The organism is Idiomarina sp. PL1-037 (assembly GCF_034422975.1).
Taxonomy (GTDB): domain Bacteria; phylum Pseudomonadota; class Gammaproteobacteria; order Enterobacterales; family Alteromonadaceae; genus Idiomarina.
In genome coordinates this window covers 688,939-804,281 of the sequence record NZ_CP139873.1, presented here as the reverse complement: position 1 = coordinate 804,281, position 115,343 = coordinate 688,939, and the positions used below count along the sequence as shown (strand labels likewise).

75 protein-coding genes (2 of these 75 only partly in view) are annotated in these 115,343 nt (G+C 48.5%); 26 read left to right on the top strand and 49 right to left on the bottom strand.

Annotation, left to right across the window (positions count from 1 at the left end; all coding sequences use genetic code 11):
* A protein-coding gene (locus U0358_RS03575) for a DUF411 domain-containing protein (protein WP_322407105.1) crosses the window boundary here: on the bottom strand, positions 1–425 show its 5' portion. 64 nt of this gene lie to the left of the window's left edge; 425 of the gene's 489 nt are visible here — the first part of the coding sequence; it begins with the start codon at positions 423–425; its stop codon lies off the left edge, out of view.
* A gap of 66 nt (positions 426–491) precedes the next feature.
* On the bottom strand, positions 492–836 hold the full coding sequence (locus tag U0358_RS03570) for a hypothetical protein (protein WP_322407104.1): 345 nt from the start codon (positions 834–836) through the stop codon (positions 492–494).
* Between the two features lie 76 nt (positions 837–912).
* Between U0358_RS03570 and U0358_RS03565 the strand changes: the two genes are divergently transcribed.
* A complete protein-coding gene (locus U0358_RS03565; RefSeq protein ID WP_322407103.1) occupies positions 913–1,113 on the top strand; it encodes a hypothetical protein in 201 nt (66 codons plus the stop codon).
* Between the two features lie 122 nt (positions 1,114–1,235).
* Here the strand turns inward: U0358_RS03565 and U0358_RS03560 are convergent, their stop codons facing one another.
* From U0358_RS03560 to U0358_RS03550, 3 genes are read right to left on the bottom strand one after another with little or no spacing between them, the layout of a single operon-like run.
* Positions 1,236–2,525 (bottom strand): ISL3-like element ISPpu12 family transposase, encoded by a 1,290-nt coding sequence (locus tag U0358_RS03560; RefSeq protein WP_322407102.1) that lies wholly within the window; start codon positions 2,523–2,525, stop codon positions 1,236–1,238.
* A gap of 21 nt (positions 2,526–2,546) precedes the next feature.
* Positions 2,547–3,059: a signal peptidase II gene (gene lspA / locus U0358_RS03555; RefSeq protein WP_006956201.1), complete on the bottom strand. Its 513-nt coding sequence runs from the start codon at positions 3,057–3,059 to the stop codon at positions 2,547–2,549.
* Between the two features lie 3 nt (positions 3,060–3,062).
* Positions 3,063–3,959, bottom strand: a complete 897-nt coding sequence (locus tag U0358_RS03550) for a cation efflux transmembrane domain-containing protein (RefSeq protein ID WP_218354958.1) — start codon at positions 3,957–3,959, stop codon at positions 3,063–3,065.
* A 95-nt stretch (positions 3,960–4,054) separates the two neighbouring features.
* Here U0358_RS03550 and cadR point away from each other — a divergent pair, with 95 nt between their 5' ends.
* Positions 4,055–4,462, top strand: coding sequence for a Cd(II)/Pb(II)-responsive transcriptional regulator (cadR, locus tag U0358_RS03545; RefSeq protein ID WP_322407101.1), 408 nt, complete (start codon positions 4,055–4,057; stop codon positions 4,460–4,462).
* A 726-nt stretch (positions 4,463–5,188) separates the two neighbouring features.
* Here cadR and U0358_RS03540 read toward each other — a convergent pair.
* The 3 genes from U0358_RS03540 to U0358_RS03530 all read right to left on the bottom strand — a co-directional run bounded on the left by U0358_RS03540 (position 5,189) and on the right by U0358_RS03530 (position 9,666).
* Positions 5,189–6,760 carry a methyl-accepting chemotaxis protein gene (locus tag U0358_RS03540; RefSeq protein WP_322407100.1) on the bottom strand — a complete coding sequence of 524 codons (1,572 nt, stop codon included), beginning with the start codon at positions 6,758–6,760 and terminating at the stop codon, positions 5,189–5,191.
* A gap of 106 nt (positions 6,761–6,866) precedes the next feature.
* The gene (locus U0358_RS03535; RefSeq protein WP_322407099.1) at positions 6,867–7,592 is read right to left on the bottom strand and encodes a DUF5020 family protein; all 726 of its coding nucleotides are present in this window, start codon (positions 7,590–7,592) and stop codon (positions 6,867–6,869) included.
* Between the two features lie 100 nt (positions 7,593–7,692).
* Entirely contained in the window at positions 7,693–9,666 is a 1,974-nt protein-coding gene (locus U0358_RS03530) for an ATP-binding protein (RefSeq protein WP_322407098.1), read from the bottom strand.
* A 176-nt stretch (positions 9,667–9,842) separates the two neighbouring features.
* On the opposite strand from U0358_RS03530, the gene U0358_RS03525 reads away from it, so the two are divergent.
* The 5 genes from U0358_RS03525 to U0358_RS03505 all read left to right on the top strand — a co-directional run bounded on the left by U0358_RS03525 (position 9,843) and on the right by U0358_RS03505 (position 20,360).
* On the top strand, positions 9,843–12,050 hold the full coding sequence (locus U0358_RS03525; protein WP_322407097.1) for a bifunctional diguanylate cyclase/phosphodiesterase: 2,208 nt from the start codon (positions 9,843–9,845) through the stop codon (positions 12,048–12,050).
* 107 nt (positions 12,051–12,157) lie between these two features.
* The gene (locus tag U0358_RS03520; protein WP_322407096.1) at positions 12,158–15,418 is read left to right on the top strand and encodes a PAS domain S-box protein; all 3,261 of its coding nucleotides are present in this window, start codon (positions 12,158–12,160) and stop codon (positions 15,416–15,418) included.
* A complete protein-coding gene (locus U0358_RS03515) occupies positions 15,415–18,312 on the top strand; it encodes an ATP-binding protein (protein ID WP_322407095.1) in 2,898 nt (965 codons plus the stop codon). The genes U0358_RS03520 and U0358_RS03515 overlap by 4 nt, the downstream gene beginning before the upstream one ends.
* The gene (locus U0358_RS03510; protein WP_322407094.1) at positions 18,305–18,691 is read left to right on the top strand and encodes a response regulator; all 387 of its coding nucleotides are present in this window, start codon (positions 18,305–18,307) and stop codon (positions 18,689–18,691) included. The genes U0358_RS03515 and U0358_RS03510 overlap by 8 nt, the downstream gene beginning before the upstream one ends.
* Positions 18,684–20,360, top strand: a complete 1,677-nt coding sequence (locus U0358_RS03505) for a diguanylate cyclase (RefSeq protein ID WP_322407093.1) — start codon at positions 18,684–18,686, stop codon at positions 20,358–20,360. The genes U0358_RS03510 and U0358_RS03505 overlap by 8 nt, the downstream gene beginning before the upstream one ends.
* A gap of 51 nt (positions 20,361–20,411) precedes the next feature.
* Here U0358_RS03505 and U0358_RS03500 read toward each other — a convergent pair whose 3' ends face one another.
* Together U0358_RS03500 and U0358_RS03495 are read right to left on the bottom strand one after the other, a co-directional pair.
* Positions 20,412–21,623, bottom strand: a complete 1,212-nt coding sequence (locus U0358_RS03500) for a M24 family metallopeptidase (protein WP_322407092.1) — start codon at positions 21,621–21,623, stop codon at positions 20,412–20,414.
* Between the two features lie 50 nt (positions 21,624–21,673).
* A complete protein-coding gene (locus tag U0358_RS03495; RefSeq protein ID WP_322407091.1) occupies positions 21,674–23,266 on the bottom strand; it encodes an amidohydrolase family protein in 1,593 nt (530 codons plus the stop codon).
* Positions 23,267–23,497: 231 nt separating this feature from the next.
* Between U0358_RS03495 and U0358_RS03490 the strand changes: the two genes are divergently transcribed.
* Both U0358_RS03490 and U0358_RS03485 read left to right on the top strand, forming a co-directional pair.
* Positions 23,498–24,148, top strand: a complete 651-nt coding sequence (locus U0358_RS03490) for a DUF1707 SHOCT-like domain-containing protein (protein WP_322407090.1) — start codon at positions 23,498–23,500, stop codon at positions 24,146–24,148.
* Between the two features lie 108 nt (positions 24,149–24,256).
* Complete coding sequence (locus U0358_RS03485) at positions 24,257–24,922, top strand: glutathione S-transferase family protein (RefSeq protein WP_114981946.1); 666 nt, start codon at positions 24,257–24,259, stop codon at positions 24,920–24,922.
* Here the strand turns inward: U0358_RS03485 and U0358_RS03480 are convergent.
* Complete coding sequence (locus tag U0358_RS03480) at positions 24,919–26,511, bottom strand: ABC-F family ATPase (protein ID WP_317498281.1); 1,593 nt, start codon at positions 26,509–26,511, stop codon at positions 24,919–24,921. The genes U0358_RS03485 and U0358_RS03480 overlap by 4 nt on opposite strands.
* A gap of 101 nt (positions 26,512–26,612) precedes the next feature.
* Here U0358_RS03480 and U0358_RS03475 point away from each other — a divergent pair, with 101 nt between their 5' ends.
* Positions 26,613–27,500 carry a mechanosensitive ion channel family protein gene (locus U0358_RS03475; protein WP_322407089.1) on the top strand — a complete coding sequence of 296 codons (888 nt, stop codon included), beginning with the start codon at positions 26,613–26,615 and terminating at the stop codon, positions 27,498–27,500.
* Positions 27,501–27,626: 126 nt separating this feature from the next.
* Here the strand turns inward: U0358_RS03475 and U0358_RS03470 are convergent, their stop codons facing one another.
* Together U0358_RS03470 and U0358_RS03465 are read right to left on the bottom strand one after the other, a co-directional pair.
* Positions 27,627–30,332 (bottom strand): TonB-dependent receptor plug domain-containing protein, encoded by a 2,706-nt coding sequence (locus tag U0358_RS03470; RefSeq protein WP_322407088.1) that lies wholly within the window; start codon positions 30,330–30,332, stop codon positions 27,627–27,629.
* A gap of 73 nt (positions 30,333–30,405) precedes the next feature.
* Complete coding sequence (locus U0358_RS03465; protein ID WP_322407087.1) at positions 30,406–31,995, bottom strand: beta-helix domain-containing protein; 1,590 nt, start codon at positions 31,993–31,995, stop codon at positions 30,406–30,408.
* A 199-nt stretch (positions 31,996–32,194) separates the two neighbouring features.
* Here U0358_RS03465 and U0358_RS03460 point away from each other — a divergent pair, with 199 nt between their 5' ends.
* Positions 32,195–33,037: an MBL fold metallo-hydrolase gene (locus tag U0358_RS03460; RefSeq protein ID WP_322407086.1), complete on the top strand. Its 843-nt coding sequence runs from the start codon at positions 32,195–32,197 to the stop codon at positions 33,035–33,037.
* Here the strand turns inward: U0358_RS03460 and argH are convergent.
* Genes argH through argC form a run of 5 tightly spaced genes read right to left on the bottom strand, consistent with a single transcriptional unit; the run spans position 33,021 to position 38,801 of the window.
* Entirely contained in the window at positions 33,021–34,883 is a 1,863-nt protein-coding gene (argH, locus tag U0358_RS03455) for an argininosuccinate lyase (protein ID WP_322407085.1), read from the bottom strand. The two genes, U0358_RS03460 and argH, sit on opposite strands and share 17 nt — an antisense overlap.
* Before the next feature lie 3 nt (positions 34,884–34,886).
* Positions 34,887–36,098, bottom strand: coding sequence for an argininosuccinate synthase (locus U0358_RS03450; protein ID WP_322407084.1), 1,212 nt, complete (start codon positions 36,096–36,098; stop codon positions 34,887–34,889).
* Positions 36,095–37,045, bottom strand: coding sequence for an ornithine carbamoyltransferase (locus U0358_RS03445; RefSeq protein ID WP_322407083.1), 951 nt, complete (start codon positions 37,043–37,045; stop codon positions 36,095–36,097). The genes U0358_RS03450 and U0358_RS03445 overlap by 4 nt, the downstream gene beginning before the upstream one ends.
* A gap of 2 nt (positions 37,046–37,047) precedes the next feature.
* A complete protein-coding gene (gene argB / locus U0358_RS03440; RefSeq protein ID WP_322407082.1) occupies positions 37,048–37,779 on the bottom strand; it encodes an acetylglutamate kinase in 732 nt (243 codons plus the stop codon).
* Positions 37,776–38,801, bottom strand: a complete 1,026-nt coding sequence (argC, locus tag U0358_RS03435; protein ID WP_322407081.1) for an N-acetyl-gamma-glutamyl-phosphate reductase — start codon at positions 38,799–38,801, stop codon at positions 37,776–37,778. The genes argB and argC overlap by 4 nt, the downstream gene beginning before the upstream one ends.
* A 100-nt stretch (positions 38,802–38,901) precedes the next feature.
* Between argC and argE the strand changes: the two genes are divergently transcribed.
* The 4 genes from argE (at position 38,902) to aceA (ending at position 44,915) form a co-directional block, all read left to right on the top strand.
* A complete protein-coding gene (gene argE, locus U0358_RS03430; RefSeq protein WP_322407080.1) occupies positions 38,902–40,062 on the top strand; it encodes an acetylornithine deacetylase in 1,161 nt (386 codons plus the stop codon).
* Between the two features lie 93 nt (positions 40,063–40,155).
* Positions 40,156–41,781 (top strand): methyl-accepting chemotaxis protein, encoded by a 1,626-nt coding sequence (locus U0358_RS03425; RefSeq protein ID WP_322407079.1) that lies wholly within the window; start codon positions 40,156–40,158, stop codon positions 41,779–41,781.
* Positions 41,782–41,962: 181 nt separating this feature from the next.
* Positions 41,963–43,546, top strand: a complete 1,584-nt coding sequence (aceB, locus tag U0358_RS03420; RefSeq protein ID WP_322407078.1) for a malate synthase A — start codon at positions 41,963–41,965, stop codon at positions 43,544–43,546.
* A gap of 31 nt (positions 43,547–43,577) precedes the next feature.
* On the top strand, positions 43,578–44,915 hold the full coding sequence (aceA, locus tag U0358_RS03415; RefSeq protein WP_011233864.1) for an isocitrate lyase: 1,338 nt from the start codon (positions 43,578–43,580) through the stop codon (positions 44,913–44,915).
* Here the strand turns inward: aceA and aceK are convergent.
* From aceK to U0358_RS03400, 3 genes are read right to left on the bottom strand one after another with little or no spacing between them, the layout of a single operon-like run.
* Positions 44,899–46,593 (bottom strand): bifunctional isocitrate dehydrogenase kinase/phosphatase, encoded by a 1,695-nt coding sequence (gene aceK / locus U0358_RS03410; protein WP_322407076.1) that lies wholly within the window; start codon positions 46,591–46,593, stop codon positions 44,899–44,901. The two genes, aceA and aceK, sit on opposite strands and share 17 nt — an antisense overlap.
* 17 nt (positions 46,594–46,610) lie before the next feature.
* Positions 46,611–47,822 carry a type II toxin-antitoxin system HipA family toxin gene (locus tag U0358_RS03405; protein ID WP_322407075.1) on the bottom strand — a complete coding sequence of 404 codons (1,212 nt, stop codon included), beginning with the start codon at positions 47,820–47,822 and terminating at the stop codon, positions 46,611–46,613.
* Complete coding sequence (locus U0358_RS03400) at positions 47,812–48,102, bottom strand: helix-turn-helix domain-containing protein (RefSeq protein WP_322407074.1); 291 nt, start codon at positions 48,100–48,102, stop codon at positions 47,812–47,814. The genes U0358_RS03405 and U0358_RS03400 overlap by 11 nt, the downstream gene beginning before the upstream one ends.
* Before the next feature lie 170 nt (positions 48,103–48,272).
* On the opposite strand from U0358_RS03400, the gene U0358_RS03395 reads away from it, so the two are divergent.
* Complete coding sequence (locus U0358_RS03395) at positions 48,273–49,208, top strand: LysR family transcriptional regulator (RefSeq protein WP_322407073.1); 936 nt, start codon at positions 48,273–48,275, stop codon at positions 49,206–49,208.
* A gap of 16 nt (positions 49,209–49,224) precedes the next feature.
* Here the strand turns inward: U0358_RS03395 and U0358_RS03390 are convergent, their stop codons facing one another.
* A complete protein-coding gene (locus U0358_RS03390) occupies positions 49,225–52,401 on the bottom strand; it encodes an amidohydrolase family protein (RefSeq protein ID WP_322407072.1) in 3,177 nt (1,058 codons plus the stop codon).
* Positions 52,402–52,551: 150 nt separating this feature from the next.
* Here U0358_RS03390 and U0358_RS03385 point away from each other — a divergent pair, with 150 nt between their 5' ends.
* Positions 52,552–53,919, top strand: coding sequence for a GAF domain-containing sensor histidine kinase (locus tag U0358_RS03385; protein WP_322407071.1), 1,368 nt, complete (start codon positions 52,552–52,554; stop codon positions 53,917–53,919).
* An 8-nt stretch (positions 53,920–53,927) separates the two neighbouring features.
* Positions 53,928–54,383, top strand: a complete 456-nt coding sequence (locus U0358_RS03380) for a tellurite resistance TerB family protein (RefSeq protein WP_322407069.1) — start codon at positions 53,928–53,930, stop codon at positions 54,381–54,383.
* A gap of 32 nt (positions 54,384–54,415) precedes the next feature.
* On the opposite strand, the gene U0358_RS03375 is transcribed toward U0358_RS03380, so the two are convergent.
* From U0358_RS03375 to azu, 3 genes are all read right to left on the bottom strand, one after another.
* Positions 54,416–57,523 carry an efflux RND transporter permease subunit gene (locus U0358_RS03375; protein ID WP_322407068.1) on the bottom strand — a complete coding sequence of 1,036 codons (3,108 nt, stop codon included), beginning with the start codon at positions 57,521–57,523 and terminating at the stop codon, positions 54,416–54,418.
* Positions 57,523–58,566, bottom strand: a complete 1,044-nt coding sequence (locus tag U0358_RS03370; protein WP_322407067.1) for an efflux RND transporter periplasmic adaptor subunit — start codon at positions 58,564–58,566, stop codon at positions 57,523–57,525. The genes U0358_RS03375 and U0358_RS03370 overlap by 1 nt, the downstream gene beginning before the upstream one ends.
* A gap of 87 nt (positions 58,567–58,653) precedes the next feature.
* A complete protein-coding gene (azu, locus tag U0358_RS03365) occupies positions 58,654–59,103 on the bottom strand; it encodes an azurin (protein WP_322407066.1) in 450 nt (149 codons plus the stop codon).
* Between the two features lie 85 nt (positions 59,104–59,188).
* Here azu and U0358_RS03360 point away from each other — a divergent pair, with 85 nt between their 5' ends.
* Positions 59,189–60,340: a trans-sulfuration enzyme family protein gene (locus U0358_RS03360; RefSeq protein WP_322407064.1), complete on the top strand. Its 1,152-nt coding sequence runs from the start codon at positions 59,189–59,191 to the stop codon at positions 60,338–60,340.
* Here the strand turns inward: U0358_RS03360 and U0358_RS03355 are convergent.
* The 4 genes from U0358_RS03355 to U0358_RS03340 all read right to left on the bottom strand — a co-directional run bounded on the left by U0358_RS03355 (position 60,337) and on the right by U0358_RS03340 (position 66,004).
* Positions 60,337–62,025: an NAD-dependent malic enzyme gene (locus U0358_RS03355; protein ID WP_322407063.1), complete on the bottom strand. Its 1,689-nt coding sequence runs from the start codon at positions 62,023–62,025 to the stop codon at positions 60,337–60,339. The genes U0358_RS03360 and U0358_RS03355 overlap by 4 nt on opposite strands.
* 337 nt (positions 62,026–62,362) lie before the next feature.
* Positions 62,363–63,109, bottom strand: a complete 747-nt coding sequence (gene murI, locus U0358_RS03350; RefSeq protein WP_322407062.1) for a glutamate racemase — start codon at positions 63,107–63,109, stop codon at positions 62,363–62,365.
* Positions 63,110–63,129: 20 nt separating this feature from the next.
* Positions 63,130–65,379 carry a heavy metal translocating P-type ATPase gene (locus tag U0358_RS03345; protein ID WP_322407060.1) on the bottom strand — a complete coding sequence of 750 codons (2,250 nt, stop codon included), beginning with the start codon at positions 65,377–65,379 and terminating at the stop codon, positions 63,130–63,132.
* A complete protein-coding gene (locus tag U0358_RS03340) occupies positions 65,372–66,004 on the bottom strand; it encodes a DUF998 domain-containing protein (protein ID WP_322407059.1) in 633 nt (210 codons plus the stop codon). The genes U0358_RS03345 and U0358_RS03340 overlap by 8 nt, the downstream gene beginning before the upstream one ends.
* 67 nt (positions 66,005–66,071) lie before the next feature.
* Here U0358_RS03340 and U0358_RS03335 point away from each other — a divergent pair, with 67 nt between their 5' ends.
* Positions 66,072–66,821: a 3',5'-cyclic-nucleotide phosphodiesterase gene (locus U0358_RS03335; protein ID WP_322407058.1), complete on the top strand. Its 750-nt coding sequence runs from the start codon at positions 66,072–66,074 to the stop codon at positions 66,819–66,821.
* Positions 66,822–66,848: 27 nt separating this feature from the next.
* Here U0358_RS03335 and U0358_RS03330 read toward each other — a convergent pair whose 3' ends face one another.
* The 4 genes from U0358_RS03330 to U0358_RS03315 form a co-directional block, all read right to left on the bottom strand.
* The gene (locus U0358_RS03330; RefSeq protein ID WP_322407057.1) at positions 66,849–68,096 is read right to left on the bottom strand and encodes a type II toxin-antitoxin system HipA family toxin; all 1,248 of its coding nucleotides are present in this window, start codon (positions 68,094–68,096) and stop codon (positions 66,849–66,851) included.
* Positions 68,089–68,364: a helix-turn-helix domain-containing protein gene (locus U0358_RS03325; RefSeq protein WP_322407056.1), complete on the bottom strand. Its 276-nt coding sequence runs from the start codon at positions 68,362–68,364 to the stop codon at positions 68,089–68,091. The genes U0358_RS03330 and U0358_RS03325 overlap by 8 nt, the downstream gene beginning before the upstream one ends.
* 441 nt (positions 68,365–68,805) lie before the next feature.
* Positions 68,806–72,693 (bottom strand): phosphoribosylformylglycinamidine synthase, encoded by a 3,888-nt coding sequence (gene purL, locus U0358_RS03320; RefSeq protein ID WP_322407055.1) that lies wholly within the window; start codon positions 72,691–72,693, stop codon positions 68,806–68,808.
* 98 nt (positions 72,694–72,791) lie between these two features.
* Complete coding sequence (locus U0358_RS03315) at positions 72,792–72,929, bottom strand: hypothetical protein (RefSeq protein WP_158511967.1); 138 nt, start codon at positions 72,927–72,929, stop codon at positions 72,792–72,794.
* Positions 72,930–73,079: 150 nt separating this feature from the next.
* Here U0358_RS03315 and U0358_RS03310 point away from each other — a divergent pair, with 150 nt between their 5' ends.
* The gene (locus U0358_RS03310) at positions 73,080–73,577 is read left to right on the top strand and encodes a transcriptional activator RfaH (RefSeq protein ID WP_286830479.1); all 498 of its coding nucleotides are present in this window, start codon (positions 73,080–73,082) and stop codon (positions 73,575–73,577) included.
* Here U0358_RS03310 and U0358_RS03305 read toward each other — a convergent pair.
* Genes U0358_RS03305 through U0358_RS03295 form a run of 3 tightly spaced genes read right to left on the bottom strand, consistent with a single transcriptional unit; the run spans position 73,571 to position 78,839 of the window.
* Entirely contained in the window at positions 73,571–76,150 is a 2,580-nt protein-coding gene (locus U0358_RS03305; protein ID WP_322407054.1) for a zinc-dependent metalloprotease family protein, read from the bottom strand. The two genes, U0358_RS03310 and U0358_RS03305, sit on opposite strands and share 7 nt — an antisense overlap.
* 24 nt (positions 76,151–76,174) lie before the next feature.
* A complete protein-coding gene (mltF, locus tag U0358_RS03300) occupies positions 76,175–77,542 on the bottom strand; it encodes a membrane-bound lytic murein transglycosylase MltF (protein ID WP_322407053.1) in 1,368 nt (455 codons plus the stop codon).
* A gap of 1 nt (position 77,543) precedes the next feature.
* Entirely contained in the window at positions 77,544–78,839 is a 1,296-nt protein-coding gene (locus U0358_RS03295) for an amidohydrolase (protein ID WP_322407052.1), read from the bottom strand.
* A 69-nt stretch (positions 78,840–78,908) separates the two neighbouring features.
* On the opposite strand from U0358_RS03295, the gene tadA reads away from it, so the two are divergent.
* Complete coding sequence (gene tadA / locus U0358_RS03290) at positions 78,909–79,376, top strand: tRNA adenosine(34) deaminase TadA (protein ID WP_322407051.1); 468 nt, start codon at positions 78,909–78,911, stop codon at positions 79,374–79,376.
* Here tadA and U0358_RS03285 read toward each other — a convergent pair.
* The 3 genes from U0358_RS03285 to U0358_RS03275 all read right to left on the bottom strand — a co-directional run bounded on the left by U0358_RS03285 (position 79,369) and on the right by U0358_RS03275 (position 87,418).
* A complete protein-coding gene (locus U0358_RS03285; RefSeq protein ID WP_322407050.1) occupies positions 79,369–80,757 on the bottom strand; it encodes a Na+/H+ antiporter NhaC family protein in 1,389 nt (462 codons plus the stop codon). The two genes, tadA and U0358_RS03285, sit on opposite strands and share 8 nt — an antisense overlap.
* 117 nt (positions 80,758–80,874) lie before the next feature.
* The gene (locus U0358_RS03280; RefSeq protein WP_322407049.1) at positions 80,875–84,063 is read right to left on the bottom strand and encodes a TonB-dependent receptor; all 3,189 of its coding nucleotides are present in this window, start codon (positions 84,061–84,063) and stop codon (positions 80,875–80,877) included.
* A 121-nt stretch (positions 84,064–84,184) separates the two neighbouring features.
* Positions 84,185–87,418 (bottom strand): TonB-dependent receptor, encoded by a 3,234-nt coding sequence (locus tag U0358_RS03275; protein WP_322407048.1) that lies wholly within the window; start codon positions 87,416–87,418, stop codon positions 84,185–84,187.
* 296 nt (positions 87,419–87,714) lie between these two features.
* Here U0358_RS03275 and U0358_RS03270 point away from each other — a divergent pair, with 296 nt between their 5' ends.
* Together U0358_RS03270 and U0358_RS03265 are read left to right on the top strand one after the other, a co-directional pair.
* Positions 87,715–88,923, top strand: coding sequence for an endonuclease/exonuclease/phosphatase family protein (locus tag U0358_RS03270; protein WP_416182993.1), 1,209 nt, complete (start codon positions 87,715–87,717; stop codon positions 88,921–88,923).
* Between the two features lie 121 nt (positions 88,924–89,044).
* Positions 89,045–89,569 carry a putative outer membrane beta-barrel protein gene (locus tag U0358_RS03265; protein ID WP_322407046.1) on the top strand — a complete coding sequence of 175 codons (525 nt, stop codon included), beginning with the start codon at positions 89,045–89,047 and terminating at the stop codon, positions 89,567–89,569.
* A 5-nt stretch (positions 89,570–89,574) separates the two neighbouring features.
* On the opposite strand, the gene U0358_RS03260 is transcribed toward U0358_RS03265, so the two are convergent.
* The 4 genes from U0358_RS03260 to guaB all read right to left on the bottom strand — a co-directional run bounded on the left by U0358_RS03260 (position 89,575) and on the right by guaB (position 94,251).
* On the bottom strand, positions 89,575–90,786 hold the full coding sequence (locus tag U0358_RS03260) for a type II toxin-antitoxin system HipA family toxin (RefSeq protein ID WP_322407045.1): 1,212 nt from the start codon (positions 90,784–90,786) through the stop codon (positions 89,575–89,577).
* Between the two features lies 1 nt (position 90,787).
* Positions 90,788–91,039, bottom strand: coding sequence for a helix-turn-helix transcriptional regulator (locus U0358_RS03255; RefSeq protein WP_317498322.1), 252 nt, complete (start codon positions 91,037–91,039; stop codon positions 90,788–90,790).
* Between the two features lie 153 nt (positions 91,040–91,192).
* The gene (gene guaA, locus U0358_RS03250) at positions 91,193–92,770 is read right to left on the bottom strand and encodes a glutamine-hydrolyzing GMP synthase (protein WP_322407043.1); all 1,578 of its coding nucleotides are present in this window, start codon (positions 92,768–92,770) and stop codon (positions 91,193–91,195) included.
* 11 nt (positions 92,771–92,781) lie between these two features.
* Entirely contained in the window at positions 92,782–94,251 is a 1,470-nt protein-coding gene (gene guaB, locus U0358_RS03245) for an IMP dehydrogenase (protein WP_322407042.1), read from the bottom strand.
* Between the two features lie 124 nt (positions 94,252–94,375).
* Here guaB and U0358_RS03240 point away from each other — a divergent pair, with 124 nt between their 5' ends.
* Both U0358_RS03240 and U0358_RS03235 read left to right on the top strand, forming a co-directional pair.
* Positions 94,376–95,083: a transglutaminase-like cysteine peptidase gene (locus U0358_RS03240; protein WP_322407041.1), complete on the top strand. Its 708-nt coding sequence runs from the start codon at positions 94,376–94,378 to the stop codon at positions 95,081–95,083.
* Positions 95,083–97,032, top strand: a complete 1,950-nt coding sequence (locus tag U0358_RS03235; protein WP_322407040.1) for a bifunctional diguanylate cyclase/phosphodiesterase — start codon at positions 95,083–95,085, stop codon at positions 97,030–97,032. The genes U0358_RS03240 and U0358_RS03235 overlap by 1 nt, the downstream gene beginning before the upstream one ends.
* A gap of 4 nt (positions 97,033–97,036) precedes the next feature.
* On the opposite strand, the gene U0358_RS03230 is transcribed toward U0358_RS03235, so the two are convergent.
* The 6 genes from U0358_RS03230 to U0358_RS03205 form a co-directional block, all read right to left on the bottom strand.
* Complete coding sequence (locus U0358_RS03230; RefSeq protein WP_322407039.1) at positions 97,037–97,393, bottom strand: hypothetical protein; 357 nt, start codon at positions 97,391–97,393, stop codon at positions 97,037–97,039.
* Position 97,394: 1 nt separating this feature from the next.
* Complete coding sequence (locus U0358_RS03225) at positions 97,395–98,027, bottom strand: helix-turn-helix transcriptional regulator (RefSeq protein WP_322407038.1); 633 nt, start codon at positions 98,025–98,027, stop codon at positions 97,395–97,397.
* Between the two features lie 4 nt (positions 98,028–98,031).
* Positions 98,032–99,453 (bottom strand): HlyD family type I secretion periplasmic adaptor subunit, encoded by a 1,422-nt coding sequence (locus U0358_RS03220; protein ID WP_322407037.1) that lies wholly within the window; start codon positions 99,451–99,453, stop codon positions 98,032–98,034.
* Positions 99,446–101,578, bottom strand: a complete 2,133-nt coding sequence (locus U0358_RS03215) for a type I secretion system permease/ATPase (RefSeq protein ID WP_322407036.1) — start codon at positions 101,576–101,578, stop codon at positions 99,446–99,448. The genes U0358_RS03220 and U0358_RS03215 overlap by 8 nt, the downstream gene beginning before the upstream one ends.
* Positions 101,571–102,974 (bottom strand): TolC family outer membrane protein, encoded by a 1,404-nt coding sequence (locus U0358_RS03210; protein WP_322407035.1) that lies wholly within the window; start codon positions 102,972–102,974, stop codon positions 101,571–101,573. Before U0358_RS03210 ends, U0358_RS03215 begins: the two co-directional genes overlap by 8 nt.
* Positions 102,975–103,119: 145 nt before the next feature.
* On the bottom strand, positions 103,120–115,343 hold the 3' portion of the coding sequence (locus U0358_RS03205; protein WP_322407034.1) for an Ig-like domain-containing protein. 6,568 nt of this gene lie beyond the right edge of the window; the window shows 12,224 of its 18,792 coding nt (coding positions 6,569–18,792); its start codon lies beyond the right edge, outside the window; it ends in the stop codon at positions 103,120–103,122.

Below are 115,343 nucleotides of genomic sequence, written 5' to 3'. Positions count from 1 at the left end.
ATAGAGCCATCCTTTTTCACTTCATAAACGGTATAGGGCTGGAATCGACTTCCCATTTCCATACCGACAGAGCCGACAGGCATTCCCGGAACAGTTAAACCGATTCCGTTAGTTGACTTGTCTCCCTCCAAATAGCGGGAAACGAGTACAGGGGGAACATGCCCCTCGAAGACAAAGCCACTATCGGAGATAGCAGTATGACAGGACTGGATATCAGCACTGATACCTGCTTGACGCTTTTGCTGCGTCAAGTCTATTGGGTGCTGAACAGAAACATTTAAGCTTTCGGGTAAAGCTTTTAACCACTTTTCACAGCAGCCACAGTTGGGATCTTTTAGAACTCTCAGTTGCTCTTCTGCGCCAGCAACTGACATAGACACAGAAAAAAGCATCGCTAAAATAGCGCTATTGCGTTTGATAGACATAATTATCCACCGACTAATAAGTATTAAAGGGACACGTCGGGCGTGTACTAAATTTCTAGAAACTTATTAAACGATAATTATTGGAGGACGAAATAGATTAGACGCGTGTTTAGCGCGAATTGAAGTGTCAATCGGGGAATCGACTTTAGAAGAAAAGTTGATCACAGCGGCATTAACTGAAGAAGACTGCCCGACAAATAAAACTGGACTGCCGGAACAATGCCGAATTGTCATGTCAGCGCAGCACGAATTGTGCTTTTGCTTCTCATGCTCGCAGTCGCTTGCGCTCGCTTCCTGCATCATGCTGTGCTGCATCTGCCCGTCATCATGGCAAGCGTGAGCGTCTACCGTTTGCGAAAACGACATCGACACTAATATCACTGCCATTACTAACAGAATTCGAACCTGCACGAGCACCCTGCTTTTTTGCAATTTAATAAATTTCAGTTTAACGTCATTTAAACGCATGTCAAATAAGGAGCAGATAATGATGAATCACGAAATGTTCGCAGGTATGGGCTTTCTATGGATGCTGATTGTGGGAGCTATTTTTATTGCTCCCGCATGGCGTATCTGCCAACGAGTTGGCTACCCTGGTCCATTGGGTCTTCTGATTGTTATCCCTATCGCAAATATCATTCTTCTTTACTTTATAGCGTTCGGCCCATGGAAAAATGTTGATAAATAGCTAATTCACTTTAACCAAAGCAACAAGTATAGCTTTTCATCTCTGATCAGAAGCACGAATTTATGGGTATACGGATTTAATGGTTGATGGGGCACCTTCACCCCATCAATCTGATACCACCCTCAGATGGTTGATAGATCGACTCCGTAGTTGAGTTCCTCTGCGAAGTCCGGCAGTCCGTAACCGATGGTTTTCTTGTAGAAAGGAGAGACCTTCGCAGTCGGTGCCTTCTTCTTGTGCTTCGTGGTGTAGAGCATTCGTGCCCGCATCACCTCGAAGGAGTAACCGCGCCCTTCACGGTTCTTGTCCTTGGCCAGTCGGTTGATGGACTCCGTGTAAGCGTTGGTGACGGGCATGTCCGTCTCGAAGTAGGTCATGGTCTCTTCGCGCCAGTTTCCCACTGCCCTGACCAGATCGCTCCAGACTTCCTTTTGGCCCTTCGGGATGGTGGCTATCCACTCGTCCAGGGCGGCTTCTGCCTGGAGCCGTGTGGTGGCGTCCCAGATGCCGTAGAAGCGTTCCTTGTGCTCGTAGGCGGCCAGCAGTTGCGGGAATGCGCCTGTCCAGGTCTCCATGATCAGCCGTTCCCGATCTGAAACTTCGTGAGCGCGTTTCAGCAGGATCTTCCGGTCGCCCTTGAGGGTTCGGCTCTGGGAGGGTTTCAGCTCCTTTCTGAGGCCCTTGCGCACCTTCTCCAGGGCATCGTTGGCCATGCGTACCACATGGAACTTATCGACCACGATGCGGGCCTGTGGCAGCACGGTCTTGACCGCTGCCCGGTAGGGGTTCCACATGTCCATGCTGACGATCTCGACCTTCTGGCGGTCTTTCAGCTTCATCAGGTAGTTGGTCACCACGTCCTGACGGCGGGTAGCCAGCAGGTCGAGCAGGGTTCGCTCCTCGATGTTGGTCAGGATGCAGCGGTAGCGCTTGTTCAGGTACAGCTCGTCGATGCCCAGAATGCGGGGCGTCTCGAAGCGGTGCCAGCGCCCCAGGAACTCGGCGCGGGCGTTGAAGATGTCGCGTACCGTCTTCTCGTCCAGACCTGTCTGTGCCGCCACGAAGGTGTAGGGGTGGTTGAAGGATTCCTTCTCCACGTATTCATGCAGCCGCAGCGTCATACGGAAGCCGTCCACCATCTCCGGTAGCTGGGGCCTGAAGGTTGTCTTGCAGGCCCGGCAGGTGTACCGGCGGCGGACCACCCAGAGGGTGACCCGCTTGCCGTGGATGGGCAGATCACGATAGGGAACATCACGCTTGCCGAACCGCACGAACTCACCCTGCACTCCGCATTCTTCGCAGGCAATGGGATCGGGCGCGTCCGCTTGGAAGTGCATGTCGTCGTCGGTGGTTTTGCAGCCCAGTACTTGGTATTGCGGCAGGTGAAGGATGTTGTCGGGAAGTTCGGTCATGGTGTTGTATAGGCGAAGGTTTCAGTCAGATCCATCCGACTCGGCATTGGTGTTTGTTTTTTTACCCAAAAAGCTGCCGGAAACGAAAAGTAAGGCACCGAGGACAATTGCAATATCAGCCAGGTTGAAGGCCGGCCAATGCCAGTCTCGCCAATAGAAATCAAAGGAATCCACAACATAGCCACGAAAGACCCGGTCAATCAGGTTGCCCATGGCGCCACCGAGGATAAGACTGTAAGCGATGGCTTCTCCTTTATGACGATTTTCAAGGATCAGCTTGATCAGAAAAATCGAGACCGCCACCGCGATCCCGATAAAAAAGTAGCGCTGCCAGCCTCCACCATTCGCAAAAAGACTGAATGCGGCACCGGTGTTCCTTAGGTGCACCCAGTTAAAGAACGGGGTCACCGAAACAGACTCGCCATAGGCCATTGATTGCTGCACCAGCCACTTTACAGCTTGATCAGACGTTGCCAGCAGGCCCGATATGGACAACAGGGCGTACGGCGAGAGCTTTTTGCCAATAATGAGCATTATTTAACCCTTGAGCGCCAGAATGCGCCTGGCACCGTTAAGCACGACGAGCCCCGCGATGGTGCCGATAATTAGATCCGGATAATTGGAACCGGTCCACACGACCAGGGCGCCGGCGGTGATGACCCCCAGGTTGATCACCACGTCGTTGGCCGAGAATATCCAGCTTGCCTTCATGTGCGCCCCGCCCTCCCGATGTTTGGATATGAGCAGCAGACAACTGGTATTGGCAATCAATGCGACGAATGCGATAGCCATCATCACCAGCGATTCAGGCTCACTACCGAATACAAAGCGTCTCACCACCTCTATGAGTACGCCCACAGCCAAGATCAGTTGCAGTACACCAGCAACATGCGCGGCACGTAGCTGCATTCTCACGCTATGTCCAACCGCATAAAGTGCGAGCCCGTACACGGCCGCATCGGCGAAATTGTCCAGGGACTCTCCAATCAGGCCGGTGGACTGGGCGATCAGGCCGGCTGTCATTTCCACTACGAAAAGGAGCGCATTGATGCCGAGCAACCAGCGCAGAGTCCCGGATTCTTGCGTGGCAGAGGCTGCCGAGAACTCGGCCGCCTTGATGGTCTCCGGATCGGCAGCGACGCTTTCCTGAAGCGAGGCGCCTAGCTCCAAGGTCTTCAGCTTCGCGGTGACGGGCTCGACCTCACCGTCATGCACGACCTTCAACCGGCGGTTCGACAAGTCGAAGGACAGTGCCCGAATCCCCTCAACGCCGTTCAGGGCCAGGCGAATCATGCGCTCTTCTGATGGACAGTCCATCTTCGGCACGGCATAAACACTGACCCATTCCCCCGACGCATCGGAGGAGGCCTGCATATCGGTATCCGCCGCAGGCCTTGCATGGTCGCCACAGGGGCCTCCGCAGTTTTTACTCATGATATGACTCCACTTGAATGTGATCGGGTTTTCATTTAAAACTATATAGTCGCTATAAGGTCAATAGCGTAGAGAATCCGTTGCGGAGGAACCCGATGCGTATTGGTCAGTTGGCACAGTCAGTAGGGGTAGATACACAGACGATCCGCTTCTACGAACGGCAGGGCTTGTTGCCGCCGCCTGGTCGGCAGGAGAACGGTTACCGTGTCTATACCGAGAAACACGTTGAGCGGCTGGTCTTTATTCGTCGCTGCCGCATCCTGGATCTGTCACTGGCAGAAATTCACGAACTAAAGCGCTATCAGGACGACCCTCATCAGTCCTGTACCGCTGTCAATGCCTTGCTCGATGATCACATCTCTCATGTGCGCTCGCAGATAACCGCTCTACAGGCGCTTGAGAAACAACTCGTTTCACTAAGAGCGCGTTGCAACGATGACCGGGAAGTTAAGGCGTGTGGGGTTCTTGCTGGAATTAGCGAGGGAAGCATGCATCAGCAGTAGGTTGGAGTGCCAACCAGATAATCCGATGAGATGCCGGTTTGCCTCACTCTCATGCAAAGGTAAGATCAACCATTTAATCCGTATACCCGAATTTATTTGCCACTACACGTTCACAAGTTGCAGACCACTATAGCTATGTTCAACGTGTTAAGCGAGTATTGGGCATAGCCAAAAAGTTAAAAGATTCATTTGTGAAAAAGCTTTCAATCAAAAAACTAAAGCTGAAGTTTTAGTAACAAGGTAAGTAACACGCTTGAATCTTAATATTTTTTATCCACTATAAAACAATAAGTTATTAGATCTTATCGATTCCGCCTCCGGCACCAACTTCTTCCTAAAGCCCTGCACATTGTGCGGGGCTTTTTCGTTTATGAGTATCGGAAGTAACACGCTTAGTAACACAGTTCAGTAGCCTCGCGTTAACACGTCAAGTGTTGTCTACACGTTTCAATAGTCGTTTTGCCAAAGCCACGTCATTGGAGCCGCTATACAGTTTTCAGTCTGCAATGGCAGTGCATTGTTAGCGCAATAAAGTTTGAATAATAGTTTGCAGGTATTACCGGTACCATTGCCGTGCACGTGAAGCAGAGCGAGTTAACGGCTCTGGGTAGCCCTGACATACACGCTCTGCTATCCCCAGGAGATGCCAGATTTGTACCACATGTCCCACCTGCATACTCAGCTTAAAAGCCGCCAAATTGACGGCTCAAGTTACCTCCGGCGAAGCTATCGCGTCTTATACTGTCCCACCAAACTCTCGATATCGCCGGACAACTTACTGAGATTATCGGCTATCTTACGAGCGTTATTGGTACCTTCTACCGACTCCTGAGTAATGCTGACTATGGTATGCAAGTTCTCATTGATGGATTCGGACACCGTAGTCTGTTCTTCCGCGGCAGTAGCAATTTGACTATTCATATTATTAATAGTGGATACGGCTTCATAAATCTCCTTGAGGGATTTATCCACTTCCTGAGTCTGCGCCACCGTGCGGTCGCTGCCTTCGCGGATCTGGTCGATGGCGCTCACCACTTCTTTAGCACCATTTTGCAAACGACTGATCATCTGGTTGATTTCTTCGGTGCTTTCGGCCGTTCTTGACGCCAAAGTCCTTACCTCATCAGCAACCACTGCAAATCCCCGGCCCTGTTCACCGGCTCGGGCGGCCTCAATTGCAGCGTTTAATGCTAGTAGGTTAGTTTGCTCCGCAATGCCGCTTATTACCTCTAACACGCCACCTATGCTCTTGGACTCACTGCCAACTTTGGAAATCACATCCACACCAGTATTTACATTCTGCTCCAACCCGCGTACCACGCTAATAGCATTATCGATGCGTTGGCTGGCTTCATGCACTTGTCGTTCCACTTCACTGGTGGCGCCTGCTGCATTGCTGGCACTGGACGCCACATCCTGGGCTGTAGTCGACATTTCGTTCATAGCAACCGCTACCTGTTCGCTCTCATCATGCTGGCGTTTTACGCCCGCATCTGCCTGTTCCATGATCTGGCTGAGCTCCTGACTGGATGTAGCCAGTGTTTGCACAGAACCTCGAAGCTGTTCCACCATATTGGCCACTTTCGATGCGAAGGTATTAAAGGCCTGCGCCAAAGCTCCCAGCTCCGCTACCTGATCCTCATCCAGACGTCGGGTCAAATCCCCTTCGCCGCTGGCGATATTCCTCATAGCTTCCACAGCCCGGTTCAATGGCGTAATAATACTTCGAGCTAAAATGAGTCCCAGCCCAATGACCACAACCAGTGATACAGTAGCCACTATGACGGTAAAACCGGCACTTTTATTCGTGCTGGATTGCAGTTCCGATTCCAGCTCTGATAGCTTCGTCTGCAAGTCATCAATGTAGAACCCAGTTGCGATAACCCAGTTGGTACCTGGGTATTTGATAGCCTTGGCTAGTTTAGGGCTGGCCACCGAGGAGCCAGCCTTAGGCCAGTTGTATTCCACATAGCCGCCTCCCTGCTTTGCCGCATCAATATACTCGCGTACCAGGTAACGTCCTTCCGGAGAGCGGCTATCGTAGTAATTTTGACCTTCTCGGCTCGGGTCGTCCGCACTGACGACCTGTACACCATCCGTGTTATAGACAAAGAAATAATTCTGGCCATTGTCATAACGCAGGTTTCGTAAAATATCCTTTAGCTGGTCTTGGTTACTGGCCTTTTTACCCGCCGTTATCGCCATCTCCAGCAGTCTGTCCAATTCCTGGCGCTTTTGTTGATACAAAGCCTCCCGTTGCTGCTCCACACTGGTTTGACTGATATCGTTTGCTGACATTACGGAGATAACGATCAGTACAACGCCCAGAAGCACAGTCGGTACGGCCGCTAACAGAAGAATACGAAGTTTTATCTAGAGTCTGGCCATGTTTGTGCCTCTTTAGTTAAAAGTGGAATTTGACTAACAGGTTGACGTTGGACTCATGGGTAGGAAAACCCAGCGTATCAGCAATACCGAACTTATTGCGCCAGTACACGTATTCAATCCCCAGATACAAACGGTTATCCAGCCCCATGGCTTGGCCGGCGTTCCATTTAAGCTGAGACGTCCAGTTGAGGCTCGCTCGCTGATCCTCCGTACTGGAAAACCAGTCCAGGAAACCATCATAGAGAAATGACTGCTCAGCAATGGCAAAAGGGTAAGCCCAAGTCGCCGTCAGCTGCCAATTGTCCTCTACCCCGTCATTATTCCTACGATAGGTATTCAATTTCAGGTAGGTAAAGCCTTGTAGATTCAGGTCCACACCTAAACCATGCAAAAAGTGAGTTGCCTGTTGGGACATCTCCACGGTATTTGCAAATAACACATCTTTAATCAGACCATCGTCTTCAGGGCAATAAATGCCTAATTTACAGCCACTCAGACGTGGTGACCACTCAGCGTAATTTTCGCGGCTGCCGTCGCGAGAACGCAAATGATCCAAAAAGAAAAAGCTGTCTCCCCAACTGGCCCCTGCGGCGTGCTCAAAGGTTAATACTTCGCGGCGATTGTCTCCAACACGGTAGTTTTCTCCGTACAAATAAGTGACGCTGACATCCTGCCACAATATTTTTGCCTGCACCGGTATGGTTAAAAAAAGTGCCCCAAGGGCAAGAAGTTTAATTTTCATAGTGTCTCGATATAAGTTTGCAGAACGTTACGAATCTATCCCCGTCTATCGGCAGGTTTCTGCTTTTATTAACAGAAAAGTCTGTGAACAGTTCCGTTACTTAGGAGAGTCTTGTTGAGTCATCCAAATGTGGAGCAATGACCGGCAGGGTCAGGGTAAAACAACTGCCCTTGCCTTCTCTGCTCTCTACGTCAATGCGTCCGCCCAAAACACCTGTAACTAAATTAAATGTTATGTGTAAGCCAAGACCCGACCCTCCTTTACCCAGTCTCGTTGTATAAAATGGGTCGAAGATTCGCTTGATTCTCTCATCCGGAATACCGCAGCCATTGTCAGCTACCGTCAAGCGTACTTTGTCTGCTTGCTCCTGGCTGGCAACTATCTGAATAGTACCTTCTTCTTGTTCGTCAAACGCATGAATGACGGCATTATTAATGAGGTTCATTAACACCTGAGAAAGCTTGCCCGGATAGCTGTCCATAGAAATACATTGCGGCACATCAATTTCCAGCTTGCATGGACTTTTTTGCACACTGGGTCTCATCGACAAACTGACTTCTTCTACCAGCCCCTTTAACTCAAATTCGCGCCTTTGCGAACTGGTCTGGTCCACAGCCAGCTGCTTAAACGCTCCAATTAACTCGGCGGCACGTGTTAAGTTTCGCTCAATAATAGTCGCTCCTTGAGTGACATCTTCAAGGTAATTGGCCAGATCACGCCTTGTCATCTGAGCGTTCATTTTTTTACTAAATTGCTTATTGGCATCCAGTACGGAGGTAGACGACATAAGTGCATTTCCTATTGGCGTATTCAGTTCGTGCGCCACTCCTGCAACCAGAGCCCCTAGCGAGGCCAACTTCTCACTTTGCACCAGTTCGTCCTGAACGTCTTCTAAGTGCCGCAACAAAGATTTTAGTTTCTCCCCGTAAGCATTAACCGCCTGGCGCAGTTCTCCCATTTCATTCATTCTGCCGGTGCGCAGAGTCTGACTTGTTTCTTCATCGGTTAACTGTCTTACTTGCACTGTCGTTTGCTGAATTTTATTAATTAAATTGCGGAACAGCACTGCTGCAATAATTCCGACAGCAACCAACAGTGCGCCAATAGCAAGCATTAAGAAAAAACCCATACTATCGGCCATAGCGGTCATTTTACTTCTGGGTAACACCAACCCTATTATCCAACCGGTTTCATCGTTTCTAACCAAATCAACGTACGCTGCTTCTCCAAGAAGCTTGTCGTTGTGAAGTTCGATAAGACCCGTCTCATTGGTTGTATTTATCTGGAGCAGGCTGCTTTTCAGCCAGGGAATATGCATTGCCAGCTCATTAACGTTGACTAACGAATTTGCATTGCTTTCAATATTAGCTGCAGTAAACGGGAAACTGATCATATGGTTGCTTGAATCTATCGCGAAAGCGTAGCCGTCGTTTTTCTCACCGTAGCGTTGCAGTATTCGGGTGATATCACCAAGTTTGACGTCTATGGTTGCCACACCAGCAAACTCATTGTTTTCATGAATGGGAACAGAGCACGTCACCATCGGTGTACGAGTAAAAGGGTCAACATAGGCCTGTGACCAAATGCAATTATCGCTGCTAGCCTCCATTGCATCTTTGTACCAGTTTGCTTCATGATAACCAGCTCCATCAGAAGCATTGTAATCGTCGACATATTTTAGCTGTCCGTTTTCCCGCCCCCAGAAAAAGCTGCGCCGTTCAATACCTTTACTAAAAGCGCCAGGCTCCGGCCAAATACCACCGCCGGCTATAGAGGAGTCTCCTCGATTATCAATGACAGAAGGCAAGAGCTCTTTGAATATTGATTCATTTTTTGGAAGCGAGGTGGCAGCAGCAGCTAACGTACGAGTCAGAACTTCAACTTGGCCCAGTCGAGCATTAATGAGGTCTACAAGTTCACTTTGGTTTTCGGCAATTTTTTGCTGCTGTTGCTGAAGCAAGTCAGGTTTAACTTTAAACTCCACCACCGCAAAAATAACGAATAGAGCCATTATCAATACCAAAACAAACCCGAGGTTAATTTGGTGCCTTATCATCAAAAGCGGTTTGCTCATAGCCAATGGCCTTTAAACGTAATCCAAAACCGAGCCTTTATCGTAAACTAAATTAATATTTTTGTTAAAATAAAAAGTCAAATAAAAGATTATGACGACCAAAATATAACATTTAACCTTGTTTTTGTTAAGTTAGTTATGGTGGTATCCGAGGTTATAGTCTTGAGGTAAAGGTTATGGTGGGCAACGACGACTTGATCGAATTCGCTGAAGAGGAAGCAGAAAAGCCTGTTTCTAATTCGGTTCCCTGGAAGATATTGATTGTTGATGACGATCCAGACGTTCATGTCACTACCAAAATGGCGCTGAAAGGCTTGGTGATAGAAGAAGCTGAACTCAGCTTCGCCGATGCCTATTCAGCTTCTGAAGGCCTCAGTTTACTAAGAGAAGACGATGATTTTTCTGTTGCTTTAGTCGATGTTGTTATGGAAAGCGATAGCTCTGGCTTGCAATTAGTTCAGGCTATTCGCGATAAGCTTCACAACCACAGTATTCGGCTCATTTTGCGTACAGGGCAACCGGGGTTCGCCCCGGAAAGCGATACCATCCGCCTTTACGACATTAATGATTACAAGACTAAGTCAGAGCTGACCCGAACGCGCCTCATTACCAGTATTGCCATGGCAATACGATCTTACTCGCAAATAAAACAACTGGAAGCCAATAGTAAGGGGCTTACAGAAACCTTAGTCGCTACCGCCGAGCTTGGTCTGCTCTCTGACATCAACCACTTTGCTGCGGGTGTCGTCGAACACCTTTGCACATTGTTGGGCATTGAGAAAGACTGCCTTGTTTGTGCCGCTCTGGATACATCAGACAGCCCCCCTTTTATTCTCTCAGCGGCCGGAGATTTTGCATCCTGGCAGGGTGTACCTTTGGAAAAGCTGCCGGAGGAAAATATACGCCAGCTGTTAATGCAAGTGCTCGAATCAAAACAGCATATATTTGAAAGTGGCATTTGCCTGTATCTTCCAGGCATTAATAATCAAGCACTAGCCGCATTCGTAGAACTTGCTCGTCCCATTGAGCAGTGCGAACAACGCCTTTTAGAGGTTTTTTGCAGCAGTGTTGCAATGACCTTCGAAAAGCTGCAACTTTACAGCTCTATCGAAAAGTTAGCGTTTCAGGACTCTTTAATAAAACTCCCCAACCGTAATGGTTTCATGAGTGAAATTGGGCAGCAACTCACTAATCGACCAAAAGAAAAGTACGCCGTTGCGTTAATTGATTTAGACAGTTTCTCATACATGAACAGCGTACTTGATGACGCCTTTGGTGACGAAATTCTATGCGCAGTAGCGCAGCGTTTGTGTAATCGGCTGACCAAAAGCCACTGTATTGCCCGAGTGGGAGGCGATATTTTTGGTGTTTTGGCGGACGCCAGAGATTTAACGCCTGAAACAATTGAGTCAGTGTTTTCACAGCCTTTCATGCTCCATAAAAATGAGCCTTTGCGTATTTCTGCTACCAGCGGCTTAATCACGGTAGGTGACTCCTCGCTTTCAGCGGCGGAAATCATTAAAAATGCCGGTGTTGCTCTCAAGCAGGCCAAGCATTTTAATCGCGGGAAAACCGTTTTATTTGCTCCTCAGCAAGCCGAGGCAGCCAGAGACAGAATGAGCCTTTTAAGTCGTTTGCGCACGGCATTTTCCAGCGAACGTCTGACGCTTCATTTTCAGCCTTTTATTAGACTGAGTGATGGTGCTGTTGTTGGTGCTGAATCTTTACTTCGGTGGAAAACGGATAACGGGGAATTTATTCCACCCGACCGTTTTATCCCGCTGGCGGAACAGTCGGGAATGATGGTCGCTATAGGAGACTGGGTGCTGCGTTCCGCTTTGCGTTGGCGTTCGGCTATTAGTGACAAAGTCGAAGACGCTTTTCGCGTAGCAATTAATGTCTCTGTTGTCCAACTGAAAGAAGCGAGCTTTGTCGATTCAGTTATTCAGCATATTCAACAACAAGGGCTTAAAGGCTACCAAGTTGAAATTGAACTGACCGAGTCCATAGCGGCTGAAGACATTGTCAGCATCACTGAGCAATTGAAAAACCTCCGTGCACATGACATTGGCATTTCCATGGACGACTTCGGCACAGGGTATTCGTCACTGAGTGTACTGCGTAACTTACCTTTTACTCGTCTAAAAATTGATCGAAGTTTTGTCAGTGGCAACGCTGCGGGTCACCCCTCCTACAGTGTTGCTCGTACCATTAAAGAGTTAGCAGGTAATTTTAAATTGCGCACCGTCGCCGAGGGTATCGAAACTCAAACTCAGTGCGATGCTCTAACAGTAGCAGGCTGTGAAGAAGGCCAAGGCTACTTCTTTGCTCGCCCCATGGACGCGTACCAATTTGAAAACTGGCTGATGTTAACGTGTGACTAATGGGTTAGCCCGGACGTGACAAAAAAGTATTACCTAAGAAGTTAATTGCAGGTTTTTCTTAAAGTTTCTACTATGAAGCGATATTGACCGACAAGCGGAGCCCACAGATGAAGTCAGCCGGTACCCCCAGCAACGAATACGAACGTTTAAAGGCACTTCGCGAAACGGACTTACTGGACTCCCCTCCAGAGGAACGTTTTGACCGGCTTACCCGCATTGTTAAAAACGCACTGAACTTACCCATTGCATTAATTTCTTTGGTTGACGAGCATCGCCAGTGGTTTAAATCAAAGCAAGGCCTCTCGGCGCCAGAGACGCATCGAGACTTCGCTTTCTGTGCCTACACTATCCTCAAAGATCAAATATTTGAAGTCAGTAACGCTTTGGAGGATGAGCGTTTTGCCGATAATCCTCTGGTTGTTAATGACCCTAAAATTCGATTTTATGCCGGCTGCCCAATTCAAAGCTCAGATGGTCATCGCATCGGCACCTTGTGTGTTATTGATACCCAGCCCCGACAACTTTCTGAGATAGAGAAGACGATCTTAAAAGACATGGCTGCCGCCGTGCAGGACGAAGTAAGGCTAACTAAAAAATTTCGGCAAACATCAAAAAATGAACAACGACTCCAGTCCATTTTAAGAGGCACCAATATTGGCACCTGGGAGTGGAATATACAAACCGGAGAAACCGTTTTTAATGAACGCTGGGCGAATATTGTCGGTTATACACTTGCAGAGCTTGAGCCGATATCAATCGACACCTGGATGTCACTGGCACATCCTGAAGATTTAGAAAAATCCGGTGAGTTATTAGAACAACACTTTCGCGGCGATACTGAATTTTACGACTTTGAAGCGCGAATGCGTCACAAAGAGGGTCACTGGGTTTGGGTGCATGACAGGGGCCGTTTAGTGTCTAAAACCCAAAGCGGTGAACCGCTTCTCATTTCAGGCACGCACGAAGATATCACCAAACAGAAACACGCTGAAATGGAGATAAAGTCGCAACGTGAGTTCCTTGAAAAGGTGATAAACAGTAATGTCGTTGCATTTTTTGTACTCGATGCAGAAGGCAATTTTACCTATGCAAACGCCGAGGCAATAAATGTCTTAGGGTTAAAAGCTCAGGATGCTCCAGATAAAACCAGTGCGACCTTTGATGACCCCCGTTGGCAAATCAGTCAGCTCGATGGTTCATTTTTTCCTCCGGAAGAGCTTCCGTTTGCTGTTGTGCGCCGAACAGGTCAGCCTGTCACCGACGTGCAACACGCTATCCACTGGCCTAACGGCGAATGGAAAGCCGTTTCAGTGAATGGGGCGCCTCTGGTTAGTGGTGACGACATTCAGTATGTTTTTGCTGTTCGCGACATAACACCAGAAGTAAAAAGTGAACTGGCATTAAAAGCCAGTGAAGCCCAGTTCCGTTCGTTAGTTAACAACATTCCGGGTGTAACCTACCGTTGTCTTTACGACGAACACTGGACCATGTTGTACATGAGCGACAAAATTGATCCGTTGTCGGGCTACCCGGCAAGCGACTTTATTCAAAACAAAGCTCGCAGCTATGACAGTGTCATTCACCCGGCTGACAAAGAGCGGTTAGAGTCAGAAGTTGAAAGCGCCATTGAAAAAAGCAACGAGTGGTTACTGGAGTATAGAATTTTACATCGTGATGGCAGTATCCGATGGGCTCAGGAGAAAGGCAGAGCGATAAAAACTGAGGCCGGTCAAGTTGAATACTTCGATGGATTTATCCTGGACATAACACAGGAAAAAAGAAATCAGCAAGAAATGGAGAACCAGCTCGCGGCGTTCAAGGCACTGAACCAAATAGCCTCGCTTTCTCCAGAATATCCGCTAAAACGTATTAATCGAGGTCTGGAACTTGCCTGTTCTTATTTAAATTTAGAACTGGGTATAGTAAGCAGAATAGATGGAAAAGACTATGAGATTATCGCTTTTAGTGCGCCAAAAGAAACAGAATTAACTGCAGGCCTGACTTTCCCTCTTAAAGAAACTTACTGCGAAATTGTTATGTCCGAAGGGAAAACAGTCGCTATTCACAACATGGCGTCATCCAAATACCGCCAACATCCCTGCTACGAAGCTTTCGGCCTTGAATCCTATATAGGTTTGCCTATTCAGGTAAATGGTTGTCACTTTGGAACACTCAACTTTTCTTCCGCTACAGCCCGGGAAAGGCCCTTTAAAGAAACTGAAAAACAATTTTTGAGTCTTCTCGCACGCTGGGTTTCCTCCACGCTGGAATTTAAGCAAAAAAATGAAGCTATCGAGAATAGTGAGAGTCGCTTACGCGGCCTATTTAAGTTGTCTCCAATTGGTATTGCCTTAAACGATTACGAAACAGGAAAGTTTATTGACTTGAATGACGCCCTGCTTGCTCCCACGGGATATACTCGCGAAGAGTTCATCTCTTTAAGCTATTGGGATATCACGCCTCGTGACTATGAAAAAGCAGAACTTGAACATTTAGAAGCTTTAGCAAACACAGGCCGTTATGGACCTTTTGAGAAAGAGTATATCCGTAAGGATGGCAGCCGTTATCCGGTGTTGCTAAACGGCATGGTCGTATACGATGACAATGGTCGAAAGTTGATCTGGTCGATTATTGAAGATATTTCTGAGAGAAAGCGTAACGAAGAAATTAAAAACGCTTTTGTCTCGACAGTGAGCCATGAACTCCGTACTCCCATAACGTCTATCACTGGTGCGTTAGATTTATTGCTTGGCAACACTTGTGGCGACTTACCCTCAGCGGCAGTCGAAATGATAGAAGTGGCTAAAAAGAACAGTGTACGCATGAACTTGCTCATTAATGACATTTTGGACCTGGAAAAGCTGCTTGCGGGTAGAATGGAAATGCATTTTGAAAAGGTCGCTATTAACTCTCTTCTGGCAGATATAACCAAGCGGAACAAAACCTATGCCGAGCGGTTTCAAGTTGTTTTAGAGCAGACTCCTATCGACCCTTCACTGTCTATTTATGTCGACACTCAACGGTTCGAGCAAGTCATGACCAACCTAATTTCAAATGCGGTTAAGTTCTCGCCAAAAGGTGAGGCCGTGCAAATAAACGCTGAGGCTCAGGGTGAGTTTGTTCGTATTGCAGTAAAAGACAAAGGCGATGGCATTCCTGAGGAATTTCAACCACGGGTGTTTGAAAAGTTCGCCCAGGCCAACTCAACCAACACAAGAGCCACAGGGGGAACCGGCCTTGGCTTATCTATCTCGAAAGAGATCATGGATCGTTTAGGGGGCAGCATAAGCTTTAATACAAATGCGAACGGGACAGAGTTCTTTATATTACTGCCTAGGTCTGATGGCCACTCTGAGGTGGGCGAATGAAACACTATAAGCTCTCCGCCGAAGGCGCAAACTGGCTGAAGTTAATTGCCGGCATTTTATTTGTCAGCATTATTGCTCTCACTGAGTATTTTATTCATGAGTACCGCAACAAACAGCAAGCAGAACGTGACCGTAATGCAGCAGAACTCGCTATAAGGCTTAAATCACAACTTGAGACTGAACTTCATGGTGCCACGTTTTTAACACACGGTATCGAGGCTTACGTCGTTGCCCGGAAAGGGAATGTCGTTCCTGCAGAAATTAATTCCATGCTGGAGCAGGTCTACTCATTCAGTCCTTTCTTTAGAAATATTGGTATTGCACCCGATAATGAAATTCGCTGGGTGATGCCTATTGAGGGAAATGAGGCGGCATTAGGGGTAAAGTATGAAAATTTAGCATCCCAATGGCCGGAGATTAAAAAAACTATTGCGTCAAAAAACGCAAGGCTGCATGGTCCCCTGGAATTAGTGCAAGGAGACTTAGGGCTCATTTATCGCGCCCCCCTTTATATCGAAGGCGCTTACTGGGGGCTGATAAGTGCTGTCATCGACGCTGAAAGCTTATTTGAATCTCTCATGGATGAAGTGGCTGAAGTCGGCACCTCTGTCAAACTCGCTATCAAGCACGGAGACAAAAACAATTTCCCTGTCGAAGGCGTTTTTTGGGGAAACCCATCTACTTTTAATACTGCATCAGCAACCACACTCATCGATATTCCCGGAGGGCGCTGGTTGCTTGCTATTGAAGCAGAAAAGACTTTACCTAACTTTTGGCTCTTGCGAGCCGTTGTTTGGGGGCTTTCCTTTATTGGCGTGCTCGGTTTTTTCTATTTAACCCGACATCTTTACCAACAAAAACTGCTCAACTCTCTGTCCACGGAAGTTGAATCCCGGACAAAAGAGCTGAGCGACGTCAACAGTAAACTCTACCATGTGCTCAACGCGGCAAGTGAAACGGCCATAATAGCAACGGATAAAAATGGCCTTATTAATGTGTTTAACCGCGGTGCAGAACGAATGCTTGGATACTCTTCAGCTGAGGTTGTTCATAAAGAAACCCCGGCTATTTTTCATGACTCAGAAGAGGTTGAAGCTAAAGGCCTAAAACTCAGTAAACAATTAGGCCGGAATATTTCAGGGTTTGCTGTGTTTACTGCTATCCCTGATATCGAAGGCTCAGAGAAAGACAGTTGGACTTATATCACAAAATCGGGGGGACGAATCCCCGTCGAAGTTATTGTCACCAAAGAGTTTGACAAAGATGGTAACGCGGTTGGTTACCTGGGCTTAGCCAGCGATATGAGCCAACAAGTCAACGACCAACGTGCATTAAAAGAGCTTAAAGAACGACTTGAGTCAGCCACTCAAGTTGCGAATATCGGTGTTTGGGAACTCAACTTAAAGACCCGGGAAATGCTCTGGAACGGGCAAATGCATTCACTAACGGGTGTAAAGAGCGAGGATTTTAAACACAGCTACAACAGTATCGAGTCGGTATTTTACCATGAAGAGAAGCACGAGTTTAACGAGCTATTGAAGAAGCTAGAACGTAAAGCGACCAATGCCGAGCCGTTTATTGAAATTCCCCTTCCTCTTGAAACAACGTTTCGTATTATCAGGGCGGACAATGAAGAGCTTCGCTGGATGAAAGGCCATGCGGTCATTCAATGTGATAATGCAGGGGTTCCGGAATCCATGTTAGGAGCCATGCACGACATTTCCTCACTGGTGTTCGCAAAAGAGGCCGCTGAGCAAGCCGAAAAATTAAAGTCTCAATTTTTGTCGACGGTGAGTCATGAATTGCGAACCCCTTTATCCGTTATATCGGGATCACTCTCACTCATGTCACTGGAGGCCGAGACTTTGTCCGAAGAAGCTAAACATGTGCTGGAACTGGCTAACCGAAATAGTAAACGATTAACATTGTTGATTAATGACTTACTGGATATCGAAAAGCTATCTTCAGGCAATCTTTCGTTCCAGATTAAAGAATATTCCCTTAAGTTTCTGCTTCAAAAAGCTATTGCAGAAAACCAAGGCTACGCAGCACAGCATCAAGCAAAAATCCTGTTAGATCGAGACATTTCAACGAATGTCCATATCGCAGTTGATGAGCTGAGGTTTATGCAAGTCATGGCCAACCTGCTATCTAACGCCGCAAAATTCTCGCCGAATGACGGAGAAATTAAAGTCGACACCTCAATAGTCGAAGGTAACGCCTTGGTCGAGGTTATCGACCGTGGGCCCGGAATACCAGAAGTCTTTAAAAACAGAGTTTTTGAACCTTTCGCACAAGCCGAGTCTTCTGATTCCCGAAGTAAAGGTGGTACCGGGCTTGGACTCGCTATTACAAAAACCATTATAGAGAAAATGGGCGGAACCATTGGCTTTGAGTCAGTTCCTGGTGAAAAAACACGGTTTTGGGTTTTATTGCCGCTAGTGACTCATGACAGCATAACGCATGAAGATAACAAACTTGGAAAGCGAGCAAACAATGTAAACCATAGGACCCACTCTTCCGCAAAAGCAAACGTATTACATGTGGAAGATTATGACGACTTCTCTACGGTAATTACCGCTATACTCAAAGATACGTATGAAGTCGACACCGCACGCACTATTCGGCAAGCTAAACAAAAGCTGTCATCGCAAAACTACGACTTCCTGGTGTTAGATATTGCATTACCAGATGGTTCTGGTTGGGAGCTGGTTGATATCGCTAAAAAGGTTAACAATGACATTCAGGTTATCGTAACATCTGATTACGATACAGCTCCTGAGAATATGGCAAATGTTGATGCGATTATGAGTAAGGCAACTTTCACCCGCTCCAAGTTTGTCGGCCTAATTGACAAACTCTCTAAAGATAAAGACAGGAGTCCCGATGTCTGATTTGAAACGTGTTTTATTGGTCGATGATGAACCTGACATCCAGGCAATCGCAAAACTTTCACTGGAGAAAGTTGGTGGGTTTACATCACTTATCTGCTCCTCTGGGCACGAAGCCATAGACCAAATTTCGGGCTTTAAACCCGACATCGTTTTGCTTGATGTCATGATGCCAGATTTAGATGGCCCTAACACATTAAAACAGCTGCAGGAAAAAAATCTGCTAAATGATACCCCTGTTGTGTTCTTTACGGCCAAAGTGCTGAACTCTGAAATTGAAGAACTGAAAGAGCTTGGGGCGGAAGATGTGATTTCAAAACCCTTTGACCCCATGACTTTGCCAACTCAGCTTAAAGACATCTGGAGCCGCATTAATGAATGATAAGACGCTCTCCGAAAAGCTGGATCCTGAAATTCAGGCTATCCAAAATCAATACAAAGAACGCTTAGTATCAGACGGGAGCAAGCTACAATCACTTGTAGACCAGTTAAGCATTGGCAACGCAAAACAAACAGCTGATAGCCTGCACCGCATTTTGCATTCAATTAGTGGATCAGCTGGCACCTTTGGCTTTAACGAAGCCAGTACGGAAGCGCGCCGTATCGACGAAGTATTGAAGACTCTTATAAGTGAGCAAAGTGAAACGTCTCTCGTGCAAGCTATTCGCCGGGAAATTCCAGAGTTCTGTCAACTATTAAAGCAAGTCAGCATTTTTGACTCAGGCTCAGCTACTGAACTGGCGGTAAGCAACTCCGATACCTCTGCCGAAAAAAACAAAACCATTAAGCACAAACACGATGGGACAGTTTGGCTCATCGAACAAGACAAGCAATTAGAAGCCCAGTTTTCGAAGCAGCTCATAAGCTTTAACTTTAAAATTCAGACCTTTGAATTAGAGCAGGCGCTTAAAGCAGCAAAGGCTGAAGGCTGTCCAGACGCTCTTATTATTGACTTAGATGGTGATGATTTTAATGCAATAACAGACATTGATACCGTTTTAAACGCAGTGAGCGAGCCACCAAGAAAGCTCATCATGCTGTCCGAAGATGACGGCTTTGATCAGAGAATGAAGGCAGCTAAAGCCAGGGCAATCAGCTTTCTGAAAAAGCCGGTCAGTCTGTCTGAGTTAATAAGTCATTTGGAAGCGGTTTTAGCCAGACAAGAGTTTGAGCCTCCTCGTGTCATGCTAATTGATGACGACAAAGAGCTATGCTCATTCATAAAGATTGAGCTAGAGGCTGAGGGAATGCAGGTCAAGGTTCTTGATAACATTAAAAATATCATCCCGGAGCTGGCCGAATTTAGACCCGAGTTGATTTTACTTGATATGGAAATGCCTGATTATTCAGGTATCGATATTGCGTTGTTAATACGACAGCATGTGCAGTTCGAAAGCCTCCCCATCGTCTATCTGTCAGCCGAAAGGGATATCGACAAGCAGACCGAGGCACTATTGTTTGATGCTGACGATTTCTTATCAAAACCGATATCGCACAAGCGCCTCATTTCTTCTATTCGTTCGCGGGTGCACCGGGCAAGAGTGCTCGAACAGTTAATCAGTAAAGACGGATTAACCGGTCTTTTAAAGCATGCGGCCATCAAAGAGCATGCGACACGTGAACTCGAAAGAGCTCGCCGGGACGGGGGCATGCTATCCATTGTGATGCTGGACATTGACCATTTTAAACGGGTCAATGATACCTACGGCCACGCTACCGGTGATACTGTCATTGCATCATTGGCCACTTTGTTGCGGCACAGGTTTCGAAAAATCGATATCGTTGGTCGCTATGGTGGTGAAGAGTTCATGATTATTTTGCCAAACACTAACGAGAGCGACACTTTCGACGTTGTCGATGGTATCAGAAAGGTATTTAGCGAAATGGAGTTCACTGCGCAGGGTGAAACTTTCTACTGTACGCTTTCAGCCGGTTGTATCTGTTCTGAAGACTTCTCCTCAAAAGCCAGCGTTTCAGAATTGATTGAAGCCGCAGACAAGGCACTTTACGTTAGTAAAAATAATGGGCGTAACCAGGTAAGCAAGCGATAATCAACTTTGAGCATGCATCTGACCTTAGGGTCAGGTGCCATGCTCATTAAGTCAAAGAAGATTAAACGGGTCATCCACTGAACGCGATGGTTCGGTAAACCAAAAAGCCCCTTCTTCGCTCATATAAAAATGGTCTTCCAGGCGCACGCCGAACTTTTCCGGATTAATCACCATAGGCTCATTGCTGAAACACATTCCCGGTGCTAATCGGGTCTTGTCTCCGCCAACTAAATACGGCCATTCATGCAAATCCATGCCTATACCATGGCCTGTTCTGTGCGGTACGCCGGGTAATTGATAGTCGGCTTTTAAGCCTAGATCACTCAATTTTACACGAACTGCGTCATCAACGGATTCGCAGGTTTTATCTATATGAGCCGCATCAAAAGCAGCCTGCTGTAAGTCTCGTTCGTACTGCCAGAACGTCCGTTGCTCTTCAGTCGCATTACCAAAGGGATAAGTACGGGTGATATCGGAGTGATACCCGTGCAGCTTGCAACCGGTATCTATAAGCACCCAGTCGTCTTTTTCTAATTTCTGCTCGTAATTAACACCGTGCGGGTAGCTGGTGCCCTTACCAAATAACACAATGCAGAAAAACGATCCGGGCGCTCCCACCTTGCGGTGTGCTTCGTCAATAAACGCTCTGACTTCCGATGCTGTGATACCTTCATGCAGCATGGCACCGGTGGCTCTGTGCACGGCCATAGTCATATCCATTGCCGCCTGAATTAACGCCAGTTCTGCGGGCGACTTATGCATACGGCAGCCCGCGGTAATGACTTTTGCATCACACATTGTTTCCGCCGGCTTGCGCTCTTCCAGCTTTGCCACAACGCTGTATGGAGTGGACTCATCCAACGCCAGTTTATAGCCTTCAGAAAACTGCTCAGTTAAAAAGTCCAGCAACCTTTCATAAGGTGATTCATGCTCGTCCCACAAAAGCGTATCCATGGGCAGTACCATTGCCTGAGTTAACGAGCCGACTTCAAACGCCGGTGCTATCAAGGTTACATTGCCCTCAACCGGGAGAATAGCTCCAACCAGGCGCTCACTGGGGTACCACTTTAAGCCCGTGAAATACTCCAGGTTAGTACCTGCGTTTAAATACATAGCGCTGATGCCTTGTTCCCGCATCAGTTTCTGCGCCTTAGTCACACGCTGTTGGTATTCTTCCAGTGCAATAGGCTGAACACCTTCGGTCATATCCTCCAACGCGCTGAGAGCTTCCTCAGCCCGCGCAATTCCCACGCCATGGGTCATAAACACTCCTCTTGTTAATTAAACATCTCACCTTATGCAATAGCATCAGGCTACAGCAAATACTCCTGAATTTCTTTCAGCCGTGCAATGTAATCCTGACTAAAGACGTTTTCTGCACGTTTAATATAAGCGTCTAAGTCAACGTACTTCAGCGCATTTTGAAAGTAGAATCTATCGGCAAAGGGCTGAATTTTTTCCGTTTCAAAAATAGCCTTTATCTGCCCGAAGTACCTTTCAATGTCATTAACCATAGACACCATATGCCAGTCGCTGCCGTACATTAATTTGTTGGCCAGCTTAAAAGGCTTGTCGCCAGTGGCTTCTCGCGTTAGCTCTATCTCAAGTCGTTTGCCCAGGCTTGCCTGCGCTTTTTTGCTGCCGACAATTTCGTGCAGGTAGGACAAATCACAATAGACATGCTCGTAACGCCGACACAGCTCCACAACTTTACGAGCGTAGTTATTCGGATCATTCCATTCATCTTCCGTATCCGACAGCCACCCTTTAACCCAGCGTCCGTTCATTTTCCGCTTTCCACCACCGGCATGGCCAAAGCATAATCTCATAGTTTCTCTCTGTTTATTCTTTGTCAGTGCCTGTTCCCAATAATCCGGGTCTGAATTCAGGCCCGAGCCTTTATAGGCTTGAAAGCCTTCCGGAGTGCAGTGAGTGAAAACCGGAATGGAATACTCCACACAAAAATCCAGAAAGTAATCGACAACTCGTTCCACGTTAGGTTCGTTGCCTGCGGGCTTGTAACCCATGGGAGGATAAAACTTAAACCCCGCTTTTCCGTGCTCCAATGAGGTTTCTATGGCATCACGAAGCACGCGATCAGACGCTGATTGAGAAACAAAACGTAAAGGGTCAAAAGCGGAGAAGCCAAGAACGATTCCGTCCGAATAATTTTCCAACGCCGTCATACGCTCTAGTTGCTGATCATAAAACTCGTATTTGGGATTGTCGTCAAACGGGTAAGCCATATCCATCATGTAATGAAAAAGCACATAACGTTCCGCAAAGTTGTCGTAATAGCCTTTTAACCGCTTAAGTATCCCGACCTCACTGCGCAGCATATTCAATACAAAATCTATTTTGTCCGCAGCGTCTTCCAGAAACTCCAGTGACTTGCGCAGCATTCGCTCTATCATTTTGTGAATACCCGAGAACCAGCCCGATATTTTATCCTGAACGCGAGTTTCTGCTTTGAACGTCAGTTTCGTTTTTATGTAATCTAACTCCAGTTCCCGGGCCGATTCGCTGTCACCGTAATACTGATGTATCTCTCTCAAAACCGAGTACAGCTCACTGTTAATGAATTTTTCCTGGTAGGCTTCGGCTAACTCCAGCTTACTGGCCCCATCTTCCGCTAACTCTTCCACCAAGTAATGCTCTATTTCAATACAAACCAGGTGGGCAAACTCGTTGCAGATTTTTTTTGTGGCGACTTTTTTCGATGCCACTGAAAACGATTCCAGCCGCTCTTTTAGCGTAGAACTAGCGGTTAGGGAATAGGCCAGTTTGCTAATCAGCTTTGCCGGTATTTTCCAAATTCCCCAACTCTCAAGAATCCCCTGCAAAGGCACATAACGAGCGTTAAAAAGGTGGGTATGGGCATCAACAACGAAAGTTAGTTTACTCATAGCCGTATCCGTTTGAAGTAACCTGATTTTTCTAGGTTTTAGTTAAGTTAATAACTGAGAGAAGATCAACCAGACTCCTGACAATTGGTAACTTTTCCTAATTTTTGGTCAGACACACAAAATCGAATAAAAACAAAAATATTAACCCCCTTGATTTTATTGTTATTTATTTCTGGCCTAAGAATTGCTTTGTTGTCCATAATAAGAAGATAAGAACAACAAGGAAACATTATGAGTGTTAAATTTGAAGACCGTCCGCTGGAAAAGGTCCGCGAAGAGACTATCGATCAGCTGGTAATGAACTATGGCCACGGTGAGCTATCGGAAGAAGCTTTTGAACGTCGGCTTGACCAAGCCATGGACGCGACTGAGCATAGCCAGCTTGCCGAATTGGTAGAAGACCTGGAGCTGAAGCCAGATACCTCTTACGACAGCATGAAAGAGCAGAAATTCTCGCCACATTATGGCGAAGGACGCGTTCAACCAACGGAAAAGGTGATATCCATACTATCTTCTAATGAGCGCTGTGGCGTGTGGACAGTGCCGCGTGAAATCACCATCTATTCTCTGCTAGGCTCTGTAGAGCTGGACTTTACTGATGCCGTTTTTCAACACCCGGACGTCACTATCAAAATTATTGGCGGGCTCTCAAGTCTTGAAGTTTTTGTCCCCGAAGAAATTACCATTAGCACCAATGTCTTTAGTGTTCTTGGCTCCACCGAAAATAAAGCGCCCTCAATGGGCAACCTGAAGCAAGCTCCGCATATACGAATTGAAGGCTTCCAGTTGCTTGGCTCGGTTGAAGTAAAAGTAAAACGCACCATAAAAGAGAAGTTCGTAGCCTTTGCTAATAGCTTGAAGGGCACCTTTCAATCTCGCTAAAGTCCGGATAGGTTAATTCAGTCGCGAGTCGATAATCGCTGGCCTAATCTAAAAGCCTGGTACGAGCGTATGAAACAGCGCGACTCATCAAAGGTTTAAGGGAGACACATGATTGAACTCTACACATCAGCAACCCCCAACGGTTATAAAGCCACGGTCACATTAGAAGAAATGGGGCTGGACTATAAACTGCACCATGTGCAGTTGCAGGAAAATGAGCAAAAACGCCCAGAGTTTCTGAAAATGAACCCTAACGGTCGTATTCCGGTCATTGTCGATAAAAACAACGATGATTTCGCGGTGTTTGAGTCCGGCGCCATTATGCTGTATCTGGCGGAAACCTACGACAAGCTTAACCCTAAAGACCCGAAAGAACGTTCACGTATGATCCAGTGGCTGATGTTTCAGATGGGTGGCATTGGTCCTATGATGGGACAAGCTAATGTCTTCTATCGGTATTTCCCGGAGAAGCTGCCCTCAGCCATTGAGCGCTATCAGAATGAAAGCCGCCGGTTATTTGAAGTGCTGAATACACGGTTAGGCGAGTCTGAATACTTAGCAGGTGACAACTTCTCGTTAGCGGATATTGCCAACTGGTGCTGGGTGCGAACCCACGACTGGTCCGGTGTGAGTCTGGATGGCTTAGAAAACTTAAAGCGCTGGATGAATACCATTAGCGAACGCCCGGCCTGCCAACGCGGTGTGACAAAGCCTGAGCGGATGGGCGACCCCGACGAACTGGTCAAGAGCGCCCAAAAAATGGTGCAGCGTTAAGCGGCAGCCAACTGCGCAAGATACTCATCGTAACTGCCGGCAAAATCGCGTAAGCCTTTGTCGGTAATTTCGATAATACGCGTAGCTAGAGTCGACACGAACTCGCGATCATGGCTGACAAACAGCAAGGTGCCTTCAAATTGCTCTAGCGCCAGGTTCAGCGACTCTATTGACTCCATATCCAGGTGGTTGGTCGGTTCGTCCATCACCAGAATATTCGGGCGCTGCAAAATCAGTTTACCGAAAATCATCCGGCCTTTTTCACCACCAGACAAAATCGATACCGGCTTTTGAATATCGTCTGAAGAGAACAACATACGACCCAGAACGCCACGAATGGCCTGTTCGTCATCGCCCGGTTGTTTCCACTGGTACATCCATTCGTAAACCGTCATATCCTGCTTAAACCAGTGGGCGTGATCCTGAGCATAGTAGCCAATATTGGCATTTTCAGACCACTTAATGCTACCTGAGTCTGGCGTGTATTCGCCCATTAAACATTTCAATAAGGTCGTTTTACCAATACCGTTGGCACCGATAATAGCGACTTTCTCGCCCACTTCTATCGAAGTGCTCAAGCCTTTCAATACCGCTTCGTCTTCAAAGCTCTTACGCACATTTTCGGTTTCAAGCGCCAACCGGTAAAGCTTCTTTTCCTGGGTAAAGCGAATGTACGGATTAACGCGGCTGGAGGCTTTCACCTCATCCAGCTGAATTTTCTCCATTTGTTTCTGACGCGAGGTCGCCTGCTTGGCTTTTGACGCATTCGCCGAGAAACGGCTGACGAAGCTCTGCAGCTCGGCAATTTCCTTTTTCTTCTTAGCGTTATCACTCATCAGCTGCTCACGCGCCTGCGTCGCGGCAAACATGTATTCGTCGTAGTTACCCGGGTACACGCGCAGCTCGCCGTAGTCAATATCGGCCATGTGCGTACACACCGAGTTTAAAAAGTGACGGTCGTGCGAGATAATGATCATGGTGCTTTGCTTTTCCGCCAACACGCCTTCCAGCCAGCGAATGGTATTAATGTCGAGGTTGTTGGTCGGTTCGTCCAGCAACATAATGTCCGGCTCAGAAAACAGCACCTGCGCCAATAACACTCGAATTTTGACACCTGGTGCCAACGCAGACATCAGTCCAAAATGCTGCTCTACCGGTATGCCCAGACCCAGCAACAATTCGCCCGCACGAGACTCCGCCGTATACCCGTCCATTTCAGCAAATTCCGTTTCCAAATCGGCTACACGCATGCCGTCTTCTTCACTCATTTCACTACTACTGTAAATGCGGTCACGTTCTTCTTTTACCGCCCACAGCTCTTCGTGCCCCATAATAACGGCATCAACGACACTGTAGTCTTCGTATGCAAATTGATCCTGACGCAACTTACCGATGCGGGTATTCGGTTCCAGCGACACATTGCCGGACGAAGGCTCCTGCTCACCACTTAATATGCGCATAAAGGTCGACTTGCCGCAGCCATTAGCGCCTATCAGGCCATAACGGTTGCCATTGCCGAATTTAACAGAAATATTTTCAAAAAGAGGCTTCGCACCAAATTGCATGGTGATATTTGCAGCAGAAATCACGTATTCAACATCCAGGACTGTAGGGTAAAAATTGAGCGCGCAATGTACGTGTTTTTCGCGTAAATTACAAAGAAAGATTCACTATAATAGGTAAATAGATTATGCAAATGTCCTGGACAGACATCTCTTCGGGTTTAGACAGAATATGGAATATTGAGTTGTGGAAAACTGGCGACGCTCAGATATACCTCAGCCAGGTAATTATTGCTATTACGCTGATTATTGTTGGCGTTATTGTTATACGCTGGATAGGCTCCAGCTTAGTTAAGCGTGCCTTAAAGTCGGGGCATGCCTCTCAGAATACCATTTATGCCTTTCGTAAATTGTTTTCGTTTTTGGCTTACGTGCTTATTGTTCTTATTGCCTTACCGGTTGCCGGTATTCCTATTACTGTATTCGCGGTCTTAGGCGGTGCATTAGCCATCGGTGTCGGTTTTGGCGCCCAAAACCTGTTAAACAACCTGATTTCCGGCATGATATTAATTGCCGAGCGGCCTATTCGTATCGGTGACATTGTCGAGCTGGAAAACGAACGAGGTCGTATTGAAGAAATTGGCAACCGTTGTGTGCGCATCAAACGCTTCGACGGCGTGCATGTGCTGGTACCGAACAGCTACTTCCTGGAGCAACGGGTAGTAAACTGGACACTGGTCTCCACTGAAATACGCAGCACAGTGACCGTTGGCGTTGCTTATGGATCACCGATAGGCAGAGTCCGTGAACTGATGATGGAAGCTGCCAGCACACACGAAAAAATTGTTCAGCGCTTACCCTTTGAGGTTTTCTTTGATGACTTTGGTGACAACAGCCTGACGTTTAATTTGCTGTTCTGGACTGAAGTAGAAGCCCCTATGGATATTCGCCGGGTACAGTCTGATATTCGTTTTAAACTGGATAAGCTTTTCGCCGAGAACGATATTGTTATCGCCTTCCCTCAACGCGACGTGCATTTAGATACGTTGAAGCCGTTAGAGATAAAGATGACGTAGCCTGATGTTCACATCAGGTGAGATATTGGATCAAGAATAAAAAACGCCAGGCTACGTCTATGTAGCCTGACGTTCACATCAGGTGAGATATTGGATCTGACATAAATGTCAGGCTCCCCCCCGCAATCAGAACTCGTAGCTGTAACTTAAGCTAATTTCGGTTCCCACTTCTTTGCTACGAACCAGAATATCCGACTGAGTCACTTCCTGATCTTCTCCAAGAATGTTTTTCACCTTGAAGCCGATTTTAGAATTAAAGCTCGGATAATAGTTGTAAACCAAGTCCAGAGAGTGGAACGGTTGCTCAAATGCATCCTCACGTCCACCGATACCAGCCGCTATGATACGCTCACCAAACACGTTATACACCAGCGAAGTAGCATGTTCACCGTTAGCTGAGTCGTAGTTCAACTGGAAGTTGGCAACGTATTCAGAGTGACCTGTCATACGTTTAGTCCGGTTGGTTAAGTTACCCGCCAGTGCCGGATCAATCGACGCTTCGGAATCACTCCAGGTTAAGTTACCAGAGGTGAAAAAACCATTCGCCAGGTAGCCTAAATCGTGCAACCACTCAAACTCAACACCATAAACCTCAGCTGACTCACCATTAACGTAACTTAAGGTGTAATCTTCATCGCCTACCTGAAGTATTGACTCAATTGGGTTCTCTATGTCCTTGTAGAACGCTGCAACAGTGTAGTTGTCACCATTGTCTGCATAATACTCGAAACGCGCGTCGTAGTTACGCAAATCACTGCTTTCTAAGCCTGCGGTTCCGAAGGTGCGAATATCCGTTACCGGATCGTAGTAAGCCACCGGTACCGTTTCACGCAAATCCGGACGAACTACGGTTTCGCCGAAACCAAAACGCAGCTGGTAATTATCGCTGGCTATGTAGGTCAGAGATAAGGCTGTGTAGAGGTCGTCTTCGGCAATTGTGCTATTAACTACGCGTTCAGGATTAAAGTAGTTATTTAAGTCTTGCTCACTAAATATTAAGCTCGATGTTGCCAGAGAAACTTGTTTAAAGTCTTCATAACGGACACCACCACTTACACGCCAGGTATTATCGAATATCGCGTCGAATTCACCATAATAGGCATCAATTTTCTGAGCGGCCAGATAGTCATCCGCATTGGGTGCGCTAGGTTCGCGGAAGGTAAGGCGAAAGTTATTTTCGTCGATAACATCGTCCGTCAAGTAACCCGTTAACCCCAGTTCGCCGTCTAAATCATCAAGAACAGAAAAACCCGAACCGGATCCGTTATCAAGACTGAAGCTACTGGTATTGTAGTAGCGTGCTTTATCAACAAAGTCATAGCCGGCTTTTAACTCAAGCTCTATGCCTGACAACATAACTGGCAATGAGAAGTTACCGCCGTAGGACTTGACGTTATCTTCCATATCGACAAACTGGAAAACAGCACGGTTATCGTCACCGGTTACGCGAGTTTCTGCAAAGTTACCATCGGCGTCATATCGATCATCAAAGCGGTAAGAAACTTCCGTAGGGATATCCGTTTCAGCTTTTGACTCCGTATATTGCCAGTCAAAACCAATTCCCCAGTAATCCATGAAGGTATGTTGTCCGCGGAACTGATCCACATCCAGTACACGCTCTTCATACTTAAACTCATGTTCACGGTTCGCAAGACCCGTTCCGACAATCGTTTTCAGGTTACTGCCGTTCGGACTTTGCTTGATACCAAATTCCGATTCGTCTTCTGAATCTTCAAGATAAATTTTGGTATAACTGACACTGTGCGTATCCAGTTCATAGCCTGCAGTGAAAAAGCCATTCAGCCGCTCTGTTTCTGTCGTTACTGAGGTTTCTGAAAAGGTGTTGTAACAAGACTTAGAGATGTCCTCTACCGTTTCCAGAGACGTTGAACAATCGGCTGTGGCGTTGTTACTGATAACCGCATTCTGGCGTTCAGAATAGTCCCAGTTGTTGTCATAAGAGGCAGCAGCTAATACGCCTATGGTTCCACCAAAAAATGACTCGTCAAAGCTGTTACCTAAAGTCGCTTTTAAATCCATGTTCGGATCTAACGATTCTTTCTTCAGCACCATATCACGTGGTAATTGCTTAGCCAGCGAGGCATTAATTGCACGAGCCTGATTCCCCGCACTGTTTCCAGAGCCTGTCAGACCATCGGTATTAATAATGTTACGCAAGCTAAAGTCGCCTTGATAACGACCAATGGCTTCCTGAATGCCTGCGGGGATACCGCTGTCGTCGCGGTTATAGGTATAACCCTCATCCGCATTGCTATTCATGCCAATGCCCGCTTCAACACTAAAGACAAAATCATCAGGTAAAGAGCGCGTACGGATATCAATATTACCACCACCAAAAGCCGCAGGCATTGAAGGCGAAAACACCTTTTGTACCGCCATACTCTCAATAATGGTTGAAGGAATAATGTCCAGCGGAACCACATTACGGGTTAAATCCGGGCTGGGTATGCTGGCACCATTGATGCGGGCGCTTGAATAACGCTCACCAAGGCCACGAACATAAATAAATTTACCATCAACCAGTGTTAAACCGGTTACACGACGCAAGGCCGAGGCCGCATCGCTGTCGCCAGAACGGGATAACTGCTCGGCCCCCAAAATATCAGCCACAAAAGCCTGATTCTTACGCTCTTCAACAACAGCAGCTGCGCTACCTTGCAAACGACTGCCGGTGGTTACAACTTCTTCAATCGTCGATTCGCGCTCAATTTCAGCTTCGTCGGCTTGCTGAGCCAAAGCTCCCGGAGCAACGGCAAATAACCCTAATCCAACCGCCAAGGCAACAGGTTTGAGTTTGTATTGATTTTTCATAACCAACTCCTGCAATAAAATCGGAAAATAGGCGCAACACTGTTGCGCCTATTCATTCGCATTCCAACTCAAATTAGTCTGCGTCAGCAGCAGCTACAGCAGTTTCAACCCACTGGTACCACTCAGAACTTGTATCGTCGTCAGACAGTGCGCCGATAAAATCAACCGGAGTAAAGAAGTCATCGTTTAATGACGTTAAGTCATTCGCTTCGATAGTGATAGATGAACTCATATCAGTAGAAATACCATCATCATTCAGAACAGTCGCCGAACCATCAAGAACCTCGTTTACACCACCGTTGTCATACCATTGGCTGTAAGTTTCACCATCGCCAAAGGTATTGTCACCGGTGTTAACAAAGTTGTTGGTACACGCCATGACCGAGTTATAAAAGTCCAGTTCGCCATTATCAACACCAGCTTCACCGTCTGTTGTAAAGAAGACACAACCATCATCGGCAGTGCCATTTTCTTTAATTTTCAGCACGTTATACATTTTACCCTGGAAGTTATCGTCAAATTTAGTGGCAATTGACGGAGCATTGTCACGCTCAGACTTTCTGTCGGTAGTAATAATCGTCACGTTAGCAATAGTCGGGGCTGAAGCCGGAACATCATCATAATCTGAGCCGTTATTCTTCTCACCGTCGGCCTCAAAACCGCCGTTACCCATACCAACAGTATTTCCATCAACCGTTACAGTACCGTGTTTAATAAACAGGAATTGAGCCTTACCCTGCCAGCCAGCATCCATGTCTACTGAGTCGTCCTGGTTATCAGTGAAAACGATGTGTTTGATGTTGGCCGCGCCACCAAAGAATTCAACACCATCATCGTAGCCCTGGTGAATATGAAGAAATTCATAAGATGAACCTGAACCAACCGCGTTTAGAGTTAACGAGTTAAGGTCATCGCCGTCACCACCCTCGCGAGGACCTGAACCTGCGTACCAAATGTTAACGTATTTCATTGAACCGCTGTTATCAGCGTTGTCGTTACCACCGAAGTAACTAACAATACCTTCTGACTCAATGTTACAAGTGCCGCCTTCGCGCTGTGCGTTAGTACATTGGTTCGTTTTTCCGTTACCGTTGATAATAATACCACCCCAGTCGGCGAAACGTGGTTCGTCACCTGTCACGTTCAAACGGTCAAACGCGTTAGCAGAGGTAAAAGTGATTGGCTTTTCAAAAGTACCAATCGCATTCAACTGCGCACCGCGGGCAACCTGAACAATGGCTTCACCAGAAGTAAAAGCAAGCGTTGCACCAGGTTCAACAGTCATAACCGGGCCATTTTGATTAATTTCACAGTCTGTCGTGGTATCGCAATCTTCACCAATTTGCAGGGCACCCTCAAATACGTGCACTCCGCCGTCTGGCAGCTCTTCAAAAGTAATGTCTTCAGCAATTTCGATAGTTGCGCTTGCAAAATCCGTGTCGTAACTGCAATCCTGACCGTCATATGAGCCTTGAACGTTGCCATAGCTGGCACACTCTGCGCCGCTGCCTGAGTCACCGCCACCATCAGCGCCGCCGTCACTTCCACCATTTGAACCGCCACCATTGTTAACCGTTGGCGTAACATTAATATCACCACCGCAACCAGCTAAGAATAAAGCGGTAGCTACAGCAGAGACTTTGAATAAGGTATTAAATTTCATTGGGTTCTCCCGACTTGGATGTTGTCCAGTTATGATTTAAGTCGGGAGAAGACTAAGATGCTTGCATGACAAGATTGTGACAACACAAAAGTGTCATAAAATATTCACTATTCGGTAACCTATATTTTCTCTTTTGATCTTTGCGCTTGTTTAATAAGTAACCTATATCAATAACGAAAACACAAATAAGGAAGACCCCATGCGTAAACTTTTAATCAGCGGATTACTGGCAGCTTTTGCTTTACCCGCTGTGGCTGACCGTTTCCAAGATGTAACCATAGAACACAACGAAGTCGCCGATAATATTTATATGCTGACAGGCGCTGGCGGAAACATGCTGATGTCATCAGGCGATGACGGCGTATTTCTGGTTGATGATCAATACACTCAGGTAGCAGAAAAAATTGCCGCCAAAATTAAAGAGCTTAGCGGCGAAGAGGTTCGTTACATTTTGAATACTCACTTTCACGGTGACCATGTCGGCTCAAATATGTGGTTTGCCAATAATCAGAACTCAACTATTTATGCTCATGACCATGTGCGAGAACGCTTGGGTCAGGATAGCGACTTCAACGCAGCAGGCCTTCCAGCCATTACCTTTGATTCAACCCTTACCTTCCACTTAAACAATGACACTATCCGTGTGTTTTATTTGCCTGCAGGCCATACCGATGGTGACAGCGCCGTTTGGTTTGAAGACGCTAATGTGCTGCACCCGGGTGACTTATTCTTTAATGAACGCTTTCCTTTTATTGACCTGAAGAGCGGTGGTGACGTTGACGGCTACATTGACAACGTTGAAGAATTATTAAGTCGCATTAATGACGAAACGGTGATCATTCCCGGTCATGGTCCTTTAGCCAGTAAAGAAAACTATCGTGGCTTTCTGACTATGTTAAAAGAAACAAAAGCGGAAGTTGATACTATGAAGCAGCAGGGAATGACCCTTGATGAAGCAAAAACCAAGGGCCTTAGCGATAAATGGGACGACTGGAGCTGGTCTTTTATTAACGAAGAGCGCTGGATCACAACGCTGTACTAAATATCAGCCTCTCGTCCGGTGGTTGAAGGTGAAAGTCCATGGCCAGCTCATCGCAGTTGGCCAGCCTTGGGCACAATTCACAGTCCTTCATCACCTTTTCCGGCAAACTGTCTTTAGAACAATGACTAAAACCTTGCTGCTCAAAAAAGTCCGGCACCCGAGTCAGCACAATGACCCGATTGAGTTGCAGTAACCGCGCTTTTTTTAATAAATAAGACACCAGCATGCGGCCCTGCCCGCGAACTTCCGTATGCGGGTGAACGCCCAGCGAACGAATTTCAGCAAGGCCAGTGGTATAGATATAAAGCGATGCACAACCCATAACTCTACCGTCCACTTCAGTAACGGCAAACTCGTTAATCGAGTGTACAATGTCGTCCTTGGCGCGCGGTAAGTTCTCTCCGGCTCCGGCCCAGTGCTGAACCAACTCCAGAATCTCGCCAATATCACCCAGGTTGGCGTCCCGAATACGAATTTTCTGCTGTTGTTGAGCGCTTTTTAATGCTTCGTTTACGCGCTGCGGTGACGTACCACCCAGTGCACAGCGTTTTTCCAGTAAAGCATCCAGCGTCAGCCACTCATAAACATCCTGCTCAATAACCGGAACGATTGCCTGAAACGCCTCCAGCGGCATGTCTTCCAGCGGTTTTTGAGCCTGAATGGCCTGCTGAACCAGCTCTCCGACGTTATGATGTGCCAGCCTAAAAGGTACGCCTTTAGCGACCAGATAATCGGCCAGCTCGGTGGCGTTAGCGTAACCGCCCTGCGCAGCTTTGCGGCAAACCTCATGGTTCACGATTAGCCCCTGCAGACTGGATGTGACCATCGCCAGCGAAGCCTGCCAGGTGGTAAAGGCGTCAAATAAACCTTCTTTGTCTTCCTGCATGTCTTTATTATAAGCTAGCGGCAGAGACTTTAAGGTCATCATCAACCCAGTCAACGAGCCCACCACGCGGCCGCTCTTGCCACGCACCAGTTCCAGTGCATCAGGGTTTTTCTTCTGCGGCATGAGCGAAGAGCCCGAAGTCACATTATCCGCCAGCTCAATAAAGCCCGCCTCGCCGGAATTATAAAAGATGAGATCTTCCGTTAAGCGCGACAAATGCAGCATCGACAGTGATGCGGTGCTTAATAACTCCACCACAAAATCACGATCGGAAACCGAATCTAAACTGTTGCGAGTCGCCTGGCTAAAACCCAGCTCGCTGGCAATGGCTTCACGGTCAACCGGATACGCCGTTCCCGCCAAAGCCCCACAGCCAAGCGGACTTTTATTCAGGCGCGTTACCGCATCCTCTAAACGCTCGCTGTCGCGCTGCAGCATTTCTACATAAGCTAAACACCAATGCGCCAGCAATACCGGCTGCGCTCGTTGCAAGTGGGTATAGCCGGGTATAACCGTACCCTGCTCACGCTCAGCCAGCCCCAACAATGCCTGCTGGGTTTGCTTCAACGCCTGTTGCAAAACCTCTGACTGCTGACGGCACCATAACCGCAAGTCGGTCGCGACCTGATCGTTACGGCTACGTCCGGTATGCAGTTTTTTGGCTAAGTCGCCCACCTTGCCTATCAGCGCCGCCTCAACAAAAGAATGAATGTCTTCATCACCGCCGACAGCAACCGCCGCAGGATCAGAACGCACTTCACCTAACAGTTCATCCAGTGCCTGTTGTAATTGCTCACATTCACCAGTACTCAGTACTCCAACTTTTTGCAGCGCGTTGGCCCAGGCTTTAGAGCCGGTAATATCCTGCTCTGCCAGCACATAGTCAAAGGGTAACGAGTCATTAAACTGCTGAAACGCGGCATCGGGTCCTGCCGCAAAACGTCCGCCCCATAACGCCATAACCTATCCCTTTTGCTGTTTTTGTAGCGCCGCAATCCGGCTCGGAAGAGAGAACAGCCGGATAAAGCCTTCAGCATGCGCCTGGTTATACACTTCGTCCGCACCAAAAGTGGCAAAATCTTCACTGTACAAGCTGTGCGGCGAACGTTTCTGTACCGCGGTTACCGAGCCTTTATAAAGCTTCAGAACCACCTCGCCACTAGCAGTCGCGCATAACGACTGAGCCGCAGCCATCACCGACTCTTGCAACGGGGTAAACCAGCGTCCGTCGTACAGCAACTGTGCGAACTGTTCGCTCAATTGCGCTTTCCAGCTGCGACTGACTTTGTCCAGCACCAGTTCATCAATGGCCTGCAACGCCGCCATCATCACAGTACCGCCCGGCGTTTCATAACAACCGCGGCTTTTCATTCCCACCAGACGGTTCTCCACAATATCCACGCGGCCAACACCGTGCTTAGCAGCAGCGTCATTTAAAACATTCAAACATTCAAAAGGCGACAGCGTCTGGTTATTCACCGCCACAATTTCGCCGTTTTCCACCGTCACAGAAAGGTACTCGGATTTGTCCGGCGCCCGCTCCGGCGATACTGTCATAGTCCAGACCTTTTCGGTTGGCTCACACCAGGGGTCTTCAAGTTCGCCACCCTCGTGGGAAATATGCCAGGCATTGGCGTCGCGGCTGTAAATTTTGGTCGCCGACGCTGAACAGGGAATATTGCGTTCCGCCAGATAATCCAGCAAAGATTCACGGCTGCTTAATTCCCACTCGCGCCAGGGCGCAATCACCTGCAAGTCTGGAGCTAAGGCCGCATAGCACGACTCAAACCGCACCTGATCGTTACCTTTACCAGTACAACCGTGAGACAGTGCGTCAGCGCCGACTTTACGCGCTACTTCAACCTGGGCTTTGGCAATTATCGGCCGCGCCATAGCGGTGCCGAGTAAGTAAGTGCCTTCGTAAATCGCCCCAGTTTTCAGGGTCGGATACACATAGTTTTTAACGAATTCGTCTTTTAAGTCCACCACATGGCATTCAGAAGCACCCGAAGCTTTGGCTTTCTCTTCAACGCGCTCAAGCTCTTCTGCTCCCTGCCCAACGTCAGCCACAAAGGCCACCACTTCGCAGCCGTAGTTTTCTTTTAACCAGGGCACAATAGCCGATGTATCCAGGCCACCAGAATAGGCCAATACCACTTTTTTTACGTTGCTCATGAGGCTTTCTCCATAGATTCTGGCAGTACGGCTGCCTTTGGATTCAATAATAAAGTTAATAAAGTATTTTGCGCATACAGACGGTTCTCAGCCTGCAGAAAACAGCGCGACAGCGGGCCGTCCATGACATCGGAGGTAATTTCGTAACCCCGGTGTGCCGGCTGGCAGTGCAACACCGAAGTGGCACCGCTGTGCTCAACCAGCTGCGAATTGATTTGATAGGGCTGGAAAGTGTCGCGAACTTCGCTCAGCGGTTTATCATCGCCCATCGACACCCAGGTGTCGGTATAGAGCGCATCAGCCCCTGCCACAGCGGCAATATCGTGGGTAACCACAATGTCGGCACCACTTTCTTCAGCTTGTTTTTTAGCTTTGCTGACAAGATCAACGTCGGGTTCATGCCCGGGCGGGCAAATAATAGTGCAGCTTGCACCCAGTGCGGCGGCAGTCAGCATCAGCGAGTGCGAAACATTGTTGCCATCGCCCAGATACACCAACTTCAGACCCTCCACCTTGCCGTAGTGCTCCTGCAGCGTTAAAAAATCGGCCAATGCCTGACAGGGGTGAAACCGGTCACACAAACTGTTAACGACCGGCACAGAGGCGTGCTGAGCCAGCTCTTGCAATGTATGGTGCGACATAACCCGTGCAACAATAGCATCGGCCCAGCAGGATAAATTGCGGGCATAATCAGCAACACTCTCGCGCACGCCCATACCCTGTCCTTGCTCATTCAAATAAACCGCATGACCACCCAGTTTTTGCAGACCAATATCAAAAGACAGGCGCGTACGCAGACTCGGTTTTTCAAACAGAGTAACAACGCTGCGGCCTGCAAGCGTTTGGCGGTATTTTTCGGGGTGTGCTTTTTGCTCTTGCGCTAAAGCCAATAATTGCAAAGTGTTAGCCGGAGTTAACTCCAGCCCGGATAAACAATGTTTCATCATACTTACTCACTAATCCGTGTACCTGAATGGGGTTTATTCATTAAGTTCCAACTGCCTATTCGCACAGATCGTCGCAAGTGTCTGGCGGCTTCCAGCGCGCCACGAACCTTAACCAGCATACCGTCCTGAATCACACCCGCCCTTGTCAGCTCATCAATGCTGCGGGTGTTCAGCTGCTCTATCAGTCTGCCCTCGCTGTCGAGCACGCCTTCAACGTCGGTCAAAAGCAATAAATCGGCGTCGTAGTTTGCAGCAACGGCTACGGCGGCGTCATCGGCGTTAACGTTAAACCAGTCACCTTTTTTGCCGAAGCCAATCGAGCTTATTAATGGCAGATAACCGCATTTGAGCAGGTTAGTAATTAACCCTGACTCAAACAGCTCGCACGTACCTACCTGCCCCAGCGCGGCAGACTGGCGACGACAAGAAATACCCGCCTCATGCAGGGTTAAACCAATGGGCCTTATACCGGTAGCTATTGCCTGAGACATCAGCTGTTTATTCGCACAACCCGCCAAAGCACCCACTATGTATGGCATGTGTTGTTCAGGACTGACTCTGAGCCCTTCATGCTTTTCGCTTTTTAAGCCTGCGGTAGACAGCCATTGCTGAGCCAAAGCCCCGCCGCCGTGCACAATGACCGTTTTATTTTGTGTATCGACCAGAGACTCAAACAACGCTTTCATTTCTTCGGGTTGCTCAAGTATGTTGCCGCCGAGCTTAATCACCCTCATAACAAACCCTCTTCTACCGGTAAGTCCAGTTGCAGGTTTATGCATTGAATGGCCTGACTGGCTGCACCTTTTAATAAGTTATCAATAGCTGACAACGCAATTAACTGATTGCCCTGACGATGCCAGCCAATGTCGACGAAAGGTTGTTGCACCACATTCTTAATGGCCGGTCGCCCCTGCTTTTCAAAACGCACCAGAGGCTGCCCTTCATAGCATTGGTAAGCTTTATCTAGATCAGCGTCGCTAACATCATCGTTAAGTTCAGCGTATAAAGTTGCCAGAATACCGCGCGGAAACTGCGCTAAATGCGGAGTGAATAAAACGTCGTGCTGTAACTGTTGAGCAATTTCCAGAGTATGGCGATGCTCAAATAACCCATACGCTTGCAAAGAGAGTTCCGCACCATGACTCGTCAGCGAGGCTTTGCGACCAGCACCAGTAACACCGGATACCGCATTAATAATAATTTTGTTGTCACTGAGTAAGCCAGCCTGTTTGACCGGAAGCAATGCCATTAGGGCGGCTGTTGGGTAACAACCGGGCACCGCGACTAACTGCGCTGCGGCTATCTCATCCGGGTAGCACTCCGTCAGCCCATAAATCGCTTGTTGTAGCCACTGATTCTGCTCGTGCTCAAAGCCATAAAATGCCGGGTAATCTTCAACCCTGTTTAAGCGAAAGCCACCGGACAGGTCTATGACTTTCAAACCGGCAGCCAGAAACTCAGGCGCCAGCTCCACACTCACACCATGATCAGTACACAAGAACACAGTGTCAGCTGAGCTCTTAATGAGCTCTTTTTCATGACGGGATAAGCCCTGTAACGAAAGTTTCACTAAATGTGCATGTTGGGGGTGTAAATCACTCAACAACGAGCCTGCATCACTGCTATGCTCAGAGACATAACAACCCAAAAGACTAAGCGCCGGATGTTGTTGCACCAAACGGGTTAGTTCGACGCCGACGTAACCGCTGGCTCCGATTATTGCGACTGACTGAGACTGCGCTGCTATATACTGCATGCGACAAAAACCTGTTGCTGTTTCTGAGTAAAAATGCAGAATAACCGAATAAATATACTTATGCAATAATAGTGAATAATTATATTAAGGATTAACTATCATGAGCATCCCTGCCTTACCATCATTCTTCTCAATGTATCAGCAACTCATTGCACAGCCTTCCATCAGCTCTATTGACCCTAAGTGGGATCACAGCAACCAGAAGGTTGTGAACTTACTGGCTGAATGGTTGGAAGTATTAGGCTTTGAGTGCGAAATCAATGAGCTGCAAAGTCAGCCGGGAAAGTTCAATTTACTGGCGCGTCGAGGGGCAGGAAGTGGCGGGTTGCTGCTGTCCGGACATACTGACACCGTGCCTTACGATGCCAGCCGCTGGAACTTTGACCCTTTTAAACTCACCGAGCAGGACAACCGCTGGTACGGCCTTGGCAGCATTGATATGAAAGGATTTTTTGCTTTTGTTATTCAGGCTCTGAGTGAGCTGGACGCAACGCAGCAAAGCAAACCCGTGATGATACTGGCCACCGCTGACGAAGAAACCACTATGAACGGCGCCCGTGAAGTGAGTCGCTTTGCCAACCTCAAACCCGACTACTGCGTAATAGGCGAACCCACAGATATGCGCCCGGTATACGCACACAAAGGCCACATGAGCGAAGTTATTCGCATTACCGGACGCTCCGGCCACAGTTCAGATCCGGCACTGGGTATTAACGCCATAGAACTGATGCACGAAGTCATTTCAGCACTCATGAAACTAAAAGAAGATTTTAAGCATAAATATTCAGATTCAAACTTTACGGTACCACAACCGACCATGAACTTTGGCCACATTCATGGCGGCGACAACGCCAACCGCATTTGTGGCTGCTGTGAGCTACACCTGGACATTCGCCCGCTACCGGGCTTGTCTGTTGATGAGCTATACGCCCACCTGCACCAGGCAACGGAGACTATTCAGGCCCGTTACCCAGGGTCAATTGAGCTCATTTCACTGCACCACCCAATACCCGCCTTTCAGCAAAATACCGACTCCGCATTAGTGCAATTAGCAGAGAAAATTTCGAAAACTCAGGCACAGGCGGTTAACTACTGCACTGAAGCGCCTTTTCTTCAAGCCTTGGGCTGTGAAACCCTGGTCATGGGGCCTGGCTCAATACGTCAGGCACATCAGCCCGACGAGTATCTGTTAGCTGAAACCATAAAACCCACTCGGAAAAAACTAAAAAACTTACTAAAAAGTTATTGTTTTTCGGGTTAGCCGCCGATAGCCCACAAAAGGATACGGCAAGCTTAAGCACTGATGAGTTTGCTACAATCAAATAATTGCGTTGATTAAACAAAGGAACACGCCATGATACGACAAATTTCTATAGGTCTGCGAGCGAGTGTCGCTTTCGGACTGGTCGGTATACTCATCCTTATTCTCGGAATTTTTGCACTAAACCGGGTTGGGGTTATTTCTAACGAAATAACGACTATCACCGATAAACAAATGCCGGCGCTGGACAACGTAAACGATATAAATCACGACTTTCTTTTGGTGCGAATTCATTCAGCCAACGTTTCCAGCTATATAAATGATGCTGACCGTTTAGCAACCTACAAAGCCAGGCTCTCCGACGCTATTGACTCGCTTAAGCGAAATCAGAGCGAATACGAAAGTGTTATAGAGGATTCTCGGGCGCAAGAATTATTTAATGAATATAAGGCGCTTGATAAAGAATATTGGCAGTTAAACGAGCAATTCAATAAGCTGGTTGATGCGGGACTTGAAGATGCTATTGCCTCGATAAGAGAAAACAGCATACTTCCGCTGACCAATAAAATTACTGATAAGTTAGAAGAACTTCACAGTAGAGAGAGCCTTCTTATTGATGAAGCTGCAAATGGCGCACACGGCGTAGCCGAAAATGCCAACCTGGCGGTTATTATTGTACTCGTCATTGCTATCGCATTACTCGCTGTATTCGCTGTTGTGCTAACCCGCAGTATTGTGTCACCTATTAGTGCTGCTGTTGATTTTGCTGAAAGCATTGCTAAGCGCGACTTAACACAACGCATTGAAATTGTCGGCAACGACGAGCCAGCGCACCTGCTTCGTCAACTAGAACGAACGCAAACAGAGTTGCGCAATTCCATTACCACAATATCGGAATCGTCGGAGCAGTTGGCATCAACCTCTGAAGAACTGAGTTCAGTGACTGAGGAATCTACCCGAACTATTCAGCAGCAGTCTGAGGAATTAGAACAAGCAGCAACCGCTGTAAATGAGCTGACCACCGCCGTTGAAACCGTTGCGCAGGATGCCCAGAATGCCTCTGAAGCTTCTGACGAAGCAAATCAACAAGCGCAACAAGGTAATGACAGCGTACGTCAAACGGTCCGTGCTATTGAAGAGTTGTCTCAGGAAATAGGAGACTCTTCAGGTAACGTGACAGAGCTTGCGGAAAAAGTTAAGAGCATTACCAAAGTACTTGAAGTTATTAGCGGTATTGCAGAGCAAACCAACTTGCTGGCACTGAATGCGGCAATAGAAGCGGCCCGTGCAGGTGAATCAGGACGCGGGTTTGCCGTTGTTGCGGATGAAGTTCGTTCTTTAGCTCACAAGACACAGCAGTCCACTGTTGAGATTGAAGACATGGTTAAAGCTATTAATGAATCCAGCGACCGTTCTGTAGCCACTATGGACAAGAGCTTAGAGCGTGCTACTAAGACTCTGGACGTGGCACGTGAAGCCGGTGAAGCACTGCAGTTAATTGCCACGGCCGTAAGTGAAATAAACAATCACAACACGTCCATAGCCAGTGCCGCAGAAGAGCAGGCAAATGTGTCGCGCGATGTTGATAAAAACCTGGTCAGCATTCGTGATCTGTCTAATTCAACAGCTTCCGGCTCAGAGCAAACCAATGCCTCAAGCCGCGAGCTGTCGCGCCTGGCAGTTGACCTTAATGAACTGGTTAAGCGTTTTAGAATTTAAAAATTGCAAGTTAATCTATAGACGGGGCCGCAATGGCCCCGTTCGAATTTTAGCCACAGAACCTATCTCAACTAAAATAACCTTCCTGAATACTGCTAATTAACTGCATAAATTAGACTAATGGTTAGACCAGCGTCTACTCTTAATCCGTGTTAACAAACTAATAACAACGGATTCAAAAATGAACAACCTATTTCACTTCAGTCAGCCGCTTGATGACAATGCAAAAGCCTTGTTCAACGACGAGAATCAGTCGTTTCTCGCTGAGTTAGTCGATACCTTTCAACCGCAGTTAGAGACGCTGTTAAAAAAGCGCCAGCAACGTCAGGCGCAATTTGACCAGGGTCAGTTGCCTGATTTTGATGCTGCCACTCAAGACATCCGAGAGGGAGACTGGCGCATTGCCGAACTGCCGGCAGATTTGAAGAAACGCCGCTTAGAAATTACCGGACCGGTGGACCGCAAGATGGTCATCAACGCACTGAATGCCAATGTCGACTGCTACATGGCCGACTTTGAAGATTCCCAGTCACCTACCTGGGAAGGCATGGTCAATGGTCAAATTAACCTGCGTGACGCCAACATTGGCGGCATGACCTACACCGACCCCGACAGCGGCAAACATTATGAAGTCGCCCCTGATCCGGCATTGCTGATTGCACGGGTTCGCGGCCTGCACCTACCGGAGAAACACGTACAGCGTAATGGTCAACCAATTCCCGGCGCGCTAATGGACTTTGCTCTGTACTTTTTACTGAATTATCAGCAACGCCTGCAACAAGGCTCCGGGGTGTATTACTACCTGCCCAAGCTAGAGCACAGCGACGAAGCTAAATGGTGGGCCGATGTTTTTCATTTCACCGAGAAAAAATTCAGCTTAAAAACCAGCACCATTCGCGCCACCATACTGATTGAAACTTTGCCAGCGGTTTTTCAAATGCACGAAATACTGCACGCCATGAAAGACCATATTGCTGCGCTCAACTGCGGTCGCTGGGACTACATTTTCAGTTACATCAAAACCCTGAAAGAGCACCCGGAGCGAGTGTTGCCCGACCGCCAGGTGGTGAGCATGGACAAGCCTTTTCTTAATGCTTATTCACGCTTGTTAGTAAAAACCTGTCACCAGCGCGGGGCTCTTGCTATGGGTGGCATGGCGGCCTTTATTCCTAGCAAAGATCCAGCCGAGAATGAGAAGATCCTCGCTAAAGTTCACGCCGACAAAGCCATGGAGCGTGACAACGGCCACGACGGCACCTGGATTGCCCACCCCGGGCTTGCTGATACTGTACGCGAAATTTTTGTCGACGGTATTGAAGGCGACAACCAGCTTCATGTAGTGCGTGAAAACGACACCGAAATTGATCAAGCTTTGCTACTTCAACCCTGCGATGGTGAACGCACCGAAGCCGGCATGCGAACCAACATTCGGGTGTCACTGCAATACATTGCGTCGTGGCTGAACGGCAAAGGCTGCGTTCCTATCTACGGCCTGATGGAAGACGCCGCCACCGCAGAGATTTCGCGTACCTCCATCTGGCAGTGGATACGCCACGGCAAATCGCTTTTCGATAACACCCCGGTCACCAAAGAGCTGTTCCGACAATACCTGCGCGAAGAAGCAGAAGTGGTGAAAAACGAAGTCGGTGAACAGCGCTGGAACAACGAACCCTTTTCCCAGGCCCTAAGCCTGCTGGAAGAAATTACCACAGCCGACGAGCTGGTCGACTTTCTGACCCTGCCCGGCTACCAACAACTCAACTAATAACGATTAAAGAACAACAAGGACATTATTTATGACAACCCAGAATCTTTCTTTCGCACAACAAGTTAAAGAATTACAAAAGCAATGGGACACCGACCCACGCTGGAAAGGTGTTGAACGCCCTTACAGCGCTGAAGATGTGGTGCGCCTACGTGGTAGCGTGCAGCCAGAATACACCTATGCCCGCAATGGCGCCGATAAACTGTGGCAGCTCATTCACGGCAAAGCACAGGAAAAATTCGGCAAAGACTATGTGAACGCGTTGGGTGCTTTAACCGGTGGTCAAGCGGTGCAGCAAGTTAAAGCGGGTCTGCAGGCCATTTACCTTTCCGGCTGGCAGGTAGCGGCTGACAACAACTCGGCCTGCAGCATGTACCCGGATCAATCGCTGTATCCGGTAGATTCGGTGCCAACCGTAGTCGAACGTATTAACAACTCGTTCGCCCGGGCCGACCAGATTCAGTGGTCAAAAGGTGTCACGCCGGAAGACGACAACTACGTTGACTACTTTGCGCCGATTGTTGCCGACGCCGAGGCCGGTTTTGGTGGCGTACTCAACGCTTACGAGCTGATGAAGCGCATGATCCAGTCCGGTGCTGCCGGCGTGCATTTTGAAGACCAGTTAGCTTCAGTGAAAAAGTGCGGCCACATGGGTGGTAAAGTGCTGGTTCCGACACAGGAAGCGGTACAGAAACTGTCAGCCGCGCGCTTAGCCGCCGATGTTGCCGGTACACCAACACTGATTGTCGCCCGTACCGACGCTAACGCCGCTGACTTGCTGACGTCAGACTTTGACCCGAACGACAAGCCGTTCATTACCGGTGAGCGAACCGCCGAAGGTTTCTATCGCGTGAAGCCAGGTATTGAACAAGCCATTTCACGCGGCTTAGCTTATGCGCCGTTTGCCGACCTCATTTGGTGTGAAACCGCTAAGCCCGATTTAGACGAAGCACGCCAATTTGCAGAAGCGGTTCATGCCAAGTATCCCGGTAAATTATTGGCCTACAACTGTTCGCCATCGTTTAACTGGAAACGCAACCTGGACGACGACACCATTGCCAAGTTCCAACGCGAGCTTGCCGCAATGGGTTACAAATTCCAGTTTATTACCTTGGCCGGTGTGCACAATATGTGGTACCACATGTTTGAACTGGCCCATGACTATGCCCGCAACGACATGTCAGCCTACGTTAAACTTCAGCAACAAGAATTTGAAGCGGCAGACAAAGGCTACACCTTTGTGGCGCACCAGCAGGAAGTCGGCACCGGTTACTTTGACGAGCTGACCAACGTTATTCAGGGCGGGCTATCCTCAGTCACGGCGCTGAAAGGCTCGACCGAGGAAGACCAGTTTAAAACCTCCGCGTAAAGCGCAAGTCGGCATCATAAGGAAAGACATCCGTGAGCTCACCCTTGCGGATGTTTTTTTGCACGCGGCACCAGTACGCCGGATCAATCAATTCAGGATGACGCTTCAATAGCTTGTCACGGTATTTCGCCTGCGGCACCGCAAACTGCGCCAGCTGCTGCGGGAAAACATCATTCGGTGCGTAGGAAACCTCCCAGTCGTTTTCCGGCAAACGTCTGAAACTCATATCCGTTAAATACCGCACTTCGTCGTAGTCATAAAACACCACACGTTTATGGCGTGTGACACCAAAGTTTTTCAGCAGCATGTCACCCGGGAAAATATTCGCCGCCATCATTTCTTTTAACGCCCGGCCGTAGTCATCCATCGCTGCATCTATTTCTTCATCATTGGCGTATTCCAGGTACAAATTCAGCGGCGTCATTCGGCGTTCAACAAACAACTGGTGAATGATCAGAGTGTCACCTTCTATTGAAATAGAATTAGCAATGGTTTGCTTAAACTCGTCCAGTAAGTCGGCAGATATTCGCTTAAGCGGCAACGCCACATCGACAAACTCCAGAGTATCGGCCATACGCCCTACCCGGTCGTGCCGCTTCACCATGCGGTAACGGTCAATAACCGTCTGGCGGCCAAACTCCTTGGTGCCGCCCAGCCGGTCTTTAATGACTTTAAACACATAAGGAAAAGACGGCAACGTAAACACCGTCATAACCATGCCTTTAACACCGGGGGCAGCAGACAGCTGGTCGTCTGTGCGGCGCAAATGGTGCAAGAATTCCCGGTAGAACTCGGTTTTGCCCTGCTTATGAAACCCCACCGACGAGTAAAGCTCTGCCAGAGTTTTGTGCGGCATCAAGTCCTTTAAAAACCGCACCAAAGCAGAAGGCGCCTCGGTTTCGACCATAAAATACGAGCGGGCAAAGCCAAAAATGGTCGCCATGCGATCCGACCGGGTAATAAAGGCATCCACATAAAGCTTACCCTGCGAGTTGATCAGCACCGGTACAATAAAAGGGTAATGGTTATTCTCAGTCACCACCCGTCCGACAATATACGCGGCTTTGTTTCGATAAAACGGCGACTTCAAAACATCTATGCGCAGGTTATGCGCTTCAATATCGGTTTCGGTTGCGCGCTCAAAGAACTTATCGCGCAGCTGTTCAATATCATTTTCAAAGCTTTCAAATTCACCGCCCAGGCCAATATCCTCAAACACCCGCGTCAGTGTCCCTTCCAGTCCGTCAACCACCGGAAAGTAAGAGTGGCATTCGTTCTCCACCGGTACCGGAATATGATTCGCCAGCACAGTTTCTACAAAAATGTAGTCGTTATTAAAGTAGGCCCGGTCGAACACCCGGCAAAACACGGAATTGTAAAAGGTTTCTGCAAGCTCAGCCTGTGGGTGAAACTTCAGCAGTTGCTGGTAGCGTTGCCGGGTTGCCCGCCACAGGTTTTCCTCAAGCTCATTACCCACACGTCGCTCAACTTTTTTCGCCGTTGTGCCCACCTGATGGTCGTAATAATGAATACGCTCTGAAGCTGCCGACACAACCGCCTTCCAGTCACGCTGCAAGAAACGTTCACGTGCCCCCTGAGTCAGCGCCTGAAAACGCCGATAGTGACTATGAAAGCCATCCAGAATACTTTTTGCCAGGGTTTCGGGGCTAATTGTCATGGTAATGTTTCCTTAATTCAGGCCTTAAGTTTGGACGGCTCGGGAATAACGGCTTTTAATCGTTCAATGTCACCATCCGCAACGCCATTCTCTTTATAATAAGCAGGCCACTCACCCACCAGCTCCCGAATGTTCCCGAGTATGTTCTTCGCTTTTTTAGGCGTAACACCAAACCGTCGGCATTGCGACAAGACATTATCAATACTGCCTTCACGTCCATATTCACCAATCCCCAAAGCATGTTGCTGACTATTATTAATAGGCAGTACATCATAGGCCGGCGAAAGCCTCCAGCCGCCGGACTTTAAATCCCAGAATAAAGCATGATTTCTACCGTGGTCGTCGGTGTTACCAATAAACACATTAAATGCCATACGTTTATAAAGCTCGGTTGCATCCTCAGCGCGCTGACTGGTTTTCCTCATATACTCTGCCAGTGCACCATAGGAGTAGGTTGTCTTTAGCATGGCTTCGCTGACATTTCCCTCGGCCAACAGCGAGTTAGCACTAATAAAATGATGCGAAACATCCAGACCACGACGGTCAAATCGCTCGCTCATCAACACGTCCTCTTCACCAGCTAGTAACTGAGTACCGGCAACATTCACTCCTTCTACTTCGTTTAGCATCGTCATTGTTGCGCTTTCTACTCTGGCTACGTTGTAGAGGTCGTCGGGGCGGTTAAATTTTAATAAATAAGCTTGTCCGTTATGCTGAAGCACGGTTTTTGGCCTGGCACCACCCATTGACTCGCCGTATTGAAACGCTTTTTTCACCTCAACAGAGACATTTTCTGAATTCAGAATTGCGTTTTTCCCGGCCAGTAACAGATCGATATCATCCAGTGTATTCCGGGATACTTTAGCTTTTGATTTTGATTGAGAAAGACTGAAACTAATAGCCCCCACACCCATGGATGCACCCGCAATTAAAAACTCCAACTCATTTTCGGGCTTGGTTGTGCGTAACTGGGTGATCAACTTTCGTCCCCAGGCATCAGCTCCGGCATCGGTCAAAACACCAAACAGCCCTTTGTTAGCACGCGTCTCAAATAGTTCGTCCGTTAACGGCAAGTGAACAGGATCCAGCGCAAAAGCATCGTTTCGGGCTAAATAGGACTGACCGTATCGAAAGCGGCCAATCCTATTGGTCGGGTCATACCAAATAACACCACAAATAACTGGCTCATTCTCTAATCCTTCGATAAAAACATACGCCTTAGAAGTCATTAGAAAAATCCTCTGAGGTTTTTCGGCGTTTGCGCTGAGGCGCGTGTGCCACCCTTGCGTACTGATCATCCAGAACCGGAGTAAAATGCTCTAGTAACCCCAACAATTCCAGGGCGGTAAATAATGTCAGTGAGTTAACTGAATGGCCGTTTTCCATACGATAAACCGTATTGACGCCGCAGCCCAGCCGCTTGGCGAAATCCTGCTGATCCATGGTTAATGAACGCTGACGCTTAATGAGATCCCCAACCGTTTTTAAAAAGCCATTTGCACTATTCACTTTAACCACCAAATATCATTTATTAAAGATTAACAACTTAATTATGGTGGGTTAATAAAAATAAGCAAGTCTGTTTCTTAATCCAGGGCAACGAAACAAAACTGGCGTTATACATTCACCCTATTTATAATCCCGATAGATTTTTTATATCCCACTTATTCTGGATAGCTATGAATACCATCAAAGACATTGATTTGAACCTGCTGGTTTACCTTGATGTTCTGCTGCGGGAAAAAAACGTGACCCGTGCAGCGGCACAGCTAAATATCACCCAGCCCGCCATGAGTAACGGCCTGAAGCGTCTTCGCAACCTGCTGAATGACCCTATTTTGGTACGCACCAGCGAGGGCATGGTGCCGACCCAACGCGCGCTGGACATGCAGGAAGCACTGCGCGGAGTATTGTATTCGGTTGAGGAAATGATCCAGCCGGTGCGTGAGTTTGACGCCCCCACCAGTGATCAGGTGTTTCGTATTATGGCGTCCGATTACGCCGCCTCGACACTCATGCCGAAACTGCTGGAAAAACTCGATGAGCAGGCGCCTCATGTCTCTCTGGATATCATGACCCCCAGTGATATCAGCTTTCACGACGTGGAGAACGGCAAAGTCGATTTAGCCATTAACCGTTTTGAACAACTGCCACAATCGTTTCACCAAAAGAACTTATGGAGCGATGAGTTCTCCTGTTTGATCCGTAAAGATCATCCATTACTGGAAGAGTACACGCTGGACAATTACTTAAAGGCTCAGCACGTCTGGGTGAGTAAAACCGGTTTTGGTGTGGGCGTCGGGATGGATCCGCATGACGTACAAAAACTCGGCTGGGTCGACGACGCGTTAGATAAACTGGGCAAACGCCGGAAAATAAAAGTGTTTACCCGCAATTATCATGTGGCTATGTATCTGGCACGCCAAGGGCTGGTTGCTACTCTGCCAACGCGCGCAGCCGAACTGTATTCACAGGATAACCAACTGGTCATGAAAACCCCGCCATTCGAAATACCGGGGTTAACTCTGACCATGATCTGGTCACCGCTATTACAACACGATGCAGGCCACCGCTGGTTCCGACAAGTGGTCGCCGAAACCGCGGCAGCTTCATAAGGTTCTTAATAAAGGCTTATTCTTCCCAGAAAAAGTCCTTACGTTTGCTTGGCTCCGGCAGCAAGCGATCCATGGTGGTGGCGTCATAGAGTACGCCATTGACCATGGTATGAGTCACTTTATCGGTATCACGGATGTTCTCCAGCGGGTTGCCATCAATCACGATAATATCCGCCAGTTTACCTTCTTCCAGTGACCCTAAAGCGTGGTCCATACCAAAGACTTTTGCCGGGTCGAGTGTAGCTGTGCGCAATGCTTCCAGCGGCTCCATACCGCCCTGCGCCATCATCCAGATTTCCCAGTGTTGCGCTAAACCTTCGCGCTGACCGTGAGCACCAGAGAGCACTTCAACACCTAAGTCCTGCAGCTCAGTCGCCACTTCCGCATTATTAAAGTGGTTATAGTGGTTATGCGGCGCTTTTTCACGACGCATTGCCTTACCCACTAAAAAGTCCATAGGAACATACTGAGTCAGCTTAGGATGCTTCCACACATCGGTTTCCGCATACCAGTAATTCTCACCCCAGATACCGCCATAAGCCACGCCCAGAGTTGGTGTATAAGCCACGTCACTTTGCTGCCATAACTGACGAATATCATCATAGATATTGGCTACCGGCAGTGAATGCTCCACCGTGGTGTGACCGTCCATAATCATGGTTAAATTGTGCTGCAGCAAAGAACCACCTTCCGGCACCACCATCATTTCCAGTTCGCGCCCTGCTTCAACCACTTGTTGACGCTGGTTACGACGTGGCTGGTTATAACTCTTCACAGAAAACGCACCGACTTTCTTCAAACGCTCTAAATGAAACTTAGCGTCTTCTAAGCTATCCACATGCGAGGTGTAACCTGGCCCATTGGCGCCGTATAAAATGGTGCCGGTTGAAAACAGTCGTGGTGCTGCAATTCTTCCCGCTTTCTGCAGTTCTGAGGCCGCAAAAAATTCGGTCGTGTCGTTAGACGGATCGTGAATGGAGGTCACACCAAATGCCAGGTTCGCGTACTGCCCCCAGTTCTGCTGCGGGATAATTTCCGCCTGGCCCTGACCACCGTGCGCGTGCGCATCGAATAACCCGGGCATGACGGTTTTACCGCTGGTATCAATCACTTCAGCACCAGAAGGCACACTCACCTCTGCTTCAGGGCCAACCGCTACAATTTTATTATTTCGAACCACCACGGTACCCTGCTCATAAACGGTATCGCCATTCATGGTAATGACCTGGCCACCAACAAAAGCAACGGTGGTATCCGGTACCATAGCGTCCTGTTCAAAACCAATGTTCTGGCCATTTTCTACTTTCAGTGTGTCGCTGTCGGTTTCAGCATTAAAAGCTTCGGCTACCGATGTATGGTAAAGCTCCGGCCCCAATGTCCAGTAAATCTGATCACTGTTTGCGGTCCAGGATAAGTTTTCACCGGCACGAACGGAAAGTTGATGCACCGGCATTTGTTTATCACCAGGCCCCACGTTTATAACGCTGCCGCGCTCAACTAAAGGCGTAACAAACACTTTAAAGCGTTCCGCAAAAGCCAGTTGCTTGCCGTCCGGAGACACGCGGAATTCAGTAGCCAACTCCGACTGATACAACTCGCGCTGCTCAAGAGTACGCAAATCGATAGCACTCAAGGTTGGCTTAGCGCCCGGTGTCATTAAGTAAACCCGGTCGTTACGAGCGCCGTATTGCGGTAAATTCCCGCTTTCGGCAATTTGCTCTGGCTCCGCATTAGCGGACACCGCAACGCGATAAATACCGTTTTCCAGACCAAACTTATCGGAAATTAAGTAACCACCACGTATTTTGCGATAAACCACGTGCTTACCGTCCGGGGAAAATGTGGGCTCAACAAAGTTGCCCTGTCCGGTATTCAGTACCTGCTCATCACCAGAGCTAATGTCGCGAACAATAACCTGAGCCTGTTCTTCGTCATTCCAGCGAACAAATACGACGCTTTCACCGTCGCGCGAGTATTGCGGGTACAGCTCAAAGTCTTCACTGTTGGTTAAACGCTGTGGCTCACCATTAGGCAGTGAACGCTGATACAAACTACCCAAAGCTTCGTAAATCACCGCGTCACCCTGCGGCGATACTTGCGCCATACGCAGCATTTTTACGTCAAATTCATCAGCTTCAACGTTTTGCTTAAAGCGCAACGCGTGCTGTACTTTCTTTTCGGTTTCAACTCTAAAAGGAATAATGCGCGCGTTGCCGTCGTCAATGTTCAGCTTCTGAATGTGACCGCCAGCCCAGAAAACTAATTGCTTCGAGTCCGGTGTCCAGTCCATGGTCGGGTAAACACCGTGAATGGCCCAGGTTTCCTGCATGTCACGCTCCATCTTCCCGTAAACCCGCTTGTGTTCGCCGGTCTTCAGGTCCAGCACGTACAACACGCTGTCAAAGTCTTCACGCTTAATGTAAGCCAGATAGCGCCCGTCGGGTGACGGTGTCGGACGAATGGCGCCACCGGCACCACTTATCAGAGTTTCAATTTCCCCGCTTTCGCGCTCAAAGCGCTTAATGGTGTAAATGCCTTCCAGCGAGTCTTTACTGTAGTGAAAGGTTTTGCCCGGTGTGTCATCCTGCGAAAAATAGATGTACTTGCCGTCGGGGGAAAACGCCGGCTCGCCTAAGTCTTTCTGGTCGTTCGGACGTTCCGTCAATTGCACGCCCGAGCCGCCACTGCGGTGGTACATCCAGACTTCACCTGCACCTAACGAACGGCTGGCGGTATAGTGCTTACGCGCAACCAGAAATTCACTATCAGGACTCCAGGCCGGGCTGTTTAATAAACGGAAAGTTTCTTCGGTAACCGCACGCACGTTGCTACCATCGGCATCCATCACCCAGATATTATCACCACCGCCCTGATCCGAAGTGAAAGCAATATAACGCCCATTTGGCGAATAAACGGGCTGCATATGCCAGGCTATACCGCCCACAAGCTTTTCAGCGTCTCCGCCGCCAAAGGGCATGCGATAAATGTCACCCAGTAAATCAAATACAATGTATTCACCGTCCGGGCTGACATCCACATTCATCCAGGTACCAGAGTTAACCGAGATATCAATGTCTTTAAATTCACCCTGCGGGCTACTGACATCCCAGCCCTGGGTTTGTTCTTCTGCCATGCTCACCGGTGCAAAACTTAAAAGCGATGCCACCGCTAAGGTTAGTGTTGTCTTTTTCATGGTAGTGCCTCATTCAAAATGTCTTACCTTTGTAAGGAGTTAAGATCCAAAAGTCCAGTCGCTAACGTTAAATGGGGAGTTATGGTCGGTTAATGGACATTAAAAGTCAGTGGGTTATAGTGAGAAAATATTCAGGCAACCGGATTGAATATGAACGACGCCTTAGAAAACATCCTCCTGGACGTCTCTAAATCGCCCGATATTGACGGTGGCGACTTAGAGAGAGCGTCTGAGCTTATATTAACTTCAGCTTTGAAAGGGCTGGATATCACCCGGGTTAGTATTTGGTTATTGCAGCCAGACAAACAAAGCATGACCGCCGCTAAACTCATTGATAAAGAACAGTTAAACACTGATGTGCCCGTATTGCGCAAGTCTGAACTCCCTTCATACTTTCAGGTGCTAATGACTGAGCGAACCATCATCGTCAATGATGCCCGCAGCCACCCGGCTACAGTAGAGCTCAGCGCAAGTTATCTGGAGCAGACCGGTGTACACGGCATGCTCGATGTTCCTTTACGCCATAAAGGTGAAATGATAGGCGTTATGTGCTGTGAAAGCCGCAGACCCTCGCGCCACTGGACATCTAATGAAGTCGCCTTTGTCGGTGTACTTGCGGATATTTATGGCCGGGCAGTCAGCGCTTCCGAGCGTGAGCGATTTGAAGCACTGCTTATTCGTCAGAACGAGCAACTCGAAGGTATGGTCGAAGAGCGCACGGAATCGTTGACTAAAGCACTGGATAATTTTAAACAGGCCCAGGAAAGGTTAATTGAAACGGAAAAAATGGCAGCATTAGGTAAATTAGTTGCTGGTGTTGCTCATGAGGTGAATACCCCGCTGGGTGTCTCAGTGACCGCCGTGACTCATTGTGAGCACCGGCTGAAAAAACTGAATCAGAGCTTTACCGATGGCTCCATTTCTCGAAAACATCTGCAGACCTTTATCGATAATACGTTTGAAGCTTACCAGCTACTAAGCAGCAACCTTGAACGAGCCGCTACTTTGATTCAGAACTTTAAGAAAACGGCTGTCGACCAGTCCAGTTTTGAGCTGGTAAAATGCCAGCTCAACGATTACCTACACGCATTAGTATTAAGCCTGAACCCCATGGTGAAAAAGAAAAAAGTCACCATTACAATTCATTGCAGTGAAGACATTGTCCTCAATACCTATCAGGGGGCGCTGGCACAAATCGTGACTAATTTGGTCAGTAACACCAACGACCATGCTTTTGCCGAGCCCAACGAAAATCATAAAATTGACATTCTTACCGCCGAGGAAGAGAACGGCGTACACTTTTCTTTTCGTGACAACGGCAAAGGCATAGACAGCGAAACCATCAAAGATATTTTTGAGCCTTTTTTTACCACCTCTCGTCAGACTGGCGGCTCAGGATTAGGCCTGTCTATTGTTTATAATTTAGTAACACGGAAACTCAAAGGTCAGATTTCTGTCCAATCAACACCTGGCGAAGGCACTGAATTTTCATTTTTCTTACCGAATTTACCTAAATAGGACCTTGTATGCTTAAAGCTCTGCAAAACTTTTTTCAAAACAATACTGCCGCTGAACAAGTCAGTCTGGATAAGGCTGATGGCATGACAAACGATGCATTCCTTTCACTGGTATTAATGACTGAAATTAGTCTTGCCGACGGTAAGTTATCAGACGACGAACGTCAGCATCTTTTACATGAGCTTGAGAACGAATATGAGATTAAGGGTGAGCAAGCGGAAAACGCTATAAAAAAAGCCGTAACAGCAGTAAAAGAAGCGTCATCATTACATGAGTTCACCTCTCAGCTAAAAGCTCTCGCCTACGAAAAACGTGTTGAATTACTGGAAAGCTTATGGATAGTTGCCTACGCTGATGGCGAACTTGACCCTCATGAGGAAAGCATGTTGCGCAAACTGGCAGACCTGCTCTACATTGGTCACGCGGACTATATTCGAACCAAATTAAACGTCATGGACTCTTAAATTCAGAAATCAGCAACCTATGAGCGGCCATCTTAATGGCCGCTTTCTCTCGCTGCTTCCATTTCACTTTCCAGACGAGCCGCTTCATCCGCTCGAGGTTTAGTAAAGCGTGCTAACCACAAATAAAGCACAGGCGTCAGGTAAAGCGTAAACAGAGTTGCCAGCCCTAAGCCACCGAAAACAACCCAGCCAATTGAATTACGCGCTTCGGCCCCCGCACCAGAAGACAGAATGAGTGGCAGGCCACCCAGAACCGTTGATACCAGAGTCATCATTATGGGCCGTAAACGTATGAGTGAAGCTTCTTCTATCGCCTCACGAACAGCGAGCCCTCGGTCACGCAGCTGGTCGGCAAACTCAACCAGCAATACAGAGTTTTTCGCCAGCAGACCAATCAGCATCACCAATCCAATCTGTGAGTAAATGTTCATGGAGGTGCCCGTCAGGAACAAGGCGTAGATAGCTGCGGCAATGCCGAAAGGTACGGTCAGCATAACAACCACCGCACTGTTTAATGATTCAAACTGAGCCGCGAGTACCAACAAGACAATCAGGAACGCCAGAATATAGGTCATAGCTATTTCCTGCGAGGTATCCTCAAATGTTGCGGCTTCGCCTAAAAATACCAGCCCCATGCTGCTGGGCAAAACTTCTTCGGCAATAGCACGCAACTGCTCTACAACTTCCGACATCGGCAAACCTTCAGGCAGTTGCACATCAACTTCTATCGCGCGCCGCTGTGCCTGACGTTCCAACTCTGCAGACACACCCTCTTCAATAATTTCTGAAACGCTGGAAATGGGTACCAAATCGCCACTACTGGAGGACACATAAAGGTTTTGCATATCTTGTGGCGACTGAATTAAATTATTGCGCGTGCGCAACATAACCGGAATTTGCTGGTCTCCCACGTTTAAGTCAGCGACATCATCACCATTTATAGCAGCACGCAGAGTAGAAGATATGTCATTTAAGGAAACTCCAAGTTCTGCAGCGCGGCGACGATCAATTTTCACCCGTAATTGTGGTTGCGTGGGTTGGTAGGAGACATTCGGGTCACCCAAATCCGGCATCCGCTCTTTGACTACGGCAGTAAACTCACGGGCAGCTCTAAAGATGTCGTCATAATTTTCGCCGGTAATCGCCATTTCCAGGCCACCGCCCTGACCTCTTAAATTCAGGCTGTTATCACCAAAAGCGCGTCCCGGCGCACCCGGAACCTGGCTCAATGGCTCCCGAATGCTATTAATGATTTCCTGTTGGCTAATATCTCGCTCTTCCCAGGGTTTAAGGTTTGCTGTAATGAAAACCAGATTTGGGTCCCACTGGCCAACAACAGTGTAAATGGACTCGATGTCACCACTTTCTTTATATTCCAGCAGCACTTCTTCCAGCTTACGTGCCTGACGATCCATAAACTTAAGACCAACACCGTCAGGTCCGCGCGAGAACACCCGAACCGCCCCGCGGTCTTCACTAGGCATAAGTTCGCTGTCAATTTCATTATAAAGCAACGCTCCGCCGCCAGCAGACAGTAACGATAACACCACCACAACCCAGCTAAAGTCAAGAGCTTTGCGCAGCGTTCGTTTATAGAACCGTTTAAAGGCATTGCCGATTCCTGCAAACCGGTTATTCTGCCCGGCTGATTTAGGCAAACGAGCGGTAAATGCCGGCACCAGGGATAAAGCGACAAAAGAAGAAATGACCACTGCCGCGGCAAGAACACCGCCAAACTCGCGGAATAAACGCCCCGCCGTTGAGGGTAAAAACGCAATAGGGACGAAAACCGCAACCAATACCGCCGTCGTTGCCACTACCGCAAAAAACACTTCGCGGGTGGCTAATACGGCCGCAGCACGGCTACCAAGCCCCATGCTGCGGCGTCGCTGAATATTCTCAGTAACCACAATGGCATCATCAACAATCAAGCCTGTAGCCAGTACCAGCGCCAGTAAGGTCAAAATGTTGATGGAAAATCCCATTAGCCAAATAGCGGCTATAGCACCGAACAACGCAACCGGAATGGAGAACGCAGGAATAATAGTCGCGCGGAATGAACCAATGAATACCCATAAAGTAACGACAACCAGAGCGATGGTAATAGCGAGCGTTGTCACTACTTCAGCTACTGATGTACGAATAAATTGCGCATCATCATTGGTGATACGCATTTCCATATCAGGGAAACGCTCTCGCAGGCGTTCAAGAACCTTCAACGCCTGATCAGAAATTTCAATGGTATTAGACCCCGCCTGGCGTATTACCCCCAAACCAACCACCGGTTTACCATCCAGTCGAACAAAACTGCCGGCATCAGCCGGTGCAAAATAAGCCTGTGCGACATCACCAACACGAGTGTCATCGCGAACAATTATGTTCTCTACTTGCTCTTCCGTAATGGCTGTGGCATCTGCACGAATAATCAGACGCTGATCGGTTGAGCGCAAACTACCAGCCGGTACGTCAAAAGGCGCCAGGCGCAATGCATCAGCGACATCCGTTACAGATAAACCAAAACTCACGAGCTTGAGCGGATCAAGATCAACCCGCAATACGCGTTCCCGGTCGCCGTTCAGGCGCACATCGGCAACACCGTTTATGGCTAAAAATGCCGGAGACAAATCGGTTTCCAGACGGCGGGTCAATTCTTCCTGAGTCAGGCTCTCGCTGCTAACCGCAATATCCAAAACTGATCGCGCATCATTGTCAGCTTTACGAACATTAATTTGTTCAACATCGTCGGGTAATTCCCGACGCACTTGATTGACCGCTTCGCGAACCTCCGCGGCCACCACATCCAAGTCAACTCCGGGACGGAATTCAATAGAAATCCGCGCACTATTTTCTTCACTCGAAGACTGGATTGACTCTACACCCGAAACACGAGCTGCCGCTCCCTCCAGAATACTGGTGACCTCGGCATCCACTGTTTCCGGTGCGGCCCCCGGAAGTGACGCGCTTACACCAACAACGGGTCTGTCCACATCCGGAAGTTCACGTACTTCTACGCCCATAAGCGCAGCCAAACCAGCTATAGCAATAAGAACATTAAGAACAACAATCAATACCGGACGACGAATAGAGACCGAAGGTAAGTCGTTCGCATCCTGCTGATTATTCGGTTGTTGATCTGACATTATTCAATGCCCTCTTGCGCATCAAGTGTGGTTCTGTCGAAAGTCACTGGCTGACCTTCTCGTAAGCTTTGAACACCTTCAACTATAAGCAAATCATCACGTTGAATATCGCCTGAAACCAAGACACGTCCTGCCAAACGCTGTTCTATTTGCACGTCGACTCGGTGCGCTTTGTCGTCTTCAACCACCCAGACGAATGGGTTATTAACCCCCCAGGATAAGGCCGCTTCAGGTATTGAAGCGAACTCTTCACCGGCAAGTTCTATGGCCGTTCTGAAACTCGTTCCCGGTAAAAAATCATCACTGTCGTTACTGATTTCTGCACGAGCTCTGTACATACGGCTAGTGGCATTAATTCGTGAGTCCAGCTCAACAATTTCAGCCGTTACCGGCGTACCAGAATAGCGCCAGGGCTCCACTTTTAGTTCTGCGCCGTCCTGTAACAACGAGACCGCCGCTTCAGGAATACGAAAATCAATTAATAAGGTCGAACGGTCATCTAAAGTGGCGATAGCCGTTTGTTGATCAATGCGGTCACCAACTTCAACGTCAGTAATACCGATAATTCCGGTAAAAGGCGCACGGATAAAACGGTCTTCCAACTCAATTTTGGCGTTTTCCAGTTCAACCCGGGCTAAATCTCTTAATAAAATAGCGTTATCCAGTTCCGACTGAGGAACAGCTCCCTGCTCACGGCTCGAACGTAAACGTTCTACCGTACGTTCTGCATCGCGCAGGTTAATTTGTGCTTGTTCTACTGCAACTTTCTGGCGACGGGCATCCAGCTCGACCAATAGCTGGTCTTTCTCAACTTTTTCCCCCGGCGTAAAATTTACCGAGACCACTCTGTCGCCAACAGCAGGGTATATGGTAATGGAGCGCACAGCTTCCGCTGTACCAACTGCTTCTACCCTATTGCGTTCGCGCTCAAAGGTGACTGGCTGCGTAATCACCAGCGCTTCACGTGATCCAAATTGTTGCGCCTGACTACCTGTACCAAGCAATGACAACAAAAGAACAAAGGTAATGAGTAAAAACTTCATAGCAGTCAAATAGAGCTCCAAAAAAACTGCAGCCAAGGGGGCTGCAGTTATTACTAGTCAATTTGCGGTTAAGCCATATTGCGAAAGTTATTCTTTAATCGCAAAGCTGCCTTGCATAATTGCTGAGTGGCCTGGGAAGGTGCAGAAGAATTTATAATCAGTATCTGCACTCATACCTTCTGTTGAAAACGTCACTGACGTTTGCTCACCACCACCAATAACGTCGGTTGCAGCAATTACAGCATCAGAGTCTGGTACATAGTTATTATCCATACCTGCTGACATACCTTGTTGTACTACAGACTGCATGTCACCAGCTTCACTCAGTACCCAGTTGTGACCCATCACTTTTTTATCCAGTTTACCCGTGTGATGAAGGGTTACTGTTACTTCGTCACAGCTAGCTGGTACGGACATCTCTTTTGTATCAAATCTCATGTTGTCATTGCTATCTATGGAGAGCTCACATTCGTTAGCCTGCGCGGCGTTTGCGACAAACAACATAGAGCCTAGTAGTGCGGAAATTATGTAACGCATTGCAATACCTCTTCGGTTAGTATGAAATGATTCCTTTCTAATATACGTGATATCTCGCATTGAGATTACTTTAACGAGAATTTATATGACGAAACGTCCTTTTTCGCCGCAATCACTCCTTGCTCAGGGTGGTAGTCACTCTGACAACGAGAATGGAGTAATTATCCCTCCAGTATACACATCAACGACTTATCTGCGTGATGACGACAATCAATATCGTAGCGGTCGGGTGTATTCAAGAGCTGACAACCCCACTTATCGCCCTGCAGAAAAGCTGTTGGCAGAATTAGAAAATGCGGCAGATGCACGCCTGTTCGCTTCGGGCATGGCCGCTGCTACCGCTGTTTTTCAGGCCTTAAAGCCAGGCGACTCGGTCATAGCTCCCAAGGTTATGTACTGGGCTTTGCGCAAATGGCTACAAACTTTTGGTGTCGATAGCGGACTGGATGTTCGGTTTCTCGATACCACCAATTTAAATAAAATACGCGACGCTATTGCGGAAAGAAAGCCTACGCTTATTTGGCTTGAAACGCCGGGCAACCCGCTTTGGACAGTTACCGATATCGCCGCCGTCGCTAACCTGGCAAAAGAATGTGGTGCCCTGCTTGCCGTTGATTCGACGGTGGCAACACCACTGCTGACCAAGCCATTGGATCTTGGCGCCGATATTGTCATGCACTCCGCGACTAAGTACCTAAACGGCCACTCCGATGTTATTTCCGGCGCACTGGCTGCTCGTGAAGATAACGAGTTCTGGAAACGCTTAGTGGCTATTCGTGCCCAGTCCGGAGCCGTTCCGGGGCCTCAGGACGCGGCGCAACTCTTGCGTGGCATGCGAACGCTGTTTTTACGGGTCCGGGAAAGTTGTCAAAGTGCATTATATATAGCAGAGCAGCTGGAGCAGCACCCGCAGGTTATTGAAGTTTTGTATCCCGGCTTGCCAAGCTTTGCCGGTCATGAAATAGCCGTTAAGCAAATGCAGAGCGGTTTTGGCGGTATGCTGTCTATTCGTTTAGCCGGTGGCGAAAAAGCGGCAATTGCGGTTGCAGCTAAAACTCAGCTCTGGCACCGCGCTACGTCATTAGGTGGCGTGGAAAGTCTGATTGAGCATCGCGCCAGCATTGAAGGCCCGGACACGCCGGTGCCGCTGGATTTATTGCGTTTATCGGTAGGCATTGAAAACGCCGATGACCTGCTAAACGATTTACAGCGGGCCATCGACTTAGCGCATTCTTAAATACTTACGCGCTTGTAGAAGCGGTATTCCGGTTTCCAGAAATTGTTGTCGATGCGCTCACGAAGCGTGTCTTCATCAATTTCCAGTGCTAAACCCTCTTGTTGAGCCACTTTACCCACAGCAAAAGCAATGTCTTTGCTTAGCTGAGTTAAATCATTAAAAGCTGGCAATAAGGCTTCACCTTTACCATTAGCGCTGGGCGATGCATTCGCCAGTGTTTTACTTGCCACTCGCAGCATTTCATCACTCACCCGCTCAGATTTAACCGCTAACACCCCAAGACCAATGCCTGGGAAAATATAACTGTTATTGCACTGCGCTATCGGGTAAATACGGCCATCATATTCCACCTCTCCGAACGGGCTTCCGGTTGCCACAATAGCCCGGCCTTCGCTCCACTTCAGGACATCTGTAGGGTGCGCTTCCACGTGTCTGGAGGGGTTACTCAGTGGAAAAATAATGGGACGCTCGACATTTTTTGCCATGGTTGAAATAACTTGTTCGGTGAAGAGCCCGGCCTGGCCTGACACACCAATTAAAATGTCAGGCTCGGCACAATGCATAACGTCCAGCAGCGACGGATAATCACCACTGTATTCCCACGCGTTTAAATCGCTGGTCTTCTGCGCCAGCGCCTGTTGGAAGTCACGCAAACCATCCATGGTATCCATAACCAAACCAAAACGGTCGACCATGAAGATCTGTTTCTTCGCTTGTTCCTCGCTTAAGCCCTCGGCGGTCATCTGAATCATAATCTGCTCTGCAATACCGCAGCCCGCAGATCCAGCACCAACAAACACCACCTTCTGCTCACTAAGCTTTTTACCTTTTTGACGGCAGGCTGCCAGCAAGGTGCCCACCGTCACAGACGCGGTGCCCTGAATGTCGTCATTAAAACAGCAGATTTCGTCGCGATAACGACGCAATAAAGGCATGGCGTTAGGCTGAGCAAAATCCTCAAACTGCAGCATCACACCCGGCCAGCGTCTGGTCACCGCTTTTATGAACTTGTCGAGGAATTCGTCGTATTCGTCCTGCTCAATACGCTTATGCCGAGCGCCCATATACATAGGGTCTTCCAGCAATTTTTCATTATTGGTACCAACATCCAGCATCACCGGCAGCGTATACGCAGGGCTAATTCCGCCGCAAGCGGTGTACAGCGAGAGCTTTCCAATAGGAATACCCATGCCGCCTATACCCTGGTCGCCTAAGCCCAGAATGCGCTCACCGTCGGTCACCACAATCACTTTCACTTTTTGTTTAGTGGCATTGCGCAGAATATCGTCAATCTGATCGCGTTCAGAATAGGAAATAAATAAACCGCGTGAGCTGCGGTAAATATCTGAGAACTTCTCACAGGCATCACCCACCGTCGGGGTGTAGATAATCGGCATCATCTCTTCCAGATGATCCGTCAATAAACGATAGAACAGGGTTTCGTTGTTGTCCTGAATAGCGCGCAGATAAATGTGCTTGTTAATGGGCGTTTCAAAGCTTCTGTACTGCATGTAAGCCCGCTCGGCCTGCTCCTCAATACTCTCATAACGAGGTGGCAACAAGCCCGTCAGGTTAAACGCGGCACGCTCTTCCCGACTAAAGGCACTGCCCTTGTTCAGTAACGGGGTTTCCAACAAGTTAGGACCAGAATACGGAATATAAAGCGGACGCTGCGTCTGCGGCATAAGTACAAACTCCTGAAAGCAAAAGTAATACGAATATCATAACATCAACATCACGCTAGTTGCTATTCCAGCTGGCTCAGAGCAGGGGAAGCAGAGCTGGTAGGTAATTCGGCTGAGATAACAGAACCCGGGCTTCAGGAGACGCTGCAACTTCATCCATGAACGCTTGACGAAGGCCATGGAACTGATAAAGCTCGCCGGATCAGTGCGCCGACGGTTACAAAGGCTCTTACGGAGGTGTGCAGCGCCATGGATGGCGCTGCTCAAGCCCTACAGGGATGTACTCGCGGGCGTCCTCCGAAAGAGCCTTTATAACCTCAGCACTCGTTCGGTCAGGCTACAGCTTCAGGCCCCAGCGGGTGGCGGTGCGTTTTACGGCGTCGACGTTTTCAGTGGCTATAATGTGCAGTGGAGTGGTGTCAAACTGGGCGCTTAGGTCCAGATGTTGCTTCAGCCAGGCCAGCATGGCTTCGCCGGAGTGGATGGTTTTGGCGCCATTGAAATAAGCTGAAATGCTCTTGGCTATCAACGGAAAATGAGTACAGCCCAGTAGCACCACATCGGGCTGTTCAAGCTTGCCAAAATAATGCTTGAACGTTTCCTGCAGTATCGGACCATCGTAGAGCTCTTCTTCAACAATAGGCACAAACAACGGCGTGGGCAGGGCCTCCACCTGGTTGTAACCTAAAGCCTGTATCTGTTGCTGGTAAGCACCGGAGTTTATAGTCGATCGCGTAGCAATAACCAACACTCTGGCACTGGTATCAATACCCTGCAGTTGCTCCAAAACCATTACACCGGGCTCCAGTACCCCGTACACTGGCTTATTGGAGAACTTCTGCATTTGCTCCAGAGCGGTCACACTCACGGTGTTACAGGCCACCACCAGACAATCCACATCGGCGCCATTAAAAAACTCAACCGCTTCCAGCGCATAGCGCGTCACCGTATTGCTGTCCTTGCTACCGTAAGGCACGCGGGCGGTGTCTCCATAATACAGCAGTTCACTGAAACAACCGCTTTGTTGCAACGATCGAGCCACGGTTAAACCACCGACACCGCTATCAAAAACCCCGACTTTCATGGCCGTCCATTCCTTTCAATTTACTTCTCTAAATTCACGGTTTTAAGCCGCAGCGCGTTAGTTATCACGAACACACTGGATAACGCCATGGCACCCGCTGCCAGCATAGGTGACAGTAAAATACCGAAAAACGGATACAGTACGCCCGCGGCGACAGGGATCAGTGCGGTATTATAAGCAAAAGCCCAGAATAAATTCTGACGAATGTTGCGCATGGTGGCTTCAGACAAAGCAAAGGCCTGTTGTACCACGGTCAGATTATCAGACATTAGCACCACATCGGCAGATTCAATAGCGACGTCTGTACCGGTCCCAATAGCAAAACCCACGTCCGCGGAGGCCAGTGCAGGAGCGTCGTTAATACCGTCCCCCACAAATATAACCTGACCCCATTCTTTTTTCAGGCGCTTAACCGCATCCACTTTGCCATCGGGTTTTACATTGGCAACCACTTCGTCAATACCCAACTCCTTGGCAATGCGTTTTGCGGTAGACTCAGCGTCACCGGTTACCATGGCGGTTTTCAGGCCGTCGGCGTGTAGGCGCTTAATCAATTCTTTGGCACTCGATTTAATCGGATCGTCCTGAGTAAATACGGCCGCCAGCTTACCGTCTATTGCGACATAAATCGGGGTGCGTCCACTCTCTGACCATGCTTTAGCATCTGCAGGCTCAGCATCCAGCGCAATGTCGTTGTCCTGCATCAGGTCGCTGGTGCCAATGTAAAGCGTTTTACCATCTACTTTTCCCGTGACCCCCAAACCTGAAATAGCCTCAAAGGTATCCGGCTCGCTGACTTTAATGTCCTGGTCTTTGGCATAATTCACCAAAGCTTCTGCCGTAGGATGCTCGGATTTAGCTTCAACCGAAGCCGCTAATGTCAGCACCTCTTTTTCGTTAAACTCGCTTAGGGTAATCCACTCTGTAATAGTCGGCTTGCCTTCGGTCAGCGTACCTGTTTTATCAAAGATAACGCCTTTGGATTGTTGCAACGCCTGCAGGGCACTACCCTGACGGAACAACACACCCATCTCCGCACCGCGGCCTGTGCCCACCATAATAGACGTGGGTGTCGCCAGACCCATGGCACAAGGGCAGGCAATAATCAGGACGGCGACAGCATTAACCAGTGCAAAAGTGAGTGCTGACTCACTGGCAGCAAAATACCACACCACAAAAGTCAGCAAGGCCACCAGCATAACTGCAGGAACAAACCACAGGGTAATGCGGTTCACTGTGTCCTGAATCGGCAATTTACTACCCTGCGCCTGCTCGACCATACGGATGATCTGCGCCAGCACGGTTCCTTCACCGGTAGCCGTTACTTTAAAACGCAAAGTGCCTTTTTCGTTCAGCGTTCCACCAACGACTTTGTCTTCTTTTTGCTTGTGCACCGGTTCGGCTTCACCGGTTATCATAGCCTCGTTGACATAACTGTCACCGGAAGATACTTCACCATCCAGAGCAATGCGTTCACCCGGACGTACCTCAATTTCATCGCACTTGCCCAGCTCGGCAATATCGACTTCGGTCACTTCGCCGTCACGCACCACTCGCGCTGTTTTGCTTTGCAGACTCATTAAACGCTGAATAGCATCGGAGGTGTGGCTTTTAGCCCGTGCTTCCATAAAGCGCCCGGCCAGGATCAAGGTGACAATAACCGCCGAGGCTTCGAAGTAAACGTTCACGGACTCACTCGGCAACCACGAAGGCACCAAAGTTGCCACCACCGAATAGCCCCAGGCCGCCGTGGCGCCCAGTGCCACCAAAGAGTTCATATCCGGTGCGCCCCGGAATAGCGCGGGAACACCCAATTTATAAAAGCGTGCGCCGGGAACCGCTAATACCAGGGTAGTAAGCACTAACTGTATCCACCAGCTGGTTTGCAAGCCGAGTGAGTTATGTACCCACTCGGAAAACACCGGCACCATATGGTTGCCCATGGCCAGCAGGAACACCGGCAACGTCAGCAAAGTCGAAAGCCATAACTGGCCTTTTAACGTACGCATTTCCTTTGCCTGTTGCTCACGCTGCTCACGCATTTGCTTATCGCGATCAACAACCTCATGCGCCTCGTAGCCCGCACTTTTCACCGCCTGAACTAATTCATCCACCGACAGCTTGTCAGAGTAAGTTACTTCAGCACTGTCCGACGCCAGGTTTACCGAAGCATCTTCAACGCCGTCTAAGCCATTTAATGCCTTGTCGACACGACTGGCGCACGAGCCACAGCTCATGCCTTCCACACTTAAACGAACAGATTTACTCATTACTGCCTCCGTCGGCTTCTGCCGGTTTAAGCCACAACAGCAGCCAGAACACCACCAGTTGTGCCACGCCAATATAACGTTGTATCGCGCCGCGTACTTCAGTCAATTCGGGGTTAATCATTAGCACAAAACCTAAGGCAATAATCACTGACAGAAGAACAAAAGCACAGCGCACCGGCCAGGTAGTTTTCGGGGTAAAGGTCAGTAAAAGCGTACCTAACGCAAAACCGAAGTAACTGACCATGCTAATAATATTGTGTAATGCCTGAGAACTGGAACCATCTGTCGGGCAGCCTAAATCACAAGGTGCCAGTGCCGCACCGAGGTAAGCCACAGGGTAGAAAAATAGAAGGCTCCAGCCAATATGGCTAATGCCTTTAACGCGTAAATGCGGACGAGCAGTTAGTAGCACACCGAAAGAAACCATAGCCAGCGGAATAAAACCGACCCAGCCAAAAGCGCCAGCGGCAGTGCTGCCGGTCGCGTTAATTTCGCTTATATACTGGCTTACATGAGAAAAGTCGCCTTTTACCCAGGTGGCAACCAATTGCAGACCAACCCAAAATAAGGTCAGAATAATTAACTGCGGCATAACAGGAGAGCTTTTCGTCGGTGTGTTTTCCATGTAGCCTCCTCGGCTGTATTAATGTGATAATCTTTCACTACAGTGTAAACCAAGATGGGAACAGATTGTGAATATTCAAGTTCTTGGCTGCAGCGGCGGACTCAGTGGCGACAATAAAGGCGGCTCTACCTGCATCCAGCTCAATCATAACATTCTGATTGACGCCGGCACCGGTCTGAATCAACTCAGTCTCGCGCAAATGCACCAGGTTCGGCATGTATTGCTGACCCACTCGCATATGGATCACATTGCCGCTTTGCCCACATTTTTAAGCAACCAATACGGAAGTGAGCACTTACCCGTTACGGTTTACGCACAGGCTCACACTCTGGAAAAGCTGCAAAATAATATTTTTAACGGCGATATTTGGCCTGAGCTCAGCAGCATGACCGAAGGCCCTGAGCCGATACTAAAATTTAAAGAAATCCACCCGGGTGAGTGTATAGAGCTTGAGGGTATGGAAATTAAAGCTTTTGCTGTAGAGCACAGCGTACCGACAGTGGGTTACAGCGTAAAAAGTCAGGGTAAACACTTTGTTTTTGCCGCCGATACCATTGCCGGTAAGCAACTGACCGAACAGCTTAACCGCCTAGCCCATATCGACACCTTAATGCTGGAATGCGCCTTTCCCGACGAGTTACTGCCGGTTGCGGAAAAAACCAAGCACATGACCCCTAGCTTACTTGAAAGCGCCCTGAAAAGCTTAGAGCAACAACCCACCGAGCTTTGGATAACCCACCTGAAACCTAGCAACGAAAAAGCCCTGCGCGCAATCTTAGCAGCCAACCCACCACATAAAAATACGGTGGTGCTGTAGGATATCATTTCTGGCGTGAACGTCAGTCTACACATTTAGATGTACATTACGCGCCCGCACAGTAATATCATTTTCGATGGTTTTGATGATCCCTGAAGAAAGCCCCAGCCCCTTAGCTTCAGCTATGAAACTTCGGGTTTGTTGGTAAATTTCATCCAGTATATGATAAAGCGGCGCGCTATTTGCAAAGCCAGCCTGTCCGGCCATATGCTCTAGCGCAGTTTTATCCGGACAAGCTCCGTTACCGTTGAATGCGGTCATATGCTCACCATAAGAAGACGGGCTATAAACAATGTCGTAACACGGCGATAACCGCCACTCGTCCTTATCATTGGCCAGGAAATTAAAATTCTTCGAGTGATCATCCTGATTCACAGTCACATAATTAAATAATGCCCGCTTAACCATTTTTTGCGCTTCATCAACACCACACAAAAGCCGCGTTGCCTTAATTAAATCCACGTAATCCAGTGAGGGCTCGCGGAAGGAAGCATCAAGTAAACCCGCGGCTGACAGCATGTGATAGCGACCCTTTTCAGAGCAATCAAAACGCGCCTGCTGCAACCAAAACTGACCATTGCCCGCATCGATAAGCTCAAACTCAGGCACCTGAATTCCAACGTTTTTGGCCATAGTTAAGTACAAGTACTCAACCAGGCTTTCTTCATGCTTTAGTAAAAAACGTTCCGACGTCAGTTTCACAATCAGCTTTTTCCCTTTTGCGTTCGGCTCAGTTGAATACTGGCCATTGCCCAGTAAGGTCGCATTTAATTTCGGGCGAGCACCACCAGAGCCTCCGGCCGCCTGTAGATGCTCGATAAGATCCGTTTCATTACCCTCAAACTCTTTTATCGCTTCCTGACCCAGCCTTCGTAAAGCAATATCGTCACTGCTACCTTCCCTTAAGCGAGTTTTCGGCTCATAGGAAAGCGCCCCCAAACAGTCCGAACTAATAACAGCCAGACGCTCCATTGCCGACATTTTCTGTGGGTTATAGCCATTTTTTCGAAACACTCTGTCCATGAGATAAAGCCCCCAACCATCAGGCAGGCTATCCGCAAAAACACCGTGTAAACCATAATGAGGTTGTCGTGGGGCTTTTTGAAGCTCAGTTGTCGCTTTTAGGTTGAATGGTGACAAGGATGTTTTGTGTTGCTCTAAATAGTCTTTGTGATATTGAAAATAAACACCCGATTTATTTTCAGCCAGAGTGCCAACACCCACCCGTTTACCATCCGACAACGTTCGTATTACCTGAAGAGGCGTATTAAGCATTTTTCAAAACCTCATCTATGGTTTTAGGGACTTTTTCCCGCTCCAGAAATTCCCTGAGTTGGTTGAGTTCACCCAGAGCTTCGACCAGCATTAAAAACTGACGCAAAGAGATGTTTCCTGTGCGCTCAAACTTACGAACGGTCCCATAGGGCACACCTGATTTTTCAGACAAAGCTTCAACCGACAGCTTTTGCGCTTTTCGCAGTTGCTTAATATGCTCTTTAAGATCAAGCTGAGTATCGTATGCCGTATTTAGATTAAGCGTCATAATAGTAACAATTTAAGCGGTTTTTAAGTGGTAACTGTTACTATTATAGCAATAATTATGGGCTGGCGCTATTCCTTGCCTGATTTTCATATCAGGTGAGAGCTGTGACCCTGACGCCACCGTCAGTCAGCATAAACACTAAACACCTACAGTACTTCAACTCCTCAGCTTACATACCTGCTTCCGCCGCTCTGCTAATTTATCCATCTTATTTGCTAAAGTGTATTAGCTGTCACTAAAGCGTTAGGCATAAAAATAACAGCCAGTACCTGACGTAAACGCCAGGCTCAAACTGCAAGAGGCGCTAAACCCGTGGGCTTTCTGCTGTAGGAGTGTCGAAGGCCATGGATGGCCTTCGACAAGCGTTCAGGGATGAACTTGTAGCGTCTCCGTAAGCAGAAAGCCCACGGGTTAGCCGAATTGTGGTTTGCGCCAGGCTCGCTAGCCGAGGTGCTTACGGGCGTTGCGGAACATGCGCATCCATGGACTGTCTTCGCCCCACTCATCCGGGTGCCAGCTGTTGGCTACGGTACGGAACACACGCTCAGGGTGCGGCATCATTGCCGTCACACGACCATCGTCGCTGGTTACCGCAGTAATACCTTTGGGTGAACCGTTCGGGTTAGCCGGATACTGCTCAGCTACTTCGCCCCAGTTATCAATGTATCGCAGTGCAACCTGGCCACTTTGTTCCAGCTGGGACTGCTGCTGAGGGTTAGCAAACTCCGCACGGCCTTCACCATGAGACACCGCAATTGGCATACGCGAACCCGCCATGTCACCTAAGAAAATCGACTGAGATTCCTGAACTTCAACCAGGCTAAAGCGCGCTTCAAAGCGCTCACTGCGGTTGGTTACAAAACGTGGCCAATGCTCGGTTCCCGGAATTAACTGCTTCAGTGTCGACAGCATCTGACAACCGTTACACACACCCAGCGCCAGCGTGTCGTTACGCTTAAAGAAAGCTTCGAACTGCTCGCGCGCACGGTCGTTGAATAAAATCGACTTAGCCCAACCCTCACCGGCGCCTAGAACGTCACCGTAAGAGAAGCCACCACAAGCCGCCAGTGCCTGCATGTCTTCTAACGACACACGACCCGCTAAAATGTCACTCATGTGAACATCCACCGCTTCAAAACCGGCACGGTCAAACGCAGCTGCCATTTCGTAGTGTGAATTCACGCCTTGCTCTCGCAGAATTGCCACTTTAGGCGCCACACCTTTGGCAATATAAGGCGCCGCAATGTCTTCCGCAGGATCAAAGGTTAAGTCGGCCTGTAAGCCCGGGTTGTCTGCGCGCTGCTTAAGACGAAATTCTTCGTCAGCACACACCGGGTTGTCACGCAGACGCTGCATATGATGCGTGGTTTCTCCCCACACAGTGCGCCAATGTGTGCGGCTCTGTGCTAATACATTCTGTTCGTCACGGGTAAAGACAATGGCGTCTTCATGCGTTGGTTCACCAATGCGTTTAACACAGTCGCCCAAACCAGCCGCTTTATAAGCGTCCATCACTTGCTGGTACTGCTCATCACTCACCTGAATCACGGCACCCAGCTCTTCGTTGAACAAAGTAGCTAAGTTGTCTTCGCCTAATTCGTCCAGCGCTACTTTCGCGCCGCAGTTTCCGGCAAACGCCATTTCCGCTACGGTCGTAAATAACCCGCCGTCAGAACGGTCATGGTAGGCCAGTAAACGTCCTTCGGTGACCAACTGCTGTGTGGTGTTAAAGAAGGCTTTAAAGGCTTCAGTGTCGTCTAAGTCTGGCGTATGTTGTCCCAACTGCTGATACACTTGCGCCAGTGCAGAGCCGCCTAGCCGGTTCTGACCTTTACCTAAATCAATTAATACCAGGTGCGACTGGCCTTTGTCGGTGCGCAACTGCGGCGTCAAAGTCGCACGAATGTCATTCACCCGGCCAAACGCGGTAATCACCAGACTCATTGGCGCAGTCACAGCTTTATCTTCGCCGTCTTGCTGCCACTGAGTTTTCATCGACATGGAATCTTTACCCACCGGAATGGTAATACCCAGTTCCGGACATAACTCTTCACCGACAGCTTTAACAGCCTCGTACAAACCCGCGTCTTCACCCGGGTGACCAGCCGCACACATCCAGTTAGCGGATAATTTAATGCGTTTTAAATCGCCAATGTCCGCAGCGGCAATATTGGTCAGAGACTCCGCCACCGCCATACGTGCAGAAGCGCCAAAATTCAGTAGCGCCAGCGGCGTACGCTCGCCCATGGCCATAGCTTCACCATGGTAGCTGTCATAACTGGCTGCGGTTACCGCAACGTCAGCAACTGGTATCTGCCACGGACCCACCATCTGATCACGAGCAACCAGACCGGTAACACTGCGGTCACCAATGGTGATTAAGAAGGTTTTCTCAGCAATTGCCGGTAAGCGCAATAAGCGATCAGCGGCGTCATTCAAGTCAGCCGCTTCCAAGTGTAATGGCGCACCTTCGGCCTGCAAGCGGGCAACATCGCGATGCATCTTCGGCGGTTTGCCTAGTAACACATCCAGCGACAAATCAATGGGCTGATTCGAGAACTTCGCATCGTTCAGTAAAATAGTCAGCTCTTCAGTCGCTTCACCAATCACCGCGTATTCTGCACGCTCGCGCTCACACAAAGACTCAAAGCGCGCCATGTTCTCTGGAGCAATCGCAATAACGTAACGTTCTTGCGACTCATTGCACCAAATTTCCAGAGGGGTCATGCCAGGCTCATCGTTCGGTATTTCGCGCAGTTCAAAGCGACCACCACGACCACCGTCACTGACCAGCTCCGGCATCGCATTCGACAAGCCACCAGCACCTACGTCGTGTATAAAAGCAATGGGATTCTCAGCACCCAACTGCCAGCAGCGGTCAATCACTTCCTGACAACGGCGTTCCATTTCCGGGTTTTCGCGTTGTACTGAAGCAAAATCTAAATCTTCAGTCGACTCACCCGACGCCATAGAAGATGCCGCGCCGCCACCTAAACCAATGTTCATAGCCGGGCCGCCTAACACAACTAACTTAGCGCCAACCGGAATGTCACCTTTTTGTACATGAGCTTCACGAATATTACCCAAACCACCGGCAATCATAATGGGCTTATGATAGCCACGGGTTTCGCGCCCGTTGTGGCTGTCTACTGTTTGCTCGTAGGTGCGGAAGTAACCGGTCAGCGCCGGACGACCAAACTCATTGTTAAACGCCGCGCCGCCTAACGGACCTTCCAGCATAATCTCCAGCGCCGAAACAATACGCGCTGGCTTGCCGTAGTTCTCTTCCCACGGCTGCTTAAAGCCAGGAATATTCAGGTTAGAAACGCTGAAACCAACCAAACCCGCTTTGGGTTTAGAACCGACACCCGTAGCGCCCTCATCGCGAATTTCACCGCCCGAGCCCGTTGCTGCCCCCGGGTAAGGTGAAATAGCGGTTGGGTGGTTATGAGTTTCCACCTTCATTAAGATATGCACCGACTCGTGGCTATAGCCATAGCTCATACTGTCCGGTTGAGGGTAGAAGCGCCCGGCTTCATGGCCTTCCATAACAGCGGCGTTGTCTTTGTAAGCCGACAACACGTAGTCCGGTGTGGTTTCAAAGGTGTTTTTAATCATTTTGAACAGCGACTTGGGCTGTTCCGCGCCGTCTATGGTCCAGTCGGCGTTAAAAATCTTATGACGACAGTGCTCAGAGTTTGCCTGGGCAAACATATAAAGCTCAATGTCGTTAGGGTTGCGGTCCAGTTTACGGAAATTTTCTACCAGATAATCAATTTCGTCATCGGCCAGCGCCAGGCCTAAACTGATATTCGCCTGTGCCAAGGCTTCACGGCCGCCTGCCAAAATGTCTACAGAAGACAATGGCTGCGGTTCCTGTGAGCGAAATAACTGCTGCGCGTCGCTCATATCGTACAACACACTTTCGGTCATACGATCATGCAACAGTAACGCCGCTTGCTTAAGCTCTTCAGCCGATAAGTCCCCCTGCAGATAGAAAGCCACACCACGCTCAACGCGGTGGATGCTTTTCAAACCACAGTTGTGTGCAATATCGGTGGCCTTTGAAGCCCAGGGAGAAATAGTACCAATGCGGGGAGTAACTAGTACCAAAGCACCTTGCGGCTCATGTGCCGGCATTTCGGGGCCATACTTCAGTAGTTGCACCAGTACGGAACGATGTTCGTCGCTAAGTTCATTGTGCAAATCAACAAAGTGCTGATACTCAGCATAAAGCTCTTTGACAGGAATTCCTGCCTGTTTCAGTTGTTCAAGTTGCTTCGTTGTTTTGAAGGCTGATAAGGCAGGTGCACCGCGGTAGATTTCCACAAGCAAGGTCTCCAAAGCTGGGCGATTTTTGCTGGCAGATTATACAGTAGCCTGACATTCATGTCAGGTACAATATCGAACCTGACATACACGTTTGGCTACTCAATTTTCGGGGTGCCTTCGCGATTCACTATGCGGAACCATTTTTCGCGGCGCTCAATAATGCGCTGCTTGCGCTTACGGATAACGGCGCGACGGCGGGAATTGTTTTCACGTCTGAGGCGGTTGGCTTGCATAGATTTATGCCTTTATTGCGTTTAAATGCCTAATCAGCTTACCTTGTCATACTGCTTTTTTGCAACGATTTTATGCTGGCTTACCAGCCTAATTTGCGTAACTTAAACTAATGTGGAAAGATCGCCCGCCGACGCACAAAAGGACCTGTTATGAATGAACTCGAATCTGACGTTTGGTACATAGTACGAACCAAGCCTAAGCAGGAAGAACGCGCGATACTGAATCTGGAGAATCAGGGGTTCGGTGTTTTCGCGCCCGAGTTAACCGTGAAAAAGGTTCGTCGGGGTGTGCGTACCTCTGTGGTTGAGCGTATGTTTCCGGGCTATGTGTTCGTGAAACCCGATGACATTATTGAGCAGTTCTACAAATTGCGCAGCACCTATGGTGTCGCTGGTGTGTTGCGTTTTGGCGACAACATTCCGAAGGTTCCACAAAGCTGGGTTGACCAAATGAGAGGGATTGACCAACTGACCGATGAACAGGCGCCTCAGATAGGCGACACGGTCGAAATTCAGCAAGGCCCTTTCCGTGGTTTCCTTGCTAAGATTGTCAAACTGGACGGTGAATCACGCTGCTTTGTTATGCTCGAATGGATGCAAAAAGAAGTCAAAGCCAATTTCAGCTACAAAGAACTGCAGTTTCAATGAGCGGTGCGGCGGCGCAAGCCAAGAGCGACTAAGCCAAGCACCACAAGCCAGCCTGCATGGCCGCCGCTGCTGCCAGAGTCAGCTGCGGTAACAGTAAAGCGAGCCGTCGCCGACTGCGTATTGCCCTCGGTATCACTTACACTTAACCGATACTGATACGTTCCCGCCAAAAGTTGCCCTAATGAGGCACTGAATGCACCATCGTTGAAGCCAAATCCGGTCACTTCCTCTTCACCACTATCCATGACCCTAAACAACCGCAGACTACCCGGATCAAGATTCAAATCGGCATCAGTCACTGTTGCCGAAAGGCGAACCGTTTGCCCTTCCGTTGTGCCCGTTGCAGTAAAACCAACTATGGTCGGAGCAATAGCTCTGGGTTCAACCGCTAACGCAACCCTCAGGCTGTCACTGCCGTCGCTGAAATCTACTCTCAGTATCGCGGTCTGCTCCGAATCAACAATCCCTGCCGTCCCTTCTATAGCAAAGCGTCGCTCACCATCAACAGCACCGCTCACCTCGTTAAAGCTAAAGCCATTAATCAGGTCATCGTCTAAATTAACCACTGACACAGCCACATCATTACTGACATTAAACAGGCTCAGTTGAGTATCAAGCTCCTCCAGTTCGCCAACCGTATCACCCGAACTTAAAAAAGCCTGCGGGCGTGAGCCAACCATATCGGAAGGGTCATTCCACAGTCCACTGGAAATATTGAAATCGTTAAAATCGGTATTCACCACTTTTAAGTGCCAGTGGAAAGGATTATAAATATTGTCTTTATCCAGGCTTGCCGCAATCTCTTCAATATCGGTCTTTAACGTTACCGTCATCATACGAGTGCTGCCGCTGCCACTCACAACCCAGTCAAACCATTGTTCGGCAGTTGCTATGCCGACTTCCTGACTCACCGAAGTGCCACTGGCGGTTGTCGGAATTGCCATCTGTAATGACTGATTACTGGTATCGGCATCCGATAGCTCAATGGTAAAACTGGCCTTATCTCCGGCCTCCACCAGACCTATCACATTGCTATCCAGTAGCAAATAATTTGTCCCGGTACTTGAGAAGTTACCGTTAAAACTACTATTACTCACAAAACGCCAGCGTGAAGCTCCATTGGTTAATTCCTCTATCGCGATAATGCAGATATCGGTTGATCCGTTAGGTATTCCGCCTAACGCAACCGAGTTCACACTAAAACTTTGCAAATTCAAAAGCGCTTCACGGCTGGCAGAAACATACTCTTCACAACGTCCACCGGCTAACGCATAACGGTCGGCGTTGGCAACCGCCGGCCAGCTTATGGTTAACTCCGAATTTCCGGTGCGGCTGGCTGCCATAGCATTCACATTAGTGCGTGACGCGTTATTAGCCCACACCACGCTACTGCGTTGCGCCGCCGTGCTGGCATCTGCCGCATCTATTTCAGACTCGGCTTTCCCCATGGGCAGTCCAAAATTACTGTCGACCAGATCAGGACTGGAGTAGGCGGGTTCCTCATTACAGTCCGCACGACTACCAAATTCGCTCCGGCAGACGCCACCGTACGACATTGTCGTATAAAAGCGTCCGCTACCTTCAATAAAACCGTAAGGAATATGGTAATCCTTCTGCTCACCACCGCCGCCGCTTGCATTGTTCGCCAATGTATAACGGTCATGATTGAGTCCGAAATTGTGCCCAACCTCATGAGCAACCGTTCCCGAACCAGTGCAGGACAACGCCGTATAACCTGCCCCGGAAATGCCACTCACAAAGTTCACCAAGTTATCGCTGACATTAAAGTCAGCGGCAACAAAAGCCAAACCGCAAACACTGGGGTTATCGGCACCAATAAAGTGAACCACATCGGCCTGATAGCGATCCATCAACCGACGAACCCGCTGATCATTTACCAGTTCATCAACAATCGCATTAGGGTTTTCTGTGGGGAAGCTGTTGGTAGAGTCAGGATTGAAAAAGCCAACACCGGCAACAGACATTTCGACGGGTAATTGTGAGCGCTCAAAAATAGCGTTGCTTGTGCTCACCGCTGCTTCAATGCTCAAGGCTAAATCGTAACCTTCGTCATCGGCATAGCCCAGCAAACGCTCATCGTAAAGAAAAAGCACGTCAATGCTGTTGTCGAATTGAGTCACCAGAGAAGTTATTTGAGCGTCGTTGGCTTTTGTCAGTGCCGCTTTACGTGGAGCCGGAGCTAGCTGAAACTGCTTTTCGACCTTTAGTGGTTCTATGCGACTATTGGGTTTTAACGGCTGCGAAGGCGTACGGTTTCTCTGATTAATATAGGTTTCGCCGCCTACGCGACGAATTTTTACTTCACCAACATCGGGGTGCGTAATATAAATAAGTTGGTTATCGCCGCGCTTATGCAAAAAACCTAAATGCTGAGTGTCACCATAGCGGTCTTCATAAGTGAGCCGGTAACTGTTTCCAGACGACAAGCGCTCAGCCAAAGTTGCTTCAATAATCTGGTTGTTTACAGACAACTCAATTTTGTCGCCCAGGCTTTGTGCTAAGGCAAATACCGGCGCTAAAGCTATTAGCACTGCGGCGACTGTCTTTTTCATTTTAAACACCTAATTTTATGGCAGCTACAGCCGTCCTTGCTCATCTAAATATTTTAATGTGTCGTAAAAACGACGGATGTTACCGACATAGGTCACTGGCTCATCGCCTCGCGCGAACCCATAGCGAGTATGACGATAAAACTGTTTTTGTCTCAGCAGCGGCAAACGCTTTTTCACATCCACCCAACGGTCCGGGTTACCGCCCTGACGCTCCGTTATTATTCGCGCATCTTCTAAATGCCCGAATCCTATATTATACGCCGCTAAGGCAAACCAGGTTCTGTCCGGTTGCGGAATTCTTGCCGGCACCCTATTTAGCATGCGCTCCAGATAACGCGCTCCGCCGCGAATACTTTGTTCCGCATTCAGGCGACTTTTAACCCCCATCGCTTTAGCCGTAGGCAATGTCAGCATCATCATGCCGCGCACCCCGGTAGGAGAAACCGCCCGCGGGTTCCACAACGACTCCTGATAGGAAATAGCAGCCAGTAACCGCCAGTCAAGCGACCCCGAATGCTCTTTAAAGGTTTCTATATAAACAGGCAGGACACGATCTACCGCTTCTATAAACAAACTGGTCGTTACATAATTAAATTGTTTTACGTGACCAAAATGCTGCTCTTTAATATGAGCTAAGCGCCCGCTGGAGCGAATTTCACCAAAATACTCAATAACCGCCGCAAACAAAGAGTCATCGGTACCCTGCGGTAAAGCCCAGGCAATATCCTGATCATGCTTTACCGTAAAAGCCACACTTAAACCAGGATGAAACCGGCGTTGAATATTTAATGCCGTACTGTCGGTAATGGTGTAATCGACTTCGCCACTAATCACCATTTGCAATAGCTCGACCGCATCGTGGTCGCGGGTCGCGCGCCACTTTAGTGTCGGAATACTGTCACCCAGGCTTCTCAAAAACTCATGATGAGAGCTACCTTCCACCACCACAATTTCGCCGTCGGTAATCTGCTGCAAGTCCCGCGGACGCTGCCGCGAGCCTTGTTTAAACACCACTTTCTGGCTAATAATGTCGTAAGGCGGACTGAAACGGAACAGCTGAGCGCGTGTCGAGGTCCGATCCAGACCCGCTGCAACAATGTCAACCTCGCCGCGGCGCAGCATGGTAAACAAATCATTCACATCAAATCGCGGCACCATCTCCAGCTCCACGCCTAAGCGCTCAGCAAAGCGTTTAGCCAGATCGTACTCGAAGCCCTGCTCACGGTCATGATCAAAATAATAGCTGGTTGGGTTTATCAGCGTTCCCACCCGCAGTACCTGACGTTCCTGAACGACGGACATGGCATCGGGGCGGGTTTGAGGACTGCAGGCCGTTATTACACTAGCGGCCAACAGTAAAATAGCAAACAGCGATACTGCAGACTTTGGCATATTAGAGAGATTCCAGAGCCCAGTTCACATAAAGTTCTGTACCGGTTTTTAGTGCGTCTTCGTCAGCATAGAAATGCGGCGAGTGGTTACTCGGTTCTTCTGACATATCACGCTCCGGTGGGGTAACCCCTAAAAAGACAAACATTCCCGGCACTTCCAGCGCATAGTAAGAGAAGTCTTCAGCGCCGGTTACTAATGGCACTTCCTGCACTTTATCGGCGCCAGCTACCGCTTTTGTTACCGGCAGCATTTGCTCAACCAGGTCTGCGTCGTTGCTGGTTACCGGATAGCCCAAATCAACATGAACGTGAGCTTCTGCTCCGTTTGCTTCAGCGATTTTTTTCGCCGTTAACTTTAATTTCTCGTGAATATCCGAACGAATGTCCATGTCAAAGTTGCGGATAGTACCAATTAAGGTCACTTCGTCCGGAATAATGTTATTACGCACACCGCCTTCCACAATACCGAAGGACAAAACGGCCGGAGCTTTGGTAATATTGGTCTGGCGGCTGATAATGGTCTGTGCGTTATTAATAATTTGTGCCGAAGTCACAATAGGGTCAACACCAGCCCATGGCGTAGAACCGTGCGCTTGCTTACCTTTTACTTTAATTTCGAACTGATCGGAAGACGCCATCAGCGGGCCTTTACGATAGCCCACATGACCTGTAGGAAAACCTGCCCAGACATGAATACCAAAGACTTTTTCTGGTTTATTTTCGGCTATCAAGTCGGCAAACAAGCCTTCTTCAAGCATTAACTCAGCGCCGCCCTCTTCGCCTTCAGGCGCGCCTTCTTCAGCTGGCTGGAAAATAAACATCACGTTACCGGCCAGTTCGTCTTTCATTTCGGCTAATTTTTCTGCCGCACCCATTAACATAGCAACATGAGTATCATGCCCGCAGGCGTGCATCACACCCACCTCATTGCCTCGATACTCTGATGTTACCGTTGACTTAAAAGGCACATCGGTCTGCTCGGTAACCGGTAACGCGTCCATATCCGCACGCAACGCTATGGTTGGGCCCGGCTTACCGCCTTTTAGCATGCCCACAACACCGGTATGCGCCACACTGGTTTCCACTTCCATGCCCAGAGAGCGCAAATGCTCAGCCACCATTTTGGCGGTTTCAAACTCGCGGTTACTCAGTTCAGGGTTGGCATGAATATGGCGACGCCATTCAATGACCTGAGCTTCTAAGTCGCTGCTGACTGTTACCGGCGACTGCTGAGCAGCAGCCTGAGCGCCATAGCCAAAGCTACTGGCCAGCATTAGGCTAATAATGAGCTTTTTCATTGTTCTCTCCTGCATAAGTGCGGATTGTTATTCTGGTACTGGGTAATATCCTGCGCTAAAATCGCCCTCATGACAACCGATGAAATCTACATGCAGCGAGCCATAGAGCTGGCTGAACAAGCGCAAAACGCAGACGAAGTACCCGTTGGCGCGGTATTGGTCATGGACGATAAAATTGTTGGCGAAGGTTACAATCAGGTTATTTCTTTGTCCGACCCATCCGCTCATGCCGAAGCACAAGCCATTCGTTCTGCTGGTCAGGCTATCGATAACTATCGGTTGGTCAATGCCACCCTGTACGTGACGCTGGAGCCCTGCGCTATGTGCGCTGGTTTAATTACTCATGCACGAGTCAAAAGGCTGGTGTTCGGTGCAACTGACCCGCGAACCGGAGCCACCGGCACTGCCATTGAGGTGATTAATCACGCCTCTATGAACCACAAAGTGGAAGTGCACAGCGGCGTCTTGGCAGAAGAATGCGGCGATATATTACGTCGCTTTTTCCGTGCCCGCCGCAAATCGGCTAACCTTAAATAAGCATCCCCGTTACGGCGTAAGCCACCGTTGCTGCAAGCCCCGCTAATAAGGCATAAGGCAACTGCGTACGCACATGGTCAATATGCTCCACACCCGAGGCCATAGACGCAATGATCGTGGTATCGGAAATGGGCGACGCATGGTCGCCGAAGATCCCCCCGGAAATTGCCGCCGCTATAAAGGGCGCAGCCGGTAAACCTAACGTCATTGCCAGCGGTATCGCCAGAGGCAGCATAATGGCAAAGGTTCCCCAACTGGAGCCAATAGAAAAGCCCGTAATAGCCGACAACACAAATATCAGCGGTAACAGCATCCATAGCGCCACCGAACCATCCAGAGCGGCCGCCAAAAACTCTCCCGTACCTAAGTCGCGGGTTAAGCCCCCCAGCGCTATAGACAGCCACAAAATGACCGCCAGTGGCAGAATATTCCAGGCGCCTTTTAACAGGTACTTACCAACATCGGCCAAACCTGCCGGCTGTGTCATCAGGGTTCCGGCTACGGCAATGCCCAAAGCCACATAAATAGCGACAAACACACTTAAAGTGCCGTTACCGTCAACCAATACACCCTTACCGGTAACCAGCAGCATAACCGGCACCATCACCACCAGCGAAATCAAGCTGGTCATGACCACCGCGGTACCTTTGCCAAAGCGGGCCTCTTCATCCGGGCCATCGCCCCAGGTATTTTTGGAAACCTGATCGGGCACAGCATTCTTTTCAAAGGCTTTCATGGGCCCAATATTCCAGTCGAACAGCGCCACAAAGAGCGCCAGCAATACCGCAAAAATGGCATAGAAATTAAAAGCAATAGACTGAATAAACACCAGCAGAGGTTGTTCAACGCCCTGATTCGAAATGAGCGTTAAATTAAACGCCCCCCAGGCATTCAGCGGAATTAAAATACAAATGGCAGCACAAGTAGAATCAACAATGTAAGCGAGCTTTTCGCGGGCAATACCCAGGCGGTCATAAATAGGCCGCGAGGTGGTGCCGGAAATCATAATAGTCACGTTCGATTCGATAAAAACCACAACGCCCAGTATCCAGGTCATTAACCGGGCTCTGCGCTTGTTTTCTATCCATTGTTTTTTTTCAAGCTTCAGCACAAACTCTTTAAACGTTCCGCCGTTTTCCAGCACGCCAAACAATGCACCAATACCCAGAGTAAAAAACCAGACCAGCATATTACTGGGGTCAATAAGGGTGTCCCAGGTGCTGTTTAAAGTGCCGTAGGCAATATTTTCAGGAGCAGGCCAAAACAGCAGAATATTGGCCAGAATAATACCGCCAATAAGCGCCAGCAGAACTTTTCGGGTAACTATGGCGAATACAATTGCCAATAAGGAAGGTAAAAGACTGGTCCAGCTCAGTTCCATTAGGATGCGTTTATAAATGTCTGATACTGGGAGGTTAAAACAATAAACCGCCGCGGGCAATACCAGCGGCGGTTTATTCCTTGCCTAACATTTAGGTCAGTCTACACTCTACGGTCGTTAAAACTTGTATTCGATACCGATACGAGCTTGCCACAGAGAAGAATTAGTAATACGGCTCTGCGGGTTCGGCTCCGAGAAGCTATCAAATACGTAACGCCCCTGAGAATCGCGATAAGCATCAACGACTTTCGCTGTACCGTAGATTGATTCGTTCAACACACCCCAATCATCATTTAGCAAGTTAGTTAAATTATCGATGGTAAAGAACAAGCTCGCTTTATGACCGTCCATCAACCCAGGTAATTCCTGAGTTACACGAAGATCAACTTTTGTCCACCAGTCACTATTGAAAGCATTGCGTCCAGCTGAGCCACCGGCGTACTTGTCAGCACCCGACTCTTCTAACCATGCAAAAAAGGCGTCCTGGTTAAAGTTCGAACCGAACACAACATTATCATCATCTCGTCCATTTGGAACATACAGCAGCTGTCGCCCTCTACCGGCCACATCGACTCCCTGAACTTTAGGGTAAGTAAGCGTATCGTTACCATCTTTATAGGTCGCGTTCCCCATTACATAACTATAAGGCTTACCTTTGTTGGCAGAGGCGAATAAGCCAATCGTCGTTGCATAACCGTCGAAGAACTCTTTTGCATAAGTTGCTTGTAGAGTAAAGCGGTGAGGAATTTCGTAGTTTGATGTCGCAGCCGCAGGGTTATTAAAATTATCCGTTGCGAAGTACTGGAAATTCGACTGAGCTACCGAACTTGTCATTGGGCTCGCGTCTTCCGCATCAACGTAAGCGTAAGCTAGTGATACATCGAGTCCAAAGTCATAAGACTTGCTGATTGACGTCGAAATAGAGGATACAGTTGAGTCTTGGTCCGAATTTGTCAACATTAAGTCAGTGTTTCGGCCTTCATTGATGACATCATAAACAGGGCGACCGTCAGCCATAGAGCCATCGACCTCGACAGCGATATTCTTGATATAAGCTTCATCCTTGCGAACGGTATACATCAAGTCTGTCATCCATACATAATCGCCGGGTAAGGTATAAGTAGCGCCTAACGCGTACTTCCACTCACTTGGGATGTCAAAATTCGGATCCAGCACATTTAACGAAGTAGCCCGCCCTGCAGCAACATCGTCATACAACGACTGCGGTACATCATACCCCGGACGGCCTTCACCGACTAAACCACCATTCTCTGCAAGTTCAAGCAAGTTAAAGTTTTTTCTGCTGACTTGCGTTTGGCTAATTCCATCTTTTTGATAGTTATTGGCCAACCACACGTTAGGGTTGCCGCCAGAATAAAGACCCAAGCCACCACGAACTTCTAACTCAGGTGACACGTTCCAGTTTATGCCTAAACGTGGTTGCAGTAAGCTTTTTCCATCCAGGTTTTCGCGATTGCTGAATTGGTATAAATCTTCAAAATCCTGATTGTGCTGAGGATAATCACTGCTCTCGTACCAGTCATAACGTAACCCGAATGTTACCGTCATATCTAACGGCGCGTGATAATACTCGTCCTGTAAATACGCAGTGTTGGTTGCATAGCTGAACTCGCCGGCAGCATCACGCGGATCTTGCTCAGTACCCGTTGCGTTACCATAATAATATTTCTGAACGTTACCCTGACGGAAGTCTTCTAATGACGCGAAATCGATTTCCCCGCCGCGGGAATGCTGCACGAACATATTAAAGACATCGTACTCTTCGCGCTCGATACCACCACTAATGACGTGGTCACCTAAAAAGTAGGTTCCCGCCAATTTATAGAACATCGTTTCGTAATCCAGGTCATTAGCCTGACGTGAATCATCGGCACCAAAATAAACCGTCGCTTCACTCGGGGCTCCATCGCCATCGGGGTCGTTCTTGGTCTCAATTTGGAAGTCCGCAATGTTTTTGGGACCGACAGTCACCTGCGAGTTATCGAGTTCAGAGTAACCAATCCGCATCTCTGTCGAGAAGCGATCGGTCCAATCTGAGTAGAGTTGACCGATATAAGATGTAAATTCATTACCGATGGTGTAGTAGTGATTCGAAAACTCGTACTCGTCGCCACTTTGATCCGAAGTGTTTAACTGAGAGTCTTCTGTCTTATTATAGGTTAAAGACGCCCGATGATTGTCACTGATGCTCCAGTCTAGTTTTAGTAACAACTTTTCGTCTTCAACAGGAGAAGAGGTTACCGGATCACCAACATCGTAATCATAAACGTCTTTAGCAATTTCACGAATTGTGTCTAATTGATCCTGGCTAACCCCGGCAACTTTCGTACCGGCATTTGAATCTGCCGGGCCATAACTGAATGCCGACTCACCAGACAGTTTTTCATAAGCGGCAAAAAAGAACAGCTTATCTTCAATCAAAGCACCGCCCACGTTAAAGCCATAACGGTCTTCTGAAAAGTCACCCATAGTGATATCTTCACCTTCTAGCTTGTCGCCTTGCAGTGAATCACTCGCGTAATCGTAGAAAAAGCCGCCGAACAACTCGTTTTGGCCTGATTTTGTAACCGCGTTAATATTACACGCCGTAAAGCCACCATACTGAACATCAAAGGGCGCGAACTCAACGGCTACCTGCTGAATGGCGTCATAGGAAAAAGGCATGCTTCGGGTTGGGTACCCACCCGAGTTAAGGCCAAAGTTGTCGTTCATTCTAGCGCCGTCAACTGTCAGACTATTGAAGCGAGGGTGAGCTCCCATACACTGAATACTGTCGCCTGAGCTAACATAAACTCTAGGGTCAATACGGACAATATCTTTCAAGTCACGGTTAATCGCGGGGCTATCCTGCAAATCTGACAAGTCAAAATTCGCCGCCGGACTATTACTTCCATAAAGGCTATTGGTATTAGCAACACCCGTAACTTCTATTTTTTCCATTTCAGATTTGAGAACAACTCGTACAGACTCAGAGTCGCCCAAAGTCAGATAAATGTCCTTGACTACTTCAGTCCGGCCTTCCGGACCTTCAGCCACTAGCGTGTAAGGACCACCGACACTCAATCCGCGCGCCGCGAATGCGCCTTGTTCGTTGGTAGTATAAGTCTGTACCGTTCCAGTTCGCTCATTGCGCAACTGAATCGTTGTATTTGGCAGGAACTCACCCGATTGAGTGGTAACGGAGCCACGTAAGCTAGACGAGGTATCCTGAGCCACAGCAGTGCCGCTAAGGCCTAAAGCAATAGCAGCTGCAACCGCTGTACGCTTGAAAGTAGAGTTAAACATAGTTTTGTTCTTCCCAGTTTTGGTTTTGGCTTTATTTATAAGTGAGGATATATCTCATTTATTACAGCTCTATGAATTTCATCCAAAAAAAAGCCCCACAAAAATGTGAGGCCTTTCATTCTTAGAAGGTGTAACGAACGCCCAACTTAGCGCTCCAGGAGGAGCTGTTTAAATCGACCGTGTCATAGTTATTCGGGTAGTACCCTTGATGTTTCATATCAATTTGGTATTTCCCGTCATCACTCAGACCACCGAAGTCATACAAACCAACTTGCGGGTATGTCAGGCGACGCTCAACTCCCCAGTCGTTATTCAGTAAGTTCGCAAAGTTATCAATGGTTAAGTACAGAATCCCTTTATGGCCATCCATAAAGCCCGGAATTTCCTGCTGAATGCTCAAATCTAGATCCGTAACCCAAGGTTGATTATGGGTGTTTCTGTCCAAAATGTAGCCTTCTCCACCGTACGCTATGCCAGCGTTATCCAGTAACATTTTAATTTTGTTCCAGCTGATCGAGTTTTCCCAATCGACGTTATCATCACCTTCCCCTGACGGTATGTAAGGGAGGTACGCAGATTGCGTATAAAGACCACCAGCGGCGGTATCACCGAAGTCGCCGTCTTCATACATTCCCATTACATAGCTGAATGGGCGACCCGAGCGACGCTCATAGAACAAGTTAAAACGTGTCTCGTAGTCAGCAAAAAACTCTTTTTTATAACCTAAAGTAATTTTCAGGCTGTGCTCGGTTTCAAAATTACCCGTTGCAGTAAAAGCCTGGTTGCGGTTTTTTGCTACATAGTGCTTGTAATTACTCACTGCCTGAGATGATGAACCAGCTGCGTTATCTTCTACATCCTGATACGTATAGCTGGCAGTAAAGCTTAAGCCATTATTCCATTGTTTAGCCAACGACTGAGAGAAGATAAATGCGCGCCCATCGTCCGGAGAGTTGGTCAGCATAATATCGTAGTTACGAGCCCGGTCACCTTCATAACGAGATTCATAGATGATCCGTTCTTCATCTTCTGCACGACCGACTTCAACTAATGCGGTGTTATACCACACGGGCTGGTCTTCTATTCGTTTGTACATAAACGATGTCGTTGCATTGAACATATCGCCAACGTAAGGAATGTCTAATTCATAGTCGAAGGCTAACTGCGCACGCCAGTCGCTGGGCAAATCAAAATTCGGGTCGGTATAGTTGATGCTACCATCACCTTTTTCCAGCGAATCTTTGATTTCCTGAGGAACACTCGAGAAGTCATCAACCTGATTATTAGCATAATAGTCGGCAATGGTGCTGTTCGGTGCTGAAACTAAAGTCACACCATCATTGGCGAATGGGTTGGTATACCAAACATTCGGAACACCGCCGTAAAAACGACCAATACCACCACGAACCACCAGGCTGCTGTCCGTGAAATATTTAAAACCAACGCGCGGAAGGATAATGTCCAGCCCGTCTAAGTTTTCCTGGTTCGTTATCCCCTGATCGGAATATGCTTCTTTGAAGTTTTCATTCAGCGTAGGGGTATCGCTTGAACTTAAACGCTCGTAACGTAAGCCACCATTAATTTCTAAGTCCGGGGTCACATAAAAGGTATCACCAACGTACAAGGCGTAGGTTGTACGATCCACATCCAAAGCCGCTAGCTCGGGAACGTTGTTATAAGCGTTTTGGTAATCGAAGTCCCAGTTACCATCGTAGTTACCGACTTCACCGTTTGCAAAGCCCTCGAAGTTATCAAACTCCCAGGAGCCTTTAGCGTCCTGAATAAACTTGTTGTACAGGTTCAGTTTTTCTATTTGAGTACCAAACACAATTTCATGGTCGCCCATCAGGTAGGTAGCATCAAAGTTAAAGGTCAGGTTATCATTTTCGGCAACGTTTGCATGCCGATACTTATTGGTTCCAAAAACAAACTCTGGTCCTCTGAAATACTGGTCTACTGTGACGGAACCAAGATTTGAATTAGTTAAAGAACGTGTATCAACATCTTTATAGGTCAGACCCATTTCAGTGATAAAATTGGACGACCAGTCACTGTATAAGCGCATGCTAATGTTGCTCATACGGGTATGGAATGTATAACGGCTGGAAGCTAAAGTAACCGTGTCTCCACCGGTCGAAAAGTTTCGTTCGTCGGAGTTGTCCTGCCACTGATAAGTTAAGTCTAAGCGATGCGCCTGGTTGATGTTCCAGCTTAATTTGGTTAACCACTTACGGTCTTTATCTTCCGGATCGCCACCCAAAGAGTCACTCAAGTTATAACGAGGCCCTTCAAGAATTTCCATGAAGTCCTTAAATGTCTCTTCCGAAATTGAGAACTCGTTAGTAGCACCACTGCCCTCAAAGCCGTAGTCCAGTGCCAGCTCGTTGCTCCACTCTTCATAGTTTGTGAAAAAGAAGAGCTTGTCTTTAATAATGGGGCCAGACAAAGACAAACCGAAGGTTTCTACTGTCTGGTTTGGCTCGACCGTCTCCTCTCGATAAGTACGGTAGCCGTTGTCATCAAGTACGGGCTTGCCATCCTCTTTAATTTCACGAATGGCATCAACGTCACCTTTTAAATCTTTTCCCGAGTATTCGAAAAAGACTTCGCCTTTAAACTCGTTACTACCCGATTTAGTTACGGCATTAATGGTACCGCCAGAGAAATCGCCTTTTTTCACAGAAAATGGCGCGGCGTCTACAGAAATTTGTTCAATGGCACCTAGAGAAACGGGAGGCTGCTCAGTTGGGTAGCCGCCATAATTCAGACCAAAGTCATCGTTCTGGCCAATACCATCAACAGTAATGCTGTTTGTGCGAGGGTCACCGCCAGCAATGGTCATTTCACCTGAACCATTAATGCTGACCAGCGGATTAATGCGCGCAACGTCTTTCAAGTCGCGGTTTAAGCTTGGCATGTTGTTGATGGTCTCTTCGCCAAAGCTACTACTGGCTCCGCCGCTTTCCATCAGAATGGCAGAGCCGGTAACAACCAAACGTTCCATATCAGCAGACTCAAGTTGACGAGTCAGCCGGTAAGTGTCTCCAAGATCAAGATACACATCTTCTAAAACTGCATCGCGGTATTTATCAGAATCAAGAATTATCTGATAAGGTCCACCAACGCGAAGACCTTTGGCGGAAAACACACCGTCTTCATTAGTAGTAAACTCATTCACCGTTCCGGTTGGTTGATGAATAACAACCACTTTAGTATTCGCAGCGGGGTTACCCTGAGGGCCACTAATAACACCGCGCATAGATGATGATGTTTCTTGAGCAAAAGCGCTTGTCGAAAGACCTACAGCCAAAGCAACAGCTGCAGAAATACGACTCACCTTGGAGTTCAATTTCATGTTTGATTTCCTAGTTTTGTAGCAACGATAAAACAAAAAGCTTTAAATGGACGAGAGGTTATAAAGAAGAAATGTGACAACTTAATGAAAGTTAAAGAAGCAATGGAACTTTTTTGCGAAAACAAAAAAGAGTAAGAAGTCTGAGCTGTATGGGATCGGGCTGATTTCATTACGCTTCTAAGACATTTTTGTGTCAGATATGTGACATATTTTAATCAAATTATTAGCTCTTGCCTAGTCATCCGGGAACCTTTATTCTCACCCACTGTCTTAGGCTGCTCTCAAACGGTTATCCCATGGGCTTTATACGGTTTTTATTAATTTTAACATTCGTTGTTCTTATGATTCCTACCTCTTTTAATGCAACCGCCGGTTCCGGCAAAGGCGAACCAGAAACCATACGGGTTGCGACTTTTAATGTCAGTATGGACGCATCTAATTACCTGAGCGACAGCGAGCTCCCGCAATTAGAAAAATCTCCTGTACCAGAGGTGTTACAGCAGGATCATGAGCAAATTCGTGGTATTGCCGAAATACTTCAACGTGTGCGACCTGATATCGTTTTACTGAACGAATTCGACTACGTTGATAAAGAAATTGGCGTAAATGTCTTTCAGGAAAAGTACCTGTCGGTTTCACAGAACGGACAAAAAGCAATTGAGTATCCTTATGCTTATATTGCTCCGGTAAATACCGGTGTGCCCTCGCCTTTTGACTTAAACCGTGACGGCAAGGCACAAGGCACCGGCATCGACGCCTGGGGTTTTGGTTGGTATCCGGGTCAGTACGGTATGGTCATTTTGTCTAGATACCCACTGCAAGCCGATAAAGCACGAACCTTTCAGCACTTCTTGTGGAAAGACATGCCAGGCCGCCATATTCCTTACGTGATGAACGAACAGAAACAGGCTACTGACGAGCAATGGTACCCCGAGGAAGTTATGGCGCAGTACCCGCTAAGCTCAAAGTCGCATTGGGACATTCCGGTGCAAGTGGGCGACAAAGTCATCCATTTATTGGCGGCTCACCCGGTACCGCCAGCATTCGACGGCCCGGAAAACAGCAACGGCATGCGTAACTATGATGAAATTCGCTTATTTGCTGACTACTTAACGCCAGGTAAAGACAATTATATTTATGATGATGAAGGCACACGCGGCGGGCTTGAGCAAAATGAAAGCTTTATCGTTTTAGGCGACATGAACGCGGAAGCTGGCTCTGGCGGTATTGATGGTGCGATAGAACAGTTACTGCAGCACCCTCGGGTAAATGACGTTAAACCCCAAAGCCGAGGCGGCGAACAGCACTCACCAGACAAACAAGGCTCGCAGTATCATACCGCGGCCTGGCGCAAGCGCGTCGACTACGTGCTGCCGTCTAACGATTTAGTCGTAAAAGACGCAGGCGTGTTCTGGCCTGTCGGTGATGAGGCCGGTAGTAAGCTAATGCAAAAACGCAGCGCCTCTTCCGATCACCGTTTGGTCTGGCTGGATATCGTTAAATAGCCTGGCAGGCTACAACGCCCCCCCCCGCAGCCCTTTATTTTACTTAACCTTTACAGTTGAAGGGCTGCTATTCAGCCTTCTGGGTGCCATAATACAAATGTCATATCCAAGGAGGCAAACTATGAAAAAATTGATACTAATAACAGCTTTACTCGCAAGCAGCTCGCTTATGTTTTCAGCAGCCAGCAAAGCTGATGATCTAAACTATGTTAGCGGCGGTTTCTCTGACTTCCACGATTCCGATTTCTACGTAGAAGGCTCCAAAACCATCGCCCCGAACTGGGTGGGTGAAATACAGTTTACAGACATGGGTGACTACTCAATCCGTGCTGGTGCTAAATACTTCATGGACATGGGCGCAGGCAAGCAATTCAATACTTTCTTGAAAGCCGGTGTTAGCCACTATGACTTTGGTAACGACGATGACACCAGCGCTTATGCCGGCATCGGCACCATGACTAAATTAAGCCAGCAAACCACCGCTATTGTTGACGTTGGTTATGACTGGGGCTTAGACGGCTTTGCATCAGTGGGTGCCCGCTTACGCTACGCCTTCACTGAGCAATTCTCTGCTGACGCCGGTTTCCGCGGAAACTTCAACAGCATCGACAACGAAGTACATTTAGGTGTGACTTACCACTTCTAAAGGCTCTACGTATATTTACGTTTTTTATGGTGTCGGTGACCACTCACTATTGGTTCCGACACCATTATTGAACTCAAATGTTTTTCCATTGAGGGCTTCAGTTCAGGAAAGACATCCCATTGATTAAATCCTTGTATAAATGTCGCTAATTTATCAGCAAAATTAGTGATCACCGATTGAGGCTCTGCAATGCCGAAGTCTTCACCCAATTTACGTAAGAAATGCTGTGTTGGAAACTCTTTGCTGCCAAACAGCTTTAACGCCATATTATTATCAATTGTTGGATAAATAATGGTGTGGGTTACATCATAGATTGGTGTCACTGTTATACGCTCAGGTACTTCTGCACTATATAAAACTGAAAAGTTCTTTAAATGCGCGTCACCATTACCAATAAGTACGTTAAAAACAATATATTCATACACTTTCTGAAGCTGCTCGGCACTTCGAGTAAACAACTGCACCACTTTCATTACTTGTTCATAACTGGAACGATACTTATCAGCTGAGTCACGCTTGGTTAAGACACAAAAGTCTTCCACGGCATATTTCTTGTCACCGTCGATATCAAAACGCTTCATAACAAAGTGTTCTCGGTTATCCGATAACCAAAACTCCGGTTTTTCCAGGCCACAATAATCCGCTGCTGATAAGCAAATAAACTCGTTAGCCGTTAAATTAGGAAACTCTTCGTCCGCCGCCTTTATAATCAGATCTGGATAAACAAGTGTCGCTTTTTCTGAGGGAACAACAACTTTCGGTTGAACTCCGGAAATTGCGGTTTGAAGATAAAAACGTTCCAGTAACTGCGGGAACAAGGCCTCATTCTGGCTATTCCAGGATAGAATGTCATTCAGCGCAACAGCTTCGGTTTTGCTTTCAGGTAGCTCATTGGAATGATAATTTAACGCGCCAATTCCTTTATCTCTTTGTAGAGTCAAAAGGTACATCTCATCAACTTTTGCATAACGCCTCAGCCGCTCTTCGATGTAACGCCGGACGAAACCTTCAGGTAAGTTCATGGTGAAAATTGGAGGCAACTTACCTGATACGTAAGGATCAACCCTGTTCGGCATAGATAAAGAAACCGGCTGAGCTTCTCTCTCGTAGCTAAAACTGTACTGAGAGCCATGTACCAGCCGCCCAACCGACTGACTGTTAAGCTTTATGCCCAATTCTCTGACACGTGACGGGTATTGCGATAGACTCTCTGACATATCAATCCTCCAGCGGAAACAAGTCGTCAAGTTCTTCAAATGTCGGCATCTTAGTTTTAGTTATTGCTAACGAATAACCAAATAGCATTAGATACCGTTCAAAAGTCGCAAGTGAACCTAAATAAACACCGCGCTCAATAGCTGAAATGGTTTGCCGATTACTTTTTATTTTCGCGGCAGCTTCCGATTGAGACAGCCTCTGAGCCTTTCGCTCTAGCTGTAATCGCTTGCCAATCTCTTTTCTGGGAGTCATAAATCAGCCTAATTGACAGTTATATATGTCATATTAGCCTAAACGTAAAAAATGACAAATATACATGTCAAAAAAATAGTGGGAGGTGGAAGTTAGGTACTGGCTGGCGTCTTTCGGAAGATTCCCTGCAACGGCCAGCCAATGTTTACCTGCTTATTCCCACTCAATGGTGGCAGGTGGTTTACCTGAAATATCGTAGGTTACACGGGAAATCCCGTTCACTTCGTTGATAATCCGGTTCGATACCTTCTCTAGCAGCTCATACGGTAAATGTGCCCAGCGTGCGGTCATGAAGTCGATAGTCTCTACGGCACGTATGGCAATAACCCAGTCGTATTTACGCTGATCACCCATAACACCCACCGAACGCACCGGCAGGAATACCGCAAAGGCCTGGCTTACTTTGTTGTACCAGTCCGCGTTATGCAGCTCTTGAATGAAAATTGCATCGGCACGGCGCAGTAAGTCACAGTACTCTTTCTTTATTTCACCCAGCACACGAACGCCCAAACCAGGCCCCGGGAACGGATGACGATACAGCATGTTATAAGGCAGGCCTAACTCAAGCCCTATTTTACGCACTTCGTCTTTAAACAACTCGCGTAACGGCTCAACTAAACCTAACTTCATGTCTTCCGGCAAACCGCCCACGTTGTGGTGCGATTTAATCACGTGCGCTTTACCGGTTTTAGAGCCTGCAGACTCAATGACATCCGGGTAAATAGTGCCCTGCGCCAGCCAGTCTACTTCGGTCAGCTTACCGGCTTCTTCATCAAAAATTTCAATGAAGGTATTACCAATAATTTTACGCTTTTTCTCCGGGTCATTCTCGCCCGCCAAAGCATCTAAAAAGCGGTCTTCAGCACGTATTGGCAAAATGTTCAGACCATAGTGGTCGCCGAACATTTCCATTACCTGCTCCGCTTCATTCAGGCGCAACAAGCCGTTGTCGACAAACACGCAAGTTAACTGGTCACCAATGGCACGGTGCAGCAACATAGCCGTTACCGACGAATCAACGCCGCCTGACAAGCCTAAAATAACCTTGTCACTACCCACCTGTTCACGGATCCGCTCAATGGCATCGTCGATGATTTTTGCCGGCGTCCATTGCTTCTCACAGCCGCAGATATCGCTGACAAAATGCTCCAGCATGCGCTGTCCCTGCCGCGTGTGAGTGACTTCCGGGTGGAACTGCACCCCATAAAACTGACGTTCTTCGTCAGCCATTGCGGCATACGGACAATAAGAGGTTTTCGCTACGGTATGGAAGCCTTCCGGAATCATTTCCACTTTGTCACCGTGGCTCATCCATACGTCGAGTAGCGGCGCACCTGACTCAGACACAGCGTCTTCAATGGCTTTAAACAGCGGGCTTTGCTCTACCAGTTCAATTTGCGCGTAACCAAATTCACGTTCCAGTGAGCATTGAACGGAGCCCCCCAGCTGATGTGCCATGGTCTGCATACCGTAGCAAATACCAAACACCGGAACGCCTGCGTTAAAGACATATTCCGGCGCACGCGGTGAGCCTTCTTCTGCAACGCTTTCCGGGCCACCGGATAAAATAATGCCTTTAGGCGCGAAGTCCCGAATGTCGGCTTCGTCAACATCCCAGGCCCAAAGCTCACAGTAAACGCCAATTTCGCGAATACGGCGGGCAATCAGCTGAGTGTACTGAGAGCCGAAATCTAAAATCAATATTCGGTGATCGTGGATATCTCTAGTCATTAGTCATCCTGTTACGAGCTACGGTAATTCGGTGCTTCTTTGGTAATGTGCACATCGTGTACGTGTGATTCGCCCATGCCGGCTGCAGTGACTTTCACAAACTGCGGCTTGGTGCGCATATCTTCAATGGTCGGGCAGCCAGTTAGGCCCATGGCTGAACGCAACCCACCCATTTGCTGGTGAATAATAGCCGAAATAGGCCCTTTATAGGCTATACGCCCTTCAATACCTTCTGGCACTAACTTGTCGGCTTCATCGCTCTTCTGGAAGTAACGGTCAGATGAGCCATTGCGCTGATCCATTGCGCCCAGACTGCCCATACCACGATATGATTTATAGTAACGACCCTGATACAACTCAACTTCACCCGGCGACTCTTCAGTGCCAGCCAGCATGCTACCCACCATCACGCTGTGCGCGCCAGCAGCCAGCGCTTTTGCAATATCTCCTGAGAAACGAATACCGCCATCGGCAATAATCGGAACACCCGAACCTTTAATGGCATCAACGGCGTCGCTAATGGCGCTAATTTGTGGCACACCGCAACCCGTAACAATACGGGTAGTACAAATTGAGCCCGGGCCAATACCCACTTTCACCGCATCAACCCCTGCTTCAACCAATGCCTTAGCACCAGCGGCAGTTGCTACGTTACCGGCAATAATTTGTAATTCCGGGTAGTCTTTACGAGTTTGCTTAACACGGTCTAAAACGCCCTGAGAGTGTCCGTGCGAAGTATCAATAAGCAGTACATCAACGCCCGCTTCAACTAACAACTGAATACGCTCTTCCGTACCGGCACCAACGCCAACTGCTGCGCCTACCCGCAATGAGCCTAGTTCATCTTTACAAGCGTTCGGTTTGTTTTCGGCTTTTTCAAAGTCTTTCAGGGTGATCATGCCCTTCAACTTATGCGCGTCATCCACAACTAAGATCTTTTCAATGCGGTGTTTGTGCATAAGCTGAAGAATTTCTTCGCTTTCTGCCGTTTCATGCACAGTGACCAGGCGGTCATTGCCCGTCATTACATGGCGGATTTCTTTACTGTCGTCGTCTTCAAAACGCGTATCGCGACCGGTAACAATACCAACTAAATCGCCATTACCTTCAACCACAGGGAACCCCTGAAAACCATGCTCGGCAGTCAGCTCTTTAATTTCACCAATAGTCGTTGTGGGTTTTACAGTAACCGGGTCAGTCACCATGCCACTTTCGTATTTTTTCACTTTACGAACGTGCGCGGCCTGTTGCTCTGCGGTCATATTTTTATGGATAAAACCAAGTCCGCCTTCCTGCGCCAATGCAATAGCCAGTGCCGATTCGGTAACGGTATCCATCGCGGCCGAAACCAGCGGGACATTCAGGGTAATTCCACGCGTTAATTGCGTGCGTAAATCAGCGGTATGGGGGAGAACTTCGGAATGACCGGGAACGAGCAAAACATCGTCAAAGGTCAAGGCTTCTTGGGCAATTCGCAGCATGTGCAACACTCCGTGACTGGATTCATGTTGCGGGTGGATTTTACCCGAATGTACGCTTTTTAGCAAATAAAATATAAACTAACGAGGTCTTTTCGCCCTAGCAGATACCAGATAAGATAACACAATGAAAAGCGCGTCTTTGTGGTTACTCGTTGGTTTAATCTTTATTCCTCTATGGCTTAAGGCGGGTGACGCGTGGCAAGTTGATAAAAAGACGTTCAGTCAGGCAATAACCAATTATACACCTGACAATTCCAGCCAAAAAGCACAACAATGGTTCCGATTGATGGACGAACTGTCCCGCGACTTAAATGTAGATTCTGGCACAGAGGACGTCGATGTAATACGAAAGATGAACCGGTTCATCCACGATAACGTGAGTTACAAAACTGACGACGTTTTGTATGGCACCCCTGATTACTGGGCTTCTGTCGCCGAAACACTCGGGCAGGGCTTTGGTGACTGTGAAGATTTTGCGATTGCACAATACAGTACGTTAAGAAGCCTGGGCATACCGGATGAAAAATTACGACTCATTTACGTCAAGGCTCAAATAGGCAACTCTTACCGATCAAAAACTCAGGCTCACATGGTTTTAGGGTATTACTCGTCACCAGACGCTGAGCCGCTTATTATTGATAGCTTAATTGAAAAGGTCTTACCGGCGTCAAAACGAAATGACCTTACCCCGGTGTTTAGTTTTAATTCTGCCGGGCTTTGGGCCGGAAGCAGTGAACGCCGCGCAAAATCAAACCCACTTGATAGATTATCACGCTGGCGAGATGTTTTATCTCGTTTAGAGCAAGAAGGTATTTCCTGGAGGAACAATTAATGACACTTAACCGACAGATTTGGTATGTCCTTGTTGCTGTTGTGCTTATTAGCTTTTTTACAAGCTTTATCGTCACCAGTTTGTCAGCAACACGATTTATTGAACAGCAGCTCACAACGGAAAATACCAACAGTGCCAACATGCTCGCGCAAACGCTCAGCAATAACAGTAAAGACCCGGCATTATTAGAGCTGACCATTAGCGCGCAGTTTGATACTGGTTTCTATGAGTCGATTAGACTGACCAATACTCAGGGCGACGTTATTGTCGAACGCTCTTTTGACAGCAGCAGCAGCACAGGCGAAGTACCCGGCTGGTTCGCCAGTTGGTTCGATCTGGAAGTTCCGGCAGGTGAGGCACTTGTCCAGGATGGCTGGAATCAGTTTGGTATGGTTTCTGTGCAAAGCCAGAAACGCCATGCACTGGAAACGTTATGGTCCAGAGCAATTACTCTATTCGTTATTGCGCTATCAACGGCCGTTTTAGCCGGGCTTTGTGGCCGGGCTTTACTCAGAAATGTGACGCGTCCACTAAACTTAGTGGTTCAGCAGGCTGAAGCTATCGGCCAGGGCCGGTATATAACCAACAAAAAATCACCAAAAACAAAGGACTTAAAAAAACTTGTTCAGGCTATGAATAAAATGTCCGAACAAATTCGCATGCAATTTCAAAAAGAACTGCGCAAGCTGAGCCAGCTGCAAGCGCGTCTATATAAAGACCAGGATACCGGCGTTTACAACCGGTCGTTTGTTTTAGAACGTTTATCTGCGCATTTCGGTGTGCGTGAAGAGCGCCTACCGGCAGTCATGCTCATGCTTCATCTGGATAAGTTAGCCGACTTAAATAAGAGCTTCGGTCGCAAAAACGTTGATAACTATATAAAAGCCATTGCAGATAAGTTATCTGAGCAAGCCGAATCAATAGAGCAGGAGTTATCATGTAAAGTTACCGTGGCTCGCATGAACGCGTCTGACTTCGGGCTGCTTTTTGAAAACGTAGCAGACGTAGAGCAGTTAGAGCGTAAAATTAATGACTGCGTATCCACGATACAAGTCCATGAAAAGACCCAGCTTGATGCGCAAGCCAATTGGTACGCTTCAGCTGATTTTACCGTTACGGATGAAACGGTCGGCCAACTGCTCATGCGCCTGGATGAAAAAATCACCAATGCAGAAGCGCGCCCCACTGACAATAACACCGCTCTTATTTTAAGCCATACAAAAAATAGCGCCCCGCTTTTCACGGATAAACAACAGTGGTCTCAAACATTTCAAGATGCACTTGAACACGACAAGGTTCAGCTTAACTTTCGTTCAACCAAGGACAGAAGCGGTAACTTAGTTCACTTGGAAAACAGCTTATGCCTGGAAGTTAACGGACATATCCTAAACGGCCATCAATTTATTCCGTGGGCCCAACGCCTTGAGTTTTTGTCTGCTCTAGAGCTAAAAGCGATAGAAAAAGCCATGCAGTTTAGCGCCGAAAATGACAGTCATATTGCAATGAACCTGTCCATCAACTTTTTACAATCGGTACCGGCTCGGGCTCAACTAATGAAGTCCATCCAACAATATAAAAAGGCCTGTGACCCGGCTAAACTTTGGTTTGAGCTTAATGAGTTTGAAGTCCACTCTCAGCAAAAACTGTTTGCAGACTTTTGCTTCTCTATGAAACGCATGGGGTGCCATGTTGGCTTGCAAGGTTGTACGCACATTTTTGATTACATGTACGACATTGAAACTTTCGGGCTCGACTACTTAAAAGTTGATCGTTCTATTACTCAGGCGATACCACAGAACGCAGGGGAAGTTGAGGACTCTATACCAGCCAAAATGTGTCAACTGGGTCAGTCGCTGGGCATTAAAATGTTTGCAGAGGGTGTGGATAATGAAGCCGACATTGAATCTGTATTGGCCGCAGGCTTTGATGGTTACACCAGCAAAACCTAATGTTTTAATCGGAAGACTTAATATCGATGGTTTCGTCATCAATTGATACTAAATCCGATAAGTCGTTGATAGCGCGGCGCATTGATAAGCGTCGCATCAACTTATTCTGTGCCTCATCGGGCAGCTCAGTGAACTGAATAACACCTTTGTCTGAAAGCAACATAATCAAATCTTCCAGGACTCGAATAATTGACTGGTCAGAAGCTTCAAGCGCCGAGTTTTTCTCGGGAGTCACCATTTGTTGTTGCAGGAAGGCCTGTAACTCGGAGCTGGTATCTTCTGAATACTCATCAAAGCCAGCTTCTTCAGTCAGGCTAAAGGCCACAATACGGTTATGTTCATCGCGTTTTATATAAGGCATCTTATTCACCGGCGTTAAGCGTTTCGCTTTCCTCATTTCTTGCTTTCAAAACCAGCTGCAGGCGATCTTTCACACCTAATTTTCGAAAACTTTTGGTTAAATGCTCTTTCACCGTGCGTTCAGATATGAAAAGGGCATCAGCAATTTGTTGATTCGTCAGACCCGCGAGCACTTTTTCACAGACTTGTCGCTCGCGATCACTCAGTATAGCAAAGGTTGCCGGAAGCCCTTTTCCATTATTCACTCTTTTTTGCGACAGCCCCGTTAAATTGGCTAAAAACTGCTCTGGCATCCACAAGCCCCCCTGGTGAATAACGGCAGTGATGCGCTCCATAACCGAGGTTGAAGCGGCAAGGCTGGTGTAACCTCTCGCTCCGAGGCTTAGCAACGCCACTAGATCCTCTGTTTCCGGAGCCGAGTATAAAACAACGAACTTGCTGTTTGCTTTCGCTAAATAAGCGGCAACCGAAGCCGTACTACTATGTTCTGCCGCTAACCAGAAGGTCAGTTCAGAGAGCTTTTTTTGCGCTGCAAGCTGCTTTAACTCTTCTGCGCTCTCGGTTATATGAACACTGCCGGAGAGCTTCTCCCACCGAGGGGAAATAAAGTTATGAGTAAGAAAAACATGTTCCATCAGTTTACCTCTCCGTAAGAGCTTCAGATTTCGCTCTCATCAACGGCTTTAACAGATAATTCAATATCGTTCTTTCGCCCGTTTTTATGTCTACCTGAGCAACCATTCCCGGAATAATCTGGAGCTCTTCCGAAAATTCAGACTTGCTGGTTTTTAAGCGAACGATGTAATAGGTCACGTCGTCGTCGTCTGTCACCGTGTCGGCACTAATGTGAGAAACGGTCGCTTTAGCGCCACCAAACACCGAAAAGTCATAAGACGTGAACTTTATCATCGCCTCCTGCCCCTTCTTAATAAAAGCAATGTCTTTAGGCAGAATGCGCGCCTGAATAATTAACTCGTCGTTTACCGGCACAATATCGACCACCGGCTGCCCTGTCGTCACGACACCACCCACTGTATTCACATGAAGTTTTTGGACAATACCGCCCACCGGTGAGCGAAGTTTACTTTGCTGAACTTTATCGGATAGCCGGGACTTTACGCTCTCAAATGCGGCAAGATCGGCGGAAACCTCAGAAAGCTCACGACGCCATTCGTTAATTTTCTCCAGGCGAACTTCATTCAGTCGGTTTTCCGACTCATCAATTGCGGCTTTTGCGTTTTCAATGGCCGCTAATGTCTGATTAATCTGACCTCTGAACTGCGTTTGGTCGCGCTCCAGCCGAATGATATCCACTTCTGATACAGCCCCCGATTGCTTTAAAGGCCGTGTAACCGCAAGCTCCCTTTCTACCAATGCAAGTGACTCTCTGTATTGCTTTAATGCAGCCTGCAATTCGTTTAAGTCTTCTTTTCTCTGGCGCAGCTGAGCCTCAGCCGACTGAGTGCGGCTTTTTAAAGACTCCAGATTACTCTTGTAGGCAGATATGGTGTCTTTGACCAGCACCGGTGCGTTTTCTGAAAGCGGGTTTGGAAACTCAAGCTCGGCACCATTAACCAAGGCTCTTAAACGCGCGTTATCCGCCTGCAAAGCCCACATACGTGACTGGTTCTCATTAAACTCTGAAAAAAACCGGGTTGAATCGAGCTCTACCAGCACATCCCCTTTGCTAACAAGTTGCCCTTCGCTCACATGAATTTTTTCAATCAAACCGCCATCGAAGGTTTCTATGGTCTGCAGTTGGCTCGAGGGGACAACTTTCCCATCCCCTCTGGCTATGGTGGCTACCTCGGCAAAAGCAGCCCAGGTGACTAAAATAAGTACTGAAATAATAACGGTATACAGCAGCCGGGTTGTCTTTATCGGGTTCTGCTGAATTTTGGCCCACTCAGCGTCAACAACCCAGTCTTTACTGCCAGGTACATTTATCCAGCGGCCAAATAACCGATCAATAAGCCCTTTTCCGGCCTCACTTCGGTTACTTATTTTGCCAAGCTTGTCGAACCCTCGCTGCTCGGTTGTACGCTTTTTCGGCTCAGTCACGCTGACTTCCCCCGACACGACCTTGTTTTAACGCTTCAAGCACTTGTGCTTTAGGACCATCGGCGACTATTTTGCCACTGTCCATGACCACAACACGATCAACCAATTCAAGCATCGTCATTTTGTGTGTTACCATTAACAATGTTTTGTCGGCAGTGACTTGCTTTAAATGCGCTTTTATTTTGGCTTCACTGGCATGGTCAAGCATTCCAGTTGGCTCGTCCAGCAGTAAAACGGAAGGGTCATTAACCAGTGCCCGCGCAAGTGCCACCGACTGGCGTTGACCGCCTGACAGATTGCCGCCCCGTTCTCCTACTTGCATATTAAAACCATCGGGATGCTCTTTCACCAGAGCGCTCAGCCCCATCTCGTTGGTTACTTTAACTAGGTCATTGTCGTCGCGGGTAACGCTGGCTAATAATATATTGTCGCGTAAGGTACCAAACAACAGTCCGGGCTCCTGTGGAACATAGGCAATATGCCGGCGCACTAAATTCGGGTTTAATTGGTTAATATCAACGTTATCAATTAAAACATGCCCTCTTTCGGGCTGATAAAGGCCTAGAATAAGGCGTGCTAGTGTGCTTTTCCCTGAACCATTACGCCCCAGAATCGCTACTTTTTCCCCGGCTTTAATCGATAAATTAACGTGACTGAGTACCTCAGTGTCGACATCAGGGTAGCGGAACCCGACATTTTTGAATTCGATGTGTCCATCAATACGGGCTTTACTTACCGTGCTCGCGTCGTCGTAACGCTCGGTGTCGCGGTCCATGATATTTTCAAGCGACTCCATAGCCGTAGAGCTGTGGTGATACTGCGACAAAAGCCCTGCAGCCTGGCTGACCGGCGACAACGCTCGTGCGCTTAACAAATACGCGGCTATAAGTGCGCCCTGGCTTATCATCTGCTCTGAAATTAAATAAACACCAATAACAATCACGCTGATAGAAGCCAGTTGCTGCATCCAGCTAGCCGTATTGGTGATAGAAGAGGCCAGTAAACGCATACGCGCCGCATTGCGGCTGATAAATATCGTGCTCTTTTCCCACTGATTTTGAACCCGGTGCTGGGCATTAAAGCTTTTAATGGTCTCCAGCGAGCTTAATGACTCATAGACATTGGCATTGCGAACCGCTCCCGCCTGCATTCCATGCTCAGACAATTCCTTTAACTTGGCCTGAGAAAACAGCGAATAAAGTAAAACCAATATCGCAGCAATTAACACCGGTATTGCCAGATAAATATTTATGAGCGATACCACCAACAAAAACAACAATACGAAGGGTATGTCGACCATAGTGACGACACTTAAAGACCCAATAAAGCCGCGAATGCTTTCAAAAGACTGAACGTTTGAAACAAAGGAGCCTGACGCCTGAGGTTTATCTTTCATCTTCATGCCCAGAACACGCTGCATAATGTTACTGGAAATTTTGACGTCGGCCCGGTTGGCCGCTAAATCAATAAACCACACCCGCATTATTTTTAGCACCAACTCAATGGTCAACACTAAAAAAATACCCGTTGCCAACGCAAATAACGACGAGAAAGCCTCATTAGGAACCACCCGGTCATAAACGTTCATAACAAAAACGGGCATAGCTAACGCAAAGGAGTTAATCAGTAACGATGCCAATATAACCGAACGGTATGTGCCTCTGTTTTCTTTTATGGCGGACCAAAACCAATGGCCGTTCTTTCTTTTTATCGTGTCGTCCGCACGCTTATCCATATTAAATTCAGGCCGAACGTAGAATAAGGTGCCACTATACTGTTGCTCTAAATCATCCAGTTTAAGTGTGGTTTCACCGTGCTCCAGCTCAGGCTCGACTATTACCGCAGTGTCATCGTTAACAGACGTTAAAACACAGGCTTTGCTGTCTTTAAGCAGTAAGATAACCGGCAATAAATTTTTATTAATATTCTTGAGCGAACGCTCATAAACTTTTGCTGAAAGCTGAAAACGCTTAGCTGAAGTTGCCAGCGATGAAGGAGTTAAATCACCGTCTTGTTGAGCCAACCCTGCCGTGGCGGCATCGAATGAAAACGGTAGCTGATGATAGTTAGCGATAATACTCAGGCAAGTCGCCAATGGGCGCTTGCCTGACTGCGTATTACTCATAATAGGCTGTGGTCACTCGCTTTACGGGACATGCAAAGTCTAAGTTAACTTGTAAATCAGGAACTTCAAAGTCTTTATTTGAGTTTAGTTTGCTTGAATCAATATTTAGAGAATTCAACAATAATCCCATGCTCGCCAGAAGCTTGGCTTTTGCCTGCTCCAAGTCGGTTTCGGCTTCAGCAAGAGCAATACTGGCTTCAAAATACTCATTTTCAGAATCCAACACATCCAGCAGCGAACGCTGGCCTAAATCAAACTGGTCTTTGTAGGCAGTACGTACTTTGCCTGAAGAGAGTTTGTGTTGACGCAACTGAGGAATTCTGTCGCGTAAACTTTCAATTTGATTCATTTCAACCTGAATGGTTTGGTTGATATTACGACAAACTAAATTTCTTTGTTGCTCCGCAGAGTTCACCTGAGAAACCGTACGACGAATCTCAGCGTAGTCGCGACCACCGTTTAAAATATTAAAACGTAACTGCAGACCAACCTGCGTGTCATTTTGATGGTTATCAAAACCGTTATCGTCCAATTCAGAATAGCTTTGGCTGGCAACTAAGCTCAGTTTAGGCGAGTATGCACCACGCTTATTTGACGTTAACTGTTTTCTTTCTGCACGTATGTTTCTAAGCGCTGCATGGAGTTCAGGGTTCGTTCTATTCGCCAGGCTCATCGCTTCTTCAGTCCCTGCCGGAAGGAAGGTTTCAGAAACAACCACGTTGGATGTTTGTTGCGGCGGTAATTCGCCAACAATACGCAGGTAACGGCTAATAACATCATGCAGGTTAGAGCGCTGAGTTTCTAAGTTATTTAACGCCAGTGCCAAGCGTCCATTAATTTGTTCTAAATCAGCGTTTCGGGCGACACCGGCTGAAGCACTTTCTTCTATTTGCTCATAAACATCACGATGCTTTTCAACGTTATCGCGCGCCAGTTTTACCAGTTCACGGTTGGTTGCAACATCAAGGTACGCCTCAAAAGCCGCATAACCAACATTCTCTGCAACTGTTTTTAACTCATAATACCGAACTAATTGAAGTTCTTGAAAACGCTCAACTAAGTTAGATGTCTCAAAACCATCAAATAAAAGCTGCCGATAATCGAGGCTAACGCGGTTACCGCTAAACTCCTCGTTTAACGAATAGTCTCTTTTTGTATAGTTATACGAAGTAGAAGCGTCCAACTGAGGGCCGTAAGCGCCCCGAGCTCTGGCCACATCACTGCTAACCGCTCGCATTTCATACCACTGCTTTAAGACTTCCGGGTTGTTTTCAACAGCCTGCATAACCGCTTCTAACACTTTCGTGTCATTCGGTTCTGCTTCCTGAGCGTATACAGCAGATGCAAATAAGCCAGCAAGCAAGCAGCCAGACAGCCGTCTAACCAATAGTTTCACGAGATTCTCCTAATAGAAGCTAGTACAATTGTAACAATTTATTTTCGAAAGATTATAACACTTACTATTAGACTAGAAAATAGACGAGCTAGAGTCCTAACCAATTTAAGTCAGGATCTAGCCCGTTTGTACTAGGTCATAAGAACTACTCTAAGCCAGACAGCTTATTAGTTTGATGTAAATCAATGGAAGCTCCTTCGCTGCTGCTTTGTGTGGAAGCGGAGCTGCCATTGTCTATCAACAATTGACCATCGTTTAACATTTGTTGAATAAAGTCGCTCGATGATTGACCATCTGCCATTTGCACGTCCTGAAGCGTCACTACCTGGTCAGCGTTATCAGTGCCAAGGTTACCCTCAGAATTAATGTGCAACACGGTATTACCGTTACCATCATCTTCGGCGTATAGGTAATTATCGATAGTGCCTGTGCTCTCACCTTGCAATAAGTCCGAAAGATCTAAGCGATCCGCATCTTCATCACTGGAGAAATTACCTAAAGTGAAGTCCTGAATGGTATCAGCCTCAGGAATATTAACGGTTCCTTCGTCGTCGTTGTTCCAGACGAAGGTATCGTTACCGCCACCGCCAATAAGGACGTCAGAATCTTGTCCGCCAGTAATACTATCGTCTTCAAGACCACCGACAATAAGATCACTGCTACCAGAGCCTTCCAGAGTATTCTCGTTATTCGTTTCACCGAATAAGAAGTTTTTCTCATCGACGGATTCGTTACCGTATTGGTCTATAGAGGTCACCTTGAGAATGCCGGAGCGCCCTTCTAATTGACCGACATCGTAGCTCCACTGGCCATTAGCATCGCTCGTAACAGTAGCTGAGTCTATGACATTACCATTTTCGTCAACTTGCTCGATAGTTACCGTTGAGTTTACAGCTGCTTCGCCATTGACCGTGAATTCTCTGAAGCCAACGTCAGTGTCGTAAAGGTCGTTGACGTAATAGTTGGTACTATTCTGGATACCATCGGAATCCATAACCATGGTAACAGGTGTTCCATCAGGGAGGGTGCCAGTCAGAACCAGTAAATCAGCATCTTGACCGTTAAAGCCCTGAACATCTGAACGTGTTACGGTCATTTCTAATTCAATAGTTTCCCAAACTTCAACCCATTTAAACTCGTCCCAGCTCCACTCTCTCCCTACATACTTGTCATAAGAAACTATGTACGTATCACCTACCGCAAACAAGTAAGTTTCGTTACTACCTTCTTGTGAGGTAATATTTAAATTTCGAGTATCATCGTCGTCAATATCTCGACTATTAACGCGTTGATTAGAGTCATTCTCATTTACAGAATAATTCGAAACGATACCGAACTGGTTATTCGATACTCCACCGCTCCAAATCGAGTCAGTAACGTTAACGCCTACTTCTGAATTCAGCTCAAAATCAACAATAGTAACTGATGGTTCAATCGTGCCTTCGCTCTGGCTTGCCTGAGCCTGGTTACCCACGTCATCAGAAATTGTCGCGCTAACAGTATACTCACCCACCGCTAACGGAATTTCAGCATCAACCTGCCAGTTACCATTGTTATCAACCGTTGCTTCAAGTTGCTGTTCATTACCGTCCGCATCCGTCACCACTAAGTAGACTGTGCCACCAATTTCATCGGAAGTTCCGCTTATGGTTGGTGTGGTATCGTTCACGTTAGTTGGCACTTCCAGGGTCAAAGTAGGTGCTGTTAAATCAATTTCGCCTTGGGTGTTAGCTACCGCTTCATTACCCGCATCATCTTCAACCGACGCCTGCACTGTGTAAGTACCTTCTGCCAATTCATCCGCTACATCCACAGTCCAGCTACCATCTGCAGCAACAATCGCCGTTAAGGTCTGGGTTTGATTATTGGCATCGGTGACCGTCACACTGATTGTTGCACCAATTTCATCCGACGTACCACTCAGTATCGGCGTTGTGTCGTTGGTATCCGGGGCGTTTATCGTCAATGTTGGAGCCGTGGTATCCAGCTCTGCTGTATCGGTCGCAGTAACCGTTTCACCGTTATTATCCGTCGCCGACGCATCAATCGTCAGTTCACCATCGACCAGACCGGACACATCCGCATCAACCGTATAGTCACCGTTCGCATCCACGGTGGCTGTGGTTTCAACGGTGCCACCGTTCGCATCGGTGATCGTGATCGCCACTTCCGTGCCTTCCGGTAAGTCCGTCGAGCCACCGCTCACGGTTACCGTACCGTCAGTGACGGTCGCATCAGCACTCAGGCTGCCGTCCACGTTATCCAGCTCATCGTTCGTGGAAGCAGTCTGTTCAGTATCGTTGTTGTCATTCGCGACAGCATTAATGGTTAAGTCACCATCCACCAGGCCGGAGATATCCGCATCCACGGTGTAATTACCGTCAGCACCAACAGTAGCAGTTGCCGTAACCGTGTCACCATTCGCGTCGGTAATAGTGATGCTTACTTCTGTGCCTTCCGCCATATCCACCGAGCTGCCGGACACGGTGATGTTACCGTCAGTTACTGAACTGTTGACCGTCAGATCACCTTCGACATTATCCAGCTCAGCGGTATCGGTCGCAGTAACCGTTTCACCGTTATTATCCGTCGCAGACGCATCAATCGTCAGCTCGCCATCAACCAGACCGGACACATCCGCATCAACCGTATAGTCACCGTTCGCATCCACCGTTGCTGTGGTTTCAACGGTATCACCGTTCGCATCGGTGATTGTGATCGCGACTTCCGCGCCTTCCGGTAAGTCAGTCGACCCACCGCTCACCGTCACGGTACCATCAGTGACAGTCGAGTCAGCACTCAGGCTGCCGTCCACGTTATCCAGCTCATCGTTCGTGGAAGCAGTCTGTTCAGTATCGTTGTTGTCATTCGCGACAGCATTAATGGTTAAGTCACCGTCAACCAGGCCCGAGATGTCCGCATTGGTGCTGTAGTTGCCGTCACCATCCACAATCGCTGTCGTGGTAACGGTATCGCCATTTTCATCGGTAATGGTAATAGCGACTTCCGTACCCTCAGCCATATCGACCGAGCTACCAGAAACAGTAATGCTGCCATCAGTCACTGAGCTGGCAACCGTCAGATCACCGGCTACATTGTCCAGCTCATCATTCGTCGAAGCAGTCTGTTCGGTACCGTTGTTATCCTCAGCGACAGCATTGATGGTTAAATCACCGTCAACCAGGCCGGAGATGTCCGCATTGGTGCTGTAGTTGCCGTCACCATCCACAATCGCTGTCGTGGTAACGGTATCGCCATTTTCATCGGTAATGGTAATAGCGACTTCTGTACCCTCGGCCATATCGACCGAGCTGCCGGACACTGTGATGCTACCGTCGGTAACCGTGCTGCTGACCGTCAGATCACCTTCGACATTATCCAGCTCATCGTTCGTGGAAGCAGTTTGTTCGGTACCGTTGTTATCGTTCGCTACCGCATTGATGGTTAAGTCACCATCCACCAGGCCGGAGATGTCCGCATCCACTGTATACGTGCCATCGGCTGCGATGGTCGCTGTGGCCGTAACCGTATCACCATTTTCATCGATAATAGTGATCGCGACTTCGGTACCTTCGGCCATATCGGTGGAACTACCCGACACCGTGATGCTGCCATCAGTCACGTCACTCGCAACTGTTAGATCACCAGCTACATTATCCAGCTCAGCGGTATCGGTCGCAGTAACCGTTTCACCGTTATTATCCGTCGCCGACGCATCAATCGTCAGTTCACCATCGACCAGACCGGACACATCCACATCAACCGTATAGTCACCGTTCGCATCGACTGTCGCTGTGGTTTCAACGGTGTCACCGTTCTCATCGGTGATCGTGATCGCCACTTCCGTGCCTTCCGGTAAGTCCGTCGAGCCACCGCTCACGGTTACCGTACCGTCAGTGACGGTCGCATCAGCACTCAGGCTGCCGTCCACGTTATCCAGTTCATCGTTTGTGGAAGCAGTTTGTTCAGTACCGTTGTTATCGTTCGCGACAGCATTGATGGTTAAATCACCGTCAACCAGGCCCGAGATGTCCGCATTGGTGCTGTAGTTGCCGTCACCATCCACAATCGCTGTCGTGGTAACGGTATCGCCATTTTCATCGGTAATGGTAATAGCGACTTCCGTACCCTCAGCCATATCGACCGAGCTACCAGAAACAGTAATGCTGCCATCAGTCACTTCACTCGCAACCGTCAGATCACCCGCTACATTATCCAGCTCAGCGGTATCGGTCGCGCTGACCGGATCACCGTTATTATCCGTCGCCGACGCATCAATCGTCAGTTCACCATCGACCAGACCGGACACATCCGCATCAACCGTATAGTCACCGTTCGCATCCACGGTGGCTGTGGTTTCAACCGTGTCACCGTTCGCATCGGTGATCGTGATCGCCACTTCCGTGCCTTCCGGTAAGTCCGTCGAGCCACCGCTCACCGTCACGGTACCATCAGTGACGGTCGCATCAGCACTCAGGCTGCCGTCCACATTATCCAGTTCATCGTTAGTGGAAGCGGTTTGTTCAGTACCGTTGTTGTCATTCGCGACAGCATCAATGGTTAAATCACCATCCACCAGGCCGGAGATATCGGCATCCACGGTGTAATTACCGTCAGCACCAACAGTGGCAGTTGCCGTAACTGTGTCGCCATTTGCATCCGTAATGGTAATAGCGACTTCTGTGCCTTCCGCCATATCGGTGGAAGTACCCAAGACCGTGATGTTGCCATCAGTCACGTCACTCGTAACTGTCAGATCACCGGCTACATTGTCCAGCTCATCATTCGTGGAAGCGGTTTGCTCGGTACCGTTGTTGTCATTCGCGACAGCATCGATGGTTAAGTCACCATCCACCAGGCCGGAGATGTCAGTATCAACGGTATAGTCACCGTTCGCATCTACGGTCGCGGTTGCCGTAACCGTGTCACCGTTCGCGTCGGTAATGGTAATAGCGACTTCCGTGCCTTCCGTCATATCGGTGGAAGTACCCGAGACCGTGATATTACCGTCAGTCACGTCACTCGTAACCGTCAGATCACCCGCAACGTTATCCAGCTCAGTGGTATCGGTCGCGCTGACCGGATCACCGTTATTATCCGTCGCAGACGCATCAATCGTCAGTTCACCATCGACCAGACCGGACACATCCGCATCAACCGTATAGTCACCGTTCGCATCCACGGTGGCTGTGGTTTCAACCGTGTCACCGTTCGCATCGGTGATCGTGATCGCCACTTCCGTGCCTTCCGGTAAGTCCGTCGAGCCACCGCTCACCGTCACGGTACCATCAGTGACGGTCGCATCAGCACTCAGGCTGCCGTCCACATTATCCAGTTCATCGTTAGTGGAAGCGGTTTGCTCAGTACCGTTGTTATCCTCAGCGATCGCGTTGATGATTAAATCACCGTCCACCAGACCGGAGATGTCCGCATCCACGGTGTAATTACCATCAGCACCAACAGTGGCAGTTGCCGTAACCGTATCACCATTTTCATCGATAATAGTGATCGCGACTTCGGTACCTTCGGCCATATCGGTGGAACTACCCGACACCGTGATGCTGCCATCAGTCACGTCACTCGCAACTGTTAGATCACCAGCTACATTATCCAGCTCAGCGGTATCGGTCGCAGTAACCGTTTCACCGTTATTATCCGTCGCCGACGCATCAATCGTCAGTTCACCATCGACCAGACCGGACACATCCACATCAACCGTATAGTCACCGTTCGCATCGACTGTCGCTGTGGTTTCAACGGTGTCACCGTTCTCATCGGTGATCGTGATCGCCACTTCCGTGCCTTCCGGTAAGTCCGTCGAGCCACCGCTCACGGTTACCGTACCGTCAGTGACGGTCGCATCAGCACTCAGGCTGCCGTCCACGTTATCCAGTTCATCGTTTGTGGAAGCAGTTTGTTCAGTACCGTTGTTATCGTTCGCGACAGCATTGATGGTTAAATCACCGTCAACCAGGCCCGAGATGTCCGCATTGGTGCTGTAGTTGCCGTCACCATCCACAATCGCTGTCGTGGTAACGGTATCGCCATTTTCATCGGTAATGGTAATAGCGACTTCCGTACCCTCAGCCATATCGACCGAGCTACCAGAAACAGTAATGCTGCCATCAGTCACTTCACTCGCAACCGTCAGATCACCCGCTACATTATCCAGCTCAGCGGTATCGGTCGCGCTGACCGGATCACCGTTATTATCCGTCGCCGACGCATCAATCGTCAGTTCACCATCGACCAGACCGGACACATCCGCATCAACCGTATAGTCACCGTTCGCATCCACGGTGGCTGTGGTTTCAACCGTGTCACCGTTCGCATCGGTGATCGTGATCGCCACTTCCGTGCCTTCCGGTAAGTCCGTCGAGCCACCGCTCACGGTTACCGTACCGTCAGTGACGGTCGCATCAGCACTCAGACTGCCGTCCACATTATCCAGCTCATCGTTCGTGGAAGCAGTTTGTTCGGTACCGTTGTTGTCATTCGCTACCGCATTAATTGTCAGCTGGCCGTCCACCAGGCCGGAGATATCCGCATCCACGGTGTAATTACCGTCAGCACCAACAGTAGCAGTTGCCGTAACCGTGTCACCATTCGCGTCGGTAATAGTGATGCTTACTTCTGTGCCTTCCGCCATATCCACAGAACTACCAGAGACAGTGATGCTGCCATCAGTCACGTCACTCGTAACTGTCAGATCACCGGCTACATTATCCAGCTCATCATTCGTGGAAGCAGTCTGTTCAGTGCCGTTGTTGTCATTCGCGACAGCATTGATGGTTAAGTCACCATCGACAAGACCGGAGATGTCGGTATCGGTGCTGTAGTTTCCGTCAGCATCCACAACCGCTGTCGCAGTAACCGTGTCACCATTGTCATCGGTAATGGTAATCGTGACCTCTGTACCTTCCGCCATATCGGTGGAACTACCCGACACCGTGATGCTGCCATCAGTCACATCACTCGTAACTGTCAGATCACCGGCTACATTGTCCAGCTCATCATTCGTGGAAGCGGTTTGTTCAGTGCCATTGTTATCGTTGGCTACCGCATCGATGGTTAAGTCACCATCGACAAGACCGGAGATGTCGGTATCGGTGCTGTAGTTTCCGTCAGCATCCACAACCGCTGTCGCAGTAACCGTGTCACCGTTCGCGTCGGTAATAGTGATGCTTACTTCTGTGCCTTCCGCCATATCCACAGAACTACCGGACACGGTGATGTTACCGTCATTTACTGAACTGTTGACCGTCAGATCACCCGCTACATTATCCAGCTCATCATTCGTCGAAGCAGTCTGTTCGGTACCGTTATTGTCGTCAGCGACAGCATTAATTGTCAGCTGGCCGTCCACCAGGCCGGAGATGTCCGCATCCACGGTGTAATTACCATCAGCACCAACAGTGGCAGTTGCCGTAACCGTGTCACCGTTCGCGTCGATAATAGTGATGCTTACTTCTGTGCCTTCCGCCATATCCACAGAACTACCGGACACAGTGATGTTACCGTCAGTTACTGAACTGTTGACCGTCAGATCACCAGCTACATTGTCCAGCTCATCAGTCGTGGAAGCGGTTTGTTCGGTACCGTTGTTATCGTCAGCGACAGCATTAATTGTCAGCTGGCCGTCCACCAGGCCGGAGATGTCCGCATCCACGGTGTAATTACCATCAGCACCAACAGTGGCAGTTGCCGTAACCGTGTCACCGTTCGCGTCGATAATAGTAATCGTGACCTCAGTACCTTCCGCCATATCGGTGGAAGTACCCGAGACCGTAATGTTACCGTCAGTCACATCACTCGCAACCGTTAGATCACCCGCAACGTTATCCAGCTCAGCGGTATCGGTCGCGCTGACCGGATCACCGTTATTATCCGTCGCCGACGCATCAATCGTCAGCTCGCCATCAACCAAACCGGACACATCCGCATCAACCGTATAGTCACCGTTCGCATCCACCGTTGCTGTGGTTTCAACGATGTCACCGTTCGCATCGGTGATTGTGATCGCGACTTCCGCGCCTTCCGGTAAGTCCGTCGAGCCACCGCTCACCGTTACCGTACCGTCAGTGACGGTCGCATCAGCACTCAGGCTGCCGTTCACGTTGTCCAGTTCATCGTTCGTGGAAGCGGTTTGTTCAGTGCCGTTGTTATCGTTCGCGACAGCATTAATGGTTAAGTCACCGTCCACCAAGCCGGAAATATCCGCATTGGTGCTGTAGTTGCCGTCACCATCCACAATCGCTGTCGTGGTGACGGTATCGCCGTTCTCATCGATAATCGTGATGCTTACTTCCGTACCCTCGGCCATATCCACCGAGCTACCGGACACAGTGATGTTACCGTCAGTCACGTCACTCGCAACCGTCAGATCACCCGCTACATTATCCAGCTCATCATTCGTCGAAGCAGTCTGTTCGGTACCGTTATTGTCGTCAGCGACAGCATTAATGGTTAAGTCACCGTCCACCAGGCCGGAGATATCCGCATTGGTGCTGTAGTTGCCGTCACCATCCACAATCGCTGTCGTGGTGACGGTATCGCCGTTCTCATCGATAATCGTGATGCTTACTTCCGTACCCTCGGCCATATCCACCGAGCTACCGGACACAGTGATGTTACCGTCAGTCACGTCACTCGCAACCGTCAGATCACCCGCTACATTATCCAGCTCATCATTCGTCGAAGCAGTCTGTTCGGTACCGTTATTGTCGTCAGCGACAGCATTAATGGTTAAGTCACCGTCCACCAGGCCGGAGATATCCGCATTGGTGCTGTAGTTGCCGTCACCATCCACAATCGCTGTCGTGGTGACGGTATCGCCGTTCTCATCGATGATCGTGATGCTTACTTCCGTACCCTCGGCCATATCCACCGAGCCACCAGAAACAGTGATGTTACCGTCAGTCACGTCACTCGCAACCGTCAGATCACCCGCAACGTTATCCAGCTCATCGTTCGTCGAAGCGGTTTGTTCAGTACCGTTGTTATCGTTCGCGACAGCATTAATGGTTAAGTCACCGTCCACCAGGCCGGAGATATCCGCATTGGTGCTGTAGTTGCCGTCACCATCCACAATCGCTGTCGTGGTGACGGTATCGCCGTTCTCATCGATGATCGTGATGCTTACTTCCGTACCCTCGGCCATATCGACCGAGCTACCAGAAACAGTAATGCTGCCATCAGTCACGTCACTCGCAACCGTCAGATCACCGGCTACATTGTCCAGCTCAGCGGTATCGGTCGCAGTAACCGTTTCACCGTTATTATCCGTCGCCGACGCATCAATCGTCAGTTCACCATCGACCAGACCGGACACATCCGCATCAACCGTATAGTCACCGTTCGCATCCACCGTCGCTGTGGTTTCAACCGTGTCACCGTTCGCATCGGTGATCGTGATCGCCACTTCCGTGCCTTCCGGTAAGTCCGTCGAGCCACCGCTCACCGTCACGGTACCATCAGTGACGGTCGCATCAGCACTCAGGCTGCCGTCCACATTATCCAGTTCATCGTTAGTGGAAGCGGTTTGTTCGGTACCGTTGTTATCCTCAGCGACAGCATTGATGGTTAAATCACCGTCAACCAGGCCGGAGATGTCCGCATTGGTGCTGTAGTTTCCGTTTGCATCCACAACTGCTGTAGCGGTAACCGTGTCACCGTTCGCATCGATAATAGCAATCGTGACCTCAGTACCTTCCGCCATATCGGTGGAAGTACCCGAGACCGTGATGTTGCCGTCAGTCACGTCACTCGCAACAGTCAGATCACCCGCTACATTATCCAGCTCAGCGGTATCGGTCGCGCTGACCGGATCACCGTTATTATCCGTCGCCGACGCATCAATCGTCAGCTCGCCATCAACCAGACCAGAAACGTCGGCATCAACCGTATAGTCACCGTTCGCATCCACCGTTGCTGTGGTTTCAACGGTATCACCGTTCGCATCGGTGATTGTGATCGCCACTTCCGTGCCTTCCGGTAAGTCCGTCGACCCACCGCTCACCGTCACGGTACCATTGGTTACGCTCGCATCAGCACTCAGGCTGCCGTCCACGTTATCCAGCTCATCATTCGTGGAAGCGGTTTGTTCGGTACCGTTGTTATCCTCAGCGACAGCATTGATGGTTAAATCACCGTCAACCAGGCCGGAGATGTCCGCATTGGTGCTGTAGTTGCCGTCACCATCCACAATCGCTGTCGTGGTAACCGTATCGCCATTTTCATCGGTAATGGTAATAGCGACTTCTGTGCCTTCCGCCATATCGGTGGAAGTACCCGAGACCGTAATACTACCGTCAGTCACTGCACTGGTAACCGTTAGATCACCGGCTACATTGTCCAGTTCATCATTCGTCGAAGCAGTCTGTTCAGTACCGTTGTTGTCATTCGCTACCGCATTAATTGTCAGCGGGCCATCCACCAGGCCGGAGATGTCCGCATTGGTGCTGTAGTTGCCGTCACCATCCACAATCGCTGTCGTGGTAACCGTATCGCCATTTTCATCTTCAATGGTGATCGTGACCTCAGTACCCTCGGCCATATCGACCGAGCTACCAGAAACAGTAATGCTGCCATCAGTCACGTCACTCGCAACCGTCAGATCACCGGCTACATTGTCCAGCTCATCATTCGTCGAAGCAGTCTGTTCAGTACCGTTGTTATCGCTCGCTACCGCATTGATGGTTAAGTCACCATCCACCAGGCCGGAGATATCCGCATTGGTGCTGTAGTTTCCGTCACCATCCACAATCGCTGTCGTGGTGACGGTATCGCCGTTCTCATCGATGATCGTGATGCTTACTTCCGTACCCTCGGCCATATCGACCGAGCTACCAGAAACAGTAATGCTGCCATCGGTCACGTCACTCGCAACTGTCAGATCACCGGCTACATTGTCCAGCTCAGCGGTATCGGTCGCAGTAACCGTTTCACCGTTATTATCCGTCGCCGACGCATCAATCGTCAGTTCACCATCGACCAGACCGGACACATCCGCATCAACCGTATAGTCACCGTTCGCATCCACCGTCGCTGTGGTTTCAACCGTGTCACCGTTCGCATCGGTGATCGTGATCGCCACTTCCGTGCCTTCCGGTAAGTCCGTCGAGCCACCGCTCACCGTCACGGTACCATCAGTGACGGTCGCATCAGCACTCAGGCTGCCGTCCACATTATCCAGTTCATCGTTAGTGGAAGCGGTTTGTTCAGTACCGTTGTTATCGTTCGCGACAGCATTGATGGTTAAGTCACCATCGACCAGATGAGAGATATCGGTATCGGTGCTGTAGTTTCCGTTTGCATCCACAACCGCTGTCGCAGTAACCGTATCGCCATTTTCATCGGTAATGGTAATCGTGACCTCAGTGCCTTCCGCCATATCGGTGGAAGTACCCGAGACCGTGATGTTGCCATCGGTCACGTCACTCGTAACCGTCAGATCACCGGCTACATTGTCCAGCTCATCGTTCGTCGAAGCAGTCTGTTCAGTACCGTTGTTGTCATTCGCTACCGCATTAATTGTCAGCGGGCCATCCACCAGGCCGGAGATGTCCGCATTGGTGCTGTAGTTGCCGTCACCATCCACAATCGCTGTCGTGGTAACGGTATCGCCATTTTCATCGGTAATGGTAATGGTGACCTCTGTACCCTCGGCCATATCCACCGAGCCACCAGAAACAGTGATGTTACCGTCAGTCACGTCACTCGCAACAGTCAGATCACCGGCTACATTGTCCAGTTCATCATTCGTCGAAGCAGTCTGTTCAGTACCGTTGTTATCGCTCGCTACCGCATTGATGGTTAAGTCACCATCCACCAGGCCGGAGATATCCGCATTGGTGCTGTAGTTGCCGTCACCATCCACAATCGCTGTCGTGGTGACGGTATCGCCGTTCTCATCGATAATCGTGATGCTTACTTCCGTACCCTCGGCCATATCCACCGAGCCACCAGAAACAGTGATGTTACCGTCAGTCACGTCACTCGCAACCGTCAGATCACCCGCAACGTTATCCAGTTCATCGTTAGTGGAAGCGGTTTGCTCAGTACCGTTGTTATCCTCAGCGATCGCGTTGATGATTAAATCACCGTCCACCAGACCGGAGATGTCCGCATCAACCGTATAAGTGCCATCGGCTGCGATGGTCGCTGTGGCTGTAACCGTGTCACCGTTCGCGTCGGTAATGGTAATAGCGACTTCTGTGCCTTCCGCCATATCCACAGAACTACCGGACACGGTGATGTTACCGTCATTTACTGAACTGTTGACCGTCAGATCACCAGCTACATTGTCCAGTTCATCATTCGTGGAAGCAGTCTGTTCAGTATCGTTGTTGTCGTCAGCGACAGCATTAA

Bases quoted from the DNA above. Each gene is read 5' to 3' on its own strand.
- U0358_RS03295 (WP_322407052.1), bottom strand. From the start codon at position 78,839: ATGAAAAAGCTCATTATTAGCCTAATGCTGGCCAGTAGCTTTGGCTAT.
- U0358_RS03225 (WP_322407038.1), bottom strand. From the start codon at position 98,027: ATGGAACATGTTTTTCTTACTCATAACTTTATTTCCCCTCGGTGGGAG.
- U0358_RS03540 (WP_322407100.1), bottom strand. From the start codon at position 6,760: ATGTCAGCAAACGATATCAGTCAAACCAGTGTGGAGCAGCAACGGGAG.
- U0358_RS03425 (WP_322407079.1), top strand. From the start codon at position 40,156: ATGATACGACAAATTTCTATAGGTCTGCGAGCGAGTGTCGCTTTCGGA.
- guaA (WP_322407043.1), bottom strand. From the start codon at position 92,770: ATGACTAGAGATATCCACGATCACCGAATATTGATTTTAGATTTCGGC.
- mltF (WP_322407053.1), bottom strand. From the start codon at position 77,542: ATGCCAAAGTCTGCAGTATCGCTGTTTGCTATTTTACTGTTGGCCGCT.
- murI (WP_322407062.1), bottom strand. From the start codon at position 63,109: ATGAAAGTCGGGGTTTTTGATAGCGGTGTCGGTGGTTTAACCGTGGCT.
- U0358_RS03340 (WP_322407059.1), bottom strand. From the start codon at position 66,004: ATGGAAAACACACCGACGAAAAGCTCTCCTGTTATGCCGCAGTTAATT.
- argE (WP_322407080.1), top strand. From the start codon at position 38,902: ATGAGCATCCCTGCCTTACCATCATTCTTCTCAATGTATCAGCAACTC.
- U0358_RS03445 (WP_322407083.1), bottom strand. From the start codon at position 37,045: ATGATGAAACATTGTTTATCCGGGCTGGAGTTAACTCCGGCTAACACT.
- U0358_RS03535 (WP_322407099.1), bottom strand. From the start codon at position 7,592: ATGAAAATTAAACTTCTTGCCCTTGGGGCACTTTTTTTAACCATACCG.
- U0358_RS03565 (WP_322407103.1), top strand. From the start codon at position 913: ATGATGAATCACGAAATGTTCGCAGGTATGGGCTTTCTATGGATGCTG.
- U0358_RS03520 (WP_322407096.1), top strand. From the start codon at position 12,158: ATGAAGTCAGCCGGTACCCCCAGCAACGAATACGAACGTTTAAAGGCA.
- U0358_RS03470 (WP_322407088.1), bottom strand. From the start codon at position 30,332: ATGAAAAATCAATACAAACTCAAACCTGTTGCCTTGGCGGTTGGATTA.
- U0358_RS03510 (WP_322407094.1), top strand. From the start codon at position 18,305: ATGTCTGATTTGAAACGTGTTTTATTGGTCGATGATGAACCTGACATC.
- U0358_RS03515 (WP_322407095.1), top strand. From the start codon at position 15,415: ATGAAACACTATAAGCTCTCCGCCGAAGGCGCAAACTGGCTGAAGTTA.
- U0358_RS03385 (WP_322407071.1), top strand. From the start codon at position 52,552: ATGAACGACGCCTTAGAAAACATCCTCCTGGACGTCTCTAAATCGCCC.
- U0358_RS03235 (WP_322407040.1), top strand. From the start codon at position 95,083: ATGACACTTAACCGACAGATTTGGTATGTCCTTGTTGCTGTTGTGCTT.
- cadR (WP_322407101.1), top strand. From the start codon at position 4,055: ATGCGTATTGGTCAGTTGGCACAGTCAGTAGGGGTAGATACACAGACG.
- aceB (WP_322407078.1), top strand. From the start codon at position 41,963: ATGAACAACCTATTTCACTTCAGTCAGCCGCTTGATGACAATGCAAAA.
- argC (WP_322407081.1), bottom strand. From the start codon at position 38,801: ATGCAGTATATAGCAGCGCAGTCTCAGTCAGTCGCAATAATCGGAGCC.
- U0358_RS03345 (WP_322407060.1), bottom strand. From the start codon at position 65,379: ATGAGTAAATCTGTTCGTTTAAGTGTGGAAGGCATGAGCTGTGGCTCG.
- U0358_RS03495 (WP_322407091.1), bottom strand. From the start codon at position 23,266: ATGAGTAAACTAACTTTCGTTGTTGATGCCCATACCCACCTTTTTAAC.
- U0358_RS03500 (WP_322407092.1), bottom strand. From the start codon at position 21,623: ATGACCCATGGCGTGGGAATTGCGCGGGCTGAGGAAGCTCTCAGCGCG.
- U0358_RS03230 (WP_322407039.1), bottom strand. From the start codon at position 97,393: ATGCCTTATATAAAACGCGATGAACATAACCGTATTGTGGCCTTTAGC.
- U0358_RS03450 (WP_322407084.1), bottom strand. From the start codon at position 36,098: ATGAGCAACGTAAAAAAAGTGGTATTGGCCTATTCTGGTGGCCTGGAT.
- U0358_RS03330 (WP_322407057.1), bottom strand. From the start codon at position 68,096: ATGCTTAATACGCCTCTTCAGGTAATACGAACGTTGTCGGATGGTAAA.
- U0358_RS03255 (WP_317498322.1), bottom strand. From the start codon at position 91,039: ATGACTCCCAGAAAAGAGATTGGCAAGCGATTACAGCTAGAGCGAAAG.
- U0358_RS03215 (WP_322407036.1), bottom strand. From the start codon at position 101,578: ATGAGTAATACGCAGTCAGGCAAGCGCCCATTGGCGACTTGCCTGAGT.
- aceA (WP_011233864.1), top strand. From the start codon at position 43,578: ATGACAACCCAGAATCTTTCTTTCGCACAACAAGTTAAAGAATTACAA.
- azu (WP_322407066.1), bottom strand. From the start codon at position 59,103: ATGCGTTACATAATTTCCGCACTACTAGGCTCTATGTTGTTTGTCGCA.
- U0358_RS03485 (WP_114981946.1), top strand. From the start codon at position 24,257: ATGATTGAACTCTACACATCAGCAACCCCCAACGGTTATAAAGCCACG.
- U0358_RS03505 (WP_322407093.1), top strand. From the start codon at position 18,684: ATGAATGATAAGACGCTCTCCGAAAAGCTGGATCCTGAAATTCAGGCT.
- U0358_RS03380 (WP_322407069.1), top strand. From the start codon at position 53,928: ATGCTTAAAGCTCTGCAAAACTTTTTTCAAAACAATACTGCCGCTGAA.
- U0358_RS03285 (WP_322407050.1), bottom strand. From the start codon at position 80,757: ATGGAACTGAGCTGGACCAGTCTTTTACCTTCCTTATTGGCAATTGTA.
- guaB (WP_322407042.1), bottom strand. From the start codon at position 94,251: ATGCTGCGAATTGCCCAAGAAGCCTTGACCTTTGACGATGTTTTGCTC.
- argB (WP_322407082.1), bottom strand. From the start codon at position 37,779: ATGAGGGTGATTAAGCTCGGCGGCAACATACTTGAGCAACCCGAAGAA.
- U0358_RS03550 (WP_218354958.1), bottom strand. From the start codon at position 3,959: ATGAGTAAAAACTGCGGAGGCCCCTGTGGCGACCATGCAAGGCCTGCG.
- U0358_RS03530 (WP_322407098.1), bottom strand. From the start codon at position 9,666: ATGAGCAAACCGCTTTTGATGATAAGGCACCAAATTAACCTCGGGTTT.
- U0358_RS03325 (WP_322407056.1), bottom strand. From the start codon at position 68,364: ATGACGCTTAATCTAAATACGGCATACGATACTCAGCTTGATCTTAAA.
- U0358_RS03375 (WP_322407068.1), bottom strand. From the start codon at position 57,523: ATGTCAGATCAACAACCGAATAATCAGCAGGATGCGAACGACTTACCT.
- U0358_RS03315 (WP_158511967.1), bottom strand. From the start codon at position 72,929: ATGCAAGCCAACCGCCTCAGACGTGAAAACAATTCCCGCCGTCGCGCC.
- U0358_RS03490 (WP_322407090.1), top strand. From the start codon at position 23,498: ATGAGTGTTAAATTTGAAGACCGTCCGCTGGAAAAGGTCCGCGAAGAG.
- U0358_RS03405 (WP_322407075.1), bottom strand. From the start codon at position 47,822: ATGACTTCTAAGGCGTATGTTTTTATCGAAGGATTAGAGAATGAGCCA.
- U0358_RS03265 (WP_322407046.1), top strand. From the start codon at position 89,045: ATGAAAAAATTGATACTAATAACAGCTTTACTCGCAAGCAGCTCGCTT.
- U0358_RS03525 (WP_322407097.1), top strand. From the start codon at position 9,843: ATGGTGGGCAACGACGACTTGATCGAATTCGCTGAAGAGGAAGCAGAA.
- U0358_RS03275 (WP_322407048.1), bottom strand. From the start codon at position 87,418: ATGAAATTGAACTCCAAGGTGAGTCGTATTTCTGCAGCTGTTGCTTTG.
- U0358_RS03560 (WP_322407102.1), bottom strand. From the start codon at position 2,525: ATGACCGAACTTCCCGACAACATCCTTCACCTGCCGCAATACCAAGTA.
- U0358_RS03395 (WP_322407073.1), top strand. From the start codon at position 48,273: ATGAATACCATCAAAGACATTGATTTGAACCTGCTGGTTTACCTTGAT.
- tadA (WP_322407051.1), top strand. From the start codon at position 78,909: ATGACAACCGATGAAATCTACATGCAGCGAGCCATAGAGCTGGCTGAA.
- U0358_RS03360 (WP_322407064.1), top strand. From the start codon at position 59,189: ATGACGAAACGTCCTTTTTCGCCGCAATCACTCCTTGCTCAGGGTGGT.
- U0358_RS03475 (WP_322407089.1), top strand. From the start codon at position 26,613: ATGCAAATGTCCTGGACAGACATCTCTTCGGGTTTAGACAGAATATGG.
- U0358_RS03370 (WP_322407067.1), bottom strand. From the start codon at position 58,566: ATGAAGTTTTTACTCATTACCTTTGTTCTTTTGTTGTCATTGCTTGGT.
- aceK (WP_322407076.1), bottom strand. From the start codon at position 46,593: ATGACAATTAGCCCCGAAACCCTGGCAAAAAGTATTCTGGATGGCTTT.
- U0358_RS03310 (WP_286830479.1), top strand. From the start codon at position 73,080: ATGAATGAACTCGAATCTGACGTTTGGTACATAGTACGAACCAAGCCT.
- U0358_RS03240 (WP_322407041.1), top strand. From the start codon at position 94,376: ATGAAAAGCGCGTCTTTGTGGTTACTCGTTGGTTTAATCTTTATTCCT.
- U0358_RS03465 (WP_322407087.1), bottom strand. From the start codon at position 31,995: ATGAAATTTAATACCTTATTCAAAGTCTCTGCTGTAGCTACCGCTTTA.
- U0358_RS03260 (WP_322407045.1), bottom strand. From the start codon at position 90,786: ATGTCAGAGAGTCTATCGCAATACCCGTCACGTGTCAGAGAATTGGGC.
- U0358_RS03280 (WP_322407049.1), bottom strand. From the start codon at position 84,063: ATGTTTAACTCTACTTTCAAGCGTACAGCGGTTGCAGCTGCTATTGCT.
- U0358_RS03305 (WP_322407054.1), bottom strand. From the start codon at position 76,150: ATGAAAAAGACAGTCGCCGCAGTGCTAATAGCTTTAGCGCCGGTATTT.
- U0358_RS03355 (WP_322407063.1), bottom strand. From the start codon at position 62,025: ATGCCGCAGACGCAGCGTCCGCTTTATATTCCGTATTCTGGTCCTAAC.
- argH (WP_322407085.1), bottom strand. From the start codon at position 34,883: ATGGCGTTATGGGGCGGACGTTTTGCGGCAGGACCCGATGCCGCGTTT.
- U0358_RS03460 (WP_322407086.1), top strand. From the start codon at position 32,195: ATGCGTAAACTTTTAATCAGCGGATTACTGGCAGCTTTTGCTTTACCC.
- U0358_RS03390 (WP_322407072.1), bottom strand. From the start codon at position 52,401: ATGAAAAAGACAACACTAACCTTAGCGGTGGCATCGCTTTTAAGTTTT.
- lspA (WP_006956201.1), bottom strand. From the start codon at position 3,059: ATGCTCATTATTGGCAAAAAGCTCTCGCCGTACGCCCTGTTGTCCATA.
- U0358_RS03270 (WP_416182993.1), top strand. From the start codon at position 87,715: ATGGGCTTTATACGGTTTTTATTAATTTTAACATTCGTTGTTCTTATG.